We start from the raw sequence: 115,343 nt of genomic DNA on the forward strand, positions 1-115,343 counted from the left end.
GTCGTGCTTCTACGTGCCGCGCTTCCAGCCGGATGGCCGCAAGAACGCGGTCGAGGTCCAGCGGCTGAAGGACAAGCTCGGCAACCGCTCGAACGCGAGCAGCGAAGTGGAGTTCCGCGATGCCTACGGCGTGATGATCGGCGAGGAAGGACGCGGCGTGCCGACCATCATCGAGATGGCGAACTTCACGCGCCTCGATTGCGTGATCGGCAGCGCGGCGCTGATGCGCGCGGCGCTCGTGCAGGCGATCCACCATGCGCGGCACCGCAGCGCGTTCGGCGCGCCGCTCGTCGATCAGCCGCTGATGCGCAACGTGCTCGCCGACCTCGCGCTCGAATCCGAGGCGGCCACGGTGTTGTTCATGCGTCTCGCGGGCGCGTTCGAGGACAGCGCGGCGCCGGGCGGATCGATGCAAGCGCGCGCGTGGCGGCGCATCGTGACGCCGGCCGCGAAGTTCTGGGTGTGCAAGCGGGCGCTCGAATTCACCGGCGAGGCGATGGAAGTCTGGGGCGGCAACGGCTACGTCGAAACCGGGCCGATGGCGCGCTTCTACCGCGAGGCGCCGGTCAACTCGATCTGGGAAGGCTCGGGCAACGTGATGTGCCTCGACGTGCTGCGCGCGTTCGAGCGCGAACAGGACGCCGCGCACGCGCTGCTCGCCGACTGGAACGCGACGGCCGGCGCGCATCCGGTGCTGGCGGGCGCACTGGCGTCGCTGATGAAGCTATTGACGGGCGATCCGGCGGCGCGCGAGGCATCGGCGCGGCGCATCGCGCAGCAGCTGGCGCTGTGCGCGCAGGGTGTCCTGCTGGCGCGGCATGCGCCGCAGGAAGTGGCGGATGCGTTCATCGAGACGCGTCTCGGCGACGCGCGGGGCGACACGGGGCGGGTCTACGGCACGCTGCCGGCGCGCTTCGATCACGCCGCGCTCGTGAACCGCGCCTTCGCGGCGTGAAAGCGTCAGCGGAGAAGCATCAACGCAGCGCGCGCCCTGCTTCGCGCAGCGGCTCTTCGTTTTCCAGCCGATACACCCACGACAGCAGCTCCGCGACTGCGTGATAGAGCGCGGGCGGGATGTGCGCGTCGAGATCGACCTGCATCAAGAGCGACACCATTTCCGGCGACTCGTGCACATACAGCCCCGCTTCCTTCGCGCGCTGCACGATCATCTCCGCGACCATGCCGTAACCCTTCGCGACCACGCGCGGCGTCGCGTCGCGATTGCCCGCCTCGTAGGCGAGCGCCGTGGCCTGCATGCGGGTGTACGGCGGCGGCCCGGACTGGTTCTGGTTCACGCCGCGCCTCCCTCGCCCGCCGCCGGACGCAACAGGTGCTCGAGCGGCGACCTGACCGGCTTCCTGTCGGGCGGTTCGCCGGAGATGGCGAGATCGGTGGAGCCGTCCATCGAACGGACCGACAGCGATGACAACGCCAGCCCCGCCGCCTCCAGTTGGCGCGCGAAGGCGGGACCGTCGGTAGCGAGCCGGCGCGCGCCCGCGTCGCCGGCCTTGATGCGCGCGACCAGCTTGTCGCCGGTCAGCACCAGCTCCGCGTCCACGGTGCCGAGCGCCGGCAGCGAAAGCGTGATGCGCGTGCGCCAGGCGCGCTCGTCGGCAGCGTCATCGAGCGAGCGATGATCGCGCGGTTCGCGGGCAATCTCCCACTCGAAGCGCGTGCCGGGCCACGCCTCGCCCTGCCAGCGGAACTGCTGGTTCGCGAGCACGTCGAGCTGCTGGCGCACGACATTGAGCGTGGCCGGATGAATGCCCGCATCCGCCGATGCCTGCAGCGCCGAATTGTGTTCGCTCGACCGCGCGGCCGGGGCGGACGCGGCGCTGGCGCCGTATGCATTGTTCGCGCCCTGCGAACTCGACAGCATCGCCGCGGGCGCATCGCGCACCGACGCGGCGAGCGCGGCTGCCTGCTGCGGCGTCTGCGGCGTCGCGACGCCGCGCGGGGGGAAATCGGGCAGATCGGGGAGATCGGGGGAATCCGCGGCGGCGGCTTGCGGCGTGCGGGCGTCGTCGAGGCCGGTATCGCCGGTGGTGGCGTTGCTCAAGTCATCGCTGACGAGGTCGAGCGGCAAGGCGCGCGTGCGGGCGTCGACGCGCGCCTGCGGCTCGTTGCCGAGCGATGCGCTGCTGCGCTGGCCCGCGAGCCATTGCACGAGGTGCGATTCGTAGAAGAGTCCGCTTTCGTCGACGGTCTTCGCCAGTTCGGTGGCCAGCACGCCCGCCGGCAGCGGCGGCAGGTTCTGCGTCGCGGCGCGCGCCGCAGCGACCGCGGCGGCATTGGAGGAGAAAGCGGTGTCGAAGAGTCCGGTCGAAAGCGCGGCGAACGCGCTGGCGGGACGAGGCGGCGTCGGCCAGAGCGGGGCATCGCCAGTGACGGGCGGCGTCGCGCCGCCGAAACGGGAAATCACGTCGAGCGTGCGCGCCACGCTGGAGAAAGCGGTTTGCGTGGACGGCGCCGGCGCCAGGCTGGCCTGCGGCGCGCCGCCGACGAGCGACGTATCGGCCGGCGTGCCCGTCTGTCCGACGCTCGCGCCGGTGACGCCGCTGCCGCTCACGCCGTTCGGCGCGCGAAGGGCGGACATCAGGAGCTCGGTTCGGTTGGCGAGCAAGCTTGCGATCGCAGTATCGAGTCCACTCATGCCCACATCCTCAAGTACGCTGTGACCGGCTTCCGGCCAGGCGCAGTTGCGCTCAGCGCAGTCCCATCATTTTTTTCAGTACGCGCGCCGGGCTGTTGACCGTGAACAGCGCGGACAGGCGCGCGAGGCTCGGCGACGTCAGGTCGCGGATCGCGGCGTCGTCGGCCAGGATCTTCTTGACGAGATCGAGCTTGCGCGCCCGGGCGCTCTCATCGAGCTCCGAGCCGGAATCCACGTCCTTCAGCTGCTCGATCAACTCGCGGTAGGTGCCTTGCAACGTCTTCAGTTCGCTCCATTCGCCGCCGCGCGCGGCCACGAGCATCTGGCCGGAAACCGCCGCAATGGCTTCGTAGTGGGCGAAATATTCTTGGGTCATCTTCATTCTTTCGAGGCAATCGACGCAGCCTTCCGTCAAACGGGCGCCGCGGTCATTTGAGCCACTTCCGGTGCGATGCCCACCCACGCCTCTTCGAGCGTCGCGAGCAAGTTGTCGACTTCCACGAGCATCGTCTCGTCCTGCTTCAGGTTCGCTTCGAGCAGCCGGCGCGACATATACGTATACAGTGCGTCCAGCCGTTCGGCGATCTCGCCGCCCGCGTCCTTGTTGAGCGCCTGCTGCAAGCCACTCTCGATGATGCTGATGGCCTTCCCGATCGCCATCCCGCGACCGCCGATGTTCTTCTGCTGGATGTGCATGCGCGCCTGCGCGATGGCCTGGCGCGCGCCCTGATACAGCATCGTGATCAGCCGGTGCGGGCTCGCTCCCATCACCCCTGTCTGGACGCCCACGCGCGCGTAGGCGTTGGCTCCGGCGTGTCCTGGGGAATACATCTCTTGCTTCTCCTTTTACGATGCCCTGCTGCAATCCGCTGTCCGTCCGGTTTCGGGCCTGCTGGAAACCGGTGGCGGCGCCCGGTTCGCTCGCCGGGGCGAGCGAACTGTCGTTCGCCGTGCTGTTATGGGGGTTATCGGAGGAACGCGGCAAAGCTTTAGGACACAAGGCTCAGGAGGCGGTGACAGGTTCGGAACAGAGACCGTGAACGGTTCGATTCCCGGCTTGACTGCGCGTCAGACCGAGATCTGCATGACGTCGTTATAGGCCGAGACGAGCTTGTTGCGCACCTGCAGGCCGAATTGCAACCCGACGTTCGCCTTCTGCATGTCCACCATCACGTCGTTCAGCGACACGTTCGGCGAGCCGATTTCAAACGCGTGCGCCTCGCCGAGCGCCTTGGTCTGGTTGTCACTGATCTTGTCGATCGAGGTTTTCAGCGCGTCGGCGAAGCTGCCCACGCTGGCCGCGCCCGACTGGCCGCCGGTGACGGCGCCCGTCGCCACGTTCGCGGCGCCCGCGGCAGAAGCTCCGCCGGCGGCCTGCGACGCCATCGACTGGATGGAGGAAAGCGCGGCCGAGAGCGGATTGATCGGAAAGTTCATGTTGACTCCGGAAATCAGTAATAAGCCGGCGGACCGCGTCCGAAGGCGGGACGGCCCGCGCCGCTCGGGAGCGGTGGCCTGGGTTCGGCGCCGCCGTGACGGAGGTTCACCGAGTACGAAAAAGCTTAGCAGCGGGTGTCGTTTCAAAGCGCGGGAAGAACGGGGAAAACCCCGCTCTATTCGCTGAATCGAGTTGCAATCTTCTGCGGATAATCCCCATCGTGAAAAGTCCACTGCCGCCGTTCAAGAAGCCCGGCGGCCGCGGTGGAAGCAAAAGATTCGGAGCCTCGACGCTAAATGGAAACGCCCAATAACTCACTCATCACGCCCGATGCCAGACTGGGCCTGGCGGGCGCACAACCCGGCGCAGCCGGAACGGCAGGCCCGGGCCTCGCAGGCGGCGCCGACTTCGGCGGTTTCGCGCAGCGCGTGCCGATGCTCAACCAGTTCCGCTCGAACCCGCGCGTGCCGCTGATCGTCGCCGTCGCCATTCTGGTGATGGTCGTCGCGGGCCTCGTCATGTGGTCGCGCCAGCCGGACTACCGCGTCCTCTTCTCCAATCTTTCGGACCGCGACGGCGGCGCAATCGTTGCCGCGCTCCAGCAGGGCAATATTCCCTACAAGCTCTCCGACGGCGGCGGCGCGATCCTCGTCCCGGCCGAGCAGGTTCACGAAACCCGCCTGCGCTTGGCAAGCCAGGGCCTGCCGAAGGCCGGTTCGGTCGGCTTCGAGCTGATGGACAACCAGAAGTTCGGCATCAGCCAGTTCGCCGAGCAGGTCAACTATCAGCGCGCGCTCGAAGGCGAGCTGGAGCGCACCATCGGTTCGATCTCGTCGGTGAAGTCGGCGCGCGTGCATCTGGCCATTCCGAAGCCCAGCGTGTTCGTGCGCGACAAGGAACTCCCGACCGCCTCCGTGATGGTCAACCTGTATCCGGGACGCGTGCTCGACGAAGGCCAGGTGCTGGCGATCGCGCACATGGTGGCGTCGGGCGTGGCGGACATGCCGGTCAAGAACGTCAATATCGTCGATCAGGACGGCAACCTGCTCACCAGCCAGAGCGTCGCCAACGGCCTCGACGCCTCGCAGCTGAAGTACGTGCAGCAGATCGAGCACAACACGCAGAAGCGCATCGACGCGATCCTCGCGCCGCTGTTCGGCGCCGGCAACGCCCGCTCGCAGGTCAGCGCGGACATCGATTTCTCGAAGCTCGAACAGACCGCCGAAAGCTACGGCCCGAACGGCAACGCGCAAAACACCGCGATCCGCAGCCAGCAGTCGAGCGAATCGAGCGAAACCTCGGGCAGCGGCGCATCCGGCGTGCCGGGCGCGCTCTCCAACCAGCCGCCGCAAGCCGCTTCCGCGCCGGTCGATGCCGCCGCGTCCGGCCCAGCCGGCGCCAGCGCCAAGTCCACGCCGCAGAACCAGCGCAAGGACACCACGACGAACTACGAAGTGGACCGCACCGTGCGCCATTTCGAGCAGGCGACCGGCGGCATCAAGCGCCTGTCGGTGGCGGTGGTCGTGAACTACGAGAAGAAGGTCGACGCCAAGGGCAACGTGACGATGACGCCGCTCGCCGCCGACAAGCTCGCGCAGGTGCAGCAGCTCGTGAAGGACGCGATGGGCTTCGACGACAAGCGTGGCGACTCGGTGAACGTGGTCAACAGCGCGTTCTCCGCCGACCTGAACGTGACGCCGGACGTGCCGTGGTGGAAGACGCCGGAGTCGATCGGCATGGGCATCCAGGCGGCGAAGTACCTGGGCATCGGCATCGTCGGGCTGTTCCTGTACTTCAGCATGGTGAAGCCGGCGATGCGCCGTGCGTTCCCGCCGCCGCCCGAAATGGCGCCGTCGCTGGCCGCGCCGGACGAACTCTCGCTGCTCGACGGCCCCGCGGCCGGCGGCGACAAGAAGGACGATGAAGACAAGGATGCCGAGGTGAGTCTCCTCGGTCACGAAAGCAAGAAAGCCAAATTCGATCGCAATCTCGACTACGCGCGCATGGTCGCGCGTCAGGACGCGAGAATCGTTGCGACGGTCGTCAAGAACTGGGTGTCCGATGAACGCTGAAGGCCTGAATAAAGCCGCGCTCCTGCTGATGTCGATCGGCGAGGAAGAAGCCGCCGAAGTTTTCAAGTACCTCGCGCCGCGCGAAGTGCAGAAGATCGGCGCGACCATGGCGGCATTGAAGAACGTGACGCGCGAGCAGCTCGACAACGTGCTGACCGAATTCGTCAGCGAGGCCGAGCAGCACACGGCGCTGTCGCTCGATTCGAGCGAGTACATCCGCTCGGTGCTGACCAAGGCGCTCGGCGAAACCAAGGCCGGCGCGCTGATCGACCGGATCCTGCAGGGCAGCGACACGAGCGGCATCGAAGGCCTCAAGTGGATGGACTCGGGCGCGGTCGCGGAACTGATCAAGAACGAGCATCCGCAGATCATCGCGACGATCCTCGTGCACCTGGACCGCGATCAGGCGTCGGAGATCGTCTCGCTGCTGACCGAGCGTCTGCGCAACGACGTGCTGCTGCGCATCGCGACGCTCGACGGCATCCAGCCCGCCGCGCTGCGCGAACTCGACGACGTGCTGACCACCCTCCTCTCCGGCAGCGACAATCTGAAGCGCGCGCCGATGGGCGGCATCCGGACGGCGGCCGAGATTCTCAACTTCATGTCGAGCAACCATGAGGAAGGCGTGATCTCGAACGTCCGCGAGTACGACGCGGAACTCGCGCAGAAGATCATCGACCAGATGTTCGTGTTCGAGAACCTGCTCGACCTCGAAGACCGCGCGATCCAGCTGCTGCTGAAGGAAGTGGAGTCCGAGACGCTGATCGTCTCGCTGAAGGGCGCGCAGCCGGCGCTGCGCCAGAAGTTCCTGTCGAACATGTCGCAGCGCGCCGCCGAACTGCTTGCGGAAGACCTCGATTCGCGCGGTCCGGTGCGCGTGTCGGAAGTGGAGCAGCAGCAGCGCAAGGTCCTGCAGATCGTCCGCAACCTCGCGGAAAACGGCCAGATCCAGCTGGGCGGCAAGGCGGAGGATGCGTATGTCTGACGCCCGCGCGCACAAGGGCCCGGACAAGGCTCCGCTCTCGGCGTACCAGCGCTGGGAGATGGCGTCCTTCGATCCCGTCAACGTCAAGGTCGACAACAGCGCGGCGGAACAGGCCGCGCTCGAGACGCACCTGCGCCGCGTCGAGGAAGACGCGCACGCACAGGGACTCGCCAAGGGTCACGTCGCGGGCCAGGCGCTTGGCTATCAGGCCGGCTACGAACAAGGCCAGGCGAAGGGCTTCGAAGACGGCCGCAAGGAAGCGCTGGCGCAGGCCGCGCGCCTTGCCGAGATCGCGGACTCCTTCAAGACCGCGTTGCAGGCGGCGGATGCGGCCATCGCGGAAGCGCTCGCCGAACTGGCGGTCGATATCGCGCAGCAGGTCGTGCGCCAGCATCTCGCGCTCGATCCGACCGCGCTGGTCGCGGTGGCGCGCGAGGTGATCGCGGCGGAGCCGGAACTGTCGGGCGCGCCGACGCTGATCGTCAATCCGGCCGACATGCCGGTCGTCGATGCTTATCTGAAGGACGAACTCGAAGGCGCCGGCTGGACCGTGCGTCCCGACCCGATCGTCGAGCGCGGCGGCTGCAAGGCGCATGCGGCGACGGGCGAAGTCGACTCGACCAACGTATCGCGCTGGGAGCGCGTCGTGGCTGCCCTCGGGAGACACAAGCCGTGGTAAATCAACCCGCATCGTCGGCCGTGCATCCGCACGCACATTCGCACGCCCACCCGAACGCGCACCGCATCACGCAGGACGGCCTGAGCGCGCTCGAACAGGAACTCGCGCGCGCGTCGTTCGGCCCGCTCGCCGCCGATGAAGCCGCCGACGAGCCCACGCCCGAGGAACTCGCCGCGCGCACCATCGCCGAACTCGCCGATATCGCCGGCAATCCGCACATCGACGCGTGGCGCGACAAGCTCGACGCCCTGCGCACGCGCAGCGCGCTCGCCAAGCCGCTGCGTCCGTGCGGCCGCCTGACGCGCGCCGCCGGCCTCGTGCTCGAAGCAGTCGGCCTGAAGATGGGCGTCGGCTCCGAATGCATGATCGAGCTGCCGCCCGGCAGCGCGATTCCGAGCGCCGAAGCCGAAGTCGTCGGCTTCTCGGGCGACAAGCTGTTCCTCATGCCGACCACCGAAGTGGCCGGCCTGCTGCCCGGCGCACGCGTCTATCCGCTCGAAAGCGCGCCGATCAACGACCCGATGGCGGGCGCCAAGCGCCTGCCGGTGGGCTGGGAAATGCTCGGCCGGGTCGTCGATGCATCGGGCCGTCCGCTCGACGGTCTCGGTCCGCTCAACGCGCGCGTCGACGCGCCGCTGTCCGCGCCGGTCATCAACCCGCTGAATCGAGAGCCGATCCACAAGGTGCTCGACGTCGGCGTGCGCGCGATCAATTCGCTGCTGACCGTCGGACGCGGACAGCGCATGGGCCTGTTCGCGGGTTCCGGCGTCGGCAAGTCCGTCCTGCTCGGCACGATGGCCCGCTATACGAGCGCGGAAGTGATCGTGATCGGGCTGATCGGCGAACGGGGCCGCGAAGTGAAGGAATTCATCGAGCAGATCCTGGGCGAAGACGGCCTCGCGCGCTCGGTGGTGGTGGCCGCGCCCGCCGACGTGTCGCCGGTGCTGCGCATGCAGGCCGCCGCCTATACGACCTCGCTCGCCGAATATTTCCGCGATCAGGGCAAGCACGTCCTGATGCTGATGGATTCGCTGACGCGTTACGCGATGGCGCAGCGCGAGATTGCGCTGGCGATCGGCGAGCCGCCTGCGACCAAGGGTTATCCGCCGTCGGTGTTCGCGAAGCTGCCGGCGCTCGTCGAGCGGACCGGCAACGGCCCGGAAGGCGGCGGCTCGATCACCGCGTTCTACACCGTGCTCACCGAAGGCGACGACCAGCAGGACCCGATCGCCGATTCGGCCCGCGCGATTCTCGACGGCCACATCGTGCTGAATCGTTCGCTGGCGGAAGCGGGCCACTATCCCGCGATCGACATCGAACAGTCGATCAGCCGCGCGATGACCTCGCTCATCGACGACCGGCATCTCGAGCGCGTGCGCCTGTTCAAGCAGATGTTGTCGCGTTACCAGCGCAACAAGGACCTGATCAACGTGGGCGCGTATTCGAGCGGCCGCGACCAGTTGCTCGACCGGGCGATCGCGCTGTATCCGCGCATGGAGTCGTTCCTGCAGCAGGGTTTCAGGGAGCAGGCGCCGTTCGAGCCGAGCATCGAAATGCTGAATCAACTCTTCGAATAGTTTTCGACTAGTATCCAGCTCATTAGTCAGACAAAACCAGAAGACCATACGGGATCGTCACGCCATGTCCAAGAATCTGCCGATCAACACCCTCATCGAACTCGCAGGCGAAGAACTCGACGCCGCGACGAAGAAACTCGGCAAGCTCCAGCAGGAACGAAACGACCTCGAGGCGCAGCTGAATTCGCTCATCACCTATCGGGACGAGTATCACGCGCGCTTCACCGCGTCGGCGCAACAGGGCACCACGGCGCAGACGCTGCGCAATTTCCAGGCGTTCGTCGACACGCTCGATTCGGCGATCGCGCAACAGCGCACGGCGTTGTTGATGGCCGATCAGCGCATCGAAGCCGCCAAGCCGGACTGGCGCATGAAGAAGCAGAAGCTCGGCAGTTACGAAGTGCTGGCCGCGCGCGGCGAGGCGATGCTTGCCAAAAAGGCGGCGCGCGTCGAACAGCGCGAGGCCGACGAACACGCAGCCAAGATCCTGCGCATGCGCGCCGAGCGCGCGTCGTCCTGACCGATCAAACACTCCCACCGATTTCCAGAGGCTACGCATGTCCTCCGTTTCCCTCCTTGGCGCGCTGTCGGGCGCCTCATCTTCGAGCAAGACCACGGCGCAGCGCGTGGCGAGCGCGGGGGCGTCGTTCGGACTGACGCTGCAAGGCATCACCGACCGCGCCAACGCCGACGCACAGGCCGCCCGCGCGCTGGCCGACTCGGCGCAGCAGTCGGGCGACACGTCGAGCGTGCATGACGCGCCCAAGCCGGACGACCGGTCCGACGCGGCATCGAAGAGCGCCGACGCCACCGATGCGCAGGGCGCGTCGCAAGCCAATCAAGCCGATGCGGGCGCGAAGACGAGCGCAGCGGCTCGTCCGGGCAAGTCCACGACGGCCGATGCATCGAAGCCGGCCGCGCAATCCGAAGGCTCCGCGCAGGATGCGGCAGCGGCCGCGCAGGCCAAAGCCAAGGCGCTCGCAGATGCAGCCAATGCCGACGACGACACTGACCCGACGCTCACGGACCTGACCGATGCGGCCGCCGCCGTTGCGACGAGCGCCACCGATGACCCGAAATCCACCGACGGCACGCAAAAGAGCGGCGATGCGAAATCGGCGCAGGATGCATTGCAGGCGGCGCTTGCTGCGCTGAACCAGCAGACGCCCGCCGCCTTGCCGGCGAACGTCGCGACGGGCGCGGCCGGTGCGGCGCGCGAAGTCGGCAAGGAGGGCGATGAACAGACCGGTCTGTTCGCCAAGGGCGGCAAGGGCGCGGGTCTCGTTGGACTGAACTCTGCGGCAAACGCAAGCGCCGACACCCACGCGGCCACCGCGCAGACCGATGTCGCGGCGCTCGCCGGCGGTCAGTCAGCGACGGCAATGCCCGCCGATGCCGCGACCGCCGCGTACAAACAGGCAGCGGACGCCGCGGCCCACGCGGTGGCGATGCAATCGGCGACGGGCAGTTCGGCCGTGTCCGGCACGCAGGGCTCGATGGCGGCTTCCACCAGCGCGGCGATCGCGCCGCATGTCGGCGCTTCCGGCTGGGACGATGCGTTCAGTCAGAAGGTCGTGTTCGTGTCGAAGTCCGATCAGCAAAGCGCGGAACTGACGCTCAATCCGAAGGACCTCGGGCCGCTGCAAGTCACGCTGCAGGTTTCCGAGAATCACGCGCACGCGTTGTTCGTGTCGCAGCATGCGCAGGTGCGGGAAGCGGTCGAAGCCGCGATGCCGAAGTTGCGCGAGGCAATGGAAGCGAACGGCATCAGCCTCGGCAGTGCGTCCGTTTCCGATGGCTCCGCGTTCGCGCGGCAGTCGCAGCAGCAAGGCGGCGACGGGCGTTCGGGCTCGGGCAGCGGGCGTGGTACGGGTGGGATCGGCGGTGTCGGCGGTATCGACGATGGCAGCACGGCCAGCGTGACCGTGCCGGTACGGCGCACGGTCGGGCTCGTCGATACGTTTGCCTGATTGATGCGGGTCGCGTCGCGTCAGTCTGGCGGCGCGACTTTACTTCCAGCCCTCTCGATTGCTGCTGAAGTCGATAAACATCCGGTGATCGGTGAAGAAGCCGATTCCGATGATCGTTCTCGGCGACTTCGCGCGGTCAGACAATCGGGTGACAGAGGGCTGTGCCTCCTCCACCCGATAGCTGTAGCTGAACGGCGAGTCCGCCAGCGTCAAGGTTTCCGTGCTGCCGTCAGCCAGCGACTGCGGGAACGCCGCCCCGGGGGGCACCGAGAATCTCATGATCGGCGTGCCGGAATCGAAGATGACCTTGGTCTTGAAACTCGCGCCGGAATCGGAGTCGCGGATCGTGAAGCCGGCAACGTTGGGGACGCATGCCGTCACACCGTGGTCCGATCCAGTCATTCCGCGAGGCGGCGGACAGATCAACGGTATGGATGCATAAGCTTGCTCGTCCGTTTCGCTCAGTCCCACCGTCAACGCCGGGTGAAAACTGCATCCCGTCATTGTGGCGGTAATGGCGCAGTTCGGATCAAGCGCCGCATTGCCGAGCGAGAAGCCCGCATTCACGCCTGCAGCGTAATTCAGGTAGCGCAGCACGCTCACGAAGTCGCAGCCGTTCGCATTGATGGACTGCGGCGAGCATATGTTCAGGCTGCGAGATGGGGCGGCACCAGGTGCCAGGGCAGCGCTGGCAGCGGGGTCGATACCGAACGTGCCGTGCCACGCCAGGTGCAGCGGCCGGCCATTGCCGTCGAGCGTTTTATAGCTGAACAGGACTGGCATCAGGTTCGTGGTCAGTTCGCCATGCCCGCCGAACTTCACCGTGGCGAAACCGATATTGCCGTAGTCGGTGTGGGCGTTGCCAACGACACCGTAGGTCTTGCTTGCCTGCACCTTGGTTATGGTGATGCCGTGGTAAGTCAGCGTGTTCTGCCCGGGTGGAAACACGAAACCGTCGGTGCTGACCACGTCCGCGGGAAACACGTCCTGTGCGTCGATGACCATGCCGGACGAACCGGTGTCCAGCACCAGCGGGGAAGGGGTTGGCAGATTTTGCGAACCGAGTGCGACCACGGGGATGATCAGCTTGCTCACGGGATGGCCGAGCGTTCCGTAGATCGTCACCGCTGTCGGGGTCGTGACCGTGCTTCCGCCGCTCACACCCTGGACTGTTCCGGGCGCGTGTTGAACGGCGGGGACTGACTCAGCGAGAGCGGCCTGAGTCGACGTTTCCGTGCCGGCATTCGCGGTGCCGCTGCCTGCCCACGCCAACCCGAGCGAGAGGATCAAAGCGAGAAATGGCGTGCGTCCTGGGGTGGTTCTTTTCATGGTGGGTATTCGTTGAGCGCAATGTAGTAATTGGGATCGGACGCGCGTCGCGTCCGGATCGGTTCGGCGAATGCACCTGCGTCGGGCACACCGGGCTTGATGGCGCTTTCTGCACGCACAGCATCAGCGAGGCGGCGCGACCTTTCACTTCCAGCCCTCCCGATTGCTGCCGAGGTCAATGAACATCCGGTGATCAGTGAAGAAGCCGATTCCTATAATCGTTAGCCTCGACGTCGCGTAGTCGGAAAACAGGGTGACATAGGGCACCCCTTGGTCCACCGGATAGCTATAAGTGAACGGGGAGCCTGCCAGCGTCACCGTTTCCGTACTGGCGGGAGTTAACGACTGCGGAAATGTCGCCGTCGGGGGGAACCGAGAACTTCATGATTGGCGTGCCAGAATCGAACAGGATCGGCGTCTTGAAACTTTCGCCGGAGTCGGAGTCGCTGATCGTGAAGCCGCGAATGTTGGCATTGCATGCCGTCACGCCAAGGTCCGATGCGGTAGGCCCTTTCGAACAGCTCAAGGGCACAGAGGTATAAGTTTGCTCGTCGGCTACGCTCAGGCCCACCGTCAGCGCCGGTTGAAGAGTGCATCCCGTCATCGCGGAAGTGATCGCGCAGTTCGGATCAAGAGTCGCATTGCCAAGCGAGAAGCCCGCATTCACTCCGGCGGAGTAGTTCAGATAGCGCAGCACACTCACGAAGTCGCAGCCGTTCGCAGTGATGGACTGAAGCGAGCAAATGTTCAGGCTGGTGGATGAGGTGGCGCCGGCTGCCAGCGCGGGGTTGGAGCTCGAGTTGATGCCAAACACGCCTTGATACGGGAATTGAAGCGGCTGGCCATTGCCGTCGAGCGACTTATAAACGAACAGGACTGGCATCACATTCGTGGTCAGCTCGCCGCGTCCACCGAATTTCACCGTGGCGAATCCGATATTGCCGTAGTCGGTCTCTGCGCTGCCGTCATAGCCCTTCGTTGCTTGCACATTAGTCACGACGATGCCGTGATAACTCAGCGTGTTCTGGCCAGGCGGGAACACGAATCCGTTGGTGCCGACCATGTCCGGGGGAAACACGTCCTGTGCGTCGATGATCATACCGGCCGACCCGGTATCCAGGTCCAGTTGGGAGGGCGTCGGCAAGGTCAGCGAACCGAGTGCGACCACCGGGATGATCAGCTTGTTCACAGGATTGGCCAACGATCCGTAGATCGTCACGGCTGTCGGGCTCGCGACCGTGCTCCCGCCTGTCACACCCTGAACGGTTCCGGGCGCATTCTGAACGGCTGGCGTGGAGGCAGGCGTTGGCGCGGACGCTGGCGTGGATGAAGATGCTGGCGCAGGCGCCGTTACGGAAGCTGGCGTCGCTGTTGGTGTAGAGGCTGCTGGCGGCGCGGATGCAGACGCAGGCGCAGACGCAGCGGACCCGCTCGGGGTCGATGATCCTGTGCTGGCTTGCGGCGAGTTGCTGCCCCCTCCGCATCCGGCCAAGGCCAGGCCGAGCAAAAGGATCAAAGCGAAACATGGCATGCGTCCTGGCTTGATTCGTTTCATCGTGGTTATTCGATTAGCGCAATAAGTGAATCGGGATCGGGCGAGCGTTACGTCCGGCTCGATTCCACGAATGTGGCCGCGTCGGGTACACACGGCCCGATAGCGGCTTCTCCCCGCGGCGGTGATCGAGCAGACGCGGCGACGTTCGGTATCTGCGATGGCGGCACGGCCAGGGTGACCGTGCCCGCGCGGCGTACGGTCGACGACCGGCCCGGGTCGCGTCCGCTTTGCAGTGCAACGCTCATTTCCAGCCCTCGAGGTTGCTGCCGAAGTCGATGAACATCTCGTGATTGGTGAAGAAGCCGATTCCGATGATTGTTCTGTCCGACTTCGCGTAATCCCCAAATTTGGTGATAAAGGGCAAATCCGCGTCCACCTGATAGCTGTAGGTGAACGGTGAGGCCGCCAGCACCAAGGTTTCCGTGCTCAGAGGGGTCAACGACCGCGGAAATGTCGCTGTCGGGGCTACCAAGAATTGCATGTCCGCGGTGCCGGAATCGAAGATGATCTTTGTCTTGAAACTCTCGCCGGAGCCCGAGTCGCTGATCGTGAAGCCGGGAATGTCGGGATCGCATGCCGTTACTCCATGATCCGATCCGGCAGGTCCGCCAGAAGGCGGACAGGTCAGGGTCATGGATGCATAAGCTTGCTCATCGGCGGCGCTCAGTCCCACCGTCAGCGGGGCCTGAAGGGTACAACCCGTCATCGTGGCGGTGATGGCGCAGTTCGGATCAAGAGTCGCATTGCCAAGCGAGAAGCCCGCATTGACGCCCGGAGCGTAATTCAGGTAGCGCAGCACGCTCACGGTATCGCAGCCGTTCGAGTTGATGGACTGCAGCGAGCAGAGGTTCAGGCTACCGGATGAGGCGGCACCGGATGCCACGGCGGAGTAATTGCCCGCGTGGACACCGAACGTGCCGTGCCACGGCAGGTTAAGCGGCTGGCCATTGCCGTCGAGGGTTTTATAGCTGAACAAGACGGGCATCAGATTCGTGGTCAACTCGCCGTGGCCGCCAAATCTGACCGTGGCGAAACCGATATTGCCGTAGTCGATATGGCCGCCGCCGCCGAAGCTCTTGGAGACCTGTACATTGGTTACGGTGATGCCGTGATAAGTCATTGTGTTCTGCCCGGGCGGAAACACGAACCCACTGGTGCTAACCATGGTCGCGGGGAACACATCCTGTGCATTGATGACCATGCCGGCTGATCCAGTGTCCAGCACCAGTGGAGAAGGCGTTGGCAGCGTTAGAGAGCCGAGTGCGACCACCGGGATGATCAGCTTGTTATCAGGATTCGCTAAAGATCCGTAGACCGTCACCGCTGTCGGGCTCGTGACCGTGTTCCCGCCTGTCACACCCTGAACGGTTCCGGGCGCGTTCTGAACGGCTGGTGTGGAGGCTGGTGTTGGTGCGGACGCCGGGGCTGGCGTGGTCGCCGAGGCTGGCGTCGGAGCTGAAGCAGGCGTTGGTGCCGGTGTCGGTTCAGACGCGGGCGTCGGCGCCGAGGCAGGCGCGGTTGGAGCATTCGGGTTCGATGGTCCCGTGCTGGCTTGCGGCGAGTTGCTGCCCCCTCCGCATCCGGCCAAGGCCAGGCCGAGCAAAAGGATCAAAGCGAAAAATGGCATGCGTCCTGGCTTGATTCGTTTCATGGTGGTTATGCGATTAGCGCAATAGGTGAATCGGGATCAGGCGCGCGTGGCGTCCGGATCGGTTCGGCGAATGCGGCCGTCTTGGGCACGGAGGGCCCAATAACGACGTCAATCTGCGCGGTGATTGAGCGAAGACGGCAACGCGCGGTATCGGCGAAATCTGCTGGGCGCGGTCAGCGTGACCGCGCTCCCGAGGCGCACGGTCGAGCCGACCTATTCAGGTCACGTCAGTTCGGCGGCGCGACGCTCACTTCCAGCCATCCCGGTTGCTGCCAAGATCGATGAACATCCGGTGATCAATGAAGAAGCCGATCCCGATAACCGTTCTCTGCAACTTTGCGTAATCAGTAAATATGGTGAGAGAGGGCAGATCCTCGTTCGCCTGATAGCTGAAGGTGAGCGGTGAGCCTGGCAGCGTGAAGGTTTCCGTACTGCCGGCAGCCAACGACTGCGGAAAAGTCGCCGTTGGGGGTACCGATAAATTCATGGTCGGAGTGCCGGAATCAAGCAAGAGCTCCGTCACCGAAAAACTTTCGCCGGAATCGGAGTCGCTGATCGTTCCGCCGAAAATATCGGGATCGCATGCCATTACCCCATGGTCCGATCCGGTGGGGCCTTTGGAAGGCGGACAGGTCAAGGGCGTGGATGCATATGTTTGCTCGTCGGCGGCGCTCAGTCCCACCGTCAGCGTCGACTGGAGGGTGCATCCCGTCATCGTGGGGGTGACGAAGCAGTTCGGATCAAGCGTCGCATTGCCGAGCGAGAAACCCGCGTTGACTCCCGGAGCGTAATTGAGATAGCGCAGCACGCTCACGACGTGGCAACCGCTCGCACTGATGGTCTGCGGCGAGCAAATGTTCAGGTCACCGGATAATGTGCCGGATGCTGAGACGGCGTTGGCCCCCGAGTTGATGCCAAAGATGCCGTGCTCCGGCGGTTGAAGCAGTTGGCCATTGCGGTTCAGCATCTTGTAGCTGAACAAAACAGGCATGAGACTCGTGGTCAGCTCGCCCTGTCCGCCGAACTTCACCGTGGCGAAACCGATATTCCCGTACTCGGCGTGGCTGCCGTCACCATAAACCTTCTTCGCCTGCACGTTGGTCACAGTGATGCCGTGATAAGTCAACGTGTTCTGCCCGGGCGGAAAGACGAATCCGTTAGTGCTGACCATGTCCGCGGGAAACACGTCCTGCGCGTTGATGGTCATGCCGGCTGACCCGGTGTCCAGTACCAGCGGGGATGGCGTTGGCAGGGTTTCCGAGCCGAGTGCAACCACCGGGATGATCAACCTGCTCACAGCATCATTCGGCGATCCGCCAAATAAGGATCCGTAGATCGTCACCGCTGTCGGGTTCGTGACAGTGGTGCCGCCTGTAACACCCTGATACGTACCGGGCGCATTTTGAACGCCTGGCGTGGAGGCAGGTGTTGGCGCGGACGCTGGCGCGGGTGAAGAGGCTGGCGCAGGCGTCGGTACGGAGACTGGCGTCGCTGCTGGTGTGGAGGCTGCTGTCGGCGCGGATGCAGGCTCCGGCGCAGCGGGGCTGCTCGGAGTCGATGGTCCCGTGCTGGCTTGCGGCGGGTTGCTGCTCCCTCCGCATCCGGCCAAGGCCAGTCCGAGCATGAGGATCAAGGCGAAAAATGGCGTGCGTCCAAGAGTGAGTCGTTTCATGGTGGGCAAGCGTTAAGCGTAGTGAGTTGTTCGGGATCGGACGGGCGAATGCAGCCGATCGGGCGCGCGGAACTTCATGGCGGTTCCTGCGCGCGCGATGATCGAGCAGCAAGGTGGCGATGCGTGGTATCAGCGATATCCACGCTGGCGGCGCGGCCAGTGTGACCGTGTCAGTGGAGCGCACGGTCGAACTGACTCGTCCGGGTCGCGTCAGTTGGGCGGAGCGGCTTTCACTTCCAGCCCTCCTGATTGCTGCTGAGGTCGATAAACATCTGGTGATCGGTGAAGAAGCCGATTCCGATAATCGTTCTCGGCAACTTTGCGTAATCACCAAACGCGGTGATAGAGGGCAAATCCACGTTCGCCTGATAGCTGAAGGTAAGCGGTGAGCCCGGCAGCGTGAAGGTTTCGGTACTGCCGCCAGCCAACGACTGCGGAAAAGTCGCTGTTGGGGGTACCGATAATTTCATGGTCGGCGTGCCGGAATCGAGGATGATCTCCGCCGCAAAACTTTCGCCGGAACCGGAGTCGCTGATCGTACCGCCGAAAATGTCGGGATCGCATGCCGTCACACCATGGTCCGATCCGGTGAACCCGGGATCAGGACAGGTCAAGGGCGTGGATGAATAGGCTTGCTCGTCGGCGGCGCTCAGTCCCACTGTCAGCGCGGATTGAAGGGTGCATCCCGTCATCGAGGCGGTGATGAGGCAGTTCGGATCAAGAGTCGTATTGCCGAGCGAGAAACCTGCATTGACTCCCGGAGCGTAGTTCAGGTAGCGCAGCACGCTCACGAAATCGCAACCGTTCGCAGTGATGGACTGCGGCGAACAAATGTTCAGACTACCGGATGATTTGGCACCGGCGGCCAGGACGGCGCCGGCCGCAGAGTTGATACCAAAGATGCCGTGCTCCGGCTGTTGAAGCAGTTGGCCATTGCTGTCGACCATCTTGTAGCTGAACAAGACCGGCATGAGATTCGTGGTCAGCTCACCCTGCCCGCCAAACCTCACCGTGGCAAAACCGATATTGCCGTACTCGGCATGGCTGCCATCGCCATAAACCTTCTTCGCCTGGACGTTGGTCACGATGATGCCGTGATAAGTCAGCATGCTCTGCCCGGGCGGAAACACGAAGCCGTTGGTGCTGACCATGTCCGCGGGAAACACGTCCTGTGCGTTGATGGCCATGCCAGCCGACCCGGTGTCCAGTATCAGCGGAGATGGCGTTGGCAGCGTTTCCGAACCGAGTGCGACCACCGGGATGATCAGTCTGCTCCCGGGAGCGCCTATCGATCCGCCGAACAAGGATCCGTAGATCGTCACCGCTGTCGGGCTCGTGATCGTGCTCCCGCCTGTCACTCCCTGATAAGTACCGGGCGCATTCTGAACGGCTGGCGTGGAGGCAGGCGCTGGCGCGGACGCTGGCGCGGGTGAAGAGGCTGGCGCAGGCGTCGGTACGGAGACTGGCGTCGCTGTAGGTGTGGAGGCTGCTGTCGGCGCGGATGCAGGCTCAGGCGCAGCGGGGCTGCTCGGAGTCGATGGTCCCGTGCTGGCTTGCGGCGGGTTGCTGCTTCCGCCGCACCCGGCCAAGGCCAGTCCGAGCATGAGGATCAAGGCGAAAAATGGCGTGCGTCCAAGCGTGATTCTTTTCATGGTGGGCATTAAATAAGCGCAACAGGTTATTCAAGCCGGACGCGCGTCACGCCCAGACCGATTGCTTTCACGTTGCGGCCTATCTAAATCCGTCGCTCGTCTCAAATTAAAATGTTTCGAAAAATTTCAAGGTTGTATCGGCGGGAAATTTTCGAACTTTCAATTCTATTTTTTCATACAAGATAGAACAGAAGCTCGCCGATTTAAAGAGGCGATTCGGCTGATCGACTAGTCCGCTCGCTTGATCCGGTATTGGCGAACCGCCTTGTCACGCTCGTGCAATGGGCTTTTCCCGATACTCATTGCTGGCGAAGGCGCTGCTCCGTCAATGCTCGCAGGCGCGATTGTTTTTAAATTCGCATCGCCCGATGCATTCGTTTCTGTGCAGCGAATATTGAGCAGCTTTTAGAAAACCCATCCGATCCAAGGCGGTCCCAGAAAAACCTGACATTCTGAAAGTGGAAGGCGCGCTTAAAATCGCGCTCGATTTGCCTCAACTAAATACTCATTTACTCATGTTGAAATCCAGGCTCAAAGTATTCTCAGTCATTGCATCCACGTTATTTTCCGGATTGACGCACGCAGCCGCGACCGATTACGCAGGCGCTTATGTCAAGGTCCATATCAACAATAGTTACTCATGCGCGGGCGCGCTCGTCAGCGGTGATGTCGTGATAACCGCGGAGCACTGTCTGGTCGAACCAGGCCCGCTGACATCGGTCAGCGTGTCGTACGGCAGCGCGTTCTCGTCCTCCCAGGAAGCTGCGTCGACTGTAGAAAATACAGGTTGGATCAGGATCCCGGGCATCGACATGGCGCTCATCAAACTGCAGCGACCGGTCTCTTCGAGCGGGACACAGACTCTGAGACTGCCCAAAAAGTGCACGTCGCCGGCTATCTCGGACTTCGCGAACAATCCTGTGGTGGTTTATCGCCAGACTCCGAATCCCCTGATCGTGGCTGCTGCCTTGGGGCTTATCGGAGGCGGAATGTTGCCGGAGAGCGAATACCTTACGGCACCAATCACCTTCCAGAGCGTCGGCCCCATTTCATCACGTGCGGGAACCTACTGGGGGGTGCAGATGGCCTGGTCGTTTGGTGACTCCGGCGCCCCGCTGGTCGACAGCAACGGCGTCGTCATGGGGACAGTCAGCAACGGCGGCCTGTCGGTGGAATACGCCGCCGCGACCTGTACGGTTTCAGACTCCATCCAGGCCGGCATCACCGCGTTCGACGGAAACCCCTCGACGAACCCAGCGACCACGTCGACCCGTGCTGTGTCAGGCAGCACGACCCAGTCGCCCTTCGGATCCGCATCGCAAACCACGTCCGGCACGACGCAAAGCTCGTCATCGGCGCTCGCCAGTATCATCCAGGCGCTTGCCAACGCCTTCTCCAGCCGGTGGAGCGGTTCGTGACGTCTGGCCGACCTGACCAGGCCTGAAGCACGGGGCGGCCCCGCGCCGCCCCGCCCCCTCCCGCCCCCAAATAGCCAAAAGTTTTCCGCCAAATCCCCGTTAACCCTTCAGACCACGCCCGACCCAAGGGCTCCATCAATCAGATGGAATAGCCCCTAATCCCCCCTCTGTTCGACCCATCGCTTTACACCGCGATAGCCAACAATTCACCCTATCGAAAGAGGCACGCATTCATGGCTACCACGACCGCAAACCAGCAACCCATCGTTCCCGCCAAGGGCGGCAAGTTCAAGAAGATCCTGATCATCGCCATCGGCGCGATGGTTCTGCTCGGCGCGGGCGCCGGCGGCGCGTACTTCTTCCTCGGCAAGAACCATGGCCCGGCCAAGCCCGCTCCGGAGCCGCCGCCCGTGTTCTTCCCGCTCGATTCGCTCACCGTCAACCTCCAGTCCGACGACGGCACCATGCACTACCTGCGCGCGGGCCTCACGCTCAAGCTGCACGACGAGAAGGTGCAATTGCTGGTCACCGAGCACATGCCCGAAGTCCGCAGCCGCGTGCTGCTTCTGCTTTCGGGCAAGCGTCCCGACGACCTCGCCACCGTCGACGGCAAGAAACAGCTCGCCAACGAACTGCGCGCCGCCGTCGAAACGGCCGCGAGCACGGCAGAAAAGCCGGTGCGCGTCGAGGAAGTGCTGTTCACCGAGTTTGTCGTCCAGTAACGCCGCATCAGCGAGTAAAAGTTCATGGGCCACGAAGAGTTCATGTCGCAAGAGGAGGTCGATGCCCTCCTCAAGGGCGTCACCGGCGAAATCGACCAGGTCTCCGACGAGACCAAGCCCGTCGGCGTCCGTCCCTACAACATCGCGACGCAGGAACGCATCGTCCGCGGCCGGATGCCCGGCCTCGAAATCATCAACGACCGCTTCGCGCGCCTGATGCGTGTGGGCATCTTCAACTTCATGCGGCGTTCGGCGGAAATCTCCGTCGGTCCGGTGAAGGTGCAGAAGTACAGCGAATTCACCCGCAACCTGCCGATCCCGACCAATCTCAACCTGGTCCACGTGAAGCCCTTGCGCGGCACGTCGCTGTTCGTGTTCGACCCGAACCTCGTGTTCTTCGTGGTCGACAACCTGTTCGGCGGCGACGGGCGCTTCCATACGCGCGTCGAGGGACGCGAGTTCACGCAGACCGAGCAGCGCATCATCAGCAAGCTGCTCAACCTGGTGTTCGAGCACTACGCGACCTCCTGGCGCAGCGTGAAGCCGCTCCAGTTCGAATACATGCGTTCGGAGATGCACACGCAGTTCGCCAACGTCGCGACGCCGAACGAGATTGTCATCGTGACGCAGTTCACGATCGAATTCGGCTCGACGGGCGGCACGCTGCACATCTGCATGCCCTACTCGATGATCGAGCCGATCCGCGACGTGCTGTCCTCGCCCATCCAGGGCGAAGCGCTCGAAGTGGACCGCCGCTGGGTGCGCGTGTTGTCGCAGCAGGTGCAGTCGGCGGAAGTGGAAGTGACGGTGGATCTCGCGGAAATCCGCTCGTCGTTCGAACAGCTGCTGAACATGCGCGCCGGCGACGTGCTGCCGATCGACATCCCCGAGCATGTGACGGCGAAGGTGGACGGCGTGCCGGTGATGGAATGCGGCTACGGAATTTTCAATGGGCAATACGCGCTGCGCGTGCAAAAAATGGTCAGCGCGAGCGATACGATGAAGGAAGGTGGATATGAGTGACCTGATGCAGGAAGGCACGTTGCCCGGCGCGGACGCCAAGGCCGACGACGCCATCATGGAAGACTGGGCCAGCGCCCTCGCCGAACAGAACGGCAACGAAACGCCGGCGGTGGCTACGGCCGGCGTGTTCCAGCCCTTGTCGAAGGCCGCGGCGCCGTCCACGCGCAACGACATCGACATGATTCTCGACATCCCCGTGCAGATGACGGTGGAACTCGGGCGCACGAAGATTGCCATCCGCAACCTGCTGCAACTCGCACAAGGTTCGGTCGTGGAACTCGACGGCCTCGCCGGCGAGCCGATGGACGTGCTGGTCAACGGCTGCCTGATCGCACAGGGCGAAGTGGTGGTCGTCAACGACAAGTTCGGCATCCGCCTGACTGACATCATCACGCCGTCTGAACGCATCCGGAAGCTGAATCGATGAAACGCGTGGCCGCCGCGCTGCTTTTCGCCGCGCCTCTTCTCGTGCCCGTGCTTGCCCAAGCCGCCGACATGAACGCGGTGAATCACGCCGCGCAGATCGCCTCGGGCGTCGGCGCGGGCACCGCGGTGCCGTCGCTCGGTTTCGGCGCGGTGTTGCAGACGCTCGTCGGGCTCGCGGTCGTGATCGGCTTCGCGTTCGGCTGCGCATGGCTCGCGCGCAAGTTCGGCTATCAGGGAGGCAAGCGCAGCGGGCTCGTGAAGGTAGTCGGCGGCGCGTCGCTCGGCAACAAGGAACGCGTCGCGGTGATCGAAGTGGGCGATACCTGGCTCGTGCTCGGCGCCGGTCCCGGCAACGTGCGCCTGCTGCACACGATGCCCGCCGGATCAGCAGACGCGGACGGCATCGGCGTTCCTGTTCCGGGCGCGGCGCAAACCGTGTCCGGCGGCTTCGGCCAGCGGTTCCGCGACGCCCTCGCCGGCGAAGCGAACAAGCGCCTGCAGAAGTTCGTCAAGTAACACGATGGTCATCGGCATCGGGCGTGCTCCGCGAGGACCACGCCCGATGTGCGTTTACATCCCGTCTGACAGCTCGCCGCAATAGAACGAGTTAGCGCGGGTTTTCCCCTCTGTTCGCGTCATCGTCGCGCTCCCGGATAGTCAACAATTCAGCCTATCGAAAGAGGCAGGATTTCATGGCTATCACCTTCATCGTTTTCCACGGTCAGCGTTTCGTCGATGTCCTTGCGGGCATCGCGGGCAAGCGTCTCAAGCAGTTCGTCGGCGGGAGCAAGTAATGCGGGTCAGTCGCAACATCGTGCGCGGCGTCAAGCTCGCGCTTCCGGTCGTGATCGGTCTGATGCCGTATCTCGCCTTCGCACAAAGCACCGCGGGCCTGCCCGCGTTCAACACCAGCCCCGGCCCGAACGGCGGCACGACCTATTCGCTCAGCGTGCAGACAATGCTGCTGCTGACGATGCTCTCGTTCCTCCCCGCGATGGTCCTGATGATGACGAGCTTCACACGCATCATCATCGTGCTGTCGCTGCTGCGCCAGGCGCTCGGCACGACGAGCACGCCGCCGAACCAGGTGCTCGTCGGCCTCGCGCTGTTCCTCTCGTTCTTCGTGATGTCGCCGGTGCTCGACAAGGCCTACAACGACGCCTACAAGCCCTTCTCCGAAGGCCAGATCGCGATGGATCAGGCGATGACGCGCGGCGTCGCGCCGTTCAAGCAGTTCATGCTGAAGCAGACCCGCGAGGCCGATCTCGCGCTGTTCGCCCGCATTTCGCACGCCGCGCCGATGAACGGCCCCGAGGACGTGCCGCTGTCGCTGCTGGTGCCCTCGTTCGTCACGAGCGAGCTGAAGACCGGCTTCCAGATCGGTTTCACGATCTTCATTCCGTTCCTGATCATCGACATGGTGGTGGCGAGCGTGCTGATGTCGATGGGCATGATGATGGTGTCGCCCACCACGATCGCGCTGCCGTTCAAGCTGATGTTGTTCGTGCTGGTCGACGGCTGGCAGTTGCTGATCGGCTCGCTCGCGCAGAGCTTCGTTTCCTGAGGATCGACAGATGACGCCCGAATCCGTCATGACGATGGCCCATCAGGCGATGTACGTCGCCTTGTTGCTGGCCGCGCCGCTGCTGCTCGTCGCGCTGGTCGTGGGTCTGGTGGTGAGCCTGTTCCAGGCCGCCACGCAGATCAACGAATCGACGCTCTCGTTCATTCCGAAGCTGATCGCGGTGGCGGTCACGCTGGTGATCGCCGGGCCCTGGATGCTCTCGACGCTGCTCGACTACATGCGTCACGTCTTCACCATCACGCCCGCGATCACGGGCTGAGCGCCTCGATGTTCTCCGTCACCTATGCGCAACTGAACGGCTGGCTCACGGCGTTCCTGTGGCCGTTCGTGCGCATTCTTGCGCTGATCGGCACGGCGCCGGTGCTGAGCCACATGGCGATCCCGATGCGCGTGAAGATCGCGCTGGCCGCGTTCATCGCGCTGATCGTCGCGCCGACGCTCGGCGCCATGCCGCAGGTGACGGTGTTCTCGTCGGCGGGCATCTGGATCATCGTCAACCAGTTCCTGATTGGTGCGGCCATCGGCATGACGATGCAGGTTGCGTTCGCCGCTGTGGATGCGGCGGGCGAGTTCATCGGCCAGCAGATGGGGCTCGGCTTCGCGATGCTGTACGATCCGCGCGCCGGCGGCAATGCCGTGGTCGTGTCGCGCTATCTCAACACGCTGGCGATGCTCGCCTTCCTCGTGTTCGACGGCCATCTGCAACTGATCAGCGCGCTGGTCTCGACGTTCCAGAGCGTGCCGGTGGACGTGAACGTCGTGGCGTCGGCCGCGCATGCGCAAGGCTGGCGCGTGCTGGTGGGTTATGGCGCCAGCGTCTTTTCCACGGGCTTGCTGCTTGCGCTGCCGATCGTCGCTGCGCTGCTCACCGCCAACCTCGCGCTCGGCATCCTGAACCGGGCCGCGCCGCAGATCGGCATCTTTCAGGTCGGTTTTCCGGTGACCATGCTCGTCGGCTTGTTGCTGCTGGAGCTCATGGTGCCGAACCTGATGCCGTTCTTCCAGCGCATCTTCGACGTGGGGCTCGGGCAAATCGGGCGCATCGCCGGCGCGATGCATTGACGCGCATTGAAATGTTCCGGCTCATGCCGTCAGGCAACGATATCTCGGAATTCCCGTAACGCCTTCGACGTTGTATCGCTGTAGTCTGCCGCCTGACGAAATTTTCATCGTCCCATTCTTATAAGGAAGCAGTCATGCACCAACGTCAGTCAGTCACGATGCAGAAGATCGATCGAAGCCAGCTTCACTATTCGCTGGTGTCGGGAGGCGCGGCGAAGACCACCAACGCTGTCAATCAGAGCAACATCGACGGGAACAACGTCATCGTGCTGCAGGGCGAAGTCTCTCACGGCAATCCGAAAAACCTCGTCTGATCGCTCCCTGGTCCGGCAGGCGGGGTCAAGAGCGCACCCGCCTGTCGCGCGCCATTAAAAAAGGAGCATCGCGTCTCCGCGATGCTCCTCAAGATCAAGGTCCGGCAAAACCGCCCCAATCAACTCCCGATGTAATCGAACAACGACATCTTCTGGATCTGCGAGAACGCCATCTGGGCTGCTTGCAGCGAGGTCTGCGTCAGCTCGTACTGGCTGATCGCCGACACCAGGTCGATGCTCGTGAGATTGGCGATGTCGCTCGCCGTCTGCGTCTGGCTGGTCTGCATCGACGTCTGCGTCGACTGCACTTCCTGTTCACGCCCGCCCACCACCGTCTGCGCCGCCAGCACGTTGTTGAACGTGTTGTTGACCTTGGTCCCGGCCGTGCTCAATGCGTTCGTCAGCGCGGCCTGCGCGCCCGGCGTGCCGGTCGGCTGCTTGAGCGCCGCCACGATGTTGTCGAGCGTCGCGAAGATATCGTTGTTGTCGGTGGCCGCCGGCTGCACGCTGAACGTGTCGCCGTTGCCCGGCGTGCCGTCGATCGTCACGCTCTGGCCGCCCAGCTTGATGTCCGTCTTGCCGGTATAAGCCACGTTGGTCGGCAGCGTGTTGTCGGGCGGCGTGGATTCGACTGAATAGGTCGTCGTGCCGTCCGTTGCCGACACGGCGAACGTGATCTTGTACTGGCTCGCATTGCCGGCGTTGCTGGCGTCGGTGACGCTCACCGCGCTGACCGTGCCGGTGCCGGTGTTCTGGCTGCCGGCGCTGGAGACGGGATCGCTTTCCGTCGGCGAGACGCTCTGGAAAATCGACACGCCCGTGTCGCCCACCGAAATCGAACGTCCTTCGCTGATCTGCACCGAGCGCTGGCCGAAGTCGCCCGAATAGGTCGTGCCGACGCCCGACGAATTGTTGGTGAACGGCGCCGTGCTGCCCTTCAGGCCGGAGAAGATGTAGTTGCCGTTGCTGTCCGTGGTGTTCGCGAGACCGAACAGCTGGTCGCGCAAGCCCTGGATCGCGGTTGCGACCGACGTGCGGTCCGCATCGGTGAGCGAGCCGTCGCCGGCCTGCACGATCTTCGTCTGGATGCTTTGCAGCACCGTGCTCACGGTGCCGAGCGTGGAGTCTTCCTGTTGCAGCGAGGACAGCGCGGTCGTCTGGTTCGTGCTGTATTGCGCGAGCGCGCCGCTCTTCAAGGTCAGCTGCACGGCCTGCGCGGCGCCGAGCGGATCGTCGGACGCAGTGAGGATGCGCTTGCCCGACGAGATCTGCTGATACATCGACGCGAGCGTGCTTTGCTGGTCGCTCATCGAAGCGACGTTCATGTTGAAGTACTGGGAACTGGAAATACGCATCGCGTTTGCCTCAGTTGAACATGCCGAGCAGCGACTGGAACAGCGTCGCGGCGGTCTGGATCACCTTGCTGTTCGCTTGATAGAGCTGCTGATACTGAATCAGGTTGGCCGCTTCCTCGTTCAGGTTCACGCCCTGCACCGATTGCTGCGCCGTCGTGGCTTGCGAGAGCAGCGCGGTCTGCGCCGTGCTCGTCGCCTTGAGCTGGTTGGTCTGGTTGCCGATCGTGTTCACGTAGTTCGCGTACGAGCTCGTGAGCGTGTCGGTGCCCCCGTTGAACGACTTGGTCGAGACCAGGTTGGACATCGCGAGCGCGTTGCTGCCGTCGCTCGTGCCGCCCTTGTTCTGCGCGATCGTGAACGCGTCGTTGTCCTTCGGCGTGCCGCTGATGGTCGCGGAAATGCCGTTCGCCGTGACCGTCATGCCGTTCGACGTGTTGTACGGGATGGTCGTGCCCGCCGTGTAGCTGGTGCCGCCGACCGTCACATCGACGCTCGACGTGAAGCCGCCCGCCGACGCGCTGTACGTGAGCTTGATGTCCGACGGCATCGAGTAGCCGGTCGTGACCGTCGCCGACGAAATCGTCGCCGTGCCGGTGTTCGAGCTGCCCGCCGAGGTCACTGCAGGCGAAGCCGCGGCCACTGCGGCGCCGTTGGTCGTCGTGAGCTTGAACGCGTCGAGTGCGGCGCGCGTCGGCTGGATCGTGAACGAGTCGCCCTGCTTCACGTCGGCGGCGGCCGGCACGGTGATCTTCAGGCCGTTGATGGTCTTGTCGGTGCCGGGATCGATCGTGCCGAGCGAATTGCCGGTCGCCGGATCGGTCACGTTGAAGGTGGTGCCGTTGTAGGTGACGGCGAAGTCGTTGGTCGGCGGCTGCGTGCCGTCGACGATCGATGCGCTCAAGGTGCCCGTGCCCTGGTTGCGCGCATTGGTCACGATGTTCGGGCTGCCGGCCGCGAACAGGTCCGTGCCCTGGACGCCGTTGAGGTCGAGGCCGAGCTTGTTCTGGCTGTTCAGCTGGCTGCTGAAGCTCGTGGCGATGGCGCCGAGCTGCGCTTCGGCCGGGTCGAGCGTCTGCGAGCGGAACGAGATGAGACCGCCGACCACGCCGCCCGTGAGCGCCGAGTTGTCGATGTACTGGGTATTCGCGGGCGTCTGCGGCGAGCCGTCGCGGCTCTGGAAGGCGACGGTCAGCTCGCTCGGATCCGACGGCGAATTCACCGTCTGCAAGCCGTATTGCGTATTGCCGACGACGAGCGGCTGCCCGTTGCCGATGAACACGTTGTAGCTGTTGCCTTGCGACACGACCTGCACGCCGATCATCGAACTGAGGTTCGAGACGAGCTGATCGCGCTGGTCGAGCAACTGGTTCGGCTGCTGGCCGCCTGCGGTGGCGACCTCGATCTGCTTGTTGAGATCGGCGATCTGCTGCGAGTAGCTGTTGATCTGCGAGACCGCGCTCGTCAGCTGCGTGTTGACGCTCTGGCGCAGCTGGTCGTATTGCTCGCCGGCCGAATTGATCTGGTCGGCGAGCGTCTGTGCGCTGCTCATCAGCGACTGGCGCACGGCGGTGCTGCTCGCCGAGTTCGCGACGGACTGCAGGCCGGAGAAGTAATTGGTGATGCCCGTCGCGATGCCCTTGGTCGGATCGCCGACGAGGTTGTTGAGCTGCGAGATCAGCGAGTAGTAGGTGCTCGCCGCGCTGCTCGATGCCTGCGTGTTGTTGACCTGGGTCGTCAGGTACTGGCTGTATTGACGCGTGACGGTGGTCGCCTGCACGCCATTGCCGAGATAGCCGGAACCGGTGTATTGGCCGGCCGCTTCCTGATACTGGACCTTTTCGAGCGTATAGCCGGGCGTCGCGGCATTGCTGATGTTCTGACCCGTCGTCGTCAGGCCCCACTGGGCCGCATTCAGACCGGAAAGACCAATGCTGAAAATATTGTTGGACATGCGTGAATCCTGTTGAGGCGGCGTGGAATCGAGCGCTGCCGCATGATTGCCTTGTATATCGGCCGGACGCCGGGGAAATTGAGCTTCACGCGTGGCTCGCATCGGGTAATCGGAGCGATCGTCAGTTCGATGCAAACGCTGGACGCTTGTCGCGATGGGAAATTATCGACGGCCGATGTCAATTGCCATTGAGCGAAGAGCGCGGGATTTTCCGGTCAATTCTGCTGATTCGTTGCGCGCTCGCTCAGGCGGCCCATGAAAGACGATGCCCCTGGGCAAGACGGCAGTTGCCTGCCGCCCCGCACAGGGGCATGGAGCTGATTGACTCAGCCAGTTACGCCGCAAACGCGTTACTTCGCCAGCGAGCGCCGCTTCATCTCGAGCTGCGTGATCAGCCGTTGCAGCGTGTTTTCCGCCGATCCCGGCATCGACGTGAACTTGAAGCCGATCGTATAGCGGCGATCACCCTTGGGCGTCGTCGATTCGCGATGCGACACCAGCATCATGTCCAGCGTGACCTTGCCGTTCGCGCTGAAATGCAGTTCGGCATCTTCCAGCACGATGCCCATCTCCAGTGCCGCGACACGCTCGTCCGTCGTGCGTAGCGCGACGCCGCCCAGCGAAAGGTCGTGCACCTCGAAGCGGAAGCGCTCGCCGTCCGGAAGCACGCCCGTGCAGATGTAAGGATCGAGCACCGGCGCTTCGACGCGGAAGTACTCGCGCCGCTGCATGTAGTAGAGCACCGTCGGGAACTCGACTTCGAACGCGGGCCGGCCGTCGAACACGGTTTCGCGGGGCCGCGCCGTGGTGAACTCGACGCGCACGCCCTCGGGCGCCGCATGAAAAACGAGCTTCTGTGCGGCCAGCACGCCGCGGTTCTGTTCCGCGACGCCGCCCCAGTCGAAGGTGAAGCGATGCGCTGTCACATCGACGTCAAGCAGGCGGGTGACGATCTGGCCGTCGCCGTATTGCGCGGTGAGGAAGTCACCACGATTGGCGAGATTGCGCAACGCAACGCCGATTTCGAGCGGATTGCGTCGCCCGAAATCAACGATCGGTGCAACGTCATCGTCGGCAACGTCATGTTTCTGATTGGTGTTCATGGTGCTGGCCGTATTCTCTGTGCTCGCGCATTGCCCTTATCCCCGAACGCCGCGCGTCGCTCCAGGCCCCTATTGGTCCGGAACTTCGATTATTCAGGTTAGCGGCTTGCGGTTTTAAAAGTTTAGGGTTTGCCGGCGCAAAAAGTATGTGGTGCGCCGTCCCTTCGAACGTAAAACGTTTGCCGTCATCCCAAGTCCGAACAATTGCATTTCGACAGGCCGTATACGGCAAACGCCGCCTTCGCAGCAAGAAGGCGGCCGCAACCATCGGGTGATTGGACGAGACGTTGCGCCCGGCTGTGTCAGACGATCTGACGCATGATCGAAATGAGCTTCTTCGCGTACTGCGGATCGGTCGCGTAACCCGCCTTCTGCATGCCGTGCGCGAAGCCGGCCACGTCGCGCGAAGCCTGGATCACCGGCGCGTAGCGCGGGTTGGTGCTGATGACGCTGGCGTAGTCGGTCAGCGCGTGCTCGTACGAATCGTAGGCGCGGAACTTCTCCACGACCTTTTGCGGCCGGCCGTTCACGTATTCGGTCGTGACGGCATTGACCGTCTTGCCGGTCCAGTCCTTCGTCGCCTTGATGCCGAAGATGTTGTGGCTCGTCGAGCCGTCGGCGGCCTTGATCTCGCGCTTGCCCCAGCCGGACTCCAGCGCTGCCTGGCCGATGATGAAGCGCGCCGGAATGCCCGTCGCCGCGCTCGCGGCCTGCGCCGGCGCGGCCAGACGGTCGACGAACGCATTGACCTTGTCCGAACCGTTGCCGCGCGCGGGCGGCTCGAGCGAATCCGCCGCCGAGTAGCCGCGGCCGGCGAGCGTGCTGTTCTTGTTGGCTTGCGCTGCCGCATAGGCCTTCGCCATGGCGTTCATGGCCGCGAGATTGCCCGCGTTGGCATCGAGATCGCCGCTGCCGCCGCCCGACATGCCGCCGAGCGCCTGCATCGCGTTCATGGAGCCTGCCGCACCGGCGCCGCCCGCGGCGTTGCCGCCGCTCTGCGCGCCGGAATTGCGCATGAGCTGCTTGAGCATCATGTCCGCCACGCCAATGCCCTTCGACGACATCTGCTGCGAAAGCTGCTGATCGAGCATCGACGTGAACGACTTCGTATCGTTCGATTCGAACGGGCTGTCGGAAGGCGTTGCATCGCGCATGCTCTTCAGCATCATCTGCGTGAAGACGGCGTCGAACTGCTTCGCCGCTTCCTTGAGTCCCTGCTGCGGGTTCGCGCCGGCCTGCGCGCGCAATGCGTCGAAACCTTGGGTATCGAGCGCGAAACGGTTCGAGAGATTCGAGAGTCCGCCGCTCGTATCGGTCGATGCCAGCGCGCTGCTGGCGATTCCGTTCGTGTTCGCGTTCATGGGTTCTTATACGTTTTTAGATGATTTCGAGGTCGGCGCGCAGGGCGCCGGCGGCCTTCATCGATTGAAGGATCGAGATGAGATCGGCCGGCGTGGCGCCGAGCGCGTTGAGTGCCTTGACGACTTCGGCGAGATTCGCGCCTGCGTTCAGCATCTTGAGCGCACCGCTGTCCTGCTTGAGCTGGATCGACGACTCCTTCGCCGCCACCGTCTGGCCGTTCGAGAAGGCGTTCGGCTGGCTCACCGCCGTCTTCGTGTTGATGACGACCGACAGATTGCCGTGCGCCACGGCGCAGTTCTGCAGCGTGACCATCTGGTTCATCACGATGGAGCCGGTGCGCGCGTTCAGGATCACCTTCGCGGCGGCCTGCGCCGGATGCACGTCGATGTTCTGCAGCTGCGCCATGAAGGACACTTGCTGGCTCGGGTCCTGCGGCGCGCGCAACTGGATGGTGCGGCCGTCGAGCGCGAGCGCCGTGCCCGCGCCGAACAGGTTGTTGACCGCCGCGACGATGCGCTGCGTCGTGTCGAAGTCCATGTCGCGCAGTTCCATCTGCATGACGCCGCCCTGCTGCTGCAACGCCGACGGCACCGCGCGCTCGACGATCGCGCCCGCCGAGATGCGGCCCACCGCCAGCTGGTTCACCTGGACCTTGCTGCCGTTCGCGCTGGCGCCTGCACCGCCGACGACGAGGTTGCCCTGCGCCATCGCATACACTTGGCCGTCGGCGCCCTTCAGCGGCGACATCAGCAGGGTGCCGCCGCGCAGGCTCTTGGCATTGCCGAGCGAGGACACCGTGACGTCGATCGCTTCGCCGGGGCGCGCGAACGGCGGCAGCGTCGCCGTGACCATCACGGCGGCGACGTTCTTCAGCTGCATGTTCTGCGTGGTGGCCGAGTTCACCGTGATGCCCAGGTTGCCGAGCATGTTGGTGAGCGACTGCGTCGTGAACGGCGTCTGCATCGTCTGGTCGCCGGTGCCGTCGAGGCCGACCACAAGACCATAGCCGATCAGCGGATTGTCACGCACGCCCTGGAACGAGACGAGGTCCTTGAGACGCTCGGCATGCGCATGCGGCACGGCGCCCAGCGCGACGACGGCTGCGGCGAGCGAGAACGAGATGAAACGAAGAAGCGAATTCATGATCAGAACGGCGCGACGTTGAGGAAGAAGCGTTGGAGCCAGCCCATGTTCTCCGCTTCGTCGATGTAACCCTTCGCCGAGTATTCGATCTTCGCGTCGGCGACTTGCGTGGAGTAGACGGTGTTGCTGCCCGAGATGGTCGTCGGGTTGACGACGCCCGAGAAACGCACGAATTCGTTGCCCTGGTTGATGAGCATCTGCTTCTCGCCGCTCACCATCAGGTTGCCGTTGGGCAGGACTTCCGTGACGGTCACGGTCAGCGTGCCGCTGAACGTGTTGGCCGCGCTGGCGCCGCCGGCCGCGGTGAACTTGTTGGCGCCCGTGGCCGAGAGCGTCGTGTTGTTGAACAGGCCGCCGAAGATGCCCGGCGTGGTCGGCACGGCGAATGACGCGTTGCTGCCGCGGTTGGTGTTCGCCGCCGAGGACTTGGTCGCGTTGACGTTTTCCGAGATCACGATGGTCAGGATGTCGCCCATGTTGCGCGGCCGCTGGTCTTCGAACAGCGGGCGGCCCGCATAGCCGGCGTTGTAGATCGCGCCGGGCGAGCGCGTGCCGGTGGGCGGCTGCGGCGGACGCGCGGTCATCGGCTGCTGGATGATCGGCTCTTTCGGCACGAGGCCGCACGCGCCGAGCGCCGCGCCCAGGGCGGCAACCGTGGCAAGGCGCGAGGCATGCAGTGAGGCATGCAGTGAAGCGCGCGCGATGAGGTGAAGTGACGACATCGTGATAACTCGTATGAAGCGAAAGATGCGTCAGTGTGACGTCATCTTTCCGATTCTCATCCGTCGAATAAAGGGGTTAAACCTGCATTTGCGAGAGCGTCTGCAACATCTGGTCGGACGTGGTCACGGCCTTGCTGTTGATTTCGTACGCGCGCTGGGTCTGGATCATGTTCACCAGTTCCTGCACCACGTTGACGTTCGACGCTTCCACATAGCCTTGCTGCAGCGAGCCCGCGCCGTTCAGGCCCGGTTGCGACACGTTCGGTGCGCCCGAGCTGCCCGTCTCCGAGAACAGGTTTTCGCCGCGCGCTTCGAGGCCGGCCGGATTGATGAAGGTCGCGAGCTGGATCGCGCCGACCGTCGTGTTCGCCGAGGAGCCCGACTGCGTGATCGACACCGTGCCGTCCGAACCGATCGTGATCGACGTCGCGTTCTGCGGAATCGTGATCGCCGGATTCACCTGATAGCCGCTCGACGTGACCAGCTGACCTTGCGCGTTGGTCTGGAACGAGCCGTCGCGGGTGTAGGCGGTCGTGCCGTCGGGCATCGTCACCTGGAAGAAGCCCTGGCCGTTGATCGCGACATCCTTCGAGTTGCCGGTCTGCTGCAGGTTGCCCTGCGTGTACAGCCGTTCCGTCGCGATCTGCTGCACGCCGGTGCCGAGCTGCACGCCCGAGGCGAGCTCGGTCTGCTGCGTCGAATTCGCGCCCGGCTGGCGGGTGGTTTGATAAAGCAGGTCCTCGAACACCGCGCGCGAACCCTTGAAGCCGTTCGTGCTCACGTTGGCGAGGTTGTTAGAGATGGTGTCCATCTGCGCCTGCTGCGCATTCATGCCGGTCGCGGCGATGTAGAGAGAGCGATTCATGTTCTTTCGTGTCCTGTGGTGCTGGCGTGCGCCGCTTAGCTGAAGTTGAGCAGCTTGTTGGCCGACTGTTCGTTCTGGTCGGCCGATTCCATCAGCTTCGTCTGCATCTGGAATTGCCGGGCGTTGGTGATCATCGAGACCATCGCGGAGACCGGGTTCACATTGCTGCCCTCGAGCGCGCCGCCGGCCACGACGACATTCGGGTCTGCGTCGGCAGGGTCGCCGGTCGCGGTGCGGAAGAGCCCGTCGTCGCCGCGCGTGAGCGTCGCCGGATCGGGATTGACGAGCTTCAGCTGATCCACGACCGCGATCGCCGTCGGCGGGTCGCCCGGAATCAGCGCCGAGATCGTGCCGTCATGGCCGATCGTCACTTCGGCGCCCGGCGGGATCGACAGCGGACCGCTGTTGCCGATCACCGGCAGGTTGCTCGCGTTGACGAGCTGGCCGTTCTGATCCACGTGCAGGTTGCCCGCGCGCGTGTAGGCCTCGCTGCCGTCCGCCGCCTGCACGGACAGCCAGCCCTGGCCCTGGATCGCGACATCGAGCGGATTGCCGGTCTGCTGCACCGGCCCCGCCGAGTAGTCCGCGGTGGGCGTCGACGACAGCACGAAGGTGCGCGTCGAGCCGTCGGCGGACTGGTTCTCGAACGACATCGGCACCTGGCGGAACGCGGCGAGCTGCGCCTTGAAACCTGTGGTCGACGTGTTCGCGAGGTTGTTCGCCACGACGGCCTGTTGTTCGAGCGCCTGGCTGGCGCCGGTCATCGCGGTGTAGATCAGACGGTCCATGAATCGCTTCCTTCGAGCCTATGCGTGCGCTGCTTACAGGTTGATCAGCGTCTGGTCGACGGTCTGCTGCGTCTTGATCGTCTGCGCGTTCGCCTGATAGTTGCGCTGCGCGGTGATCAGGTTCACGAGCTCGCTCGTCAGGTCGACGTTGGAGTTCTCCACCGCGCCGCCCTGCAGCGTGCCGTGGTTGGTCGAGCCGGGCACGGCGATCTGCGCCGCGCCCGACGCGGCCGTCTGCGCGTACACGTTGCCGCCCAGGTTCTGCAGGCCGTTCTGGTTGTTGAAGTTGGCGATGGCGATCTGGCCGAGGGCCTTGGTTTCGCCGTTCGAATAGTTGCCCGTCAGCATGCCGTCGGTGCCGACCGTGAAGCCCGTCAGTTCGCCCGTGCTGTTGCCGTCCTGGTGCAGGTTCGTGATGCCGCTCTTGGCGCCGTACTGGGTCGTGCCGGTCAGGTCGAGCGTCAGGGTCTGCGTGCTGTTGCCGGTCGGATCCGCGCCGTTGGGGATCGTGAAGGTGAACTGCCCCTTGTTGGCCGAGGTCACGCCGCCTGCCGCGTTCGCAGCCGTGCCGGTCAAGGTGCCGGTGGAATCGAACGACACCGCGCCGAGATCCGTCGTCTGCGAGACAGGGTCGCCGTAGCCCGCGTAGGCTTCCCACGTGCCGGTCTGCGTCTTCGTGAAGTACACGGACACTTTCTGCGTGCCGCCCAGCGTGTCGTACACATCCACCGAAGTCGATTCGTTGTAGGTGTTGCCGTTGGTCGGATCGAAGTTGAGCGTCTGGTTCGTGTCCTGCGAGTTCAGGTTGAACGCGGCCGTGATGCTCTTCGTCGCCGTCGGCTGGATGTTCGCCGTCGGCACCGAAAGGGGCACCGTGCTCGCGCTGTTGACCACGCCGGACGAATCCGCCGCATAGCCCATCAGTTGCAGGCCCGCCGAGTTGACGATCTTGCCGCTGTCGTCGAGGTGGAACACGCCGTTGCGCGAGTACACCACCGAGCCGTTGTTCGACAGCTGATAGAAACCGTTGCCGTTGATGGCGACGTCGAGTGCCTGGTTGGTCGTCGTGATCGTGCCTTGCGAGAACTGCTGCTGCACTTCCGCCAGACGCGTGCCGATACCGATCTGGTTGCTGACGGCCGTGGCCATCGAGTTGGCGTACATGTCGGCGAACTGCGCCGAGCCCTGCTTGAAGCCGACCGTGTTCGAGTTGGCGATGTTGTTGCCGATGACGTCGAGGTCGCTCGATGCGGCGCCCAGACCGCTCAGTGCCTGTTGATAGCTCATGTGTTTCTCCGTGACGAGTCCGCGCTCGTCCTGAAAATTGGATTTAAAGAATCGAGGCGACGCTCGAGAGCGCCACGGTGGAACCGTTCGAGAGCTTGAGGCCCGGCGCACCGCCGGACATCTGCACGACGCTCTGGACCTGCGCGGCCGACAGCGTCGTCGCCGTGGCCTGCTGGCCGTTGATCGTGCCTTGCGCGGTGATCGTGTAGCTGCCGTCGGCGAGCGTGGCGCCCTTCGAATCGACCGGCGTCCAGCCCGTCACCGGCACGACGCCCGCGCCTTGCGCGCCGAGGTCGAGCGTGTTGACGATCTGGCCCGAGGCGTTCTTCACGACGATCTGCAGGTCGCTCACATCGTTCGCCAGCTGCACGCCGAAGCTCGACGACTTGCCGCTCGACACGGTCACGTCGTTGCCGCTGGACAGCACGTTGGAACCGATCAGCAGCGCGGCCTGCGTCTGCTGGCCGGCCGAGAGCTGCGCGGCAAGCGACGACAGCGACGTATTCAACTGGCCGATGCCCGTCACCGTATTGATCTGCGCGAGCTGCGAGGTCATCTGCGAGCTGTCGGCGGGATTGGTGGGGTCCTGGTTCTTCAGCTGCGTCACGAGCAGCGTGAGGAAGGTGTTCTGCAGGTCCGACGCCGACTGCGCGCCGGTCGCCGAGGTCGACGACGACGTCGACGAACTCGACGACGCGCCGTTCATGGTGTCGAGCAGCGTCTGCGACACCGTGGTGCCGTTGCTGCCGATGGTTGTGCTGGTCGTCACGTTGCGTTCCTTGGATGTCTGTATCAGGTTCCGATGGTCAGGGTCTTGAGCATCAATTGTTTGGCGGTGTTGAGCGTTTCGACGTTCGCCTGGTAGGAACGCGACGCGGAAATCATGTTGACCATTTCCTGCACGGGGTCGACGTTGGGCAGCGTCACATAGCCGTCCGCGTTGGCCGCGGGGTTGCTCGGGTCGTAGCTGGTCTTCATCGGGCTCGGATCGTCGATCACGCCGGTCACCTGCACGCCGCCGACCTGCTGGCCCGACGCGGTGCGCGCGCCGCCGAGCGGATCGACCGCGAACACGACCTGCTTGGCCTTGTACGGCTGGCCGTCCGGGCCGGTCGTGCTGTCCGCGTTGGCGAGGTTCGACGCGGTGACGTTCAGGCGCTGCGCCTGGGCAGACATCGCCGAGCCGGCGACGTTGAAGATGTTCATCAAAGAGGGCATGGTCTTTCTCCTGTCGTGCTCAGCTGTTCGACGTGATCGCCGACAGCATCGACTTGATCTGCGACGACAGCACCGTCATGCCGGCTTCGAAGTGCAGCGCGTTGTCCGCGAACTGCACGCGCTCGGCGTCGAGGTCCACGGTGTTGCCGTCCAGCGAAGGCTGGCTCGGCACGCGGTAGGCGAGCTTGCCGTAGTCGTCCGTCGAGCCGCCGGATGCGGCGAGCGTCGACGTGCCGCTCATGTGGCCTTGCGAAGTCACGGCCAGCGACGAGCTCGTGCTGAGGCTGACGGGTTGCGCCATCTTGAGCGTCGAGCTGTTCGACGCCGTGCCGTTCTGCTTCAGCGCGCCCGCGAGCGCGCTCGAGAATTCGACGTCGCGCGCCTTGTAGCCGGGGGTGTCGGCGTTGGCAATGTTCGACGACAGCAATTCCTGCCGGTACGCGCGAACGTCGAGCGCTTCACGGCCAAAGGCGAATTCCTTGTCGAGTCTGTCTAGCATTCCGGTTTCTCCTGTCGGCAGCGCCGAGGCCTTTTTGCATGACACGCATCTTAGGAGCGGCGCACAAGAACTAATCCGACGAATAACCGGGAAACGCGGCCTCTATTCGACGCTTGCACGCGCCCGCCGATATCTAGAATGCGTTTCGTGGCCGATGGCGGGCGTGCTGTGCTTCCCGCCCGGTTCCAGGCAGTTGCCGTGCAGTGCGCGGCTCGATCGATTCAGGTAATGCCGCGCCCGGATGCGCGGCGTCAGGGAGAGAAGTGATGAGCAGGTCCGCCAAGCGTGCATCGAACCCTACGGCTCGCGCCGCAGCGACGTTCACGCGCCGCACGCTGTGCGGGCTGGCAGGCGTCTCGCTGCTGATGGCTGTCGCGGCGGGCGCGTCCGCGCAGCAAAGCGACGGCATGATCGTCATTCCCGGCAATGCCGAAACCAATCCCGCCGCGGCCGCCGACATGGCGAAGAACCTGGCCGCGCCTGTTGCGCGCGCCGCGGCACCGGTGTCCGCCGCGCCCGCGGCGGTGAACCCCAGCGGTTATCGCGCGGCGACGCGGGCCGCCGACGCCGCGATGCGCAACGCGGCACTCGAACTGGAAGCCCACGCCGACGCCGCCGACGATTCCATGAACGACGCCGGCATGATCGTGATTCCCGGACCGGGCGAAGCGAAGCCGGCCGCCGCCGCCGCTCCAGTTGCGACGCGCGTTGCGGCTCCGGCGCTCGTCAAGGCGCCCGCTGCCGCCGCCTCGCGCGACGTGATGCCGGTAGTCATCACCCGCGATGACGCCGCCGCTGGCCGCGCCGTCAATCCGCGACCGGTTGCGGCCGGCGTGGCGACGCCCGTCGCAGGCGCAGCCGCTTCGCCGATGCAGCGCGTCAGCTTCAAGCCTGCCGCCGCAGCCGCGCCGGCAGCCGCGACGCTTCCGCCCGCGCCCGGCGCGCCCGCCACGATGCAGGACGGCGAGTCGATTCGCGTGGCCGCGCTGAACTTCCTCCAGCAACAGGCGGCCGGCTTGCCCGGCAAGGTCGACATCACGATCACGCCCGTGTTTCCGCGCGGCCTCGCCGCGTGCTCGTCGCTCGATCCGTTCATGCCGACCGGCGCGCGCCTCTGGGGCCGCATGACGGTCGGCGTGCGCTGCGTCGGCGAGCGGCCGTGGACGCTGTATGTCCAGGCGCGCGTGTCGATCAACGCCACTTACTATCTGGCCGCGCGCGCGATCGCGCCTGGCGAGGTGCTGACCAACGCCGATCTGATTGCCCGCGACGGCGACCTGACCGCGATGCCGCAGGCCATCGTCACCGATCCGGCGCAGGCCGTCGGCGCAGTGGCGCTGTCGCGCGTGCCGGCAGGCTTGCCGCTGCGCACCGACATGCTGCGCGCCGCGAGTTCGGTGTCGATCGGACAGACCGTGCATGTGGTCACGGGCGGCGCCGGCTTCTCCATTTCCGCCGACGGCACCGCGATGAACAACGCAGCGCCCGGCCAGCAAGTACGTGTAAAAACCGCCGGTGGCCAGATCATTACCGGCGTCGTGAAGGACAGCCAGACGGTGGAAGTGTCCCTCTGAAGAGGGCGGTTTGCGTGATGTGTTCGGTCCCCCACGTATGTTTCATTTTGTTGCAATTCGTGTCGATGCCCGCTGCATAAGGGTTTCCGGGCGATAAGCACGGCGAACGCCAGTTGGCGCTCCTGAGGCAGGGTCAAGTTTTCGGGCACCCTGACCGATAAAGGACTCAACACGTTCGGGAATAGACATCGTGAAAATCGAATCGAATAGCAACACCACTCTGGCAGGCCTTCAAGACACCCTGCAGCGCGCGTCGCAGAACGACGCCAAAGGTGCCACGAGCACCGTGCAACAAGCGGGCGCAAACCCGGCAACGAATTCGAAAGTGAGCTTGTCGTCCTTGTCGACGGACCTGCGCGCATCGAACGGCTCGGACATCGACACGGCGAAAGTCGAGTCGATCAAGGCCGCGATCCGCGACGGCAGCCTGACGATGGACCCGGCCAAGATCGCCGACGGCATTCTGAGCACGGCTCGCGATCTGCTGCAAACGAGAACCCCGCCGACCGGCGGCTGAACGCAGTGAGCTCGACTCGCCTGTCATGGATGGACAGGCGCGTCATGGCGGCGGCGTTCGCGGACCGGGCGGCTTTTTAAACCCGCTTTTCAGCGTATCCAGCGAGCCGCAATGAGAGACGCCCTGCTTGCCACCCTCACCGAAGAAGTCGCTGCTGTTCAGGCCTTCGAATCCCTCCTCGCCGATGAGGAAAAAGCGCTGATCGCCGCGCAGCCGCTTCCGGCGCTGCCCGGCATCATCGAGAACAAGACCGCGCTCACCGAGCGCATCTCCAGTCTCGAAAAGACGCGCGACGAGCATCTGAATGCACTGGGCTTTCCGGCCGGTTTCATCGGCATGGAAGCTGCCGCCGCCGGCGACGCCGCGATCGCCGAGCAATGGGCGCTGCTTACCGCCGCCGCCCGTCGCGCGAGACAAGGCAACAACAATAACGGCGTGCTGATCCGCACCCGCATGGAATACAACCGCAAGGCGCTCGCCGCGATGCAGGTTGCGCCGTCGCGTGCCGGTTTCTACGGCCCGGACGGCCGCGTGCCGGGCGCCTGATCCGGCCAGTGCTTGCCTTCAGAACGGCGCGTGTCTCATGCGGGACACGCGCCGCTTTCGTTTCCGCGCTTTCATCTAGCGAATAACCCCCTTTTCTCCGGCCTTATCCTCCGATGGCCGCTCGACGCCTTCCGCAATAATCCCTGTCATCGAAAAGCGGCTTCGTGCCGCTCGCACGGATTGGACACGGAACGGAGCAAGGCCCGGTGGCAGAAGAAAGCGATCTCGAAAAAACCGAATCAGCCACTCCCAAGCGCCTGGAAAAGGCGCGGGAGGAAGGCCAGGTTGCGCGTTCGCGGGAACTCGCGTCCTTTGCGCTGCTGGCGGCGGGCTTTTTCGGCGTCTGGGGCTTGTCCGGCCCGATCAGCGGGCATTTGCAGTCGGTGTTGCGAGGCGCGTTCACGTTCGATCACGCTACGGTGCTCGACACGCGCCAGATGATGATCGGGGCCGCGAACGCCGGCAAGGAAGGCATGCTGGCCGTGCTGCCCGTCCTGTTGCTCACCTGCTTCGCCGCGCTCGCCGCGCCGATGGCGCTCGGCGGCTGGCTGCTCACCACCAAGCCGCTCGCGCCGAATTTCGGCCGCCTTAATCCGGTAAGCGGACTCGGCAAGATCTTCTCTTCGCAGGGCCCGGTGCAGCTCGGCATGGCGATCCTGAAGACAGTCGTGGTCGGCGGCATGGCGGGCTCGGCAATCTGGAGCCGCCGCGCCGAAGTGCTCGACCTTCTGACCAAGCCGCTCAGCCTCGCGCTCGCCGATGCCATGCACCTCATCTTCGTGTGCTGCGGCATGGCGATCGGCGGATTGTTTCTGGTCGCGGCCGTGGACGTTCCGTACCAGCTCTACTCGCACGCCAAGAAGCTGCGCATGAGCAAGGAAGAAGTGAAGCGCGAGCACAAGGAGAACGAAGGCGACCCGCACATCAAGGGCAAGATTCGTCAGCAGCAGCGTGCGGCCGCGCGTCGCCGGATGATGCAGGCGATTCCCACCGCCGATGTGATCGTCACCAACCCGACTCACTTCGCGGTCGCGCTGAAGTACACGGACGGCGAGATGCGCGCGCCGAAGGTCGTCGCAAAGGGCGTGAACCTCGTGGCCGCGCGCATCCGCGAGCTGGGCCGCGAAAACAACGTGCCGCTGCTCGAAGCGCCGCCGCTGGCGCGCGCGCTGTATCACAACGTCGAGATCAATCGCGAGATTCCGGGCGCGCTCTATGGCGCGGTGGCGCAGGTGCTGGCGTGGGTCTACCAGCTGAAGCGCTACAAGGAAGACGGCGGTATCAAGCCGGACCAGCCGTCCGATCTCGACGTACCGAAGGAACTCGACAAAGGCGGCGTTTCCGACGCCGACGCCGATCAGGAAGCTGAAGAAGCACTGACCGGCGACAACCCTGACAATGGAGCCGCCGCATGAACGCGCGCGCTGGATTTTTCGCCAAACGGCCTGACGCGCTGGGCACGCAGAACCTTCGAGCCCTCGCCGGCCCGATCCTGATCTGCATGATCCTGGGCATGATGATCCTGCCCTTGCCGGCCTTTCTGCTGGATCTGCTGTTCACCTTCAATATCGCGCTCGCGGTGATGGTGCTGCTCGTCAGCATGTACACGCAAAAGCCGCTCGACTTCGCGGCATTCCCGAGCGTGCTGCTGTTCTCCACCTTGCTGCGCCTGTCGCTGAATGTCGCGTCGACGCGTATCGTGCTGCTGGAAGGCCACACCGGTCCGGACGCGGCCGGCCAGGTGATCGAGTCGTTCGGTCACTTCCTGGTGGGCGGCAACTTCGCGGTGGGTATCGTCGTCTTCGTGATTCTGATGATCATCAACTTCATGGTCATCACGAAGGGCGCGGGCCGGATCGCCGAAGTGGGCGCGCGCTTCACGCTCGATGCGATGCCCGGCAAGCAGATGGCCATCGACGCCGACCTCAACGCCGGCCTCATCAACGAGGAAACCGCGAAGAAACGCCGTCAGGCCGTGGCGCAGGAAGCCGAGTTCTACGGTTCCATGGACGGCGCGAGCAAGTTCGTGCGCGGCGACGCCATCGCGGGCCTGTTGATCATGGTGATCAACATCGTCGGCGGACTGATTGTCGGCATGCTCCAGCACGACATGGATTTCGGCCACGCGGCAACCAACTACACGCTGCTGACCATCGGCGACGGTCTCGTCGCGCAGATTCCTTCGCTCATCATCTCGACGGCGGCCGGCGTGATCGTGTCGCGCGTTGCGACCGAGGAAGACATCGGCACCCAGCTGACGGGACAGTTGTTCCAGAATCCCCGCGTGCTGATGATTACGGGTGTGATCATCGGCATCATGGGCTTGATCCCCGGCATGCCGCACTTCGCGTTCATGCTGCTCGGCGGCGGCCTGATCTATGCCGCGCGCTCGATGAACAAGCGCGCCGAAGCGAAGAAGAAAAGCGCCGTCACCGATGTCACGCCGCTCGCGGCAAGCGCGGCGGCCGCGTCGGCCGAGAATGCCGAAGCCAGTTGGGAAGATGTCGCGCTCATCGATCCGCTCGGCCTGGAAGTGGGCTACCGCCTGATCCCGCTCGTCGACAAGAACGCCGATGGCGAACTGCTCAAGCGCATCAAGGGCATCCGCAAGAAGTTCGCGCAGGAAATCGGCTTCCTGCCGCCGGTCATTCATATTCGCGACAACCTCGAACTGCGCCCGAACGGCTACCGCATTGCGCTGAAGGGCGTGGAAGTGGGCGTGGGCGAGGCGTTCCCGGGACAATGGCTCGCGATCAACCCAGGCCAGGTTTCAGCCGCACTGCCGGGCGCGCAGACGCAAGATCCGGCGTTCGGCCTGCCGGCGGTGTGGATCGACACCAATCTGCGCGAGCAGGCTCAGGTGTACGGCTACACCGTGGTGGACGCAAGCACGGTGGTCGCGACGCACCTGAATCATCTGGTGGTGACGCACGCGGCCGAACTGCTCGGACGCCAGGAAGTGCAGGCGCTGCTGGAGCGCATCGGCAAGGACACGCCGTCGCTCACGGAAGACCTCGTGCCGAAGGTGATCTCGCTGACGACGCTGCAAAAGGTGCTGCAGAACCTGCTCGACGAAAGCGTGCCGATCCGCGACATGCGCACCATTCTCGACGCGCTGCAGGAACACGCGCCGAAGCTGTCCGACGCTCACGACCTGACGGCCGCAGTGCGCCTCGCACTGGGCCGCGCGATCTCGCAGCAGTGGTATCCCGGCAACGACGACCTCCAGGTGATGGGCCTCGACCCGACGCTGGAGCGCGTGTTGTCGCAGGCGTTGTCCACCGGCACGAATCCGGGACTGGAACCCGGACTCGCGCAGACGCTGATGAACTCGACGCAGAACGCGATGATGCGTCAGCAGAACCTTGGACTGCCGCCGGTGCTGCTGGTGCAGCATTCGCTGCGCGCGATGCTTGCGCGCTTCCTGCGCCGCAGCCTGCCGCAGTTGAAGGTGCTGTCCTATGCCGAAGTGCCCGATACGCGCAACGTGAAGGTCGTCAACCTGATCGGCGCGTAATCAGACGACGGTGAATCTGCGCTCCTGCACCGACGTGTCCGAGATGTACAGCCTGAGTGGATGGCCCTCGTCATCCAGATCCGCTTTCGCGAGGAAGCAGATGGAATGATTGGAGGCCATGGCCTCGACGTAGCGGTTCCTCGGGCGGTTGAACGCGGGATCGATCACGATGGCGGGAATCCGCGCGTGACCTCCTTCGAGCGTCACCCGGCATGCGCCGGTGGTCATGTCGAACTGCGAAATCACGCCGACATAGTTCTCGAGATGCTCCGAGAGCTTGCGTCCCGCGTGTGCGAAAGACCGCTTGTGAATGCGATTCAGGCTCATGAAACACGCGCCCTCCAGATGAAGGTCGATGCGCTCGCATGAGCGCTCGATGGGACTCAGCGCCTGACGCGCGGCGGGTTGCAGGATGTCGGTGAGCTTGTCGATGGAGGCCATCATCTTGTCGACCGTCGCGGCCAGTCTGGTCATGTTAAGTTCGTTGCTCTGCATCGACCGTTGCAATGCTTCATTCAGGTATTTCATATTGCCTTGATCGCGTCGGGATAGAACGTACTGAATCACGGCGGCAAGCACAGCGCCAAACGCACCAGACCACAGTTCCTTGCTCGTTGCCATGCTTTTCACCATTGCCAGGACTTCGAAACAATGATGCTCGTCTACCGGGAGCGAGACGACGCTGACATCGAGTGCATCGAAGTGAAAGGGCAGTCTACCCGTCGCGAGCACGCTCGCACATAGCGAAATGACGCGCGCGAAGCCTTGAATGGATTCTCCCAGCTGATTCAGATCTATCTCATGCGAGATAGCGTCATAGCCCTGATAACGAACGCTGAGAATGCACAGTTTGTTTTCGATGTTGCCACGTGTGACGTCAAGCATTGTTTGCTCCGCATGCCAGTTATGACGTCATGCTAAGCAACTGAGGCGGATTCGAACATCCGCCGAACGGCCAGCTTGCGCCAGCCCTCAACACTCGACAATATTCACCGCGAGCCCGCCGCGCGACGTTTCCTTGTACTTGGTCTTCATGTCGGCGCCGGTTTCGCGCATGGTCTTGATCACGGAGTCGAGCGAGACATAGTGCGAACCGTCGCCGCGCATCGCCATGCGCGCCGCGTTGACGGCCTTTACCGAACCCATGGCATTGCGTTCGATGCAGGGGATCTGCACCATCCCGCCCACCGGATCGCAGGTGAGCCCAAGGTTGTGCTCCATGCCGATTTCCGCCGCGTTCTCCACCTGCGCGGGCGTGCCGCCGAGCACGGCCGCCAAGCCGCCGGCCGCCATCGAACACGCCACGCCCACTTCGCCCTGGCAGCCCACTTCCGCTCCCGAGATTGACGCGTTCATCTTGTACAGGATGCCGATCGCGCCGGCCGTCAGCAGGAAGTCGATGATGCCCTGCGGATTCGAGCCCGGCACGAAGCGATCGTAGTAGTGCAGCACGGCTGGAATGATGCCGGCCGCGCCATTGGTCGGCGCGGTCACAACACGCCCGCCTATCGCGTTTTCCTCGTTCACCGCGATCGCGTAGAGATTGATCCAGTCGATCATCGACAACGGATCGCGCAGCGCCAGCTCCGGTTTGCCCGCCAGCGCCTTGTACAACTGCGGCGCGCGGCGCTTCACCTGGAATGGTCCGGGCAGATGCCCCTCGGCCTCCGGATTGCCGATGCCGCAGCCCCGCGCGACGCAATCCTGCATCACGTCCCAGATGCGCAGCAGGCCCGCGCGGATCTCGTCCTCGCTGCGCCAGACGCGTTCGTTCTCCCACATCAGCCGGGCGATGGAGTGCCCCGACTCCGCGCACATCTTCATCAGTTCGTCGCCGGTCTGGAACGGAAACGGCAATTGCTCGTGCGCCGTCAGCACCGCGGTATTCGCCGCGCCCGCCGTCACCACGAAACCGCCGCCCACCGACAGATAGGTTGCCTCGCGCAGCAATGCGCCGCTTGCGTCGAACGCGTACAGCTTCATGCCGTTCGGATGCTCGGGCAGTGCCTGCCGGTAGAACGCGATGTTCTCCCTGATCGTGAAGGGCAGCTCGTGATGGCCGAGCAGCGCCAGTGTCTTCGACGCGCGCACCTGTTCGAGACGCGCCGAGATCGTGCCGGCATCGACGGTATCGGGCGCATCGCCCATCAGGCCCAGCATCACGCCGCGATCGGTGCCATGGCCCTTGCCGGTCGCGCCGAGCGAGCCATACAACTCGCATTTCACCGACGCCACCGCGTCCAGCAGCGCGTCGCGCTCGAGCCCCTGGGCGAACAACAAGGCCGCGCGCATCGGACCGACCGTGTGCGAGCTCGACGGTCCGATGCCGATCTTGAAGAGGTCGAATACGCTGACTGCCATGACTGCTCCTGCGTGAGAGTTAGCGCGCCGGCAGCGGCAGACACACCGCGAGCCAGGCGGGCGGCGTCGGCGCGAGCCGCAGCGCCACCGGCGCGTAGCGGCCGTCGAGACGCGCCGCCAGATGAAAGAGTTCCGCCGCGTTCTTCGGATCCCATGGACCCGAGAAGCCCGGCAAACCGGCCTCGCGGCGCTTGGCGTCGAAAGGGAAAGTCGAACGCACGAATTCCTCGTGCGTCTTCGTGCCGAGCGCATACGGCGTGAGCCAGTTGAGCGCCACAGCGAGCGTCGCGCCCGACTGCGCGCGTTCCGGCAGCCAGTTGCGGTTGTGGCGCCGCGCGGCCAGCGCCGCCGTGACGAGCGGCTGAAGGTCGTAGGTCACGTAGTGAAGCGCATCGCGTTCGGCGAAATCGACCGTCGAGCCATCCGGCGCGATGTTGTCGCCGATATGCTCGACAAACAGCCGCTGCGCCGCGTTGATGAGCTTGCGGTCGTCGATGGTGAACGCGCCCATCGCCACCAGTTTCACGCGATGACTCTGCCAGTTGTTGCGATACGTGCCGGTGAGCGGACGCGGCTGCTTGTCGATGTCGTTGACGTAACCGGTCACGAGCTTCGTGATGAAAGCGTTCGCGGCATTGCGTGTCTTGACCGGCAGCGCGCTCGCCGTCAGGTCGTAGGCGAGAATCAGCGACTCGAAGTTGGTCTCGTCGATCGGATTGAAGCTCGGCTGATACGTGGTGGTCCACGCGAACAGGAAACGGTCCACCAGACGCAGGTAGCGCTCGTCGCCGGTGGCGCGCCAGGCGAGCGCCGCGTCGCGCATCAAGCCCAGATCTTTCTCGGCCTCGATGCTCTCGTCGCGAATGCCTTCGTGCGGCAGCGTGCCCTCGGTGTGCAGCTTCGCGCGCGCCTTCGGCTGGTCGTTGACGTGAGACTGAACCATCTTCACGAGCGCCCGCACGCCGGGATCGGCATTGGTGCGCTCGCTCGTCTGCATCGCGGGCGCAGCGCAGAAGTTCATCGCCGCATGCGCAGCCGGCGCGGCCAGCGTCAGCGCGCACAGCACGGCCAGCCGTCCGCGTGGCCTGAAACGGCCTTCGTTCACCTCTCGCACCTTCGGCGCCATGCGTACTCCTTGATTGGCTTGGGTCCGGGGTGTGATGTTAGCCGTTCTGACGCGCACCGCAAAACCGCCCGACAATGCTTGACCAATTCGGACGGCCCGCCGGCTCTACGCCGTACTCATTCAGCGTATTCCGAAATCGGCACGCATGAACACATCAGGTTGCGGTCGCCGTATGCGTTGTCCGCACGGCCCACCGGCGACCAATACTTGCGCGTCACCAGCGACTTGAGCGGATAAGCTGCCGCCTCGCGCGTGTACTTGTGATCCCACGCGTCTGCCGTGACGACTGCGGCGGTGTGCGGCGCATGTTTCAGCACGTTGTCGTCGCGATCGGCGCGGCCTTCTTCGACCGCGCGAATCTCTTCGCGAATCGCGATCATTGCGTCGATGAAGCGGTCGAGCTCTTCCTTCGATTCGGATTCGGTCGGCTCCACCATCAGCGTGCCCGGGACCGGAAAGCTCATGGTCGGCGCATGGAAACCGTAGTCAATCAGCCGCTTGGCCACGTCTTCCACCGAGATGCCGCTGGATTCCTTGATCGGACGCACGTCGAGAATGCACTCGTGCGCGACCAGCCCGCCCGCGCCGCTGTACAGCACCGGATAGTGCGGCGCGAGACGTTTCGCGACATAGTTGGCCGCGAGGATCGCGCTTTCGGTGGCGGCCGTCAGGCCTTGCGCGCCCATCATCGCGATATACATCCAGGAGATCGGCAGGATGGCAGCCGAGCCATACGGCGCCGACGACACCGCGCCGATGCCCGCTTCGTCGCGCTGGTAGCCGGTCGAGACCTGGTTCGGCAGGAACTTCGCCAGATGCGCGCCGACCGCGACCGGACCCACGCCCGGTCCGCCGCCGCCGTGCGGAATGCAGAAGGTCTTGTGCAGGTTCAGGTGCGAGACGTCGCCGCCGAACTGGCCGGGCGCACACAGGCCGACCATCGCGTTCATGTTGGCGCCGTCCACGTACACCTGGCCGCCGTGCGCATGCACGATCTCGCAGATCTCCCGCACATTGCGCTCGAACACGCCGTGGGTCGACGGATACGTGATCATGATCGCCGCGAGATTCGCCGAATGCTTTTCGGCCTTTGCCTTCAGATCGTCGATATCGACGTTGCCGTTCGCATCGCACGCCACCACGACGACCTGCATGCCGGCCATTTGCGCCGACGCCGGATTCGTGCCGTGCGCCGATGCCGGGATCAGGCACACGTTGCGATGACCTTCGCCGCGCGACTCGTGATACGCGTGAATGATCAACAGGCCGGCGTACTCGCCCTGCGAACCGGCGTTCGGCTGCAAGGACACCGCCGCGTAGCCCGTGCATGCGACCAGCATCTGTTCCAGCTGATCGATCATCGTGCGATAGCCGACCGTCTGTTCGGCAGGCGCGAACGGATGAATCTGCGCGAACTCGGGCCACGTGACCGGCAGCATTTCCGACGTGGCGTTGAGCTTCATCGTGCAGGAGCCGAGCGGGATCATCGTGCGGTCGAGCGCGAGATCCTTGTCTGCGAGGCTGCGCAGATAGCGCAGCATTTCATGCTCGGAATGGTGTCGATTGAAGACCGGATGCGTCAGGTAGTCGCTCGTGCGCTGCAGGTCGGCCGGCAGCGAAACGGACGCGGCTTCGTCGAGCGCGTCGATGTCGAACGTTTCGGTCTTGCCCGCCACTTCCGCAAACAGCGCGAACAGCTTCAGCAGATCGTCGCGCGTCGTGGTTTCGTCGAGCGACACGCCCACGCGCGTCGCGCTCACGCGGCGCAGATTGACGTGCGCGGCGTAAGCGGCCTGATGCAGCGCGGTCGTGCTGGCGCCGCTTTCGATCGTCAGCGTGTCGAAGAAGGATTCATTGGCCAGCGTGTAGCCCAGCTTGCGCAGACCGCCCGCGAGGATGGACGCGACCCGGTTCACCCGTTGCGCGATCGTCCGCAGACCCTGCGGGCCGTGATAGACCGCGTACATGCTCGCCATGATCGCGAGCAGCGCCTGCGCCGTGCACACGTTCGAGGTCGCTTTCTCGCGGCGGATATGCTGTTCGCGCGTCTGCAGCGCGAGACGCAGCGCGGAATTGCCCTGCGCGTCGACGGTCACGCCGACGAGACGGCCCGGCATCTGGCGCTTGAATTCGTCGCGCACCGCCATGAAGGCCGCATGCGGGCCGCCGAAGCCGACCGGCACGCCGAAGCGCTGCGTATTGCCGATGGCCACGTCCGCGCCCCACTCGCCCGGCGGCGTAATGAGCGTCAGCGCGAGCAGGTCGGCCGCGGCGATCGCATGACCGCCCGCGGCGTGAATCGCTTCGGCAAGCGCGCGGTAGTCGTGCACGTCGCCGTTTGCGCCCGGATACTGGAGCAGCACGCCGAAGGCATTCGCGCTCGCGGCGTCCGCAGCGGGACCGACCTTCACTTCGATGCCCGCCGGCTTCGCACGCGTCTTTACCACTTCGATGGTCTGCGGCAGGACGTCGTCGGCGACATAGAACACGTTCGACTTCGGCTTGCCCACGCGTTGCAGCAGCGTCATGGCTTCGGCGGCGGCGGTGGCTTCGTCGAGCAGCGATGCGTTCGCCATCGCGAGGCCGGTCAGGTCCATCACCATCTGCTGGAAGTTGAGCAGCGCCTCGAGACGGCCTTGCGAGATTTCCGGCTGATACGGCGTATAGGCCGTGTACCACGCCGGATTCTCGAGCACGTTGCGCAGGATCACGCCCGGCGTGTGCGTGCCGTAGTAACCCTGGCCGATGTAAGTCCGGAACACCAGATTCTCGTCCGCCAGCTTGCGCAGCGACGCGAGCGCTTCCGCCTCGCTCTTCGGCTGCGTGAACGCGCCGAGCGGCAACGTTTCCTTGCGGCGGATCGATTCAGGAATCACCGCGTCGATGAAAGCCGCGCGCGAGGCGAAGCCAAGCGCGTCGAGCATCGCACGCTGATCTGCTTCATCGGGGCCGATGTGCCGTTCCGCGAACGCGTCGTGGCGTTCGAGCGCGGCGAGTGACAGGGAGGTGCGGTTCATCAGGCGATCCGGGTGTTCGAGCTTCATGAGAATTCCTGCGAGAAGCGGCTTTCCTCGGGGAAAACCGCCTTCGTCCAAGTAAGAAAGTTATTCGCCGATCGACTGGCCGTAGCCTGCGGCGTCGAGCAGCTTGTCGAGACCGTCATTGCTCGACGGTTTGATCTTGAAGAGCCAGCTTTCGTACGGCGCGCCGTTGACCTGGTCCGGCGCGGCAGCCAGCGCGTCGTTCGAGGCGACGATCTCGCCCGACACTGGCGCGTAGATGTCGGAGGCGGCCTTCACCGATTCGATGACCGCAATGGCATCGCCCGCCGCGACGCTCTTGCCGGCGGCCGGCAGTTCGACGAACACGATGTCGCCGAGCGCTTCCTGCGCGTGATCGGTGATGCCGACGGTCAAGGTGCCGTCGGACTCGGTGCGGACCCATTCGTGCGATTCGGTGTATTTCAGATCGGCCGGGATGCTCATTGGATGCTCCTTGCGTGATGCGTTCGTGAGGTTCTTGATCGGAGGAAACGGGCGCAGCGGCTTGATGCCTTGTCTGATGCACTTGCCTCAGGACAGATCCACGAGGACCTTGCCGTTGCGCACGAACGGAAGTTTTACCACGCGCGCCGGGACTTGCTTGTCACGAATCACGACCTGCACCATGTCGCCGGCGGCAACGGCGACGGGCACGCGCGCGAACGCGATCGACTCCTGCATCGACGGCGAAAACGTGCCACTCGTGATCTCGCCTTCGCCGTGCTGCGACAGCACTTTCTGATGGGCGCGCAGCACGCCGGCCGCGCGGCCGTTTTCCTTCATCAGCACGAGTCCGACGAAGTTCGCCTGCGCGCCGTTTGCTTCGAGCGCGCTGCGGCCGACGAAGTCGCGTTCGCTTTTCAGATCGACCGTCCATGCGAGGCCGGCGTCGAGCGGCGAGACGGTGTCGTCCATGTCCTGGCCGTAGAGATTCATGCCGGCTTCGAGGCGCAGCGTGTCGCGCGCGCCGAGCCCGGCGGGCTTTACGCCGGCTTCGCGCAGCGCATTCCACAGCACTTCGACGTGCGTCGCGGGCACGACGATCTCGAAACCGTCTTCACCGGTATAGCCGGTGCGCGCGAGCATGACTTCGCCGAATGCCGTCGACGGAAAGCGGACCGCGTTGAACGGCTTGATCGATTCGGTTTGCGTGCGGGTATCGGGCAGCACGTGCCAGACTTTTTCGCGGGCGTTCGGACCTTGCACGGCGATGATCGCCAGATCGCGGCGCGGCGTGATGGAGAGGTTGAACTCGCCCGCGGCGTTCAATTGCCCGAACCAGGCGATGTCCTTCTCGGCGGTGCTCGCATTCACGACGACGCGAAAGCTCGTCTCGGAGAAGTAATAGACGATCAGGTCGTCGATGACGCCGCCGTCGCCGTTGAGCAGGCACGAATAGAGTGCGCGGCCGGGTGTCGTGAGTTTGTCGACGTTGTTGGCGAGGGCGTACTTGAAGAAGTCGCGGACGGCTTCGCCTTCGAAATCGACGACGCGCATGTGGGAGACGTCGAACATGCCGGCATCGGTGCGGATGGCGCGATGCTCGTCGATCTGCGAACCGTAGTTGACGGGCATGTCCCAGCCGCCGAAGTCGACCATGCGCGCGTTCAGCGCGAGATGGGCGGCGTGCAGGGGCGTGTGTTGAAGGTCGGTCATCGGGGCCTCGGTTCGCGAAACAAAAAAGGCCACGCAGCGCACTGTTCGCCTGCCGGATGAGCCTTTCGTGCTGTCGAACAGCGCGCAAGGCTTATGCCGCGACGATTGCGATGCGTGACCCCTCTGTCCTCGGTACCTGAGAGATTGCGCGAACCGTGCACGGTCGTGCTGCGGTTCATCGCGCGCCCCTTCGGTGGGCAACTGGCTTCGCTACGGAAGCCGCTGCCGCTCTCCAGAGTGCGAGGAAATGATTCCTCGACGCCGTCGGTCCTTTTGCCTGAGAGTTTGCGGGTATGCCCCTTCGGCGGCGCGGCGACACTGACTGAGCAGCGGCCACGCGCTCTCCCGACGCGTGCGGCAGAATTTACGCGACCGAATTGGGGTTGTCAAACTGATCCGGGGGCGGAATGGGCGGGGGCGGACAGTTGGGGGCGCATCAGCATTCCGCTCGGCCGGTGGAACGACGCAGGCGCCGCTGCCGATCAGAAAAAAGCGGCGTGGTCGCGTTCGACGTGCGCCCGAAAAGCGTCTGCCCGAGGGACAAACGCAAGGCAATTTGCCAGGAGATCCGTGGCTTGAATTAGATCATCGACTTCGATACTCACCGTTCAAGCTCGAAGGACAAACCTGCCGGTATATAGGACGTAAATGGACGGCACGCAAAGGTGATGGCTTCAGGATGAGCGTTCTCGAAGCGTTCGGTCAACGTGTCCGCTATCGCGAAATTCACGCAGGCGCAACGGCTCGCGGATTGATCGACGAAGAGCTCGTATCGCATGGAGTGGTCCGGACAAACCACGACGGTGGTTTGCCGGATGAGACAGTCTTCCTCGCGAATGGCCGCGATGGCCGATTCCAACAGAGCCAGGCGTAGCTCGATGTCGACATTGTTCAATAGCGAGGCCGCATTGCCCGGAATCATCACATCGTGTTTCGCGAGTGCCTGAGCGGCTTCGATACACCGTATGTTTGGAAGATTCAAGGACGACTGCTCCGGATTTCCGATTTACGATTGCGCTGATACTAGCAGCGCAATCGAAGCAAACCGCCATCTCGAAAAAATTCAGAAATAACGCCTGCCGGAATACACGAAAGGCGTGAAACAGGCAGCAATGCCGCCCGTTTCACGCCTTTCGATTAACCCCCGCTCTTACGCCCTCTCAAACCCCACACTCCGCCCTTCCCGATCGCTCTGCATCGCCAGCTCGATGATCGTCATCGTATCCACCGCGTCCTGCGGCGAAACGGGGAACGGCTTGCCATCCTGGATCGATGCCGCCAACGCCCGGTAGAACTCGATGTACGCGCCATCCTTCGTCGCGAATTCATGGCGCAGATCGTGATCGCCGTCCACTTCGCGCAGCAGGCCCGCCGGATTCTTGCCGAACTCCGGATTGCCCGGCCGCATGCCGGCCCGCAACTGATCTTCCTGCGTGTCGAGCCCGTTCTTCACGTAGCTGCCGCGCGTGCCGTGAACCGCAAAACGCGGCGGCTCCAGCGCCGCGAGCGCGCTTGCGTGCAGGATCACTTGCTTGTCGTCGTAGCCGAGCACGAGATGCACGTAATCCGGTGCATGCGCGTGATCGCGATGCGTCTTGACGAACGCCGTCACCGTTTCCGGTGCGCCGAACAAGGTCAGCGCCTGGTCGATCAAATGCGGCCCCAGATCGAACAGCAGACCGCCGCCGCGCGCCGCTTCCTCGCGCCAGCGTTGCGGAACCTTGGGGCGGAAGCGGTCGAAGTGCGATTCATAGTGCGCGATGCGCCCGAGCCGCCCGCTTTCGATCAAGCCGCGCAACGTCATGAAATCGCCGTCCCAGCGACGATTGTGGAACGGGGCGAACAGCAGCCCCTTCTGGCGGGCGAGATCGGCGAGCGTGCGGGCATCGGCGGCGCTGAGCGTGACGGGTTTGTCGACGACCACATGCTTGCCCGCCGACAACGCCCGGTGCGCGAGGTCGAAGTGCGTGTCGTTCGGCGTCGCGATGACGACGCACTGTAGCCCCGGCACGGCCAGCAGCGCGTCGAGGTTCGTCACGATTTGCGCGTCGGGATAATCGGCCTGCGCGCGCTCGGCCTGGCTGGTCGCGATGGCGGTCACTTCGGCGCGGCCGCAATGCTCGATGACGGGCGCGTGGAACGTCGCGCCGGCAAGGCCATAGCCCATTACGCCGACTTTCAGTGCTGAACTCATGCGGGCATCCTGTCGTGGAAAGCGGTCCGATATTGTGGCACGCCCGCAGCCCGTGCTTCACGCCCGTCGACGGTAAGCAGGGCCGGAACCGGGCGCTTGGCATCGTGTTAACATCGCGCACTCCTCCATGCGCCGGCTGCATGCCGCGCGCCTCAGAATCCAAAGCCCAGAACGATGTCCGCAGGTCTGAACGCCGCGCAAAACGAAGCCGTGCGCTATCTCGATGGTCCCTGTCTCGTGCTCGCCGGCGCAGGCAGCGGCAAGACACGCGTGATCACGCAGAAGATCGCGCATCTGATCGAGGGACGCGGCTTCGAACCGAGGCACATCGCCGCGCTGACGTTCACGAACAAGGCCGCGCTCGAAATGCGCGAGCGCACCGCCAAGCTGCTCGAAGGCAAGACGCTAACGGCGCCGGGCAAGGAAGGCCGTCGGATTCCTGTCAATCAGTTGACCATCTGCACGTTTCACTCGCTCGGCGTGCAGATCATGCGGCAGGAGGCGGAGCACGTCGGCCTGAAGCCGCAGTTCTCGATCATGGATTCCGACGATTGCTTCGGCATGGTCCAGGAGCAGCTCGGTACCACGGACAAGGGGCTGATCCGCAAGATCCAGTCGATCATCTCGCTGTGGAAGAACGCGATGGTGTCGCCCGATCAGGCGTCGGTGCTCGCCAGCAATGAGGACGAACATCAGGCAGCGATCGTCTATCGCAGCTACGCGGCCACGCTGCATGCCTATCAGGCGCTCGATTTCGACGATCTGATCCTGCGCCCCGCCCAACTGTTCGCGCAGAACGAGCAGGTGCGCGACAAGTGGCAGAACCGTCTGCGCTACCTGCTGATCGACGAGTACCAGGACACCAACACCTGCCAGTACGAACTGGTGAAGCTGCTGGCCGGGCCGCGCGCCGCGTTCACGGCCGTGGGCGACGACGATCAGGCCATCTACGGCTGGCGCGGCGCGACGATCGAGAATCTCGCGCAGCTCGGCAAGGACTTTCCGAAGCTGCACGTTATCAAGCTGGAGCAGAACTATCGCTCGACGGTGCGCATTCTGACCGCGGCGAACAACGTCATTGCGAACAATCCGAAACTGTTCGAGAAGAAGTTGTGGTCCGAGCACGGCATGGGCGACACGATCACCGTCACCGGCTGCAACGACGAAGAGCACGAGGCGGAATCCGTCGTGTTCCGGCTCTCGGCGCACAAGTTCGAGCGACGCACGCAGTTCCGCGATTATGCGATTCTCTATCGCGGCAACTTTCAGGCGCGCATCTTCGAACAGGTGCTGCGTCGTGAACGCATTCCGTATGTGCTGTCGGGCGGCCAATCGTTCTTCGACAAGGCCGAGATCAAGGATCTGATCGCGTATCTGCGGCTGATCGCGAATCCCGACGACGATCCCGCGTTCATCCGCGCGATCACGACGCCACGCCGCGGTGTCGGCAACACGACGCTCGAAGCGCTGGGGGCGTTCGCGGGCGCGGCGAAGGTGTCGCTGTTCGAGGCGGTGTTCATGGGCGGCATCGAGGCGCGTCTGTCGGCGCGGCAGGTCGAGCCGCTGCGCACGTTCTGCGAGTGGATTCGCCGGCTGTCCGACCGCGCCGCGCGCGATCCGGCCACCGAAGTCCTCGATGACATGATGGAGGCCATTCACTACGAGTCGTATCTCTACGATGCCTACGATGAACGGCAGGCGCAGTCGAAGTGGCAGAACGTGCTCGAGTTCCTCGAATGGCTGAAGCGCAAGGGCACGAAGCCCGAAGCCGCGCTGGGCACGGAGCAGACCGGCTTCGACACCGCCGACGGTCTCGCCGACGAAGGCAAGAACCTGCTCGGACTGATCCAGACCGTCGCGCTGATGTCGATGCTCGAAGGCAAGGAAGAGGATCCGGATGCGGTGCGCCTGTCGACGGTGCATGCGTCGAAGGGACTGGAGTATCCGCACGTGTTTTTGGTGGGCGTCGAGGAAGGCATCATGCCGCATCGCGGCGGCTCGGACGACGATACGCCCGTCGACGATGCGCGCATCGAAGAAGAACGCCGGCTGATGTATGTCGCGATCACGCGGGCGCAGCGCAGTCTGCATCTGAACTGGTGCAAGAAGCGCAAGCGGGCGCGTGAGACGGTGGTGTGCGAACCGTCGCGCTTCATTCCCGAGATGCTGCTCGACGACGCGCCGCCGCCGACTGCCGAAGAAGCGCCGCTGTCGCCGAAGGACCGGATGGCGATGCTCAAGGCGATGCTGCAGAAGAGCTGATCCCCGCGCCGGGGTTCATTCGGTGCAGTCAAAAAAAGAACCCTGCGACTCTCGCGTGCGCAGGGTTCCTTGCTTTGCGGCCTGGCCTCTTACTTCGACGCGTTCACCATGTAGTCGACGGCGGCCTTGACATCGGCGTCCGGCGCGTTCGATCCGCCCTTGGGCGGCATCGCGCCCTTGCCGTGCAGCGCATAGTTGTAGACGGTGTCCATCGGCTCTTTCAGACGCGGCGCCCAGGCGGCCTTGTCGCCGAACTTCGGAGCGCCGAGCACGCCTGCTGCGTGACACGCCTGGCAGACCTGCTCGTAGAGCGCCTTGCCGGCTTGCGCGGCGTCGGCGCTTTGGGCGCCGGCAGCCGGGGCCGGTGCGGCCTGCGGCACCGATGCCAGCGCGGCGACGGCAGCTGCGGCCTGTGCGTTGTCGTTGGAACTCGCAGCCGCCGGTGCGGAAGCAGCGCCCGCTGCGCTTGCCGCGGCGCCCGGCGCCGGTTGCGCGGGTTCCGCGAACTTGGCGCCGCCGTTGTTCGCCATGTAGACGACAGCGCGCGCGATTTCGAAGTCGCTGTAGTCGTCGGGATTCGTGCCGCCGCGGGCGGGCATCGCGCCCTTGCCGTTGAGCGCGTTGTGCAACAGCGTGTCGTAGCCTTCGCTGATGCGCGGCGCCCACGCACCGGCATCGCCGAACTTGGGCGCGCCGGCGGTGCCGGCGGCGTGACAGGCGGAGCAGACGGCCTTGAAGACGTCCTCGCCGGTTTTGTAGACGCGCGGGGCATTGGCGTCGCGGACATCGACCTGGGCGGCGGGCGCGATGCGCTCCTTCACGGAGGCTTCGATATCGGTGCCTGCGCCGGTGCGCGTCGAGTTGTTCACATAGACGGCGAGCAGAATGATGATGGCGACTGGAATGCCGAATCCCGCAATGATCGCGACGATGAGTTGACCGGGCGTCTTGATCGGGGCTCCGTGGGGTGCTTCGCTCATGCTTGTCTCGTCTCCCGTTTTTTGGTGTGAGTCGGTTCAGTGACAGCGTGACAGCTACCGCATGCATTGCCTTGGCGCTCAGACCGTGCGCCGAGACAAGCCGTGGGGAAAGGCTCGGTCGATTATAGACGGAACGTTTGGACGGCGGCACAGGGCGACAGCACGACCGGACGGGCGTTTACCCGAATCGTGTGATGCTTGAGGCGCAAGCGGGCATCGAGATTGCAGCGCCGCGCGATGGACGGAGTCATGGAAAACAGGTATCCTCTCGGATTCGCGTGGGCCTTGCAGCTGGCTTTCTTCGAGCCGCTTGCCTTGTTACCTTGTAAATAAGCAGCCCACCGCCGATGCGCCCGTAGCTCAATGGATAGAGTACTGCCCTCCGAAGGCAGGGGTTGCTGGTTCGATCCCAGCCGGGCGCGCCAATCTCAATGAGGTAATGAAAACGACTGGCCCGCTCTACTCGGCGGGCTTTTTTGTGCGTCGACTTTTTGCGGACTTATTCAGTCCGTTCTGCGAGATGCTTAATGTTTGCGGTTTTCACAGTTCCTGATGACGCTGCAGAGATCACCGAGCAAATTGGGACGAAGTACAAGTTTTGGTTCGAGGATGAGCATCTAGGCCGAGCTCTCTTCAAGGAGGGACGTCCGAACACCGGCGAGAACTGGGCTGAAAGGCTAGCTGCGGAGCTCGCCCTTGTGGTGGGTTTGCCCCACGCGTACTATGAGCTTGCAAACTTTCGGCAAAGAACGGGCGTCATCAGCAAGAGCTTCGTCCCGGATGGCGGTCGCTTGATCCACGGCAACGAATTGCTTGGCGGGGTTGAAGCGGCGGCCGACGACGCCGATACAAAGTTTTACCGGGACCGAAGCCACACAGTGAGCCGTGTCTTCTCGTACTTTCGTGCAGTGTCAGAGGTGCGCCCGCCGGTGGATTTTTTGGCTTGCCCCGGAATTGAGACAGCAATTGACGTGTTCGTCGGATACCTTATGTTCGACGCTTGGATTGCGAATCAGGACCGGCACAATCAGAACTGGGGATTGGTGCGTGGATTCGGCAAGGACGTTCATCTTGCCCCTTCCTATGATCACGGGTCGAGCATGGGTCGAAACGAAACAGACGAACGCCGAATACAGATCTTGACGACGCGCGATTCGCGTCAGCAGATGTCGGCATATGTTGCTCGCGCTACTTCCGGCCTGTATCCGCCAATGGCGACGGAGAAGGCAAAACCACTGTCGACCATTGACGCTTTCGGATATGCCATGAAGCAGCGCCCAGCCGCCGGGGCAGCATGGCTCAACAAACTACGTGCGGTAACACCCGACGTCATTGCGTCGCTTGTTGATCTAATTCCGGGAACACACGCCACGGAAGTTACCAAAGAATTCACCAGGCAGCTTTTGCAGCACAACTGCGCAAGGCTGCTGGCCCTTTAGGGGAAGAAGATGGACACACTGTTTGTCGCTTGGCAAGATGCCGAATCAAGGGAATGGATTCCTGTGGGTCAGCTAACCCGTGTGGACGGCATCTACAAGTTTGCGTACACACGAGGCGTGTTGCGCGCGCCCAATTTTCATCCGTTCGGGCGTCTCAGCGATGTACATGCGACGTATGAGTCGAGCACCCTGTTCCCGGTGTTCGCAAATCGTGTGATTCCGAAGTCCCGCCCCGAGTACCGGGATTACCTTCGGTGGATCGGTTTGACTAACTTGGATTCTGACCCATTGAATGTGTTGGCCATGACCGGAGGCGTGAGAGGAACAGATTCAGTCGAATTGTTTCCTCAGCCCAAGCGGACTGCCGACGGACGTTACCAGATCTCATTTTTCGCCCGCGCGCTGCGGCACATTCCGAAGAGTTCGCTAGATGCTATTGCGAGCCTCAAGCAAGGCGATACGCTTCGGCTCTTGCGCGACTGCCAAAACGGACATGATGAATTCGCATTGTGCCTGTCTACGCTTCCGCCATCGCATCTCGTCGGCTATTGCCCCAAATACTACGCGCGAGACATCACAAAATTTTTGACGGAGGATCCTGGAGCCGTTTCCGTCACAGTCCGGTGCGTGAACGTCGATGCGCCGCTGGACATGCGACTGCTTTGTACAGTAACAGCGCCGTGGGGCAACGGATATGCTCCGTTTGTGAATCATGCGGACTTCGAGTTGCTTGGACGGGAGACCGCCGCCGCGTAACGGTGTGCGCCTGACCATGACGCCTGATTTTGGCCGTGTTCTCGAACAGAAGATGACCGTCGTCGTTTGAGCGGTACCAATTATCTTTTTCTGCGTGAATTTGCCGGCGATCTTTAAGGTTGTAATTTCTAGGTCGAATATTCGACTGAACGGTCCGGTCCGCATCCATCGGCTGAAGTATGACCGGCCCGTTCTGACGGGCGGGCAACTGGCCATCGATCAAGCCCCCCGGCATACCTTGCGCTGTCACAGCGTAATGCACTTGCGCCGACTACCGATCGGTCATTCCGTGCTTCCAACTTTCCTCGTTGATTACGTTTGATCTTCTTCATAGACGTAGCCATTGATGCGCTTTGACCCGGCGCACTCGCGCCGTACACGATCGGCAACGCGTCACCCGATCAACACGCCGAGGATCGTATGGAAGAGTCAATGAGGCTCACAAATACTAGTGACCTTACGACTCTGAAGGAAATATCTAGGACGTGACTGGACGGAAGCGGTTTGTAATAAATCGACTCCGAAGGCAGGGGTTGCTGGTTCGATCCCAGCCGGGCGCGCCAATCTCAAGACTCCCGCTACGCCCCACCCGTCGTCCCCCACCCGAACTCCCGTTCCGCCAGCCATCTCCGGTAAGCCACCGACATCCGGTCGCACCTCTGATGCAGCTCCGCATCGAGTTCCAGCGGCAAGCACCTCGGCCATTGCGATTCGACTATCGGCGTGTCCTGCATCAGGATCTCCATATTGAAGTCATAAAGCTCCCGATCGCTGTGCGTCGAGTCGTCTTCATGAATGGAGACGAGCCACGCCCGCGTTTCCGTCTCCGACACCGGCGACGCCACCAGCATGATGTGCAGCGCGCCCTGCCCGCCGGCGGCCATCTTCGTGAGGCTCGCAATCAACGGCCGCCTGACGCGATACACATAGTCGATCATCGCGCCGTCGTCCTGCCCCGGCATGCCGGCCGGTTGCCAGTAACGGCACTGCCGCGCTTCGAGTCCGCCATCCACAGGAACGACTTCGTAATCAGGCACCTCGGTATGCGCCTGCTCGCCCAGAATCCCCGCGTGCACGAAGGAGAAATGGGCCATGTCGAGAAAGTTCTCGACCACTCTCGGTGCCGATGACCTCACCGTCTGCGGCGCAAGATTGATACGGCGCCCGCCGGGCACATCGGCTTCCGGATAGAAGTCGAGTGCATACGCGGGCTCGCCGAAACACATCCAGACCACGCCGTACTTCTCCTCGCTGACGAAGGTCGTCGCGCAGGCGCGTTTCGGCGGACGCAGTGCGGGATTCGACGGGATATGCAGACATTGCCCCTCGATGTCATACCGCCAGCCGTGATAAGGACAGGTGATCCAGTCGCGCGATACCGTTCCGAGCGACAGCTGCGCCCCGCGATGCGGACAGTAGTCGCGCCACACATGCGCTGCACCGAGACTGTCCCGCCACACGACGATGCGCTCATCCGCGACGACGAATCCTCGCGCCCCGCCCTCCGGCACGTCCTCACTGTTGCAGACCGCCAGCCATTCGCCTTGCAGGGAAGAAGCGTTGTTGTTCATTGTCATGAGCCGTAAGCAGGAAGCGGAAAGCGGGAGGATTCAAGACACCGCATTCTCCCCAACCGATCCTGCAGCGAAATCGCAAAAAGTAGCAGAATAGCGGGTCGCGCGACGGTGCAACCCGATGCAACACCTTCGCACCGCTTCCCGCGACGGGGCCGCAAAAAAAGAGACAGCAGCACACCATAACAGCAAGAAATCACCATCCAGGGGTTCATATGGAGCAGGCGCATCAACCGGCACGCCGGATCCAGGCTTTCATCGGGTCCGGGCACCGGAGTCCCGAACGGGAGCAGGCCACGCTTCGTGTCTGGATGGGGACAGCAGTGCTGCTCGCGTATGGCCTCTTCGAGTGGTGGCGCCCGTCACACGATGCCTCGATGGTCGTGCGGCTCGTCGCCCTCTATGTGTCCTACGGCGCCCTGACGCTGTTCGTCGTGAGCCGCGCGAGCGCCACGTCCCTGACGCGCCTCACGCTCACGACCATCGCCGATCAAGCCTTGCTCGGACTTGCGCTCGCGGCCGGCGGCGCCAGCGCGCTGCCGCTCATCTGGGTGATGTTCTGGTTCCTGATCGGCTCGGGATGCCGCTATGGCAAGCGCACGCTCGCGGTGTCCTGTGCGACGGCGCTCATCGTGGTGATCGCGCTCGGCCTCGGACAACCGTGGTGGCATGCCAATCTGCCGGCCGCGATCGGCCTGGGATTGAGCGTGCTGGGGGCATCGGTGTATCTGAGCGTGCTCGTCGACCGTCTCGGCAAGCTCAATCTGGATCTCGCGCGCCAGGCGTCCACCGATCCGCTCACCGGACTGTCGAATCGCTATGCGCTGGAGAAGATCGTCAACCGGGCGATGGCCGCGCCGCCCACCAGCCACGACGCCGATGACGCCACGGCCCTGCTGCTGATCGACCTCGACGGTTTCAAGGAAGTGAACGACACCTACGGGCACGCCGTCGGCGATGTGCTGCTGCAATCGTTCGCCCATCAGCTCGAGGCGCGACTGCGCCGGACCGACACCATCGCCCGGCTCGGCGGCGACGAATTCGTCGTGCTCGCGCATCAGGTGCGGGACCGCTCGGCGGTGCTCGCCGTGGCCGACAGCATCCATTCGGCGCTCGCCGCCATCACGTCAGTGCAGGAGCGGGCGGTATCGGTGTCGGCGAGCATCGGCGCCTGCCTGCTGTCCGGCGCGACGATCGCGCGCCCGTCCGACATGAACACGGTGCTGCGCGCCGCCGACCGCGCGATGTATCGCGCGAAAAGTCTGGGCGCCGGCAAGACCGTGTTCGCCGAAACCCACGACTTCGAAACCAGCTAAAAAAATGGCCCGCATCGCTGCGGGCCATCCGTGTCATGCGTCACCGTTCAAGCGTCGGGTTTCACGCTTCGGCGCCGGTCCAGGCCTGTTCGCGCAGCTTCGTGCGCAGACGCGCCACCGCCTGGCTGTGCAGCTGGCACACGCGCGACTCGCTTACTTCCATCACCGCACCGATCTCGCGCAGGTTCAGGCCGCGCTCGTAGTACAGGCTCATCAGCAGCTTCTCGCGTTCCGGCAACCGGTCGATGGCTTCGATCAGCGCGCCGCGCAGGCTGTCGTCCATCAGCGCGGACAGCGGATCCGAACGATCGACGCAATAGCGGTCGAGGAACGGCTCGTCATCGGCGGAACGGTCGAAGTCTTCGTAATAGATCAGCTGCGCGCCGTGCAGGTCCTGCAGCATCGACTGATACTCGTCGAGCGGCATGTTCATGTGCTCGGCAATTTCCGTCTCGCTGGCGGAGCGGCCGAGGTTCTGCTCGACCTTGTGCACCGCCGATTCCACCTCGCGCGACGTCTTGCGCATGCTGCGCGGCAGCCAGTCGTTGGCACGCAGTTCGTCGAGCATCGCGCCGCGGATCCGCTGGCTCGCATACGTTTCGAACTGCGCGCCCTGGTCTTCCTTGTAGCGGCCGGCCGCGTCCAGCAAGCCGATCATGCCGGCCTGGATGAGATCGTCGAGATCGACGCTCGCCGGCATCTTGGCGACGAGCTGAAGCCCCAGCCGGCGAACGAGCGGTGCATATTTCGTCAGCGTTTCGGACTGTGAGAGTTTGCCTTGGGCGTTATACATCTTGGTCACCTATCTTGATCACATCGACGCCGTGCTGCTCATGGCCAGTTCGTGAAGCGCGGCTGCACGATGCGCCGTCTCCCGTCCGCCCTGCTCAGAGTCGCCAACCGGAATTCGCGCGTCCGCCTGGCCGTTCGCCGCACGCGCATACGGCGCGGGGCGCATCGGCCAGTGCAGGAGCTCCGCCGCAATCGCGCGGTAGTCGCGTGCCGCGGCCGTGGCCGGGAACGCTTCGACTGCGCAGCGTGAGAGTTCCTTAGCCCGAGCGACGCGCGCATCCTCGGACACATATCCCGCCTGCACCAGCGACACAGCCAGATACCGGCTTGCGACGCCCGACAGGTTGTCGAACGCGACCGCCGCATCGGCCGGGTTCTGCACGTGATTGATCAGCACGCGGAACTGGCCGATCGCATGGGCGTAGTGCAGACGCTTCATGCACGCATACGCCTCGGTGATCGCCGACGCGGCTACCCGCGTCACAACGAGAAAGTCATGCGCCTGCGCCGCGAGCGACGAGAGCGCGCCATACCGGTCCAGCTGCGCGTCGATCAGCACGATGTCCGCCGGACCATCCAGCAGCGCGCGGCATTGCGCGGCGTCATGGCTGATGCGTTCATCGCGCGGCGCCGCGAGCAGCGAGAAACCGAACGGCGTGCGCCCGGCGGCGTCCGCGAGCGTGCTGCGGCCCGTCATAACCGCGGCGGCGGCGCCGGCATCCTCGATACCGACGAGCCGGCTGGCCGAAGCCGCGTTGCGATGCTCGTCGATCACGAGCACATCCTTGCCATGCACCGACAGCGCCGCGCCGAGATTCACCACCGTCGACGTACAGCCGATTCCCGCCGGGCCGCCCACAACCGCCACCACACGCGAGCCAGCTCGCGTGAGGAGCCGTCGCAGACCTTCTGCCTGATCGAGCACGAACTTATCCAAAGTGCACCCCATGCATGTCGGTCGAGGCACGCGCGGACAGCGCGGAAAGCAGCGCGGGGACTTCTTCGTCGTTCGGCACGAACGGCGAGCCGTCGCGCGGAATGCAGAACGCGCTCTTGATGAGGAAACGCTTGGTCGCGACGTACAGGTTCTCCGGCACCTTCTGTCCGGTCGAGACGTAATGCACCGGCAGCTTGTAGCGGATCACCGTGTCGAGCACGCCGCCGAGATTGGTGGCTTCATCGAGCTTGGTCAGGATGCAGCCCGCGAGCGGCGGCTGGTCCGGCGCGCTCTTGTAGGCCTGCACGACTTCGTTCAGCGTGTCGCCGTGGCTCGTCGCGTTGAGCAGCAGGATGCGCTGCACCGGATGGCCCGCGCCGCACAGCATCGCGATCTGGTCGGAGACCATGCGGTCGCGCTGGCTCATGCCGATCGTGTCGATCAGCACGATATGTTTGTTACGCAATTCGGACAGCGCCAGTTGCAGGTCGGCGGCGTCCTTCACCGCGTGCACTGACACGCCCAGGATCTTGCCGAAGATGCGCAGTTGCTCGTGCGCGCCGATCCGGTAGCTGTCGGTGGTAAGCAGCGCAACCTTGCTGGCGCCGAAGCGCATCACGCAGCGCGCCGCGAGCTTCGCCGTGGTGGTCGTCTTGCCGACGCCCGTCGGGCCCATCAGCGCGAACACGCCGCCGCGCTCCATCAGCGCGTCTTCGCTGTCCATCACCGGAATGTTGCTTTCGAGGACTTGCTGCACCCATTCGAGCGCGCCTTCGACACTCTCCATCTCCGGCATGTTGTCCATCACCATGCGCACGAGCTGCGCCGAGAAACCGGCCGAGAACAGGCGCTTGGTCAGCGCGCCGCCCGTCGGGTTGCGGCGCTGGCGCTCGCTCCACATCAGGCCGGCGAAGTGCTCTTCCATCATCTCGCGCATCGACGAGAGTTCGTTCATCACCGTGTCGTTGACGACCTGCTGCATGCGCGCGCGGATCGCCTCGGTCACGACCGCCGCCGCATTCGCGGGCAGGCCTTCGAAGACGCTTTCCGGCGTGGCGGGCGCGGCGGCCGGCGCCGGCGTTTCAGCGTGCGGCGCGCTCGTGTTGATCTTGTGCGCGGCGCGGCGGGCAGCGACCTGCGCGGCTTCGCGCGCCCAGTCCGGCGTTTCGACCTTCTGCTGCACGGCCGGCTGCGGCGCCGCTTCGGCGCGGGCCGGCTGCTGCTGACGCAGCGCAAATTTGCCGGCTTCCAATTCGGTCGACCGGGCGGTCGACTGGACCGGCGCCTGCGACAGCGTCGTCACCGGCACGCCCATGCCGCGCGCAATCGCTGCCGACGGCGTGAGCGGGCGGTTCGACGGCATCGACGCCTGTTGCGCCAGACGCTTCGCGTGTTCGATCAGCCACGGGTTGGTGTCGGCCATCGTGGGGGACGTGTCGTCGGCGGAAGAAGCGAAGTCGTCTTCGTCGTCGGCCGTTGCGCCGAACACGGAGGAAAACACGTCGCCGTTCACGTAGGGGTTCGTGGCTGCCTGCTGTTTCACCGGGATCGCTGCCGCCGCTGCGGCCAGCGCCGCGCGCGACGCGCCGCCCGAACGCACCGCCTGCTCCTGCGCGGCGGGCGAGATCGAAGCGATGTCGCTGTCCGCCACCGCGACGATTTCGACCGAGCCGTCGTCCAGCGTGCGATTCGACAACACCACGGCATCGGGACCGAGCGTTTCACGAACCTGGCGCAGTGCGTCACGGCTGTTCGCGCCGATGAATCTACGAATGTTCAAACTTGCCCCCGATGAGGTGTGATACGGCGATCGTTGCGAGCGAACCGGCCTGCCTGCCTGCCGGTCCCGCTTTTCAGTGAAGCCATTATTGCGAAGTTCCCCTTAAGCCCATCGCTGGATAAAGGGTGGGAAAAAGGGGTATTTCGGCTGATGGACGGCTGATCGACACCTCAGGGCCGGAACATGGCGCGCCCGCCGCCGGCAAATGTTCCCGGACCGCGTGTGGCCGAACGCGTGCCCGAACGCGTAAGCTGGAGGGCACGTCGCTCACCGTCCGGCACCTCTCCGGCATCGAACCGAGGCGTTTCCGGACATTTCAAGGAGACTTCATCGCATGATGTCCGCTGCTTCTCACGCCTCTTCCGAAAGCCAGACCACCGGCGCCCGTCTCGTCGTCGATGCGCTCGTTCATCACGGCGTCGAGCGCGTGTTCTGCGTGCCCGGCGAGAGCTTCCTCGCCGTGCTCGACGCGCTGCACGACGAAACCGCGCACATCCAGACCATCGTCTGCCGCCACGAGGCCGGCGCGGCGAACATGGCGGAGGCAGTCGGCAAGCTGACCGGACGTCCGGGCGTGGCGATCGTCACGCGCGGGCCCGGCGCGACGCATGCGTCGATCGGCGTGCACACCGCATTTCAGGATTCGACGCCGATGCTGCTGCTCATCGGCCAGTGCGCACGCGATCACATGGACCGCGAGGCGTTCCAGGAGATCGATTACCGGCGCATGTTCGGCCAGATGGCGAAGTGGGTCGCGCAGATCGACGACCCGCGCCGCGTGCCGGAATACCTGAGTCACGCGTTTCACGTCGCGACGGCCGGGCGTCCCGGACCGGTCGTGCTCGCGCTGCCGGAAGACATGCTGACCGAGACGCTCGCCGCCATCCCGCCGCTGCCGCGCTACCAGCGCGTGGCGGCCGCGCCCGCGCCGGCGCAGATGGAACGCCTGCGCGAGCTGCTCGGCAATGCACGGAAGCCGTTCGTGATCGCGGGCGGCAGCGGCTGGACGGAAGAAGCCACGCAGGACTTCGCGCGCTTCGTCGAGCAATGGCAGTTGCCGGCGGGCTGCGCATTCCGCTATCAGGACACGCTGTCGAACGAGCATCCGAACTACGCCGGCGATGTCGGGCTGGGCATCAATCCGGCGCTCGCCGCGCGCGTGCGCGACGCCGACGTGCTCTTCGTGCTCGGCCCGCGCATGGGCGAATCGACGACGGGCGGCTACGCGCTGCTCGACATCCCGAAGCCGAGGCAGACGCTGATCCACGTCCACCAGGGGGCGGAGGAACTCGGGCGCGTCTATCACGCGGATTTGCCGATCGTCTCGGGCATGCCCGAAATCGCGGCGATGCTGGCCGCGCTGCCGCCGCCGCGTTCCATCGCGTGGGCCGGCGAGGCGGAAGCGGCACACGCTGCGTATCTCGACTGGCGCGAGCCGCGCCCGATGCTCGGCGATGTCCAGCTCGGCGAGATCATGCGCCAGCTCGCCCAGACCCTTCCCGCCGACGCCATTCTCACCAACGGCGCCGGCAACTATGCGACGTGGCTGCATCGGCATTACTCGTACCGGCAGTTTCGCTCGCAGGTCGCACCCACCAGCGGCGCGATGGGCTACGGCGTGCCTGCCGCGATCGCGGCGAAGTCGCTGTACCCGGAGCGCACGGTGATCGCGTTCGCGGGCGACGGCTGCTTCATGATGTCGAGCCACGAGCTGGCGACGGCCATGCAATATGAATTGCCGGTGATCTTCATCGTCGTGAACAACGGCCAGTACGGGACGATCCGCATGCATCAGGAACGCCACTATCCGAACCGCGTGCATGGAACCGGACTGACCAACCCCGACTTCGCCGCCTACGCGCGGGCGTTCGGCGCGCACGGCGAACTCGTCGAGACAACGGGCCAGTTCATGCCCGCGTTCGAGCGCGCACAGCGTTCCGGCCTGCCTGCCGTGATCGAAGTCCGCATTCCGGCGGAACAGAGCACGCCCGGCGCGACGCTCGAACACATTCGCCAGCAAGGCAGGCGTTAGCGGACAAACTTTCAGTCTGCTTGCAGTGCGCTCCCGGTGGCGCTAGAGTAGCCCGTCCAAAACCACCGGGAGTAAGTCATGCTGAAGATTTTGGCGTTGTCGTTGGCGATGGGAATGTCGGGTGCGGCGTTCGCGAAGGCGGATTGCACGGCGCATCCGAAAAGCGAATGGATGAAGGAGTCCGACGCGAAGGCCAAGCTCGAGGCCGAGGGCTACAAGATCCGCAAGTTCAAGGTCGATGGCAACTGCTACGAGATCTACGGCCACGACAAGAACGGCAAGAAGGTCGAGATCTATTACGACACGAAGACGCTCGCGGTCGTGAAGTCGGAAGTGGAATAAGCGTCATGTCTCCGCCCGTGACCCGGCCCACGAAAGTCTGGGACATCTGGGTTCGGCTCACGCACTGGGCCGTCGCGGGCATCGTCCTCTGGAACCTGTTCGGTCCGACCGATTTCACTCACCGGCTGCTCGGGTATGGCGCGGCGGGTCTGGTCGCCGCGCGCATCGTGTGGGGCTTCATTGGGTCGCGATACGCGCGCTTTTCCGCGTGGTGGCCCAAGCGCATGCATCTCGTCGGCTATCTGCGTTCGCTGGCCGCCAGGCAGCCGATGCACCATCTTTCGCACAATCCGCTCGGTGCGTTGATGGCCCTCACGCTCTGGTGCCTGATTCTCGCGCTCGCGCTATCCGGCTGGATCATGCGGCTCGACGCCTTCTGGGGCGAAGACTGGCCGCAGGAGATCCACAGCTGGCTCGCGGTCGCGGTGGAAGTGTGCGTCTGCGTGCATGTCCTCGCGGCCGTGCTGATGAGTGTGTGGACACAGGAAAATCTCATCAAAGCGATGCTGACGGGCAACAAGCGCGATCCCGAAAAAGAAAAAGCCCCGTAACCGGAGTCACGGGGCCTTCACCCGAAACATCAACCGCAAAAGCTGGCGTGCTTACTTGCCGCCCACGCTCTGCAGCGTCGTCCACTTGCCGCCGACGACCTTGTACAGCGTGATGCCGCCGTTCTTCAGATCGCCCTTCGTGTCGTATTCCAGATGCTTCGCCGTCACGCCCTGCATGTCGGTCTTCGCGAGGAACGGCAGGTACTTGGCCGGATCCGTCGAGTTGGCCGCCTTCATCGCGGTGAACATGGCCATGGCGCCGTCGTAGGCGTACGGCGAGTAGGTCTGCACGTCTTCGTTGAAGCGCTTCTTGTACTTCGCTTCGTAGGCCGGGCCGCCCGGCATTTCGTTCATCGGCAGGCCGGCGAGCGAGGCCACCGTGCCGTCGGCCGAGTTGCCCGCGATCTTCAGGAACGTGTCCGTCTTGACCATTTCGCCCGCCATCAGCGGCGCGCGCAGGCCGAGCGTCTTCATCTGCTTGACCATCGGAGCGGCTTGCGAATCGGCGCCGCCGTAGTACACGAGGTCCGGATTCATCGACTTGATCTTGGTCAGGATCGCCTTGAAGTCCACGGCCTTGTCGTTCGTGAATTCACGGTCGACGATCGTGCCGCCTGCTGCCTTCGCCGCCTTCTCGAACTGGTCGGCGAGACCCTGGCCATAGGCCGTGCGGTCATCGACGATCGCAATTTTCTTGACCTTCAGGTTCTTCACCGCGAACTCACCCGCGACCGAGCCCTGCTGCGTGTCCGAGGTCATCATGCGGAACGCCGTCTTGAAACCCTGCGTCGTGTATTCCGGCGCCGTGGCCATGGCGATCTCGGGAATGCCCGCGTTCGCGTAGATGCGCGAAGCCGGGATCGTCGTGCCCGAGTTGAAGTGCCCCAGCATGCCCTTGATGCCGCCATCCACGAGCTGCTGCGCGACGGTCGTGCCGGTGCGCGGGTCGGCCTGGTCATCGGCCGATTCCAGCACGATCCGAACCGGCTTGCCGCCGATCACCGGCTTCGTCGCGTTGAAGTCTTCCACCGCGAGCGTGATGCCGTTCTGCATGTCCTTGCCGTAGTGCGCCTGCGCGCCCGTCAGCGGGCCGGCGTAACCGACCTTCACGTCTTCCGACGTCTGCGCGACTGCCGTCCCCGCGAACAGGCCGGCGAGCGTCATGGCTGCTGCCAGCTTGGTCATCGTGTGCTTCATAGCTTCTCCTGGTTCCAGTGTGGATGGCAGCGCGTGCCGGGATCGCCGTGCCTGCTGCCGCTTGTTTGAATGTTCCTGATCCGACCGTCCGAGGGGTAACTCAGCCGATCGTCATCAAATTGGCATTGCCGCCTGCCGCCGCCGTGTTCACGCTCACCGAGCGTTCCGTCAGCAGACGTTCGAGCGCATAGTCTTCGCCGTCGTGGCCTGCGTCGGCGAACGCTCCCGCAGCCACGCCCTGCACCGATACGATCGGTCCCGGACGCTTCGCGACTTCCTTCACCAGCGACAGCAGTTCATCGCTGTCGCCTTCGAACAGCACGGCGTCGAAATCTTCCGCCGCTCGGCGAACCTGTGCATACGGCTTGAGCGCCGCCGGCAGCGACGCCGCCAGTTGCTCACCCGCCGATCCACTGAACAACGCGCGGTTGCCCGTCGCGAGCACTGCCGCGAACTGCGCGCGCGCGCCGCTTTGCGTCGCCGCCACGCACAGCACCGTGCCGCGCGCGCCGAGCGTATAGGTGTTGCGTTCGCCCGTCGGGCCGGTCAGCACCGCCGTCGCGCCCGCCATCACATGCTGCAGATAGCCGTCGCAACGCGCGGCCGTGTGCGGATCGCGCTCGCCGATCGCCCAGTCGCGCAACGCGGTGAGCGCCGCGGCCGGCGTGTCCTTCGTCGCGGCCGGATCGACGGTCAGCGCGGTTTCCAGCGACTTCGGCAAACCGCTCGGGCGCTTGGCCAGGAGGCGTTGCAGATACAGCGCGCCACCCGCCTTCGGACCCGTTCCCGACAGACCTTCGCCGCCGAACGGCTGCACGCCGACCACGGCGCCGATCACATTGCGGTTCACGTAGATGTTGCCCACGTGCGCCCGCGAAATGACATGCGCGATGGTTTCGTCGATGCGCGTATGGATGCCGAGCGTCAGGCCATAGCCGGTCGCGCGAATTTGGTCGAGGAGTTTATCAAGGTTCGATCGGCGGTAGCGAACCACATGGAGCACCGGGCCGAACACTTCGCGCTTCAGTTCGTCGATGTTCTCCAGTTCGATCAGCGTCGGCGGCACGAAGGTGCCTTGCGCGCAGTGGTCCGGCATCGGCAGCTGCACGACGTTGCGGCCTTTCTCGCGCATCGCGTCGACGTGCGCATCGATGCCGCGCTTCGCGTCCGTATCGATGACCGGGCCCACGTCCGCCGAGAGCCGGTCCGGATTGCCCACCGCCAGTTGATTCATTGCGCCGGTGAGCATCTCGAGCGTGCGGTCGGCGACGTCGTCCTGCAGGCACAGCACGCGCAGTGCCGAACAGCGCTGGCCGGCCGAGTCGAACGACGATTGCAGCACGTCGGCCACCACCTGCTCCGCGAGCGCGGACGAATCGACGATCATCGCGTTCTGGCCGCCGGTCTCGGCGATCAGCGGAATCGGGCGGCCGTCCGGATCGAGGCGCTCGGAGAGTTTCTTGTTGATGAGGCGCGCGACCTCGGTCGAGCCGGTGAACATCACGGCGCGGGTGCGCGGATCGGCGACCAGCGCCGCGCCCACCGTTTCGCCATTGCCCGGCAGCAGTTGCACCGCGCCCGCCGGCACGCCGGCCTCGCGCAGGATGCGCACGGCTTGCGCGGCGATCAGCGGCGTCTGTTCCGCCGGCTTCGCGAGCACCGGATTGCCGGCTGCGAGCGCGGCGGCGACCTGGCCCATGAAGATCGCGAGCGGGAAGTTCCACGGGCTGATACACACGACCGGACCCAGCGGACGGTGCGTATCGTTCGAGAACTCGCCGCGGATCTGCGCGGCGTAGTAGCGCAGGAAATCGACGGCTTCGCGAATCTCGGCAATCGCATTCGGCAGCGACTTGCCCGCCTCGCGGATGATGAGGCCCATCAGCGTGTGCATCTGCGCTTCGAGCAGATCGGCGGCGCGGGTCAGGCAGTCCGCGCGGTCTTCGACCGGCGTCGCCTGCCAGATCGGCGCGGCGGCGACGGCATTGGCGATAGCCGCGCTCACCTGTTCAGGCGTTGCCTCGACCACCGTGCCGACGAGATCGCGCAGATCCGACGGATTGCGCACGTCGCGGGCGACGCCGTTGCTCGCGGCATCGTCGGCCGACGCGCCTTCGAGCATCGGCTGCGCGCGCCACGGATGATTGGCGCTCGCCAGCAGCGCCGACGACAGCGACGCCAGGCGATGCTCGTTCGACAGATCGAGGCCCATCGAATTGGGCCGCTCGTCGCCGTAGAGATGGCGCGGCAGCGGAATCTTCGCGTGCGGCGCGCCGAGCGGCACTAGCTTCTGCGCTTCGTCGATCGGATCCTGGACGAGGTCCTTCACCGGAATCGATTCGTCGGCGATGCGGTTCACGAACGACGTGTTCGCGCCGTTTTCGAGCAGACGGCGCACGAGATACGCGAGCAGCGTTTCATGGGTGCCGACCGGCGCATACACGCGGCACGGACGGTTGAGCTTGTCGCGGCCGGTGACTTCCTCATAGAGCGGCTCGCCCATGCCGTGCAGGCACTGGAATTCGTACTGGCCGGGATAGTAGTTCTGGCCCGCGAGGTGATAGATCGCCGACAGCGTGAATGCGTTGTGCGTCGCGAACTGCGGATAGACCGCGTCGGGCGCGGCCAGCAGCTTCTTCGCGCACGCGAGATACGAGATGTCCGTGTAGATCTAGCGCGTGTAGACCGGATAGCCTTCGAGGCCGTCCACCTGGGCGCGCTTGATTTCCGTGTCCCAGTAGGCGCCCTTCACGAGGCGGATCATCAGGCGATGGCGGCTGCGGCGGGCGAGATCGACCAGATAGTCGATCACGAACGGGCAGCGCTTCTGATAACCCTGCACCACGAAGCCGATGCCGTTCCAGCCGGCGAGTTCCGGATCGAAACAGAGCGCTTCGAGCAGATCCAGCGAGAGTTCGAGGCGGTCGGCTTCTTCCGCGTCGATGTTCAGGCCGATGTCATAGCGGCGCGCGAGTTGCGCCAGCGAACGCACGCGCGGCAGCAACTCGTTCATCGTGCGTTCCTGCTGGGCGCGCGAGTAGCGCGGATGCAGCGCGGAGAGCTTGATCGAGATGCCCGGGCCTTCGTAGATGCCGCGCCCGCCGGCCGCCTTGCCGATCGCATGAATGGCCTGCTCGTAGGACGCGTAGTAGCGCAGCGCGTCTTCCTCGGTCGTCGCGGCTTCGCCGAGCATGTCGTACGAGTAGCGGAAGCCGCGCGCCTCGAACTTGCGGCTGTTCGCCAGCGCCTCGGAAATGGTCTCGCCGGTGACGAACTGCTCGCCCATCAGGCGCATCGCCATGTCGACGCCCTTGCGGATCAGCGGCTCGCCGCCCCGTCCGATCAGGCGCGTCAACGCGGACGACAGGCCCGCTTCGCTGTTGGTCGTCACCAGCTTGCCGGTGATCATGAGGCCCCACGTGGCGGCGTTCACGAACAGCGACGGCGCCTGGCCCATGTGCGATTTCCAGTCGCCCTTGCTGATCTTGTCGCGGATCAGCGCGTCGCGCGTGGCGCGGTCGGGAATGCGCAGCAGCGCTTCCGCGAGGCACATCAGCGCCACGCCTTCCTGGCTCGACAACGAAAACTCGTGGATCAGGCCTTCGACGCCGCCGCCCGAACTCTTCGCGCGCAAGGCTTCGACGAGTTTGGTCGCGAGTTTTTCGGTATCGGCGGAGACGTTCGCGGGCAGGCGCGCCTGGCCGATCAGGAACGGCACGCATTCCGGCTCGGGCCGGCGATACGCGGCGGTGATCGCCGCGCGCAGCACCGATTGCGGCTGCACGTTCTGGGCAAAGTCGAGGAAGGGATGCGGCGCGCCGTCTTCGTCGCTGTCGACGGGCGCGGCGTCAGCCAGTTCCGAGCCGCCGTTCGCGCCCGACAGCTCGGGCGGCAACTGGCCGTGCTCGATGCGCTCGAGGTAGGCGAAGATCGCCTGCTTGATCAGCCAGTGAGGGGTGCGCTCGAGACGCGTCGCGGCATCCTTCAGCCGGGAACGCAGCAGATCATCGACTTTGACGCCTAAGGTTGTGCTCGCCATGATTCCTTCGTTTGCCGGTGGTGGGGCCCGGCGAAAGACTAAAAAGTGGGCGAATCGTACTCCGCTGATATAAAAGGTGCAACCATTTCAGAAATGGGTTGCACCCTTTGGATAACCCTTGTGGGTCAAGGGGTTGCGGGGAATGACCTCAGACTGATGGCAACTGTTTTGGCTCGGTACTTTCCCTGAAGCAAATAAATTTTGGGACAAACCCTAAGCAATGGGTCCGGCAGCGCCGATATAGACACAATGCGCCGCCCACGGCGCGGCATACGCGGTCAATGATCCGCGACCTCGGGGAGAGTTACGAGCATGAGCACTTGGATGGTGGTAGCCAGCGTTTGGGCGATGTTCGCAGTCTGTGTCGTGCTGTTCGTGCGGGGCGCATCGCCACAGGTATTCCGGTCGGAAGACGCTCAAGAAGAAGGCCGACCCGCCCGCAACGACGTTTCCCGCGCAAAGTCCTGAGTTTTCGAAGCGGCATGACGTTGCCCGCCGCTCTCACGTCAGCATCAGACGTCCTGTGGATCGACTTCCACATTCCAGCGCAACACACCCTTCAACGAACGCAGCACCGGCTGCCATGCGTGCAGCGCGGATTGCAGCGCCGCGCGTGAATTGCTTTCCAGCAGCAATTGCGCGCGATGCACGTTGAACACTTTCACGATGGTCAGCGGCACGGCGTCGTACACGGTCACGCGCTCGGCGCCCGGCAGCGGCGCGAAGCCGGCGGCTGCCTGCTCCAGAAAAGCCAGCGCCGCGTCGAGCGTGCGTCCCTCGGCACGCAGCATCGCCTGATAGACGAATGGCGGAAGGTGCGCGTCGCGCCGTTCGGCCAGCGTCGAGTTGGCGAATCCCGCATAGTCTTGGCGCGTCAACGCCTGATAGAGCGCATGCCGCGCATAGCGCGTCTGGATCATCACTTCGCCGGGCAGACCGGCGCGTCCGGCCCGGCCGCTCACCTGCGTAAGCTGGGCAAAGAGGCGTTCGCTGGCGCGGAAGTCGTGTGAGAACAGCGCCAGGTCGGCATTGAGCACGCCGACGAGCGTCACGCGACGGAAGTCGTGCCCCTTCGCGATCATCTGCGTGCCGACCAGAATGTCGACTTCCCCGGCATGGACATCGGAGAACAGCGCCTGTGCGCTGCCCTTGCGGCGCGTGCTGTCGGCATCGATGCGCAGCACGCGCGCGCCCGGCACCACGCTCGCGAGCGTCTCCTCGACGCGCTGCGTGCCGCGGCCCATCGGCGCGATGTCGATGTTGCCGCAATCCGGACACGACTTCGGAATGCGCGACTCCCAGCCGCAGTGGTGACAGCGCAGCGCCCGCTCCGGCTTGTGGAGCACGGCATAGGCGCTGCAGCGCGGGCAGCCGGCGACCCAGCCGCAGGCGTCGCATGACAGGATCGGCGCATAGCCACGCCGGTTCAGGAACACGAGACTCTGCTCGCCGCGCCCGACACGCGTCTTCAACGCGGCGATCAACGGCCCCGACAGTCCGTCGACCGACGCGCGGCCGCGGCGCCGCTCCTCTTCCAGATCGATGAGCCTGACGCCCGGCAGCGCGGCCTCGGCGACGGCCCGCCGTGTCAGCGTGAGGCGCGTGTAGCGGCCCTGCTCCGTCTGCCACCAGGTTTCGAGCGACGGCGTCGCGGAGCCCAGCACGACGGCGATGTCGAGTTGCTTGGCGCGATAGATGGCGAGATCGCGCGCCGAATAGCGCAAGCCTTCCTGCTGCTTGTAGGCGGGGTCGTGCTCTTCGTCGACGACGATCATCGCCAGATTCGGCATCGATGCCAGGATGGCGAGACGCGTGCCCAGCACGATGCGCGCGTGCCCCCTGTGCGCGGCCAGCCAGTTGCGGGCACGCTCGCCTTCGGCGAGACCGCTGTGCATCGTGACGATTGCCCCGTCCGCCAAGCCCGCGAAACGCGTGCGGAACGCGGCCTCGAACTGCGGCGTCAGGTTGATTTCGGGCACCAGGACGAGCGCCTGCGCGTCGGGGCACGCGGCGAACAACTGCGCCAGCGCCTGCAGATACACCTCGGTCTTGCCGCTTCCCGTTACGCCGTGCAGCAGGAACGGGGCGAAACCTCGTGCGGCGGAAATGGCGTCGACGGCTGTGCGTTGTTCGTCGGTCAGCACCGGAATGGGGGCGTTGCCGGTCGGCGTGGCTTGAGTCGGCGACGCCGGGGCGCGGTCATTCACTAGCTCGATCCAGCCGCGTGCCAGCCATTCTTCCAGTGTCGCGCCTGCCTTGGGGTGCAGGGCGCGGGCATCGCCGAGGCCGAGAACAGGCTGTTCTGCGAGCGTCTGCGCCAGACGACGCAGCGCGCTGGCGCGGGCGGGCAAGGCATCGGGCAAGGCGTCGCGGCCCTCGGCCAGCAAGCGGTAACGCGCTTCGACGGCGAACAGGCGATTCCACCGCGACGCATCGCGCAGTGCCTGTGGCAACGCCGGCAGCGCGACTTCTCCGAGACCGCGCTGATAGTAGTCCGCGGCAAACTCCGTCAGCGCGATCCACGACTCCGACAGCGGCGGGCAGGCGTCACAGATCGCGCTGACGCTGCGCAGCTTGCCGGCGGGAACATCGGTCGTGGACGCGATCTTGCAAATCAGTCCCACCACTTCGCGCCGGCCGAACGGCACGAGCACCAGCGATCCTTCGGCCGGAGCCTCAGCCAGCGCGTAGCGATAGTCGAACAGCACCGGCAGGGGCTGATCCACGGCGACGCGCACAAAGAGGTCGGCCATTATCCACAGCTCCGGCCAGACAGGCGTGGAACTGGAGCATGGATCGCCCGGCTGAAGTTAAAGTAAAACATCAGAATCGTTGGTAAACCGCAGATTAGTTTTGGATTTCCGATGCTTTCCACAGCCTTGTGGATAACTTTGTTGAGAAGTGCCGGCGGGCATGCCGCAAAGCCCGTCACGAAACCCTTATGTGCGCTAGCCCACATTTCGGGCAAAGCAGCTTGAAACCCTTATATTTCATGGACTTAAAGCACATATAGAGATGCCGCATCAGCTCTTTCAGACCATAGGTCTGATGGCGCGCCGCAGCGAACGAAATGTGTATAAGTTCAGTCTTGACATCGCCGGACCCCGCCTGAGACGGGCGATTGCGACAAAAAGCTACACCCGCTGACGATTCCAGGTGCGAACGTGACATTGCAGCGCAACATGCGTTCGTAACTTGGGCTTTCGGACGGGGCGGCTGCGTGACTGCAAACTAGCGCGAGCCTTGTCCAGCCCGAATGGCGCGGCTATGCCGATGCACTTCGTCAACCAGCTCCGAAACGTGTTCCGGCGGCGTGAATTGCGAAATGCCATGGCCCAGATTGAAAACGTGGCCCGGATGGTTGCCGAAACTGTCGAGCACGGCGCGTGCTTCCATGCGGATCGCGGCGGGCGGCGCAAACAGCACGTTCGGATCGATGTTTCCCTGCAGCGCGACGCGCGCCCCCACCTTCTCCCGCGCACGGCCGAGGTTCACGGTCCAGTCGAGTCCGACGGCATCGACGCCGGTTGCCGCGATCTCCTCCAGCCACAGGCCACCGCCCTTCGTGAAGGTGATGACCGGGACCCGCGCGCCATCGTGCTCGCGCTTCAGCCCCGCGACGATCTTCGCGATGTAATCGAGCGAGAAGCGCTGATAGGCGCCGTCCGCGAGCGCTCCGCCCCAGGTGTCGAAGATCATCACGGCTTGCGCGCCCGCTTCGATCTGCGCATTCAGGTATGCGACCACCGCCTGCGCGTTGATGTCGAGGATGCGGTGCATCAGGTCCGGCCTGGCATACGCCAGCGACTTGACCGTACGGTGGTCGTCCGAACCGCCGCCTTCCACCATGTAGCAGGCTAGGGTCCACGGACTGCCCGAAAAACCGATCAGCGGCACTTTCTGGCGGCCTTGCGAATCAGTGAGCGCGCGCCGGATCTGGCTGACGGCGTCGGTGACGTAGCGCAAGGTGCTGTCGATGTCCGGCACCGCGAGGCGCTTCACGTCGTCTTCCGTGCGCACGGTCCGCTCGAAGCGCGGACCCTCGCCCTGCACGAAGTTCAGCCCGAGGCCCATGGCGTCCGGCACGGTCAGGATGTCGGAAAACAGGATGGCGGCGTCCAGCGGAAAGCGTTCGAGCGGCTGGAGCGTGACTTCGGTTGCGTAATCCGGGTTCTTCGCGAGCCCCAGGAAGCTGCCGGCGCGCGTCCGCGTGGCGTTGTACTCGGGCAGGTAGCGGCCTGCCTGACGCATCAGCCAGATCGGCGTGTAGTCGGTGGGCTGGCGCAACAGCGCGCGCAGGAAGGTGTCGTTCAGGAGTGTGTGTGCCACGTCGCTCGGTGCTCAGTGCTGAAGGCGAAGAATCGTTCATTCTACCGGACCGCCCGAGCGTTGCCGTTGACGGATCCGGACGATTCGGAGAGTCGCACACGGCGCCGGCCTATGCCGTTTGGCCGACTGTCGGGCCGTCGAAAGGCTCGCTATGATCGCTGGACGGTCTCACCCATCACAACTCACCAGAACCAAAGACAACCGGGAGAATCGATGAAACGCACGTCTGTCCGTCTTGCCGCCGCCTTTTGCAGCGTCGTGCTGTCGTCCGCATTCGTGGGCGCCGCGCATGCCCAGACCGTTCAGGCGGGCGCCGTCTCGGGCGCACCGCCCGCGCCGGCGTCCGCGCCCGTCGCCAGCGCGCCGGCCTCACGCCTCGACAGTATTCTTGCGCGCCATACGCTGCGCGTCTGCACCACCGGGGACTACAAGCCGTATTCGTTCCTGCGGCCGGACGGGCAGTTTGAAGGCATCGACATCGACCTGGCGGAGAGCCTCGCGAAGTCGCTCGGCGCGAAAGTGGAATACGTGAAGACGTCGTGGTCGAACCTGATGAACGACTTCATCGCGCAGTGCGACATCGCCGTGGGCGGCGTCTCTACCACGCTCGAACGGCAGAAGCGCGCGTTCTTCACCGCGCCTTACATGGAAGACGGCAAGACGCCCATCGTCCGCTGCGACGATGTGGACAAGTACCAGACGGTCGCGCAGATCGACCAGCCAGGCGTGCGCACCATTGTCAATCCGGGCGGCACGAACGAACGCTTTGCCAAGCAGTATTTCCCGCACTCGCAGTTGATCGAATATCCGGACAACGTGACCATCTTCAAGCAGATCCTCGACGGCAAGGCGGACGTCATGGTCACGGACGCCTCGGAGACGCTGCTCCAGCAGAAGCTCAACCCCGGCTTGTGCTCGGTGCATCCGGACAAGCCGTTCCAGTTCGGCGAGAAGGCGTATCTGCTGCCGCGCGGCGACGTGGTGTTCCAGCAGTACGTCGACCAGTGGCTGCATCTCGCCCGCGCGTCGGGCGAGTATCAGGCGGTGTATGACAAGTGGCTGAAGTAAGGGCTCAGCGCCCCGCCCGCAGCAGCTCGCCGGTGCGCACGCCGATCTTGCGCAGCCAGGCGAGCGCCGCCTCGGAATGCGCGTGCAGGCGGGCGAAGCCGTGCGTCATGTCGTGAGCGTCGATCATTTCGGCGCGGCCGCCATTGGCTTCCAGAAAGCTTTTGAGGGCGTAGGCGTCGTCGTAGAGCGGGTCGTAGGCCGCGGCGACAATCAGCGCGGGAGCCGGCGCGCGCTCGTACGGTTCGGCGAGCGGGAAGGCGCGTGCGTCGTCGGAATCCGGCGTGCCGGCCGCGAAGAACCGGGCCCAGTACCACTTCATCTCTTCGTTGGTGAGGCCTGGACCGTTCGCGTTGGCCACGCAGCTCGAGCTGTCGAACTGCTGTCGCATGACCGGATAGAGCAGCAGCTGCAAGTCGACGATGCCGGCCACCTGGTGGTTCGCGCCGCGCGCCGCGACCACCGCCAGATGGGCGCCGGCGCTGTCGCCGCCCACGGCCAGGCGGTCAGTTGCGAAGCCGAGCCGCGATCGGTGCTCGGCGAGCCAGATCAGCGCGTCGAGTGCGTCGGCACACGGCGCAGGGAAGGGAAACTCGGGCGCCAGCCGGTAGTCGACGCTCGCCACGGCGCATTGGGCATCCCGCGCAAGCCGGGCGACGAGGCCGTGGTGCGTCTCCAGATCGCCGACCACCCAGCCGCCGCCGTGGAAATACACGAGCAGCGGCAAGGGGCCGGTGATGCCGGCGGGTTTGTAAATGCGCGCATTGATGGTGCGGCCTTCGAGCGGGATCTCGATGCCCTCCGTCGTGACAGCGGCATCGTCCGGACCGGCATAGGCGCGCGCGATTTGGCTGAACCGGTCTCGCACTGCTCGCGCGTCGTCGTCCAGTGCGGGAAGCGGAAAAGCCTGGGCGACGTCCTGGTAGTAACGGAGCAGGGCTGCATCGATGGTCATGCTTGTCTCCATAGCGAGTTTTTTGGAAAGGACGCCGGCATACGGTTTGCGCTCCGTTTACATGCGTCCGCGCGTTCTATTTTCTCGGAGGATTAGAATAATCGCACTAGCCCTTAAGTCGGCATTTTTTCGTTCGAACAATTCGATGAAGTGAGCGTTTCGAAGTTCAGGCAATATATCCACGCGAAACCCACAGTTTGCGCGAGAAAATTTCCTGAAAGCCTTACGGGACGGGGGTTACAACCTGAAACACTTTGTTACGGCGACGCGGATTCAATTCGCCCACAATCTGTTCAAACGGTTTCAACACGGATGTATTGGGGCGTGCGAGTTAAAAGCTGCGCGTTTCCGGTGGTCGGCAAGCGCCGAAGCTCACTTTTGGGGCATCTTTGCTGGGATCGTTCTTCGAGTCTTGTGCTCGAAACATCTCACCTTTGGTCTCCTCGCGCTAACCCCGTAGCGTGTGGTTTTTAGCGGGCTCCAGGCCCGCTTTTTTTTTGCCTGATTAAACGTTTGCGCCGTTCGGGAGCTTCGAGAGCTTCCACAACGCCAACGTTTCGTCCCATGACAGAAGGGAGCGCACTGCGCTCCCTTCTTCGTTTCGGCGGAATGATGCGCGTCGTCAGGCGGTCCGGCTCTCCGAAAGCTTCAGTTCATCGACCATGCGGGCGCGCATGACGAACTTCTGCACCTTGCCGGTTACCGTCATCGGCAGGTCATCGACGAAACGAATGTAACGCGGCACCTTGAAATGCGCGATCTGGCCCGCGCAAAACTCCCGCACCTCCTCCTCGCTCAATTGCTCGCCCGGGCGTATGACGATCCACGCGCACACTTCCTCGCCATACTTCGGATCGGGGACGCCGAACACCTGGACCGACTGCACCTTCGGATGGCGGAACAGGAATTCCTCGATCTCGCGCGGATAGATGTTCTCGCCGCCGCGGATCAACATGTCCTTCAGCCGGCCGACGATGTTGCAATAGCCCTCGGCGTCGAGCGTGGCGAGGTCGCCGGTGTGCATCCAGCCGTCGACCACGGTTTCGCGCGTCTTCGCCTCGTCGCCCCAGTAACCTTTCATGACCGAGTAGCCGCGCGTGCAGAGTTCACCCGTCTCGCCGACCGGCACGATCTCGCCCAGCGGATCGACGATCTTCACTTCGAGATGCGGCTGGACCCGTCCGACGGTCGTCGTGCGCTTGTCGAGCGGATCGGTGGTCGAGCTCTGGAACGACACCGGGCTTGTCTCCGTCATGCCGTAAGCGATCGTGATCTCGCTCAAATGCATCTTCGACACGACCCGCTTCATGGTCTCGATCGGGCACGGCGAGCCGGCCATGATTCCGGTGCGCAGGCGGCTCAGATCGAATGTGCTGAAATCCGGGTGATCCAGTTCAGCGATGAACATGGTCGGCACGCCGTGCAGCGCCGTGCATTGCTCTTCGTGGACCGCGGCGAGCGTCGCGCCGGGGTCGAAGGCCTCGCCGGGGAACACCATCGCGCAACCGGTCGATACGCACGCGAGCACCGCCAGCACCATGCCGAAGCAGTGGTACAGCGGCACGGGAATGCACAGTGAGTCCTGCTCGGTGAGACGCATCGCCATGGCGATGTAGCGCGCGTTGTTGACGATGTTGCGATGCGTGAGCGTCGCCCCCTTCGGGTTGCCGGTCGTGCCGCTCGTGAACTGGATATTGATCGGTTCGTCCGAATTGAACGCCGCTTCCAGTGCGTCCAGCTGTGCACCGTCGCGTTGTTCGCGGCCCTGGCGCATCACGTCGGCGAAGTTGAGCATGCCGGGACTGCTCGCCTCGCCCATGCGAATGACCGCACGCAACTCGGGCAGCTTTTGGGCGCGCAGCGCGTTGGGCTCGGCGTGGGCAAGTTCAGGTGCAAGAGATTCGAGCATCTCCAGGTACTTCGACGTCTTGAACTGCTCGGCGGCGATGATGGCCTTGCAGCTGACCTTGTTCAGCGCATATTCGAGCTCGGCCAGCCGATACGCCGGATTGATGTTCACCAGCACGGCGCCCATGCGGGCCGTGGCGAACTGCGTCAGCAGCCATTCGGCCCGGTTCGGCGACCAGATTCCCACGCGATCGCCCGCTTCGATGCCCAGCGCCAGCAGGCCGCTTGCCAGTGCGTCGACCTCGTCGGCGAACTGACGCCACGTCCAGCGGATGCCCTGCTCGCGAAACACCACCGCGGGGCGATCCGGAAAACGGCGCACGGTGTCGAGAAGGAAGCGCGATACGGTTGCTTCGCTCAAGGGGATATCGGTTGCACCGCGCACGTAGGACACGCCGTCGCGCGGTTCGACCTGTGCACCCGCCTGCGTCTGTTCAATCGCCATCGATCACTCTCCGCCTGGATTTCGCCGCCCTGTGCCGGGCGTGGTGTAGCTGGCCGCTGTAAGGGCCGATGAAAGCCATTGTGCATGGCGATCTTGCCGGCGGGCATTGAGTGTTTCCCCGCAATGCGGCGCGAACCTGCCGCGCGCCTTGAACGAGAACGTCGATGAATCAAAGGTCTACGGAGCGACGCGTCAGAGGCTGCACATCCGATATGCAGAAAAGGCCCAATGCACAGGCTGAATCGAGCATAAAAAAAGCAGCCCGAAGGCTGCTTTCTCAACGCTGAACACGCGTGCAAGCGTGCTGCGTGTCAGTGCTTTGCGTGAACCTTGCGCAGACGCTGAATCGCTGCGAGCTGCGCCGTCGCGTAGGCCAGTTCGGCTTGCGCCGTGGCGTATTCGAGTTCGGACTTGTTGTCCTGCATCGCCTCTTCGGCACGCTTCTTCGCCTGCTCTGCCTTCGCTTCGTCGAGATCGGCGCCGCGAATGGCGGTATCGGCGAGCACGGTCACGATGCCCGGCTGGATTTCGAGAATCCCGCCTGCAACGAACACGAACTCTTCCGAACCGTCTTCCGCCTCGATGCGCACCGCGCCCGGACGAATGCGCGTGATGAGCGGCGTGTGGCCCGGCAGAATGCCGAGTTCACCTGCTTCGCCCGGCAGCGCGACGAACTTCGCCTGGCCCGAGAAGATTTGCTCTTCCGCGCTGACGACGTCTACCTTGATGGTTGCCATATGTGTCGACTCCTGTCGGTCTGTGTATTTCGTGGACGCCGCTGCAAGGCAGTGGCGTCCGCCTGAAATAACCCGACCTTTACTGGATCTTCTTGGCCTTTTCGAAGGCTTCGTCGATCGTGCCGACCATGTAGAACGCCTGCTCCGGCAGGTGATCGCATTCGCCTTCCACGATCATCTTGAAGCCGCGGATGGTTTCCTTCAGCGGCACGTACTTGCCCGGCGAGCCCGTGAACACTTCAGCAACGTGGAACGGCTGCGACAGGAAACGCTGGATCTTGCGCGCGCGCGCGACCGACAGCTTGTCTTCCGGCGACAGTTCGTCCATGCCCAGAATCGCGATGATGTCGCGCAGTTCCTTGTAGCGCTGCAGCGTCTGCTGCACGCCGCGCGTGATCGTGTAGTGCTCTTCGCCGATCACGTTCGGGTCGATCTGACGCGAGGTCGAATCGAGCGGGTCCACGGCCGGGTAGATACCCAGCGAAGCGATGTCACGCGACAACACGACGGTTGCGTCCAGGTGGCCGAAGGTCGTAGCCGGCGACGGGTCGGTCAAGTCATCCGCAGGGACGTACACGGCCTGAACCGACGTAATCGAACCGGTCTTGGTCGACGTAATACGCTCTTGCAGCTTGCCCATTTCTTCGGCCAGCGTCGGCTGATAGCCCACTGCCGACGGCATACGGCCGAGCAGTGCCGACACTTCCGTGCCTGCCAGCGTGAAACGGTAGATGTTGTCGACGAAGAACAGCACGTCGAGACCTTCGTCACGGAAGTGCTCGGCCATCGTCAGACCGGTCAGCGCGACGCGCAGACGGTTGCCCGGCGGCTCGTTCATCTGGCCGTACACCAGCGCGACCTTGTCGAGAACGTTCGAGTCCTTCATTTCGTGATAGAAGTCGTTCCCTTCACGGGTACGCTCACCCACACCGGCGAACACGGAATAACCGCCGTGTTCCTTCGCGATGTTGTTGATGAGTTCCATCATGTTCACGGTCTTGCCCACGCCTGCACCGCCGAACAGACCCACCTTGCCGCCCTTCGCGAACGGGCAGATCAGGTCGATAACCTTGATGCCGGTTTCGAGCAGTTCCGTGGACGGCGACAGTTCGTCGAACGCCGGAGCCTTCTGGTGGATCGAACGCGTGGTTTCCGCGGTGATCGGACCGGCTTCGTCGATCGGACGGCCGAGCACGTCCATGATGCGGCCCAGCGTCGGCTTGCCGACCGGCACGCTGATCGGGTTGCCCGTGTTCTTGACCATCGTGCCGCGACGCAGACCGTCGGAGGCACCCAGACAGATGGTGCGAACCACGCCGTCGCCCAGCTGTTGCTGGACTTCGAGCGTCAGTTCGGTGCCTTCCAGAATGAGCGCGTCGTAGATCTTCGGCATTTGATCACGCGGAAACTCCACGTCGATAACGGCGCCGATGCACTGTACGATCTTGCCTTCTACCAAAGCAGTGGTACTCATCGCATTTCCTTTAGATACTGTGTTCTTTCACGCGGCCGTCAGACCGCTGCGGCGCCGCCGACGATTTCCGACAATTCTTTCGTAATCGCGGCCTGGCGGCTCTTGTTGTAGACGAGCTGCAGTTCGTTGATCACGGTCTTCGCGTTGTCGGACGCGGCCTTCATCGCGACCATGCGCGCGGATTGCTCCGACGCCATGTTTTCCGCGACAGCCTGATAAACCAGCGCCTCGACGTAGCGCACGAGCAGCTCGTCCACCACGGTCTGCGCGTCCGGTTCGTAGATGTAGTCCCACGAAGTCTTCGGCGTTTCGCCGTCTTCATCCTTCGCGTGGAGGTCATCCACCGACAACGGCAGCAGCTGCTCGATCACCGCTTCCTGCTTCATCGTGTTGACGAAGCGCGTGTACGCCAGGTACACCGCGTTGATCTTGCCTTCCGAATACAAGTCGAGCTGCACCTTGATCGCGCCGATCAGCTTTTCCAGATGCGGCGTGTCGCCCAGTTGCGTGACTTGCGACACGACCTGCGCCTTCAGCCGGTTCAGGAAGCCCAGACCCTTGCCGCCGATCGCCGACGCTTCGATCTTCACACCGCTCTGATCGAGTTCCTTGATCTTGTTCAGCGACGCACGCAGCACGTTCGTATTCATGCCGCCGCACAGACCCTTGTCGGTGGTGACGAGGATCAGGCCGGCGGTCTTCGCGCCCTTGTTCTCCACCATGAACGGGTGGCGATACTCGGGGTTGGCTCGGCTCATGTGCGAGGCGATTGCGCGGACCTTGTCGGCATACGGACGGGCGGAACGCATGCGCTCCTGGGCGCGGCGCATCTTCGATGCGGCGACCATTTCCATCGCTTTGGTGATCTTGCGCGTGTTCTGCACGCTCTTGATCTTGCCGCGAATTTCCTTCATTCCAGCCATTGCTTACTCCTTGTCGGCCCGAGTTGGCGCTTTAGCGCTTACTCGGGCCCCATGCAACGCGGATCGAAGCCGCGCGATGTTGTTGAACATCGCGCGTTGCCTCTCTATCCCGATCAATAAGCGCCCGACTTCTTGAAGTCCTTCAGCGCGGCATGCAGTGCGCCTTCGTCGTCCTTCGCCAAGTCCTTGTTGTCTTCGATGCGCTTGATCAGATCGCCGTGGCTGGTCTTCAGGAATTCGCGCATGCCCTTTTCAAACGGCAGCACTTGCGAAACTTCCAGGTCGTCCAGGTAGCCATTGTTCGCCGCGAACAGCGACACAGCCAGTTCCCACACTTGCAGCGGCTGATACTGCGGCTGCTTCAGCAGTTCCGTCACGCGGCGGCCGCGCTCCAGCTGCTTGCGGGTGGCTTCGTCGAGGTCCGACGCGAACTGCGCGAACGCAGCCAGTTCACGATACTGCGCCAGGTCGGTACGGATACCGCCCGACAGCTTCTTCACGACCTTCGTCTGCGCTGCACCACCGACGCGCGACACCGACACGCCCGCGTTGATGGCGGGGCGGATACCGGCGTTGAACAGGTCGGTTTCCAGGAAGATCTGGCCGTCGGTAATCGAGATCACGTTCGTCGGAACGAACGCGGTCACGTCGCCGGCTTGCGTTTCGATGACCGGCAGCGCCGTCAGCGAACCGCTCTTGCCCTTCACTTCGCCGTTGGTGAACTTCTCGACGTACTCTTCCGAGACGCGAGCCGCACGCTCGAGCAGACGCGAGTGCAGATAGAACACGTCACCCGGATATGCTTCGCGGCCCGGCGGGCGGCGCAGCAGCAGCGAGATCTGGCGATACGCCCAGGCTTGCTTGGTCAAGTCGTCATAGACGATCAGCGCGTCCTGGCCGCGGTCGCGGAAGTATTCGCCCATCGTGCAGCCGGCGTACGGCGCGAGGTATTGCATCGCGGCCGATTCCGAAGCCGAAGCCGCCACGACGATGGTGTATTCCATCGCGCCGGTTTCTTCGAGCTTGCGCACCACGTTCATGATCGACGAAGCCTTCTGGCCGATCGCGACGTAGATACAGAACAGGTCCTTGCCCTTCTGGTTGATGATCGCGTCGACGGCCACCGCGGTCTTGCCGCACTGACGGTCGCCGATGATCAGCTCACGCTGGCCGCGGCCGATCGGCACCATGGCGTCGATCGACTTCAGGCCCGTCTGCACCGGCTGCGACACCGACTTACGCCAGATCACGCCCGGCGCGATCTTTTCGATGGCGTCGGTCTTCTTTGCGTTGATCGGACCCTTGCCGTCGATGGGGTTGCCCAGCGCATCGACCACGCGGCCGATTAGTTCCGGACCGACCGGCACTTCGAGAATGCGGCCCGTCGTCTTGACGATGTCGCCTTCCGAGATGTGCTCGTACTCGCCGAGAATAACGGCGCCGACCGAGTCACGTTCGAGGTTCAGCGCGAGGCCGAAGGTGTTGCCCGGGAATTCGAGCATTTCGCCCTGCATCACGTCCGACAGGCCGTGGATGCGCACGATACCGTCGGTCACGGAGATCACGGTGCCCTGGTTGCGAACATCCGCGCTCGCTTCAAGGCCCTGGATCCGGCTCTTGATCAGCTCGCTGATCTCAGAGGGATTGAGTTGCATTATTCGCTCCTGATAGTCAATTCTGTTGCGTGCCCGCTAGAGACACGGTTGGCCGCATTAATTCGCAAATTAAGCGGTCAGAGCCGTCTGCATGCGGGCGAGGCGCGCGCGGACCGAGGTATCGAGCACTTCGTCGCCGACCGTCACGCGAACGCCGCCGATCAGCGACTGATCCACCGTGACAACCGGCTTCAGCTTGCGCTGAAACTTGCGTTCGAGACTGGCGACGAGGTCGTTCAATTGTTCGCCTTCGAGGGGGAACGCGCTCACGATCAGCGCGTCGGCCGCACCTTCGCGGGCGTTCTTCAGCTCGTCGAACTGGACGGCGATTTCCGGCAGCAGCGGCAGGCGATGATTCTCGACCAGCATGCCGACGAAATTCTTCGCTTGAGCGTTGCCTTGAGCGAGCGGCGACTTCACCGCGGCGAGCAGCAGATCGATGATTTGCTGACGGTTCACCTTCGGGCTCGACGCGACCGATTCCACTTCGGGCAGACGCGCAACCTGTGCCAGCTCCTCGACGAAGGTGGACCAGCCCGCGAGATCGCCGGTTTCGGCCACGCGGAACAGCGCTTCTGCGTAAGGACGAGCGATGGTTGCAAGTTCGGCCATGATCAGAGCTCGGTTTTGAGTTGATTCAGCAGAGCGGCGTGTGCGTTCTGGTCGACTTCGCGCTTCAGGATCTGCTCGGCGCCCTTGACGGCCAGCGCAGCCACTTCCGCACGCAGCGTCTCGCGTGCCTTCACGATCTGCTGGTCGGCGTCAGCCTTGGCTTGAGCGACGATGCGCGCGGCTTCGGCCTGGGCATTCGCCTTGATTTCTTCTGCGACGGCGGCAGCACGCTTCTCGGCGTCAGCAATGCGCTGCTGGCCGTCGTTGCGTGCTTGCGCGAGTTCCTGGTCGACGCGCTTGTGCGCTGCTTCGAGTTCCGCTTTGCCCTTGTCGGCGGCGGCGAGGCCGTCGGCAATCTTCTTCGAGCGCTCGTCGAGGGCGTTGATCAACGGCGGCCACACGAACTTCATCGTGAACCACGCGAGGATCAGAAACACGACCATTTGCGCAAACAGGGTTGCGTTGAGATTCACGGTGTTTCCTTAAACGTTGCTTGATCGGAGGGAATACGGTTAAAAGGCGCTCATCGGCTTGTTGAGCTCGATCAGCGCCTCACCCGTTCCGTTCTGGCGTCTTGAAAGAGTCAGACGCACACTTCCGAGGAACCTCAGCCTGCGAGCTTCGAGAGCAGCGGGTTCGCGAACGCAAACAGCATTGCCACACCAACGCCGATCAGGAACGCCGCGTCGATCAGACCAGCCAGCAGGAACATCTTGGTCTGCAGCGGGTTCATCAGTTCCGGCTGGCGGGCGCACGCTTCAATGTACTTGCCGCCCATCAGGCCGATACCGATACAGGCGCCGATTGCACCCAGGCCGATGATGATGCCGATACCGATGGCGGTCAGACCCTGGATGTTGGCGATGAAAGCTTGCATGATCACTCCTTTGATTAAAGACTTTGGAACTGGATTTATAAAAATTGAAACTTGTGAAACCTAAACCTGAAAGCTTCCGGAACGTGCGGCTGCTTTAGTGCGAGTCATGCGCCTGGCCGATATACACCAGCGTCAGCATCATGAAAATGAACGCCTGCAACAGCACGATCAGAATGTGGAAGATCGCCCAGACGGTGCCCGCGACCACGTGGCCGATGAAGCCGAGCAACGACAGATCCGCGCCGAACGACCACATGCTGCCCAGAAGGGCGATCAGCAGGAACAGCAGTTCGCCGGCGTACATGTTGCCGAACAGCCGCATGCCGAGCGAAACCGTCTTGGCGACGAACTCGATGATGTTCAGCGCGAGGTTCGGAATCCACAGCAGCGGATGCGCGCCGAACGGAGCCGACAGCAGTTCGTGAACGAAGCCGCCTGCGCCCTTGATCTTGAAGTTGTAGTAGATCATCAGCACGAACACGCCGAGCGCGATGCCGAGGGTGCCGTTGAGGTCGGCCGTCGGCACGATGCGATGGTGCGGCAGGACATGCTCGAGACCGAGCCAGCCGATCAGACGGCCCGGCAGGTCAACGGGGATGAAGTCGAGGGAGTTCATCAGGGCGACCCAGACGAACACGGTCAGCGCGAGCGGAGCGATGAAGCGGCGGCTGCCGTGGATCATCGACTTCGACTGGTCTTCGACCATCTCGACCAGCATCTCGATGGCGCACTGGAAGCGGCCCGGCACGCCGGAGGTCGCCTTGCGTGCCGCGAGGCCGAGAATGACGATGGTGAGGAGACCGCATACGATCGACCAGAACAGCGTGTCGAGATTCCAGACGTGGATGTCGAAGATCGACGTCTGCGTATGCGTGGAAAGATTCTGCAAGTGGTGCGCAATGTACTCGGACGGATCCAGAGCGTGCGTTCCTTCGCTAGCTGCCATATCGTTAAAGCCACCCAAATTGTCAAAAATCTTTCGCCGCCTGCCGCTGTCGAAACGCCGCTTCGCGTCGCGTCTCCGGGCGGGAGGCCCGAGTGCGGAAACTGTTCCGCACCTGTTCATTCATGATGCTACTTGCAATCGGTGCTGCGGGCGCTTACCTGGGACGTCATGGAATGTCACCGCAGCGCCATTGCAACCCAGTAAGTCTTCAGAGCGATGATGTAAGTCACGAGCAGCGGCAGCCACAACGCGCTCTTGTACCAGAACGCGATCGCCACGAACATAGCAATCGTCGCTCCCATCTTGAGCGCCTCGCCGATCATCCAGCTCGCGATCGTCTCCGCGCCGCTCTTTGCTTTCAGGCGCGCGGCGAACAAGGCACTCGGCGCCCAGCAGATCGCTCCACCCAGGAAGGCTGACAGCGCAGCATCGCCCGGCGGCTTGTAGAACAGCCACCACAGCAGCGTCGCACCCAGGGACAAAACCATTTGCGCCGCCACGACCCGAAACGGCGTGACACGCGATGGACGACTCACTTCCGGGCCAAACAGCTTCTCTGCCTGATCCCGCGTGAGCGGAACGATATTGTTATCTTGCGCTTCGGCGTCCCACGACTCGCTCGACGTACTGTGCAGCTGATTTCCGGGGACGTGCGCAGCGTCGGTTGCATGCGCGTCCGGCGCTCGATTTTTCTCTCGCACCGTCTTCAAACCTTCAACCAAAAGTCCGGGGAAATCACCCTGCGCTTTCGCGGCGCTTTCGAGGTGGCCTAGCTGATAAATCCGGGCGATTGTAAGCGATTGTTGTCACGGATTCAATAGTTTAGGTGTGTCAAAAGGCAGTGAAAAAGCATGCCGAAAACGTTCTCGAAAACGAGACTTTCCTTGCAATTGCAAGCAGATTCTCATGTGCTGGCAGAGGTGTCTCCGAGCCTCAAACAAGCACCCATCCGATGACCATCGCCACGATCCAGAACGGGATCGATACGATATGAAACGGCATCCACATGCCCTTCTCATTAGACAGTCTGACCGCGATCAGATTGGCCAGTGAACCGATCGCGATGCCGAATCCACCCACGCTCACGCCGAAGGTCAGTGCACGCCAGTCCTTCGAGAATTCCGCGAGCACGATCGCAGCCGGCACGTTGCTGATGCCCTGCGAGAGCACGGCGCCCGCCGCGTACGCCCTCACCGGCGTGTCGATGCCGAGATGCGCGATGGCCTGATGAATCACGGGCAATGCAGCGGCACTGCGCAACACGATGAACATCAGCACGAAGATGAGCAGCAGCAGCCAGTCGATCTTGAAGACTGCCTCACGCCGCCAGATCAGGAATCCGGCAGCGAGGGCGGCGAGCGCCGGTCCGACATGATGGGCATCGGCGAGATAGACGAATGCGGCGAACGCCACGGCACTGACCACGCACAGCACGCGATCCACCCGATGCTCTTCGACGTCGCTGGACAGATCGAGCGGAGCGCCGCGGAACATCGCGAACGTCACGATGGCCAGCAACACCATCAACGCCGCGCACAGCGGCAGCATCGTCCAGACGAAGGCGCCGAACGCGGCGCCGCTCGTCTGCCAGAGGAAGAGATTTTGCGGATTGCCGAGCGGCGTGAGAATCGATCCCGCATTCACCGCGAGCGCGATCACGATGACCAGCCGTTTGATCGACAAGGGCGCGAGCTTGTGCAGCGACAGCGCGAGCGGCACGACTGCGAAGAGCGCGACGTCGTTGGTGAGCACGGTGGACAGGCCCGCCGCGAGCGCAACCAGCAGCAATGCAAGCGTGCGCTCGCCGTGGATGTGATGCACGAGCCGATGCGCCGCCCACATCAGGAATCCTGATAATTCGATGGCCTTCGTCAGGATCAGAAGACCCGCGAGCGTCAGGACCGTTTGCCAGTCGACGAGGCCAGGCAAGGACGGCCACGGCCGCGGCTGCACGACCTGCAGCACGACCAGCGCGATTACCAGAATGGCGAGGACCGGCTCCTTCGAGACAGTCCTCCAGATGCGTCCGATCCAGTCCGGCCGCGTACGCTTGACGTTGACGTGGGACACGATGCGCGGTCGTCAGGCAGTCGGTGTGGTCGATTCGATGCTGCCGCGCAGCTTGCTCAGGATGCCTTCGAGTGAATCGAGCGTGCCGAAGTCGATCGTGACCTTGCCGCGCCCTCTTCCACCGACCTTGATCTTCACGTTCGCGGACAACAAATCAGACAGTTCTTCTTCCAGACGGCGCGTATCTCGGCCACCATCGTTAGCTACACGCGCTTTGGTCGCCGGCGCTTCCTTGGTCGTCGCCGCGACGAGACGTTCGGTTTCACGCACCGACAGCCGGCGGTTGACCACATGATTAGCCAACTGGATCTGCGTGGCGGCGTCCACGGCCAGCAGCGCGCGGGCATGGCCCATGTCGAGATCGCCGGCGAGGAGCATCGTCTGGACGGGCGTCGCCAGGTTGAGCAGGCGCAGCAGGTTGGAAACCGCGCTGCGCGAACGGCCGACCGACTCCGCTGCCTGTTCGTGCGTGAAACGGAATTCATCGAGCAGACGCTGGATGCCCTGCGCCTCTTCCAGCGGATTCAGGTCCTCGCGCTGGATGTTCTCGATCAGCGCCATCGCAGCTGCGGCCTGATCTGGCACGTTTTTCACGAGCACCGGCACTTCGTCGAGCCCGGCCAGCCGTGCGGCCCGAAACCGCCGTTCGCCCGCAATGATTTCGTAGCGGTTGTCGCCTACCGAGCGCACGAGAATGGGTTGCATCAGCCCTTGGGCACGGATGCTCGCGGCCAGCTCCTGGAGCGCGCCCTCGTCCATGCGCGTTCGCGGCTGGTATTTGCCGGCCTGCAGCTTGTCCAGCGCCAGCACCGAGGGCGTGCCCTCGCCGCGCACGGCTTCGGTGATGTCGACACTGCCGCCGAGCAATGCATCCAGGCCCCGGCCCAACCCCTTCTTCTTCATCACAGCGCTCATTTCGGTTCCTCCGTCGGCGTTCGCTGCCGCATCGAATGGGTGTTGCTCAGTTCAAGTTCAGCGCGCGCACGCGCTCGATCATTTCCGTGCCGAACTGGATATACGCCTGGGCGCCGCGCGACGACTTGTCGAACACGACGCCCGGCAGCCCGTAGCTAGGCGCCTCGGCAAGACGCACGTTACGCGGGATGACGACATCGAACAGCTTGCTGCCGAAGTGCTCCTTCAGCTGGTCCGACACCTGTTGCTGCAGCGTGATCCGCGGATCGAACATCACGCGCAGCAGGCCGATGACCGTCAGCTCGCGGTTGAGATTGGCATGGACCTGCTTGATCGTGTTCACGAGGTCGGACAGCCCTTCCAGCGCGAAATACTCGCACTGCATCGGAATGACGACGCCGTGCGCCGCGCACAACGCGTTGAGCGTCAGCAGCGACAGCGCCGGGGGGCAATCGATCAGGACAAAGTCATAGTCATCGACTACCTCGGCAATCGCGGTGCGCAGGATGCGCTCACGATTTTCCATCTCGACCAGTTCGACTTCCGCGCCCGCCAGCTCGCGATTGGCCGGCACCACGTCGTAGTTCACTGCACCGGGACGCACGCGGGCGTCCCGCACGGCCACGCCATCGACGAGCACTTCATACACGGTGTTCTCGCAGGTTGCCTTGTCGATGCCGCTGCCCATGGTCGCGTTGCCCTGCGGATCAAGGTCGATCAGCAGTACGCGTTGTCCGAGCCCGCCGAGGCTCGCCGCGAGGTTGACCGCTGTCGTGGTCTTTCCAACGCCGCCCTTCTGATTTGCGACGCAGAAGATTTTTGCCATCGTTTAGTGTCCTCGTTATTCGGCTGTCAGAAGATCAGCGTGCCTGGAATGCCGGATCGAACGGCGCGGCGAACCGTCATTCTGCTGCGACGGCTATTTCGATCAGATGTCGCTCGGCGTCGAGCATCGGCACTTTCAGACGCTCCACGCCGAGCACCGTTGCGCCCGCCGGGAGACGTGCGACTTCGGCATCGGGCTTGATGCCTTTCATCGCGAGAATGCGCCCATCGACTTCGACCAGATGACGCGAAAGTGTAACGAAATCGGAGAGCTCTGCGAATGCGCGAGACACGATTACATCGAATTTTTCTGGTACTTCGATTCCCGGACGCAGCGCTTCGACGCGTCCCGTCACGACGGACAGATTGCCGAGACTCAACTGAGCCTTGACTTGGGACTGAAAGGCGGTCTTTTTATGGACGATGTCGTTCAATGTCACACGAATGTCCGGCAAGGTGATCGCCAGCACGACGCCCGGCAGTCCTCCACCCGAGCCGACATCGAGCACCGTCGACGGATGGCGGGCAGACACCATCGGCACGATGGCGAGCGAATCCAGAATATGCTGAATCATCATCTGCTCAGGATCGCGGATGGCCGTCAGGTTGTAGACGGCGTTCCACTTGGTGAGCAACGCGACATAGTCGAGCAGCTGCTGTTTTTGCTCAGGAGAAAGCGAGAGAGGGAGTTCGGCGGCGCCCTTGTCCAGGGTCGTCGCGAGCGAGGATGGGCGTTCCGTCATTGAGCCGCCGTCGCGTTGCCTGCCGAGGATGAGTCTTCCGCCGAATTCCGACCCCGACGGCCAGCGCCGCGCTTGAGGTGAACCATCAGCAAGGAGATCGCGGCCGGCGTGATTCCCGAAATGCGCGAAGCCTGTCCGATAGTCTCCGGCCGATGCTGCATGAGCTTCTGGCGCGCTTCGAACGACAGGCCGCGGACTTCGTTGTAGTCGAGCGCCTCCGGCAAACGAGTATTTTCCTGCGCGCCGTTGCGCATGATTTCGTCGGCCTGGCGCTCGATGTAGCCCTGATACTTCACGCCAATCTCGATTTGTTCCTTGATCTGCGCCAGTAGCACGGGATCGTCCGAGAGTTCGGTTTCCGGTCCGCATTCGCCGTTGCGCAGGCCGCAAATGGCGTCGTAGGACACTTCCGGCCTACGCAACAGGTCTGCCAGACTATATTCGTGGTCGATCGGCTTGCCGAGCAGGGCTGTCGCTTCTTCAGCCGGCAGCGTTTTAGGATTAACCCACGTCACACGCAGACGCTGTGTTTCACGTGAAACAGCATCACGCTTCCGGCTGAACGCGTCCCAGCGCGCATCATCGATGACGCCCAACTCCCGACCGGCTTCCGTCAAGCGCATGTCTGCATTGTCTTCACGCAGCGAAAGACGATATTCCGCACGGCTGGTGAACATCCGATACGGCTCCGAGACGCCGCGTGTCACCAGATCGTCGACCAAAACACCAAGATAGGCCTGATCGCGGCGCGGCGACCACGCATCCTTTCCTTGGACTTGCAGCCCGGCATTGATCCCAGCCAGAAGTCCTTGAGCTGCCGCCTCTTCATAACCCGTGGTGCCGTTGATCTGCCCGGCGAAAAACAGCCCATTGATCGCCTTGGTTTCGAGCGATGCCTTCAACGCGCGCGGATCGAAATAGTCATATTCGATCGCATAGCCGGGGCGGAGAATATGCGCGTGCTCGAGGCCACGCATCGAGCGAACGAGCTCCAGCTGGATGTCGAATGGCAGGCTGGTAGAGATTCCGTTCGGATAAAACTCATTGGTCGTGAGCCCTTCCGGCTCAAGAAAGATCTGATGCGCGTCCTTCGATGCAAACCGATGGATCTTGTCTTCGATCGACGGACAATAGCGCGGCCCTACCCCCTCGATGACGCCGGTGTACATCGGCGAACGATCCAGGCCCGACCGGATGATGTCATGCGTCTGTGCGTTCGTATGGGTCACCCAGCACGGCACTTGGCGGGGATGCTGCTCTACACGGCCAAGGAACGAGAACACCGGAATGGGATCGAGATCGCCCGGTTGTTCCTCAAGCTGCGAGAAATCGATCGTCCGGCCGTCGATTCGCGGCGGCGTACCGGTTTTGAGCCGGCCCTGCGGGAGCTTCAGCTCCTTGAGACGCGCAGAAAGCGAGACGGCAGCGGGATCGCCTGCGCGGCCGCCGACGTAATTGTTCAACCCGACATGGATCTTTCCGTCGAGGAAAGTGCCAGCCGTCAGGACGACCGCCCGCGAGCGGAAACGCAGTCCCACCTGCGTCACTGCCCCGACCACGCGATCGCCCTCCACCATCAGATCTTCCACTGCCTGCTGAAACAGCCACAGATTCGGCTGATTCTCCAGCCGATGACGTATCGCCTGCTTGTAGAGCAGCCGATCGGCCTGCGCCCGCGTGGCGCGGACCGCCGGGCCCTTCGAGGAATTGAGGATGCGGAACTGGATGCCCGACTCGTCCGTCGCGGCTGCCATGGCGCCGCCGAGCGCATCGACTTCCTTCACCAGGTGACCCTTGCCGATCCCGCCAATCGACGGATTGCAGCTCATCTGGCCAAGCGTCTCGATATTGTGCGTCAGGAGGAGAGTCTTGCAGCCCATGCGTGCGGAGGCGAGTGCCGCCTCAGTGCCCGCATGACCGCCGCCAACGACGATCACGTCATATTCAGTGGGATAAAGCATTGGGATCTCGTGTGCGAACGACACGATCCTGAAGAGAGAACAGCCTTGAATTATAACGGTTTCTTCTTCGCGCCGACTTCGCCTCGGATTCGATGAACGAAAAAAAGGCGTGTTTCACGTGAAACACACCTTTTTGATGCCACAAAGAACGAGAGAAACTAGGCCATTTTCTTGGAGAGACCTAGATAGGTTTCGATTACCTGCGGATCATGCTGCAGGTCATCCGCCTTCCCTTCCAGTGCAAACTCTCCCGTTTCCAGTACGTAGCCATAATCCGAAATCTGCAGAGCCGCGCGGGCATTTTGTTCGATCAGCAGCGTGGCAACGCCACTCTGTCGCAATGCGCTGATGATGTGGAAAATCTCTTTAACGATCAGCGGAGCGAGACCGAGGCTGGGTTCGTCAAGCATCAGCAACTGCGGCTTGCCCATCAGCGCCCGCCCTACTGCCAGCATCTGGCGCTCGCCGCCCGACAATGTTCCTGCCGCCTGCTTTCGCCGTTCCTTGAGACGCGGAAACAAGCGGTATACCTCATCGATCTGATCCAGAAAGTTTCGCTCGCCAGCACGCTTGCGCCGGTACGCACCGAGAATCAAATTGTCTTCCACGGCCATCGTGGCAAACAGCTCGCGTTTTTCCGGCACGAGACACATGCCTCGCGATACCCGTCGTTCGATTGCCAGCGCCGACACCTCTTCGCCGAGATATCGCACCGAGCCCTTGGCATGCCCCGACGACGGCAACGCGCCCATGATGGCATTCAGCAGAGTCGACTTGCCGGCGCCGTTCGGGCCGATCACCGACACGATCTGACCGGCGCCGACCGTGAGCTTGCCGTCGTGCAATGCTTCGACCTTGCCGTATCTCACCGACAAGCCATCCACCAGCAGAATCGGATTCGTAACCTGCGACATCATTCCACCCCACCCAAATACGCTTCCAGCACCGCAGGATCCTTCTGTACGTCGAATGGCAATCCTTCCGCGATCTTCGTACCGAATTCCATCACGACGAGTCGATCCGTCAGATTCATCACGAAATCCATGTCGTGTTCGACCAGAAGAATGCTCATGCCTTCCGCCCGCAGCTTGCGAAGCAGCTCGGCCAGTTGTTGCTTCTCCTGATAGCGCAAACCAGCGGCGGGTTCATCGAGCAATAGCAAAGTCGGATCACAGCAAAGCGCCCGCGCGATTTCCAGAATCCGCTGCTGGCCAAGCGCCAGACTTCCTGCCTCGCTATAAATATGCTTCTCGAGCCCGACACGCCGGATCTGCCTGGCCGCTTCCGCCATCAATCGGGCTTCCTCGGCCGCGTTAAGGCGAACGATGCTGCGCCACACGCCGGTAGTGCCGCGGAGATGCGCGCCGATCGCCACGTTTTCCAGCACGGTCATGCCAGGCAGCATCTTGACGTGCTGGAACGTCCGCCCGATGCCTCGCTTGACGATCTCGCGCGACGTGAGCTTCTCGATGCGTTCGCCGTGAAAACTGATTGCGCCGCTGGTTGCCTGCAATACACCGGTGACGAGATTGAACGTCGTCGATTTGCCCGCGCCATTCGGACCGATCAGACCGATGATCTCGCCTGCCTTGACTTCGAAGCTCACATCGTTGACGGCGACGAGTCCGCCGAACTGCTTGCGCGCCTTTTCGACGACCAGCAGCCGTTCGCCCGTCGCCGGTTTGCTGCGCTGCGGCAAAGCTTCTCCGTGCTCTGGAACATGCGCGCTAGGCCCGCGCGGAAAAAGTCGCGCGACGAACGGCCATACGCCCTGGCGCGCGTATTGAAGCAGCAGCACCATCACGACGCCGAACACGATGATCTCGAAGTTCCCGTTCGCGCCGATCAGCTTGGGCAGCCAGGTTTGCAAATAGTCCTGCAGAACGGTGAGGATCGTGGCGCCGAGAATCGCACCCCAGACATGCGATACCCCGCCCACCACCGCCATGAACAGGAATTCGATGCCGTGATTCAGGCCGAACGGCGTCGGATTGACGGCGCGCTGCAAATGCGCGTACAGGAAGCCGGAAATCGCCGCCAGGACCGCCGCATAGATGAAGATGGTGACCCGCATCCACGCGGTGTTCACGCCCATTGCTTCGGCCATGGTGCCGCCCCCGCGCAGCGCGCGAATGGCGCGTCCCGGCCGGCTGTTCAGAAGGTTCTGAACCGAGATCACCGCCAGCAGCACGACCACCCAGATCAGGTAGTAAATGCTCCTGCCCGATTCGAGCTGCCATCCGAAGACGCTCAACACCGGGATGCCGTTGATGCCGTCGTACTTGCCGAGCAACTCCATGTTGCCGAACAGATAGAACAGCGACAGGCCCCAGGCAATCGTGCCAAGCGGCAGGAAGTGGCCCGAGAGACGCATGGTGATCAGCCCGAGCAACAGCGCGATGAAGGCGGTCAGCACGACGCCTGCAATCAGCGCGAGCCACGGCGAGACGCCGTACTGCGTCGTCAGGAAAGCCGTTGCATAGGCCCCGACGCCCACGAACGCGGCCTGCCCGAAGCTCGTCATGCCGCCGATCCCCGTCAGCAGCACGAGCCCGATCGCAACGATCGAATAGAGCCCGATGTAGTTCAGCAGCGTGATCCAGTATTCCGGCACGGCGACCGGTCCCGGCAGCACCGGCAGCGCGAAGACCACCAGCAGGAACACCCAGAAGAATCGATATCGTTTCAGGAATTTCATCCGCTTACTCCTCGTCCTCATCCGTATGCGGCGTTGCCAGGCTCCGCCACAGCAACACCGGAATGATCAGGGTGAAGACGATCACTTCCTTATAGGCACTCGCCCAGAACGACGAATACGATTCGAGCAGCCCCACGAGCAGCGACCCCGCCGCCGCGAGCGGATAACTCACCAGACCGCCGACAATCGCCCCCACGAAGCCCTTCAGGCCGATCAGGAAGCCCGAGTCGTAGTAGATCGTCGTGATGGGCGCGACCAGCACGCCGCACAGCGCGCCGAGGCCCGCGGCGAGCGTGAAGGCGAGCCGCCCCGCCTGCGTCGTGCCGATGCCGACCAGCCGCGCGCCCAGACGATTCACCGACGTCGCACGGAGCGCCTTGCCGGAAATCGAGCGGTCGAAATAGAAGTACAGCGCGACGATCAGCACGACCGCCGTGCCGACCACCCACAGGCTTTGCCCGGAGATCGACACGCTGCCGAGATTGAAGTTGGCATCGGAGAAGGCTGTCGTGCGCGAACCTTCCGCGCCGAACATGACGAGCCCGAGCCCCACCATCGCGAAATGCACGGCTACGGCAACGATCAGCAGCAGCAGCGTGCTCGCCTCGGCGATCGGCTCATAGGCGAGGCGATAGACGAACGGCCCCATCGGCACGACGATCAGAAGCGTCAGCGCGATCTGCGCGATCATCGGCAATGTCTGAGAGGCGACCGCCTGGGTCAGCGCCCACACGGCCACCGGAAACAGCAGATACTTGCCCGCCAGCACGGCCAGCAAGCGGCCGATCTGGTGATATCGCGTGGGATGACGCACGATGCCGGCACTTTCGGCGAGGAAGCAGCCCACGCCCATTGCAATGAGCAGATAGCAGGTCGCTGGCAGCTTCTGTGTCTGCAGGGCCGCGAGCGTCAGCGCGCCGTACGCGACGAACTCGCCCTGCGGTATGAAAATGACCCGTGTCACCGAGAACACGAGCACCAGCGCCAACGCCAGCAACGCGTAGATCGCGCCTGTGGTGATCCCGTCCTGCGCGAGAATCGCCGCAATCGATAAGTCCATACTTCCTCTTCAAAGCTTCTCGTGAGACAGGCGCACCGGAATCGGCGGCCTTGCATGCTCGAAGCGGCGCGCCGTTGCCGGTGCGCCGCCCCGTCATCTCGAAATTAAGACGCGCGACGCGCGGCTTAGTCGTTCAGCAACTTCCACTTCCCGTCGACGATCTGCACCATCACGCGCGCGCGATCGTCGAAGCCGTTGTGATCGGTCGGGGTCGTGTTCATGATGCCGTGCGCGACCGGCAGGTCCTTCAGGTTTTCCAGCGCAGCGCGCAGCGCCTCGCGGAATTCCGGCGTGCCCGGCTGGCCTTTCTTGAGCGCCTCGGGAATGGCCCGCTGAAGCATCTGGCCAGCATCCCATGCATGGCCGCCGAAGGTCGACAGCGACCCCGCGCCATAGGCCTTCTCATACGCGTCCTTGTACGCCGCCGAGGACTTCTTCACCGGATTGCTCGCCGGCAACTGCTCGGTCACCAGCACCGGGCCCGCGGGCAGGATCTCGCCCTCGCAATCCTTGCCGCACACGCGCAGGAAGTCGTTGTTGGCCACGCCGTGCGTCTGATAGACCTTGCCCTTGTAGCCGCGCTCCTTGAGCGCCTTGGCCGGCAGCGCCGAAGGTGTGCCCGCCCCGGCGATCAGCACCGCGTCCGGATTGGCGCCCATCGTCTTCAATACCTGTCCGGTCACCGACGTGTCCGTGCGGTTATACCGTTCGTTCGTGACGATCTTCAGCTTGTGCGCCGCCGCGGCCGTGTTGAAGACGTTGTACCAGCCGTCGCCGTAGGCATCCGCGAAGCCGATGAAACCCACCGTCTTCACGCCGTGCTTCTCCATGTAGCTGGCGATCGCATCGGCCATCAAGGCATCGTTCTGCGGCGTCTTGAAGACCCACGCTTTCTTGGCGTCCATCGGCGCGATGATCGCGGCCGATGCGGCCATCGAGATCATCGGCGTCTTGCCGGACGCGGCGGGGTCGATCATCGCGAGCGAATTCGGCGTCACGGTCGAGCCGACGATCGCATCCACATGATCCTCGTCGATCAGCTTGCGCGTGTTCTGCACGGCGCGGCTCGTGTCCGAGCCGTCGTCGAGCACGATCCACTCGACCGACTTGCCGGCGATTTCCTTCGGCAACAGCGCGACGGTATTTTTCTCGGGAATCCCAAGCGATGCCGCCGGGCCCGTCGCCGAGAGCGTCACGCCGATCTTCACCTGGGCATATGCCGCACCCGTGCCGAGCAGCGCGCCGCCCGCAAGCGCGAGCGCCATGCTCGTCCTGATCCATGCCTTCTTCGTTTTCATTGCTGTCTCCAAACGCGACGTGCTCGTTTTGCCAACACGCACCCCAGCGGTGCGCTGCTGCGAGTTGTTATCGATGCCGCCTCTTGTGGGCCAATCGAGCCAGGCCATGCAAAGGGCCGCCCCAATCTATTTACCGCGATACTGCGTGCCAAGGGTGGTTTTCCCTGACCGTTGCACGACGCGTTGCCGGACTGCTCGTGAGCAGCCTGCGAGGCTCTCCGCCCTCTTCTTCTCGTCGCTTCCCGCCAACTGCACCACACAGAAAAAAGGCGCGTTCTGCTTCGACGCGCCTTGGTTTCCGAATCAGTTCACATACGATTCCGTCAGTTGCCCGAGAGCTTCCACTTGCCGCCGACGATCTCGACCATCACGCGAGCGCGCTGGTCGAGTCCGGAGTGATCGTTCGCGCTCATGTTGAAGATGCCGTGCGAGGCCGGCAGATTCTTCGTCTCTTCGATAGCGGCGCGCAGCGCTTCTCGGAACGCCGGCGTGCCCGGCTGCCCCTTCTTCAGCGCAAGCGGAATGGCGCGCTGGAGAATGAGGCCTGCGTCCCACGCGTGACCGCCGAAAGTCGAAACCGAACCCGCGCCATACGCGCCTTCATAGGCCTTCTTGTAGGTCAGCGCGGCCTGCTTCACCGGGTTGCTGTCCGGCAGTTGCTCTGCAACCAGGAGCGGACCCGCCGGCAGGAAGGTGCCTTCGCAATCCTTGCCGCACACGCGCAGGAAGTCGTTGTTCGCGACGCCGTGCGTCTGATAGAGCTTGCCCTTGTAGCCCCGCTCCTTGAGCGTCTTCTGCGGCAGCGCGGCCGGCGTGCCCGCACCCGCGATCAGCACGGCATCCGGGTTCTGCGACATCATCTTGAGCACCTGGCCCGTGACCGATGCATCGTTGCGCGCGAAGCGCTCGTTCGCGACGACCTTGATCTTCGCGAGGTCGGCGGCCTTCGAGAATTCCTTGAACCAGCTTTCGCCATAGGCGTCGCTGAAGCCGATGAACGCCACCGTCTTCACGCCATGATTCGACATGTGCTGCGCGATGGCGGTGGCCATCAGGATGTCGTTCTGCGGCGTCTTGAAGACCCACGCCTTTTTCGCATCCATCGGTTCGACGATGCTCGCGGCGGCGGCCATCGAGATCATCGGCGTTTGCGTTTCGGCGGCGATGTCGATCATTGCAAGCGAGTTGGGCACCACAGTGGAGCCAACCAGTGCATCGACATGATCTTCGCTCGTCAGCTTGCGCGCGTTCTTCACGGCCTGGGTGGAGTCCGTGGCGTCATCGAGCACGATGTACTGGATCTTCTGACCAGCGACTTCCTTCGGCAGCAAGGCAATGGTGTTCTTTTCCGGAATGCCGAGCGACGCGGCCGGACCGGTCGCCGAGACCGTCACGCCGACTTTCACGTCCGCCCAAACCTGAGTGCTGAATACCGCCGAAAACCCGACAACGGCCATTGCGACCGCGTTGATGCGTGAAGCCAACTTCATTGATATGCGCCCCGTAATTCGTGTTTCTTCGTGATGAACTGCTCGCGAAAATGCCCCTGAATTGCGCTCGCCGCGAATTCCCGACCAGCGGGTCGGGAAATGCAGTTTAGCGAGGCATGCGCTGCGCAGCAAGCGTTTTGAAGGCTCTCCCGTGCGGCTTTTCGCATTGTTTTTCAAGGCCTTGCGCAATTACCTCGCGCAAGCTGGGAAGCCTCAGGGAAAACCCCGTTCAAAATCGCCCGCCGAATTTAATCACATAATCAGCGGGCAATAAAAAAAGCGCTGTTGGACTCATCCAACAGCGCTTTTCGGTCGGGCACTTCGTGCCTCATGTCTCCTCGTTCTCCACCTCAAAAATCTGGGTGCAACAGAACTAGACCGAATGTTAAAGAACGCAACAGTGCACGACAACCTAGCATTTACCCTAGTGGTGCATGAAAGCACCCGGAAGGGGCGTATTTCTTGCAATAAAAACACCTCGGTGCGTGAATCCGCGTGTTTCAGCCTTGCAGCGGACGAACCCGCGCGACGATCTCCCCGACAATGCCGCGCCGGAACGCCAGCACGCAGGCAATGAAGATGACGCCGGTCACGATGGTCACGGATTCGCCGAGCGAGTTGAACCACGTCATGCCGGTCAGCCGCGCGAGACCGCCGCCGATGTCGCCGAGCCGGTCCTCCAGCGCGACGATGATCGCGGCGCCGAGCAGCGGCCCGAACATCGTGCTCATGCCGCCGACAAGCGTCATCAGCACGACCAGGCCGGACATGGTCCAGTAGGCGTCGCCGAGCGTCTCGAAACCGAGCACGAGCGTCTTGGTGGCGCCCGCCAGCCCCGCGAGTCCCGCCGACAGCACGAAGGCCAGCAGCTTGTAGCGCGACGTATCGTAGCCCAGCGACACCGCGCGCGGCTCGTTCTCCTTGATCGCGATCAGCACTTCGCCGAACGGCGAATGCACGATGCGCACGATCAGCGCGAACGCGAGCAGCATCACGACCAGCACGACGTAATAGAGCGTGATGTCGCTGCCGAGATCGATCATGTTGAACAGCTTGCCGCGCGGCACGCCCTGCAAGCCGTCTTCGCCGTGCGTGAAGGGCGCCTGCAGGAACACGAAGTACACCATCTGCGCGAGCGCGAGCGTGACCATCGCGAAGTAGATGCCCTGGCGGCGGATCGCCAGCAGGCCGGCGACCAGCCCGAGCAGCGTCGCCGCCGCCGTGCCCGCGATCACGCCGAGTTCCGGCGTCAGGCCGATGGTCTGGATCGAATAGCCGGCGACGTAACCGGCGGTCGCGAGAAACATCGCGTGGCCGAACGAGAGCAAGCCGGTATAGCCGATCAGCAGGTTGAAGGCCGCGGCGAACAGCGCGAAACACAGCACCTTCATCATGAACAGCGGATACACGCCGACGAACGGCGCCACGATCAGGCCGATCAGCAACAGGCCGTAGAGCGCTTTTCTCTGCATCATTTTTCCTTGCCGAAGAGTCCTGCCGGGCGAATCATCAACACGATCGCCATGATGACGAAGACGACCGTCGCGGACGCTTCCGGATAGAACACGCGCGTGAAGCCCTCGATCACGCCGAGCAGCAGACCCGTGAGGATCGAGCCCATGATCGAGCCCATGCCGCCGATCACGACGACCGCGAACACGGTGATGATCATCGACTGCCCCATCAGCGGCGACACCTGGATCACGGGCGCGGCCAGCACGCCGGCAAAGGCCGCGAGCGCCACGCCGAAACCGTAGGTCAGCGTGATCATCAGCGGCACGTTGACGCCGAACGCCTCGACCAGCTTGGGGTTTTCCGTGCCCGCGCGCAAATAGGCGCCCAGGCGCGTCTTCTCGATCACGAACCACGTCGCGAAGCACACCGCCAGCGACGCCACCACGACCCACGCACGATAGTTCGGCAGGAACATGAAGCCGAGGTTGGTCGCGCCGGACAGCAGCGAGGGCACGTCGTAAGGCTGGCCCGACGAGCCATAGATGGAGCGGAACACGCCCTCGACCACGAGCGTCAGGCCGAAGGTGAGCAACAGCCCGTAGAGATGGTCGAGCTTGTAGAGCCAGCGCAGCATCGAGCGCTCGATGACCATGCCGAACAGCCCGACGATGACCGGCGCGAGCACGAGCATCGCCCAGTAGGGAATGTTGAAGTACGCGTAGCCCATCCACGCGAGCATCGCGCCCAGCATGAACAGCGCGCCGTGCGCGAAGTTGATGACGTTGAGCAAGCCGAAGATCACCGCGAGACCCAGGCTCAGGATCGCGTAGAACGAGCCGTTCACCAGCCCCAGCAACAGCTGGCTCAGCATTGCGGCGAGTGGAATGCCGAAAATTTCCATTGAACCTGCCGTCAGAAACGTGTTGACGCGGTTGCAGCGGCGGAGGTCCTCACCGGACGCCCGCCGCGCGAACGCGCTGAATCACTGCCGAATGCTTACTTCCAGAGCTTGCAGCGCGATTCCGCCTTCGTGCCGAATGCCTGGTCGCCCGGAATCGTGGCGGTGATCTTGTAGTAATCCCACGGTTCCTTCGACTCCGACGGCTTCTTCACTTCCATCAGATACATGTCGTGGATCATCGCGCCGTCTTCGCGAACGTAGCCCTTCGCGTAGAAGTCGTCGATCTTCATCTTCTTCAGCTGTTCCATGACCTTGTCGCTGTCGGTCGTGCCCGCCGCCTGCACGGCCTTCAGATAGCTCGTGGTCGCCGAATAGTCCGCCGCCTGCAGGCTGCCCGGCATCTTCTTCATCTTGTCGAAATAGCGCTTGGCCCAGGCGCGCGTCTTGTCGTCCTTGTTCCAGTACCAGCTGTCCGTCGCCACCAGACCCTGCGTGGTTTCCAGGCCCAGCGAGTGGATGTCGGACAGGAAGATCAGCAGCGCGGCGATCTTCATCGACTTGGTGACGCCGAATTCCTTCGCCGCCTTGATGGAATTGACCGTGTCGCCGCCCGCGTTGGCGAGGCCGAGCACCTGCGCCTTCGAACCCTGCGCCTGCAGCAGGAACGACGAGAAGTCCGACGCCGACAGCGGATGGCGCACTTCGCCCAGCACCTGGCCGCCGCTCGCCTTCACGACGTCCGCGGTGTTCTTCTCGAGCGCCTTGCCGAATGCATAGTCCGCCGTCAGGAAGTACCACGTCTTGCCGCCCTGCTTGGTCACCGCGGAACCGGTGCCTTTGGCGAGCGCCATCGTGTCGTAGGCGTAGTGAACCGTGTAGGGCGAGCACTGCTCGTTGGTCAGGTTGTCCGCACCCGCGCCGATGTTGATGTACGGAATCTTCTTTTCGGCCGTGACCTGTGCGCTGGAGAGCGCCGTGGCCGAATTCGTGCCGCCGATGATCGCATTCACGCCGTCGCGGTCGATCCACTCACGCACGCGCGATGCAGCGATATCCGCCTTGTTCTGATGGTCCGCATACACCAGTTCGATCGGCTTGCCGTTCACCTTGCCGCCGAAATCCGCGATGGCCATGCGGATCGCTTCGAGGCCGCCTTGTCCGTCGATGTCCGCATAGAGGCCCGACATGTCGGTGACGAAGCCGATCTTCACGGTGTTGCCGTCGGCGGCGTAGGCGCTGCTGCTCATCACCGCCACACTCGCCGCCGCAGCCGCAAAGCACAACGTAGAGAGGCGCGCGAGGGTCTTCTTTTTCATTCCAGTCTCCATGAGTTTTTGATTTGATGCGGTGTTACTGGTGATGCCCTTTCCATTCCGGTGCGGCACGCCGGCGCCTGATTACACGCCGAGCAGTTCGTGCAGCACCGGCATCTTCGCTTCGAGTTCCCCCGCGCCGAAATGCTCGACGATATTGCCGTGCTCCATCACGTAGAAGCGGTCCGCGAGCGGCGCCGCGAAACGAAAATTCTGTTCGACCATGACGATGGTGTAGCCGCGCGACTTGAGCATGAGGATCATGCGCGCGAGTGTCTGCACGATGACCGGCGCGAGGCCTTCCGAGATTTCATCGAGCAGCAGCAGGTTCGCGCCGGTGCGCAGGATGCGCGCGACGGCCAGCATCTGCTGCTCGCCGCCCGAAAGACGCGTGCCCTGGCTGGCGCGGCGCTCCTTCAGGTTGGGGAACATCGAATAGAGTTCGTCGAGCGACATCGCGTCCTTCGGGTCGCCGATCAGCGGCGGCAACAGCAGGTTCTCTTCGCAGGACAAACTCGAGAATATGCCGCGCTCCTCCGGACAATAGCCGACCCCGTAATGCGCGATCTTGTGTGTAGGCAGGCCGATGGTCTCGTGTCCGCTCACGCGGATCGAACCCGTGCGCCGCCCGGTCAAACCCATGATGGCCCGGAACGTGGTGGTGCGGCCCGCGCCGTTGCGACCGAGGAGCGTGACCACTTCGCCGCGGTTCACCTTGAGGTCCACGCCGTGCAGGATGTGCGACTCGCCATACCACGCCTGCAAGCCCGCGATTTCCAGCGCCGGCACGTTGCTGGCCCCGCCGTTCGCGTTGAGCGAGCGGCGTTCTTCCACGATCGTACTCATGCATGCGCTCCGGTGAGCGCCGCATCGGCGCTGCCCATGTAGGCTTCCATCACGAGCGGATTCTTCGACACTTCCGCGTAGCTGCCTTCGGCGAGCACTTCGCCCTGCTTGAGCACGGTGATGGTGTCGGAGATGCCGGCGATCACGTTCATGTTGTGCTCGACCATCAGGATGGTGCGGCCCGCCGACACCTTCTTGATCAGCGCCGTCACGCGGTCGACATCTTCGTGGCCCATGCCTTGCGTCGGTTCGTCGAGCAGCATGAGCTCTGGCTCCATCGACAGCGTGGTCGCGATCTCCAGCGCGCGCTTGCGGCCATAGGACAGCTCGACGGTCTTCGTGTCGGCGAAATCGGTGAGGCCGACTTGCGTGAGCAGGTCCATGGCGCGGTCATTGAGCTGGTCGAGCGAACGTTCGCTGCGCCAGAAATGAAACGACGTGCCCAGCTGCCGCTGCAAGCCGATGCGCACGTTCTGCAGCACCGAGAGATGCGGGAACACCGCCGAGATCTGGAACGAGCGGATGACGCCGCGCCGTGCAATATGCGCGGGACGCTCGCGCGTGATGTCGACGCCGTTGAAAACGATCTGGCCCGCAGTGGGATCGAGAAATTTGGTGAGGAGATTGAAGCAGGTGGTCTTGCCCGCGCCGTTCGGTCCGATCAGCGCGTGGATCGAACCCCGGCGCACGCGCAGGTTCACGTCATTCACGGCCGTGAAGCCTTTGAACTCCTTGGTGAGCCCTCGCGTTTCCAGAATGGTGTCGCCGAGAATCATGTCCCCTTCCATGCGAAGTGAAGCGCTAGACAGCGGGTGGGTCTGCGCCTTGTTTTTTTGATCCGCGCGCACCGGACGGTGTCTCCATTCCGGTACTGCTTCGCTTCGTACAGCGCTGTTGCGTCCGCACAAAGTGCGCACGAGTGGCCCCGAGCATCACTTGATCCGGGGCCATTGTCGCGCCAATGATGCAGCGCAATCATTGGGATTTGCACTAACTAACGAATGGCTTGGAAGGCGCGCTGCATGCACGCTTCAGGGGCATGAGAAACAGGCTTTTCGCGCTGGGTGCAGGCGCGCCGGATGCATCGCGTGCGATGTCATCCGTGCGCCATGCCGCTGTCATCTCAACATGTGAAGTGCGCTCGTTCGCATCGTCATGCGAGGGCGGTCGCGATCGCTTCTTCCGTGGCAACACCGCGACGATCCTCGCGGATCATCTCGCTCGCGCGCTCGGCGATCATCAGCGTCGGCGAGTTCGTGTTGCCCGAGGTGATGGTGGGCATCACCGAAGCATCGACCACCCGCAGGCCGCGCACGCCGATCACGCGCAGGCGGCTATCCACGACCGCGGCGGGATCGTTGTCGGTGCCCATGCGGCATGTGCCGACCGGATGGAAGATCGTGGTCCCGACCTGCCCCGCTGCTTCGACGAGTTCTTCCTGGGTCTGGAACTGGATGCCCGGAAGAATCTCCTGCGGTGCATATTGCGCGAGCGCGGGCGCGGCGGCGATGCGCCGCGTGAGCCGCAAGGCATTGGCGGCGACTTCGCGATCACGGTCCGTCGACAGATAGTTCGGCGCGATCAACGGCGCCGCATGCGCATCCGGCGACTCGATATGCACGCTGCCGCGCGAGGTCGGGCGCAGATTGCACACGGACGCGGTGAAAGCGTTGAACGCATGCAGCGGTTCGCCGAAACGTTCGAGCGACAGCGGCTGCACGTGATATTCGAGGTCGGGCCGCTTGATCGATGCATCGTCGGGATTGGACTTGGCGAACGCGCCGAGCTGCGAGGGCGCCATCGACATCGGGCCGCTGCGCATGAACGCATACTGCATGCCGATGAACAGCTTGCCCCACCAGTGCGCGGACAAGGTGTTGAGCGTGCGCACGCCGGTCACCTTGTACGCCATGCGCAATTGCAGATGATCCTGCAGGTTTTCACCCACGCCGCGCAGATCCTTCACCACATCGATGCCGAGCCGCTGCAGACGCGCGCCATTGCCGATGCCCGACAGTTCGAGAATCTGCGGCGAGTTCACTGCGCCCGCGCTCAGCACGACTTCGCAGCGCGCACGCGCAAGGTAATCGACATCGCCGCCGCGATACTCGACGCCGACACAACGCGCCCCTTCGAACACGAGCCGTTGCGTGTGCGCGCCGGTGATCGTCGTCAGGTTGGGGCGCTTCATGGCTTCGCGCAGGAACGCCTTCGCCGCATTCCAGCGGATGCCGCCACGCTGGTTCACATCGAAGTAGCCGACGCCCGTGTTGTCGCCGCGATTGAAATCTTCCGTAGCGGGAATGCCGGTCTGCTGCGCGGCCTGCGAAAAGGTTTCGAGGATCTTCCACTTGAGACGCTGCTTCTCGACGCGCCACTCGCCGCCCGCGCCATGCCATTGATTTGCGCCGCCATGATGATCCTCGCTGCGCATGAAGATCGGCAGCACGGAGTCCCATGACCAGTTCGGATCGCCGCTGATGTGCGCCCAGTCGTCATAGTCCTCGCGCTGGCCGCGCATGTAGATCATGCCGTTGATCGACGAGCAGCCGCCGAGCACCCGGCCGCGCGGATACGACAGCGCACGTCCGTTGAGCCCGGGTTCGGCCTGAGTCTTGTAGAGCCAGTCCGTGCGCGGATTGCCGATGCAATACAGATAACCGACCGGGATGTGGATCCAGTGGTAATCGTCCTTGCCGCCGGCTTCGAGCAGCAGCACCTTGACGTCCGGATCTTCGGTGAGGCGATTCGCCAGCACGCACCCGGCCGTGCCCGCACCCACGATGATGTAGTCGAATTCGCCTTCGAGCCTGCGCGCGTCCTGTTTCATTGCCGTCTCCGATATCGTCTTTCGTTGTTCGTTGTTCGTTGTTTCGTTGCGCAATGCGTGTGACTCCGAGCGTACTGCCGGTCGCGTGTCCTAATCCAATCAGATATGTTCAACTGCGATATAAGAAGCGTTAATATCAGGCGATGGAATACACCCTGCTGCGCGCCTTTCTCACCGTCGCTCGCGAAGGCAACCTGACGCGCGCCGCGGCGCAACTGCATGTCACGCAGCCGGCCGTCAGCCTGCAGATCAAGAATCTGCAGGAGATGCTCGGCGTCGTGCTGTTCTCGCGCACGTCGCACGGCCTGCTGCTGACACGCGATGGTGAAGCGCTGCTACCGCATGCCGAGCGCGCGCTCGCGGCCGCCGCCGATGTACGCCGCGCCGCCGCCGCCCTGCGCCACGAAGTCAGCGGCACCTTGCGTATCGGTTCGATCCTGGATCCCGAGTTCCTGCGCCTGGGCGGCTTCCTGCGCCAGCTGGTGGAGACGCATCCGCGCATCGAGACCTCGCTGCGGCATGGCATGTCGGGCTGGGTGCTGGAACGCGTGCGGGCGCGCGATCTCGATGTCGGCTACTACATCGGCGATCCGGCCAGCGACGGCACACGCGACAGCGACCGCTTCCACGTCGTGCGGCTCACGCCGTTCGTGTATCGCGTGCTGGCGCCGGCAGGCTGGCACAACCGCGTGAACAAGGGCAAGCGCAGCTGGGCCGCGCTCGCGAAGCTGCCGTGGATCTGGACGCCGGGCGAATCCGCGCATAACCGCCTCTTGTCGCGCCTGTTCCGCGAAGCGGGCGCAATGCCGACGGTGGTCGCCGAAGTGGATCAGGAGCCGTCGATGCTCGATCTCGTCAAGTCGGGCATCGGGCTTTCGCTGGTGCGCGATTCGATCGCGCTCGGCGAGGCGCATGCGCACGCGCTGACGATCGTCGAAGGCGTGTCGGTGCCGACCCAGCTGTCGTTCATCGTGCTCGCCGAGCGGCACGATGAGCCGGCCATCGCGGCGGCGCTGCGGCTGATCGACGCGCAATGGGCCGTGTAACGACCGGCCCGGCCGCCATGCCCGAAAATTGCCCAGGATTTCACGCGGGCTTCAAGCGGGCTTCATCGAAACTTTGCTAGTCTGAGTCCTCGCTTAACCCAACCTTTTGTGTTCGAGGAGTCTTCATGGCACGCAACATCGAAATCAAGGCGCGCGCGCATCAGTTCGAGCAATTGCGCGAGCGCGCGGCCGCGCTCGCCACCGACGCGCCGCTCGTGTTTCGCCAGCAGGACTTCTTCTACGACGTGCCCACCGGCCGTCTCAAGCTGCGCCAGTTCGACGACGGCACGCCTTCGGAACTGATCTTCTATCAACGCGACGACCGCGACGGCCCGAAGGTGTCGTATTACTCGCGCAGCCCCGTCACGAACCCCGAAGCCATGCACGCACTGCTGGCCCAGGCGCTGACGACGCGCGGCATCGTTTCAAAGGAGCGCCACGTGTATCTCGTCGGGCGCACGCGGATTCATCTGGACCGCGTGGACGGCCTGGGCGATTTCATCGAGCTGGAAGTGGTGCTGGGCCAGGACGACGACGAAGCCGGCGGCGAACAGGAAGCGCACGCGATGTTCGCGCAACTCGGCGTAGGCGAAACGGATCTGGTGCCGCTCGCGTATGTGGATCTGCTGAATCCGGCTCAGGTTCCGGCTCAAGAGGCGTCGGCGGCCAGGTGAGCAAGCGGCAACGGACCGTTGCGCTTGAAGGTCGTCAGCACGATGTTCGAGCGCACGCTGTCCACGCCCGGCACCCGCATCAGCTTCTTCATCACGAAACCTGACAGCGCGTTCAGGTCCGGCGCGACGATGCGCAGCAGGTAATCGGCGTCGCCCACCGTGGCATGGCATTCGAGCACTTCGGGCAGCAGGTCGATCTGCTGCTGGAACTGCTCGATGACCGAGTCGCCATGATGCTTGAGCTTCAGGCTCGTGAAGGCCGTCACACCGAGTCCCAGCTTCTCGGGCCGCAGCATGACCCGATAGCCCTCGATCACCCCCACCGCTTCCAGTCTCTGCAAACGCCGTCCGATCTGCGACGGCGAAAGCGGCACCTGTTCGCCCAGTTGTTGATGCGTGGCCCGTCCGAAGCGTTGCAGGACGTCCAGCAGGGCGAGGTCGAAATGGTCGAGATCGAGCATGAGGCGAATGTGCGCGTAAGCGAGAGCGAATGCGACTTTATCGCATTAAGGCGGCCCGGCTCTCTTAACCCTTGCGGCAGAGGGCCGTTCCATGCGCAGAAATCCGACCCTTACAGTAAAAACAAGGTAACGTGCATGTTACGAACGATGACAGCGCCGAAAGGCGGAAAAATGCGGCAAATCGCGTGATTTTTCGGCCGCTGGAAGCTTAAATGAAGAAAGCCGAAAGCGAAGACGCGCCCAAGCTTTCAGTCGCGCATGCAATTGTTGAAGCGCACGTAAGCTTCCCACGCGGCGCGGGCGTCTTCGTCCAGCTGTTCGGAAGGCAGACTTGACCGACGCTGTACAATCAGCAGCGCATAAGGCTTGGACAGTGCGCTCGCCTCCTTGCAGAGAGCGAGTTCGTCGCCGCTCGACGGCGAGCGGCCGCGCCAGTAGTTGATCGCGGCTTCGAGTTCGTTGATCGGGATGAGCGCCATGTCCGGGAAGAAAGACATTCGATGTACGGCCGCTCGCGGCTCAAAGTATCGTCGCGCAACGCCGCATGAGATGTGAGTTTTAACTGGCTCGAGCCTGCCGCCGCGTCATGCATGACAGAACATGCCACCGATCGCCCCCGCCGGCCTGAGCTCAACCCATTGTACTTGAGCGACTCCATGCGAATCCTTCTGATCGAAGACGACCGCCCCATCGCGCGCGGCATCCAAAGCAGCCTCGAACAATCCGGCTTCACGGTCGACATGGTGCACGACGGCATCTTCGCCGAACAGGCCCTCGCGCAAAACCGCCACGAACTCGTCATTCTCGATCTGGGCCTGCCCGGCATCGACGGCATGACGCTGCTCGCGCGTTTTCGCCAGAGCAACCGCCACACGCCGGTCATCATCCTCACCGCGCGCGACGAACTGCATGACCGCGTGCAAGGCCTCAACAGCGGCGCCGACGACTACATGCTGAAGCCCTTCGAGCCGCAGGAACTCGAAGCGCGCATCCGTGCCGTGATGCGCCGCAGCGGCCCGCACGGCGACGTGCCGCGTCCCGAGGTCTCGCTGGGCGGCCTGCGCCTGTCGGGCGTCGATCGCCGCATCTTCAACGACGAGCGTCCGCTCGAACTGTCGCCGCGCGAATTCGCCGTGCTGGAAATGCTGTTGCTGCGCCATGGCCGCGTGGTCAGCAAGGCGCAGTTGCAGGATCACCTGACGCACTTCGGCGGCGATCTCGGCGATACGGCCATCGAAGTCTATGTGCATCGCGTGCGCAAGAAGCTGGAGAACACCCGCGTCGAGATCGTGACGGTGCGCGGCTTCGGCTATCTGCTCCAGGAAATCCGTCAGGCAGCCTGACGCTCCGCGTCGGCTGCCGCGAAGCAGACTGCCTTGCGATTTCCCACCCGGCGCGCGGGCGACCAGCGTTTCGCCCGCGAAGACTGGCTCGATCTGGCGCGATCGAAAGCCCCCGAGACCCCGACGCCGCCGAGCCTGCGGCGCACGTTGCTGCGCCGCCTTGCCGCGCCGCTGTCGCTGCTCGCGCTGATGAGCGGCCTGATGGCGTACTGGCTCGCCTGGCAATACACTCAGCACGTGGTGGACCGCTCGCTCGCGGATCTGGCCACCGCCATCTCCAAGCAGATCCAGCTCGCGGGCGTCGATGCGCCCGTCACCGTGCCGCCGCTCGCGCAGGCGATGTTCTCCGACCCGGTCGAGCAGCTCATCTACCGCATCAGTACGGGCGACGAGGAAATCGCCGGCGAGCGCGACCTGCCGCTCACCGGCAGCAACGTCCGGCGCATTCATTACGCGTATGTCTTCGAGACGCACTTCCAGGGCGTGAGCGTGCGCGCGGCGCAAGTGCGCGTGCCGCAGCCGACCGGCAATCCGATCGTCGTGGAAGTGGCGCAGCGCGTGGGGTCGCGATATCGCATCGCCGTGGAATTCCTGATCGCGATCATGATGCCGCTCGCGCTGCTGCTGCTCGCCGGCTGGGTGATCGTGTGGCGCGTCGTGAACCAGCAACTGAACCCGCTGACCGACCTCGCCGACGCGCTCAACCAGCAGACCCACATCTCGCTCGAACCCGTCGACGAAACCTACGTGCCGGGCGAGATCCGTCCGCTCACCAGCGCGATGAACGCGTTGCTCGTGCGCCTGCAGACGGCGCTCGATGCGCAGCGCAAGTTCATCGCCGATGCCGCGCATCAGCTGCGCACGCCGCTGACGGCGGTGAAGC

Annotated in this window: 100 protein-coding genes, 1 tRNA gene, 1 pseudogene and 2 riboswitches (2 of these 104 cut by a window edge); of the genes and pseudogenes, 34 read left to right on the top strand and 68 right to left on the bottom strand. The window is 63.7% G+C overall.

Annotated features, from left to right (window positions below):
* Positions 1-955: the 3' portion of an isovaleryl-CoA dehydrogenase gene (locus QCE83_RS13295; protein WP_309810679.1), read on the top strand. Its footprint begins 773 nt before the window's first position; only the last 955 of its 1,728 coding nucleotides appear in the window; its start codon lies off the left edge, out of view; its stop codon occupies positions 953-955.
* 19 nt (positions 956-974) lie between these two features.
* Here QCE83_RS13295 and QCE83_RS13300 read toward each other — a convergent pair whose 3' ends face one another.
* The 5 genes from QCE83_RS13300 to fliE all read right to left on the bottom strand — a co-directional run bounded on the left by QCE83_RS13300 (position 975) and on the right by fliE (position 4,090).
* Entirely contained in the window at positions 975-1,256 is a 282-nt protein-coding gene (locus QCE83_RS13300) for an EscU/YscU/HrcU family type III secretion system export apparatus switch protein (protein ID WP_309811737.1), read from the bottom strand.
* A gap of 35 nt (positions 1,257-1,291) precedes the next feature.
* The gene (locus tag QCE83_RS13305; protein ID WP_309810682.1) at positions 1,292-2,596 is read right to left on the bottom strand and encodes a flagellar hook-length control protein FliK; all 1,305 of its coding nucleotides are present in this window, start codon (positions 2,594-2,596) and stop codon (positions 1,292-1,294) included.
* 109 nt (positions 2,597-2,705) lie between these two features.
* Complete coding sequence (locus tag QCE83_RS13310; RefSeq protein ID WP_309810684.1) at positions 2,706-3,035, bottom strand: flagellar protein FliT; 330 nt, start codon at positions 3,033-3,035, stop codon at positions 2,706-2,708.
* Positions 3,036-3,064: 29 nt separating this feature from the next.
* Positions 3,065-3,484, bottom strand: a complete 420-nt coding sequence (fliS, locus tag QCE83_RS13315; protein ID WP_309810687.1) for a flagellar export chaperone FliS — start codon at positions 3,482-3,484, stop codon at positions 3,065-3,067.
* A 237-nt stretch (positions 3,485-3,721) separates the two neighbouring features.
* Entirely contained in the window at positions 3,722-4,090 is a 369-nt protein-coding gene (gene fliE / locus QCE83_RS13320; protein ID WP_309810690.1) for a flagellar hook-basal body complex protein FliE, read from the bottom strand.
* A gap of 297 nt (positions 4,091-4,387) precedes the next feature.
* On the opposite strand from fliE, the gene fliF reads away from it, so the two are divergent.
* From fliF to QCE83_RS13350, 6 genes are all read left to right on the top strand, one after another.
* Entirely contained in the window at positions 4,388-6,163 is a 1,776-nt protein-coding gene (fliF, locus tag QCE83_RS13325) for a flagellar basal-body MS-ring/collar protein FliF (protein WP_309810694.1), read from the top strand.
* The gene (gene fliG / locus QCE83_RS13330; RefSeq protein ID WP_044041713.1) at positions 6,153-7,148 is read left to right on the top strand and encodes a flagellar motor switch protein FliG; all 996 of its coding nucleotides are present in this window, start codon (positions 6,153-6,155) and stop codon (positions 7,146-7,148) included. The genes fliF and fliG overlap by 11 nt, the downstream gene beginning before the upstream one ends.
* Complete coding sequence (gene fliH / locus QCE83_RS13335) at positions 7,135-7,827, top strand: flagellar assembly protein FliH (RefSeq protein ID WP_404984622.1); 693 nt, start codon at positions 7,135-7,137, stop codon at positions 7,825-7,827. The genes fliG and fliH overlap by 14 nt, the downstream gene beginning before the upstream one ends.
* Positions 7,828-7,892: 65 nt before the next feature.
* Positions 7,893-9,404 carry a flagellar protein export ATPase FliI gene (gene fliI / locus QCE83_RS13340; RefSeq protein WP_309811739.1) on the top strand — a complete coding sequence of 504 codons (1,512 nt, stop codon included), beginning with the start codon at positions 7,893-7,895 and terminating at the stop codon, positions 9,402-9,404.
* A 64-nt stretch (positions 9,405-9,468) separates the two neighbouring features.
* Complete coding sequence (gene fliJ / locus QCE83_RS13345) at positions 9,469-9,924, top strand: flagellar export protein FliJ (protein ID WP_309810704.1); 456 nt, start codon at positions 9,469-9,471, stop codon at positions 9,922-9,924.
* Positions 9,925-9,961: 37 nt separating this feature from the next.
* Positions 9,962-11,374: a flagellar hook-length control protein FliK gene (locus QCE83_RS13350; RefSeq protein ID WP_309810707.1), complete on the top strand. Its 1,413-nt coding sequence runs from the start codon at positions 9,962-9,964 to the stop codon at positions 11,372-11,374.
* Positions 11,375-11,413: 39 nt separating this feature from the next.
* Here QCE83_RS13350 and QCE83_RS13355 read toward each other — a convergent pair whose 3' ends face one another.
* From QCE83_RS13355 to QCE83_RS13375, 5 genes are all read right to left on the bottom strand, one after another.
* Positions 11,414-12,703: a hypothetical protein gene (locus QCE83_RS13355; RefSeq protein WP_309810710.1), complete on the bottom strand. Its 1,290-nt coding sequence runs from the start codon at positions 12,701-12,703 to the stop codon at positions 11,414-11,416.
* A 286-nt stretch (positions 12,704-12,989) separates the two neighbouring features.
* Positions 12,990-13,922, bottom strand: a complete 933-nt coding sequence (locus QCE83_RS13360) for a hypothetical protein (protein WP_309810712.1) — start codon at positions 13,920-13,922, stop codon at positions 12,990-12,992.
* A 577-nt stretch (positions 13,923-14,499) separates the two neighbouring features.
* Positions 14,500-15,909, bottom strand: coding sequence for a hypothetical protein (locus QCE83_RS13365; RefSeq protein WP_309810715.1), 1,410 nt, complete (start codon positions 15,907-15,909; stop codon positions 14,500-14,502).
* A 247-nt stretch (positions 15,910-16,156) separates the two neighbouring features.
* Positions 16,157-17,251: a hypothetical protein gene (locus QCE83_RS13370; protein WP_309810718.1), complete on the bottom strand. Its 1,095-nt coding sequence runs from the start codon at positions 17,249-17,251 to the stop codon at positions 16,157-16,159.
* Between the two features lie 560 nt (positions 17,252-17,811).
* Positions 17,812-18,903 (bottom strand): hypothetical protein, encoded by a 1,092-nt coding sequence (locus tag QCE83_RS13375; RefSeq protein WP_309810721.1) that lies wholly within the window; start codon positions 18,901-18,903, stop codon positions 17,812-17,814.
* A gap of 788 nt (positions 18,904-19,691) precedes the next feature.
* Between QCE83_RS13375 and QCE83_RS13380 the strand changes: the two genes are divergently transcribed.
* The 9 genes from QCE83_RS13380 to QCE83_RS13420 all read left to right on the top strand — a co-directional run bounded on the left by QCE83_RS13380 (position 19,692) and on the right by QCE83_RS13420 (position 25,783).
* Positions 19,692-20,651: a trypsin-like serine protease gene (locus QCE83_RS13380; RefSeq protein WP_309810724.1), complete on the top strand. Its 960-nt coding sequence runs from the start codon at positions 19,692-19,694 to the stop codon at positions 20,649-20,651.
* Between the two features lie 233 nt (positions 20,652-20,884).
* The gene (fliL, locus tag QCE83_RS13385; protein ID WP_309810727.1) at positions 20,885-21,373 is read left to right on the top strand and encodes a flagellar basal body-associated protein FliL; all 489 of its coding nucleotides are present in this window, start codon (positions 20,885-20,887) and stop codon (positions 21,371-21,373) included.
* A gap of 24 nt (positions 21,374-21,397) precedes the next feature.
* A complete protein-coding gene (gene fliM / locus QCE83_RS13390) occupies positions 21,398-22,396 on the top strand; it encodes a flagellar motor switch protein FliM (RefSeq protein WP_309810730.1) in 999 nt (332 codons plus the stop codon).
* Positions 22,389-22,823, top strand: coding sequence for a flagellar motor switch protein FliN (fliN, locus tag QCE83_RS13395; RefSeq protein ID WP_309810733.1), 435 nt, complete (start codon positions 22,389-22,391; stop codon positions 22,821-22,823). The genes fliM and fliN overlap by 8 nt, the downstream gene beginning before the upstream one ends.
* On the top strand, positions 22,820-23,338 hold the full coding sequence (gene fliO / locus QCE83_RS13400; protein ID WP_309810736.1) for a flagellar biosynthetic protein FliO: 519 nt from the start codon (positions 22,820-22,822) through the stop codon (positions 23,336-23,338). The genes fliN and fliO overlap by 4 nt, the downstream gene beginning before the upstream one ends.
* 340 nt (positions 23,339-23,678) lie before the next feature.
* The gene (gene fliP, locus QCE83_RS13405) at positions 23,679-24,386 is read left to right on the top strand and encodes a flagellar type III secretion system pore protein FliP (protein WP_404984777.1); all 708 of its coding nucleotides are present in this window, start codon (positions 23,679-23,681) and stop codon (positions 24,384-24,386) included.
* Between the two features lie 10 nt (positions 24,387-24,396).
* Positions 24,397-24,666 carry a flagellar biosynthesis protein FliQ gene (gene fliQ, locus QCE83_RS13410; protein WP_008352562.1) on the top strand — a complete coding sequence of 90 codons (270 nt, stop codon included), beginning with the start codon at positions 24,397-24,399 and terminating at the stop codon, positions 24,664-24,666.
* A gap of 8 nt (positions 24,667-24,674) precedes the next feature.
* Positions 24,675-25,469 (top strand): flagellar biosynthetic protein FliR, encoded by a 795-nt coding sequence (gene fliR, locus QCE83_RS13415; protein ID WP_309810742.1) that lies wholly within the window; start codon positions 24,675-24,677, stop codon positions 25,467-25,469.
* 134 nt (positions 25,470-25,603) lie between these two features.
* On the top strand, positions 25,604-25,783 hold the full coding sequence (locus QCE83_RS13420; protein WP_309810745.1) for a hypothetical protein: 180 nt from the start codon (positions 25,604-25,606) through the stop codon (positions 25,781-25,783).
* Positions 25,784-25,902: 119 nt separating this feature from the next.
* Here the strand turns inward: QCE83_RS13420 and flgL are convergent, their stop codons facing one another.
* The 12 genes from flgL to flgB form a co-directional block, all read right to left on the bottom strand.
* Positions 25,903-27,138: a flagellar hook-associated protein FlgL gene (gene flgL, locus QCE83_RS13425; RefSeq protein WP_309810750.1), complete on the bottom strand. Its 1,236-nt coding sequence runs from the start codon at positions 27,136-27,138 to the stop codon at positions 25,903-25,905.
* A gap of 10 nt (positions 27,139-27,148) precedes the next feature.
* Positions 27,149-29,089 (bottom strand): flagellar hook-associated protein FlgK, encoded by a 1,941-nt coding sequence (flgK, locus tag QCE83_RS13430; protein WP_309810753.1) that lies wholly within the window; start codon positions 29,087-29,089, stop codon positions 27,149-27,151.
* A gap of 350 nt (positions 29,090-29,439) precedes the next feature.
* Positions 29,440-30,192 carry a flagellar regulator YcgR PilZN domain-containing protein gene (locus QCE83_RS13435; RefSeq protein ID WP_309810755.1) on the bottom strand — a complete coding sequence of 251 codons (753 nt, stop codon included), beginning with the start codon at positions 30,190-30,192 and terminating at the stop codon, positions 29,440-29,442.
* 302 nt (positions 30,193-30,494) lie between these two features.
* Positions 30,495-31,553, bottom strand: a complete 1,059-nt coding sequence (gene flgJ / locus QCE83_RS13440; RefSeq protein ID WP_309810758.1) for a flagellar assembly peptidoglycan hydrolase FlgJ — start codon at positions 31,551-31,553, stop codon at positions 30,495-30,497.
* A 16-nt stretch (positions 31,554-31,569) separates the two neighbouring features.
* Positions 31,570-32,697, bottom strand: coding sequence for a flagellar basal body P-ring protein FlgI (locus tag QCE83_RS13445; RefSeq protein WP_309810761.1), 1,128 nt, complete (start codon positions 32,695-32,697; stop codon positions 31,570-31,572).
* A 2-nt stretch (positions 32,698-32,699) separates the two neighbouring features.
* A complete protein-coding gene (locus tag QCE83_RS13450) occupies positions 32,700-33,419 on the bottom strand; it encodes a flagellar basal body L-ring protein FlgH (RefSeq protein ID WP_309810764.1) in 720 nt (239 codons plus the stop codon).
* A 76-nt stretch (positions 33,420-33,495) separates the two neighbouring features.
* The gene (flgG, locus tag QCE83_RS13455) at positions 33,496-34,284 is read right to left on the bottom strand and encodes a flagellar basal-body rod protein FlgG (protein WP_309810770.1); all 789 of its coding nucleotides are present in this window, start codon (positions 34,282-34,284) and stop codon (positions 33,496-33,498) included.
* A 35-nt stretch (positions 34,285-34,319) separates the two neighbouring features.
* Positions 34,320-35,072, bottom strand: a complete 753-nt coding sequence (gene flgF / locus QCE83_RS13460) for a flagellar basal-body rod protein FlgF (protein ID WP_309810772.1) — start codon at positions 35,070-35,072, stop codon at positions 34,320-34,322.
* A 33-nt stretch (positions 35,073-35,105) separates the two neighbouring features.
* Positions 35,106-36,359, bottom strand: coding sequence for a flagellar hook protein FlgE (flgE, locus tag QCE83_RS13465; protein ID WP_309810775.1), 1,254 nt, complete (start codon positions 36,357-36,359; stop codon positions 35,106-35,108).
* A gap of 43 nt (positions 36,360-36,402) precedes the next feature.
* Positions 36,403-37,128 (bottom strand): flagellar hook assembly protein FlgD, encoded by a 726-nt coding sequence (locus tag QCE83_RS13470; RefSeq protein ID WP_309810776.1) that lies wholly within the window; start codon positions 37,126-37,128, stop codon positions 36,403-36,405.
* Between the two features lie 23 nt (positions 37,129-37,151).
* Positions 37,152-37,577, bottom strand: a complete 426-nt coding sequence (flgC, locus tag QCE83_RS13475; RefSeq protein ID WP_035499295.1) for a flagellar basal body rod protein FlgC — start codon at positions 37,575-37,577, stop codon at positions 37,152-37,154.
* A gap of 19 nt (positions 37,578-37,596) precedes the next feature.
* Entirely contained in the window at positions 37,597-38,076 is a 480-nt protein-coding gene (gene flgB / locus QCE83_RS13480; RefSeq protein ID WP_309810780.1) for a flagellar basal body rod protein FlgB, read from the bottom strand.
* 266 nt (positions 38,077-38,342) lie between these two features.
* Here flgB and flgA point away from each other — a divergent pair, with 266 nt between their 5' ends.
* From flgA to flhA, 5 genes are all read left to right on the top strand, one after another.
* Positions 38,343-39,650 (top strand): flagellar basal body P-ring formation chaperone FlgA, encoded by a 1,308-nt coding sequence (flgA, locus tag QCE83_RS13485; protein ID WP_309810783.1) that lies wholly within the window; start codon positions 38,343-38,345, stop codon positions 39,648-39,650.
* Between the two features lie 190 nt (positions 39,651-39,840).
* Positions 39,841-40,167 carry a flagellar biosynthesis anti-sigma factor FlgM gene (gene flgM, locus QCE83_RS13490; RefSeq protein WP_309810786.1) on the top strand — a complete coding sequence of 109 codons (327 nt, stop codon included), beginning with the start codon at positions 39,841-39,843 and terminating at the stop codon, positions 40,165-40,167.
* 111 nt (positions 40,168-40,278) lie between these two features.
* Positions 40,279-40,713 (top strand): flagellar protein FlgN, encoded by a 435-nt coding sequence (locus QCE83_RS13495; protein ID WP_309810788.1) that lies wholly within the window; start codon positions 40,279-40,281, stop codon positions 40,711-40,713.
* 206 nt (positions 40,714-40,919) lie between these two features.
* Positions 40,920-42,128, top strand: a complete 1,209-nt coding sequence (flhB, locus tag QCE83_RS13500; RefSeq protein ID WP_309810790.1) for a flagellar biosynthesis protein FlhB — start codon at positions 40,920-40,922, stop codon at positions 42,126-42,128.
* Positions 42,125-44,230 carry a flagellar biosynthesis protein FlhA gene (flhA, locus tag QCE83_RS13505; RefSeq protein WP_309810794.1) on the top strand — a complete coding sequence of 702 codons (2,106 nt, stop codon included), beginning with the start codon at positions 42,125-42,127 and terminating at the stop codon, positions 44,228-44,230. The genes flhB and flhA overlap by 4 nt, the downstream gene beginning before the upstream one ends.
* Here the strand turns inward: flhA and QCE83_RS13510 are convergent, their stop codons facing one another.
* From QCE83_RS13510 to QCE83_RS13545, 8 genes are all read right to left on the bottom strand, one after another.
* Entirely contained in the window at positions 44,231-44,704 is a 474-nt protein-coding gene (locus QCE83_RS13510) for a hypothetical protein (RefSeq protein ID WP_309810797.1), read from the bottom strand. It lies immediately after the preceding gene.
* A gap of 498 nt (positions 44,705-45,202) precedes the next feature.
* The gene (locus tag QCE83_RS13515) at positions 45,203-46,591 is read right to left on the bottom strand and encodes an L-serine ammonia-lyase (protein ID WP_309810801.1); all 1,389 of its coding nucleotides are present in this window, start codon (positions 46,589-46,591) and stop codon (positions 45,203-45,205) included.
* A gap of 19 nt (positions 46,592-46,610) precedes the next feature.
* Entirely contained in the window at positions 46,611-47,717 is a 1,107-nt protein-coding gene (locus QCE83_RS13520; protein WP_404984634.1) for an alginate lyase family protein, read from the bottom strand.
* Between the two features lie 116 nt (positions 47,718-47,833).
* Positions 47,834-50,761 (bottom strand): aminomethyl-transferring glycine dehydrogenase, encoded by a 2,928-nt coding sequence (gene gcvP, locus QCE83_RS13525; RefSeq protein WP_309810804.1) that lies wholly within the window; start codon positions 50,759-50,761, stop codon positions 47,834-47,836.
* Positions 50,762-50,821: 60 nt separating this feature from the next.
* Positions 50,822-51,202 carry a glycine cleavage system protein GcvH gene (gene gcvH / locus QCE83_RS13530; RefSeq protein ID WP_309810807.1) on the bottom strand — a complete coding sequence of 127 codons (381 nt, stop codon included), beginning with the start codon at positions 51,200-51,202 and terminating at the stop codon, positions 50,822-50,824.
* Between the two features lie 87 nt (positions 51,203-51,289).
* Positions 51,290-52,414, bottom strand: coding sequence for a glycine cleavage system aminomethyltransferase GcvT (gene gcvT, locus QCE83_RS13535; RefSeq protein ID WP_309810810.1), 1,125 nt, complete (start codon positions 52,412-52,414; stop codon positions 51,290-51,292).
* 113 nt (positions 52,415-52,527) lie between these two features.
* Positions 52,528-52,660: riboswitch (glycine riboswitch) on the bottom strand.
* Between the two features lie 9 nt (positions 52,661-52,669).
* Positions 52,670-52,772, bottom strand: a riboswitch (glycine riboswitch).
* 243 nt (positions 52,773-53,015) lie between these two features.
* Positions 53,016-53,396 carry a hypothetical protein gene (locus QCE83_RS13540; RefSeq protein WP_309810814.1) on the bottom strand — a complete coding sequence of 127 codons (381 nt, stop codon included), beginning with the start codon at positions 53,394-53,396 and terminating at the stop codon, positions 53,016-53,018.
* A 168-nt stretch (positions 53,397-53,564) separates the two neighbouring features.
* A complete protein-coding gene (locus tag QCE83_RS13545) occupies positions 53,565-54,608 on the bottom strand; it encodes an oxidoreductase (RefSeq protein WP_309810817.1) in 1,044 nt (347 codons plus the stop codon).
* Positions 54,609-54,782: 174 nt separating this feature from the next.
* Here QCE83_RS13545 and QCE83_RS13550 point away from each other — a divergent pair, with 174 nt between their 5' ends.
* On the top strand, positions 54,783-56,870 hold the full coding sequence (locus tag QCE83_RS13550) for a UvrD-helicase domain-containing protein (protein ID WP_309810819.1): 2,088 nt from the start codon (positions 54,783-54,785) through the stop codon (positions 56,868-56,870).
* Between the two features lie 89 nt (positions 56,871-56,959).
* Here the strand turns inward: QCE83_RS13550 and QCE83_RS13555 are convergent, their stop codons facing one another.
* Positions 56,960-57,850: a c-type cytochrome gene (locus QCE83_RS13555; RefSeq protein WP_309810822.1), complete on the bottom strand. Its 891-nt coding sequence runs from the start codon at positions 57,848-57,850 to the stop codon at positions 56,960-56,962.
* A gap of 349 nt (positions 57,851-58,199) precedes the next feature.
* Here QCE83_RS13555 and QCE83_RS13560 point away from each other — a divergent pair.
* The 3 genes from QCE83_RS13560 to QCE83_RS13570 all read left to right on the top strand — a co-directional run bounded on the left by QCE83_RS13560 (position 58,200) and on the right by QCE83_RS13570 (position 60,045).
* Positions 58,200-58,275: transfer RNA gene (locus QCE83_RS13560), tRNA-Arg, on the top strand.
* 102 nt (positions 58,276-58,377) lie between these two features.
* Complete coding sequence (locus QCE83_RS13565; protein WP_309810825.1) at positions 58,378-59,289, top strand: HipA domain-containing protein; 912 nt, start codon at positions 58,378-58,380, stop codon at positions 59,287-59,289.
* Positions 59,290-59,298: 9 nt separating this feature from the next.
* Positions 59,299-60,045 carry an HIRAN domain-containing protein gene (locus tag QCE83_RS13570; protein WP_309810829.1) on the top strand — a complete coding sequence of 249 codons (747 nt, stop codon included), beginning with the start codon at positions 59,299-59,301 and terminating at the stop codon, positions 60,043-60,045.
* 578 nt (positions 60,046-60,623) lie between these two features.
* On the opposite strand, the gene QCE83_RS13575 is transcribed toward QCE83_RS13570, so the two are convergent.
* On the bottom strand, positions 60,624-61,616 hold the full coding sequence (locus QCE83_RS13575) for an aromatic ring-hydroxylating dioxygenase subunit alpha (protein ID WP_309810832.1): 993 nt from the start codon (positions 61,614-61,616) through the stop codon (positions 60,624-60,626).
* 314 nt (positions 61,617-61,930) lie between these two features.
* Here QCE83_RS13575 and QCE83_RS13580 point away from each other — a divergent pair, with 314 nt between their 5' ends.
* Positions 61,931-62,935 carry a GGDEF domain-containing protein gene (locus QCE83_RS13580; RefSeq protein ID WP_309810835.1) on the top strand — a complete coding sequence of 335 codons (1,005 nt, stop codon included), beginning with the start codon at positions 61,931-61,933 and terminating at the stop codon, positions 62,933-62,935.
* 61 nt (positions 62,936-62,996) lie between these two features.
* Here the strand turns inward: QCE83_RS13580 and QCE83_RS13585 are convergent, their stop codons facing one another.
* Genes QCE83_RS13585 through flhF form a run of 3 tightly spaced genes read right to left on the bottom strand, consistent with a single transcriptional unit; the run spans position 62,997 to position 66,444 of the window.
* Entirely contained in the window at positions 62,997-63,728 is a 732-nt protein-coding gene (locus tag QCE83_RS13585; protein WP_309810840.1) for an RNA polymerase sigma factor FliA, read from the bottom strand.
* Positions 63,729-63,746: 18 nt separating this feature from the next.
* On the bottom strand, positions 63,747-64,664 hold the full coding sequence (locus QCE83_RS13590; RefSeq protein ID WP_309810845.1) for a MinD/ParA family protein: 918 nt from the start codon (positions 64,662-64,664) through the stop codon (positions 63,747-63,749).
* On the bottom strand, positions 64,657-66,444 hold the full coding sequence (gene flhF / locus QCE83_RS13595) for a flagellar biosynthesis protein FlhF (protein WP_309810849.1): 1,788 nt from the start codon (positions 66,442-66,444) through the stop codon (positions 64,657-64,659). The genes QCE83_RS13590 and flhF overlap by 8 nt, the downstream gene beginning before the upstream one ends.
* Positions 66,445-66,781: 337 nt before the next feature.
* Here flhF and QCE83_RS13600 point away from each other — a divergent pair, with 337 nt between their 5' ends.
* The 3 genes from QCE83_RS13600 to QCE83_RS13610 all read left to right on the top strand — a co-directional run bounded on the left by QCE83_RS13600 (position 66,782) and on the right by QCE83_RS13610 (position 69,369).
* Positions 66,782-68,476, top strand: coding sequence for a thiamine pyrophosphate-binding protein (locus QCE83_RS13600; protein ID WP_309811746.1), 1,695 nt, complete (start codon positions 66,782-66,784; stop codon positions 68,474-68,476).
* Positions 68,477-68,554: 78 nt separating this feature from the next.
* Complete coding sequence (locus QCE83_RS13605; RefSeq protein WP_309810852.1) at positions 68,555-68,818, top strand: PepSY domain-containing protein; 264 nt, start codon at positions 68,555-68,557, stop codon at positions 68,816-68,818.
* A 5-nt stretch (positions 68,819-68,823) separates the two neighbouring features.
* Entirely contained in the window at positions 68,824-69,369 is a 546-nt protein-coding gene (locus tag QCE83_RS13610) for a cytochrome b/b6 domain-containing protein (RefSeq protein ID WP_309810856.1), read from the top strand.
* Positions 69,370-69,420: 51 nt separating this feature from the next.
* On the opposite strand, the gene QCE83_RS13615 is transcribed toward QCE83_RS13610, so the two are convergent.
* The 4 genes and pseudogenes from QCE83_RS13615 to hemE all read right to left on the bottom strand — a co-directional run bounded on the left by QCE83_RS13615 (position 69,421) and on the right by hemE (position 78,934).
* Positions 69,421-70,566 carry a branched-chain amino acid ABC transporter substrate-binding protein gene (locus QCE83_RS13615; protein ID WP_309810858.1) on the bottom strand — a complete coding sequence of 382 codons (1,146 nt, stop codon included), beginning with the start codon at positions 70,564-70,566 and terminating at the stop codon, positions 69,421-69,423.
* A 100-nt stretch (positions 70,567-70,666) separates the two neighbouring features.
* Positions 70,667-74,605, bottom strand: a pseudogene (gene putA, locus QCE83_RS13620) (trifunctional transcriptional regulator/proline dehydrogenase/L-glutamate gamma-semialdehyde dehydrogenase).
* A gap of 512 nt (positions 74,606-75,117) precedes the next feature.
* A complete protein-coding gene (locus tag QCE83_RS13625; RefSeq protein ID WP_309810862.1) occupies positions 75,118-77,358 on the bottom strand; it encodes a primosomal protein N' in 2,241 nt (746 codons plus the stop codon).
* A gap of 478 nt (positions 77,359-77,836) precedes the next feature.
* A complete protein-coding gene (hemE, locus tag QCE83_RS13630) occupies positions 77,837-78,934 on the bottom strand; it encodes a uroporphyrinogen decarboxylase (protein ID WP_309810867.1) in 1,098 nt (365 codons plus the stop codon).
* 213 nt (positions 78,935-79,147) lie between these two features.
* Here hemE and QCE83_RS13635 point away from each other — a divergent pair, with 213 nt between their 5' ends.
* Positions 79,148-80,002 (top strand): transporter substrate-binding domain-containing protein, encoded by an 855-nt coding sequence (locus QCE83_RS13635; RefSeq protein ID WP_309810871.1) that lies wholly within the window; start codon positions 79,148-79,150, stop codon positions 80,000-80,002.
* Positions 80,003-80,006: 4 nt separating this feature from the next.
* Here the strand turns inward: QCE83_RS13635 and QCE83_RS13640 are convergent, their stop codons facing one another.
* The 27 genes from QCE83_RS13640 to QCE83_RS13770 form a co-directional block, all read right to left on the bottom strand.
* Complete coding sequence (locus tag QCE83_RS13640) at positions 80,007-80,954, bottom strand: alpha/beta hydrolase (protein WP_309810875.1); 948 nt, start codon at positions 80,952-80,954, stop codon at positions 80,007-80,009.
* A 622-nt stretch (positions 80,955-81,576) separates the two neighbouring features.
* Positions 81,577-83,307, bottom strand: coding sequence for an AMP-binding protein (locus QCE83_RS13645; protein WP_309810878.1), 1,731 nt, complete (start codon positions 83,305-83,307; stop codon positions 81,577-81,579).
* Positions 83,308-83,618: 311 nt separating this feature from the next.
* Positions 83,619-84,044, bottom strand: a complete 426-nt coding sequence (locus tag QCE83_RS13650) for a F0F1 ATP synthase subunit epsilon (RefSeq protein ID WP_309810880.1) — start codon at positions 84,042-84,044, stop codon at positions 83,619-83,621.
* A 79-nt stretch (positions 84,045-84,123) separates the two neighbouring features.
* A complete protein-coding gene (gene atpD, locus QCE83_RS13655; RefSeq protein WP_309810883.1) occupies positions 84,124-85,518 on the bottom strand; it encodes a F0F1 ATP synthase subunit beta in 1,395 nt (464 codons plus the stop codon).
* Between the two features lie 38 nt (positions 85,519-85,556).
* A complete protein-coding gene (atpG, locus tag QCE83_RS13660; RefSeq protein WP_309810887.1) occupies positions 85,557-86,441 on the bottom strand; it encodes a F0F1 ATP synthase subunit gamma in 885 nt (294 codons plus the stop codon).
* A 113-nt stretch (positions 86,442-86,554) separates the two neighbouring features.
* Positions 86,555-88,096 carry a F0F1 ATP synthase subunit alpha gene (gene atpA / locus QCE83_RS13665; RefSeq protein WP_309810892.1) on the bottom strand — a complete coding sequence of 514 codons (1,542 nt, stop codon included), beginning with the start codon at positions 88,094-88,096 and terminating at the stop codon, positions 86,555-86,557.
* A gap of 69 nt (positions 88,097-88,165) precedes the next feature.
* Positions 88,166-88,708: a F0F1 ATP synthase subunit delta gene (locus tag QCE83_RS13670; protein WP_309810895.1), complete on the bottom strand. Its 543-nt coding sequence runs from the start codon at positions 88,706-88,708 to the stop codon at positions 88,166-88,168.
* 2 nt (positions 88,709-88,710) lie between these two features.
* Positions 88,711-89,181, bottom strand: coding sequence for a F0F1 ATP synthase subunit B (locus tag QCE83_RS13675; RefSeq protein ID WP_309810898.1), 471 nt, complete (start codon positions 89,179-89,181; stop codon positions 88,711-88,713).
* A 134-nt stretch (positions 89,182-89,315) separates the two neighbouring features.
* Entirely contained in the window at positions 89,316-89,585 is a 270-nt protein-coding gene (gene atpE, locus QCE83_RS13680; RefSeq protein ID WP_007180033.1) for a F0F1 ATP synthase subunit C, read from the bottom strand.
* A 94-nt stretch (positions 89,586-89,679) separates the two neighbouring features.
* On the bottom strand, positions 89,680-90,531 hold the full coding sequence (gene atpB / locus QCE83_RS13685; RefSeq protein WP_309810900.1) for a F0F1 ATP synthase subunit A: 852 nt from the start codon (positions 90,529-90,531) through the stop codon (positions 89,680-89,682).
* 176 nt (positions 90,532-90,707) lie between these two features.
* Complete coding sequence (locus QCE83_RS13690; RefSeq protein ID WP_404984779.1) at positions 90,708-91,166, bottom strand: ATP synthase subunit I; 459 nt, start codon at positions 91,164-91,166, stop codon at positions 90,708-90,710.
* A 298-nt stretch (positions 91,167-91,464) separates the two neighbouring features.
* Positions 91,465-92,601, bottom strand: coding sequence for an SLC13 family permease (locus QCE83_RS13695; RefSeq protein ID WP_404984644.1), 1,137 nt, complete (start codon positions 92,599-92,601; stop codon positions 91,465-91,467).
* A gap of 12 nt (positions 92,602-92,613) precedes the next feature.
* Entirely contained in the window at positions 92,614-93,516 is a 903-nt protein-coding gene (locus QCE83_RS13700) for a ParB/RepB/Spo0J family partition protein (protein WP_309810907.1), read from the bottom strand.
* Between the two features lie 46 nt (positions 93,517-93,562).
* Positions 93,563-94,342 (bottom strand): ParA family protein, encoded by a 780-nt coding sequence (locus QCE83_RS13705; protein ID WP_309810909.1) that lies wholly within the window; start codon positions 94,340-94,342, stop codon positions 93,563-93,565.
* Between the two features lie 76 nt (positions 94,343-94,418).
* Entirely contained in the window at positions 94,419-95,084 is a 666-nt protein-coding gene (gene rsmG, locus QCE83_RS13710) for a 16S rRNA (guanine(527)-N(7))-methyltransferase RsmG (RefSeq protein ID WP_309810914.1), read from the bottom strand.
* Entirely contained in the window at positions 95,081-97,045 is a 1,965-nt protein-coding gene (mnmG, locus tag QCE83_RS13715) for a tRNA uridine-5-carboxymethylaminomethyl(34) synthesis enzyme MnmG (protein ID WP_309810918.1), read from the bottom strand. The genes rsmG and mnmG overlap by 4 nt, the downstream gene beginning before the upstream one ends.
* Positions 97,046-97,203: 158 nt before the next feature.
* Positions 97,204-97,962 (bottom strand): ABC transporter ATP-binding protein, encoded by a 759-nt coding sequence (locus QCE83_RS13720; protein ID WP_404984647.1) that lies wholly within the window; start codon positions 97,960-97,962, stop codon positions 97,204-97,206.
* On the bottom strand, positions 97,959-99,743 hold the full coding sequence (locus tag QCE83_RS13725) for a branched-chain amino acid ABC transporter ATP-binding protein/permease (RefSeq protein WP_309810921.1): 1,785 nt from the start codon (positions 99,741-99,743) through the stop codon (positions 97,959-97,961). Before QCE83_RS13725 ends, QCE83_RS13720 begins: the two co-directional genes overlap by 4 nt.
* A gap of 4 nt (positions 99,744-99,747) precedes the next feature.
* Entirely contained in the window at positions 99,748-100,803 is a 1,056-nt protein-coding gene (locus QCE83_RS13730; RefSeq protein WP_309810923.1) for a branched-chain amino acid ABC transporter permease, read from the bottom strand.
* A gap of 125 nt (positions 100,804-100,928) precedes the next feature.
* The gene (locus QCE83_RS13735; protein ID WP_309810925.1) at positions 100,929-102,101 is read right to left on the bottom strand and encodes an ABC transporter substrate-binding protein; all 1,173 of its coding nucleotides are present in this window, start codon (positions 102,099-102,101) and stop codon (positions 100,929-100,931) included.
* A 323-nt stretch (positions 102,102-102,424) separates the two neighbouring features.
* Positions 102,425-103,591 carry an ABC transporter substrate-binding protein gene (locus QCE83_RS13740; RefSeq protein WP_309810927.1) on the bottom strand — a complete coding sequence of 389 codons (1,167 nt, stop codon included), beginning with the start codon at positions 103,589-103,591 and terminating at the stop codon, positions 102,425-102,427.
* A gap of 500 nt (positions 103,592-104,091) precedes the next feature.
* Positions 104,092-105,063 carry a branched-chain amino acid ABC transporter permease gene (locus tag QCE83_RS13745; protein WP_309811755.1) on the bottom strand — a complete coding sequence of 324 codons (972 nt, stop codon included), beginning with the start codon at positions 105,061-105,063 and terminating at the stop codon, positions 104,092-104,094.
* Entirely contained in the window at positions 105,063-105,947 is an 885-nt protein-coding gene (locus QCE83_RS13750) for a branched-chain amino acid ABC transporter permease (RefSeq protein ID WP_309810934.1), read from the bottom strand. Before QCE83_RS13750 ends, QCE83_RS13745 begins: the two co-directional genes overlap by 1 nt.
* Positions 105,948-106,042: 95 nt before the next feature.
* Positions 106,043-107,263: an ABC transporter substrate-binding protein gene (locus QCE83_RS13755; RefSeq protein ID WP_309810937.1), complete on the bottom strand. Its 1,221-nt coding sequence runs from the start codon at positions 107,261-107,263 to the stop codon at positions 106,043-106,045.
* A gap of 81 nt (positions 107,264-107,344) precedes the next feature.
* A complete protein-coding gene (locus QCE83_RS13760) occupies positions 107,345-108,106 on the bottom strand; it encodes an ABC transporter ATP-binding protein (RefSeq protein WP_309810940.1) in 762 nt (253 codons plus the stop codon).
* Positions 108,103-108,882, bottom strand: a complete 780-nt coding sequence (locus QCE83_RS13765) for an ABC transporter ATP-binding protein (RefSeq protein WP_309810943.1) — start codon at positions 108,880-108,882, stop codon at positions 108,103-108,105. Before QCE83_RS13765 ends, QCE83_RS13760 begins: the two co-directional genes overlap by 4 nt.
* Before the next feature lie 377 nt (positions 108,883-109,259).
* Positions 109,260-110,936, bottom strand: a complete 1,677-nt coding sequence (locus QCE83_RS13770) for a GMC family oxidoreductase N-terminal domain-containing protein (protein WP_309810944.1) — start codon at positions 110,934-110,936, stop codon at positions 109,260-109,262.
* A gap of 143 nt (positions 110,937-111,079) precedes the next feature.
* On the opposite strand from QCE83_RS13770, the gene QCE83_RS13775 reads away from it, so the two are divergent.
* On the top strand, positions 111,080-111,982 hold the full coding sequence (locus tag QCE83_RS13775; RefSeq protein WP_309810946.1) for a LysR family transcriptional regulator: 903 nt from the start codon (positions 111,080-111,082) through the stop codon (positions 111,980-111,982).
* Between the two features lie 125 nt (positions 111,983-112,107).
* The gene (locus QCE83_RS13780) at positions 112,108-112,656 is read left to right on the top strand and encodes a class IV adenylate cyclase (RefSeq protein WP_309810949.1); all 549 of its coding nucleotides are present in this window, start codon (positions 112,108-112,110) and stop codon (positions 112,654-112,656) included.
* On the opposite strand, the gene QCE83_RS13785 is transcribed toward QCE83_RS13780, so the two are convergent.
* Positions 112,632-113,117, bottom strand: coding sequence for an Lrp/AsnC family transcriptional regulator (locus tag QCE83_RS13785; RefSeq protein ID WP_309810952.1), 486 nt, complete (start codon positions 113,115-113,117; stop codon positions 112,632-112,634). The two genes, QCE83_RS13780 and QCE83_RS13785, sit on opposite strands and share 25 nt — an antisense overlap.
* Before the next feature lie 248 nt (positions 113,118-113,365).
* Positions 113,366-113,596, bottom strand: a complete 231-nt coding sequence (locus QCE83_RS13790; RefSeq protein ID WP_309811758.1) for a DUF3717 domain-containing protein — start codon at positions 113,594-113,596, stop codon at positions 113,366-113,368.
* Between the two features lie 177 nt (positions 113,597-113,773).
* On the opposite strand from QCE83_RS13790, the gene QCE83_RS13795 reads away from it, so the two are divergent.
* Both QCE83_RS13795 and QCE83_RS13800 read left to right on the top strand, forming a co-directional pair.
* Positions 113,774-114,460, top strand: a complete 687-nt coding sequence (locus QCE83_RS13795; protein WP_309810954.1) for a response regulator transcription factor — start codon at positions 113,774-113,776, stop codon at positions 114,458-114,460.
* A gap of 93 nt (positions 114,461-114,553) precedes the next feature.
* A protein-coding gene (locus tag QCE83_RS13800; protein ID WP_309811760.1) for a sensor histidine kinase N-terminal domain-containing protein crosses the window boundary here: on the top strand, positions 114,554-115,343 show its 5' portion. Its footprint extends 665 nt past the window's final position; the window shows 790 of its 1,455 coding nt (coding positions 1-790); the start codon lies at positions 114,554-114,556; the stop codon falls past the right edge of the window.

It is taken from the genome of Caballeronia sp. LZ034LL, assembly GCF_031451215.1.
Lineage (GTDB): Bacteria > Pseudomonadota > Gammaproteobacteria > Burkholderiales > Burkholderiaceae > Caballeronia.

Excerpts from the sequence above, each read along its gene's own strand:
- gcvH (WP_309810807.1), bottom strand. The coding sequence starts at position 51,202 with ATGAGCATCCCGGCCGATCTGAAATACACCGAATCGCACGAATGGGTC.
- mnmG (WP_309810918.1), bottom strand. The coding sequence starts at position 97,045 with ATGCTTTATCCCACTGAATATGACGTGATCGTCGTTGGCGGCGGTCAT.
- QCE83_RS13670 (WP_309810895.1), bottom strand. The coding sequence starts at position 88,708 with ATGGCCGAACTTGCAACCATCGCTCGTCCTTACGCAGAAGCGCTGTTC.
- atpA (WP_309810892.1), bottom strand. The coding sequence starts at position 88,096 with ATGCAACTCAATCCCTCTGAGATCAGCGAGCTGATCAAGAGCCGGATC.
- flgC (WP_035499295.1), bottom strand. The coding sequence starts at position 37,577 with ATGCCCTCTTTGATGAACATCTTCAACGTCGCCGGCTCGGCGATGTCT.
- QCE83_RS13795 (WP_309810954.1), top strand. The coding sequence starts at position 113,774 with ATGCGAATCCTTCTGATCGAAGACGACCGCCCCATCGCGCGCGGCATC.
- QCE83_RS13575 (WP_309810832.1), bottom strand. The coding sequence starts at position 61,616 with ATGAACAACAACGCTTCTTCCCTGCAAGGCGAATGGCTGGCGGTCTGC.
- QCE83_RS13640 (WP_309810875.1), bottom strand. The coding sequence starts at position 80,954 with ATGACCATCGATGCAGCCCTGCTCCGTTACTACCAGGACGTCGCCCAG.
- QCE83_RS13510 (WP_309810797.1), bottom strand. The coding sequence starts at position 44,704 with ATGACCAGACTGGCCGCGACGGTCGACAAGATGATGGCCTCCATCGAC.
- QCE83_RS13740 (WP_309810927.1), bottom strand. The coding sequence starts at position 103,591 with ATGAAGTTGGCTTCACGCATCAACGCGGTCGCAATGGCCGTTGTCGGG.
- QCE83_RS13605 (WP_309810852.1), top strand. The coding sequence starts at position 68,555 with ATGCTGAAGATTTTGGCGTTGTCGTTGGCGATGGGAATGTCGGGTGCG.
- fliF (WP_309810694.1), top strand. The coding sequence starts at position 4,388 with ATGGAAACGCCCAATAACTCACTCATCACGCCCGATGCCAGACTGGGC.
- QCE83_RS13495 (WP_309810788.1), top strand. The coding sequence starts at position 40,279 with ATGAGAGACGCCCTGCTTGCCACCCTCACCGAAGAAGTCGCTGCTGTT.
- QCE83_RS13445 (WP_309810761.1), bottom strand. The coding sequence starts at position 32,697 with ATGAATTCGCTTCTTCGTTTCATCTCGTTCTCGCTCGCCGCAGCCGTC.
- QCE83_RS13310 (WP_309810684.1), bottom strand. The coding sequence starts at position 3,035 with ATGAAGATGACCCAAGAATATTTCGCCCACTACGAAGCCATTGCGGCG.
- QCE83_RS13565 (WP_309810825.1), top strand. The coding sequence starts at position 58,378 with ATGTTTGCGGTTTTCACAGTTCCTGATGACGCTGCAGAGATCACCGAG.
- QCE83_RS13720 (WP_404984647.1), bottom strand. The coding sequence starts at position 97,962 with ATGATGTCGCAGGTTACGAATCCGATTCTGCTGGTGGATGGCTTGTCG.
- QCE83_RS13700 (WP_309810907.1), bottom strand. The coding sequence starts at position 93,516 with ATGAGCGCTGTGATGAAGAAGAAGGGGTTGGGCCGGGGCCTGGATGCA.
- flgJ (WP_309810758.1), bottom strand. The coding sequence starts at position 31,553 with ATGAACGCGAACACGAACGGAATCGCCAGCAGCGCGCTGGCATCGACC.
- QCE83_RS13635 (WP_309810871.1), top strand. The coding sequence starts at position 79,148 with ATGAAACGCACGTCTGTCCGTCTTGCCGCCGCCTTTTGCAGCGTCGTG.
- QCE83_RS13305 (WP_309810682.1), bottom strand. The coding sequence starts at position 2,596 with ATGTCCGCCCTTCGCGCGCCGAACGGCGTGAGCGGCAGCGGCGTCACC.
- flgF (WP_309810772.1), bottom strand. The coding sequence starts at position 35,072 with ATGGACCGTCTGATCTACACCGCGATGACCGGCGCCAGCCAGGCGCTC.
- QCE83_RS13625 (WP_309810862.1), bottom strand. The coding sequence starts at position 77,358 with ATGGCCGACCTCTTTGTGCGCGTCGCCGTGGATCAGCCCCTGCCGGTG.
- QCE83_RS13745 (WP_309811755.1), bottom strand. The coding sequence starts at position 105,063 with ATGCAGAGAAAAGCGCTCTACGGCCTGTTGCTGATCGGCCTGATCGTG.
- QCE83_RS13750 (WP_309810934.1), bottom strand. The coding sequence starts at position 105,947 with ATGGAAATTTTCGGCATTCCACTCGCCGCAATGCTGAGCCAGCTGTTG.
- QCE83_RS13420 (WP_309810745.1), top strand. The coding sequence starts at position 25,604 with ATGCACCAACGTCAGTCAGTCACGATGCAGAAGATCGATCGAAGCCAG.
- QCE83_RS13355 (WP_309810710.1), bottom strand. The coding sequence starts at position 12,703 with ATGAAAAGAACCACCCCAGGACGCACGCCATTTCTCGCTTTGATCCTC.
- QCE83_RS13730 (WP_309810923.1), bottom strand. The coding sequence starts at position 100,803 with ATGGACTTATCGATTGCGGCGATTCTCGCGCAGGACGGGATCACCACA.
- QCE83_RS13545 (WP_309810817.1), bottom strand. The coding sequence starts at position 54,608 with ATGAGTTCAGCACTGAAAGTCGGCGTAATGGGCTATGGCCTTGCCGGC.
- QCE83_RS13790 (WP_309811758.1), bottom strand. The coding sequence starts at position 113,596 with ATGGCGCTCATCCCGATCAACGAACTCGAAGCCGCGATCAACTACTGG.
- QCE83_RS13555 (WP_309810822.1), bottom strand. The coding sequence starts at position 57,850 with ATGAGCGAAGCACCCCACGGAGCCCCGATCAAGACGCCCGGTCAACTC.
- fliG (WP_044041713.1), top strand. The coding sequence starts at position 6,153 with ATGAACGCTGAAGGCCTGAATAAAGCCGCGCTCCTGCTGATGTCGATC.
- fliS (WP_309810687.1), bottom strand. The coding sequence starts at position 3,484 with ATGTATTCCCCAGGACACGCCGGAGCCAACGCCTACGCGCGCGTGGGC.
- QCE83_RS13365 (WP_309810715.1), bottom strand. The coding sequence starts at position 15,909 with ATGAAACGAATCAAGCCAGGACGCATGCCATTTTTCGCTTTGATCCTT.
- fliL (WP_309810727.1), top strand. The coding sequence starts at position 20,885 with ATGGCTACCACGACCGCAAACCAGCAACCCATCGTTCCCGCCAAGGGC.
- atpE (WP_007180033.1), bottom strand. The coding sequence starts at position 89,585 with ATGCAAGCTTTCATCGCCAACATCCAGGGTCTGACCGCCATCGGTATC.
- QCE83_RS13775 (WP_309810946.1), top strand. The coding sequence starts at position 111,080 with ATGGAATACACCCTGCTGCGCGCCTTTCTCACCGTCGCTCGCGAAGGC.
- fliM (WP_309810730.1), top strand. The coding sequence starts at position 21,398 with ATGGGCCACGAAGAGTTCATGTCGCAAGAGGAGGTCGATGCCCTCCTC.
- atpG (WP_309810887.1), bottom strand. The coding sequence starts at position 86,441 with ATGGCTGGAATGAAGGAAATTCGCGGCAAGATCAAGAGCGTGCAGAAC.
- rsmG (WP_309810914.1), bottom strand. The coding sequence starts at position 95,084 with ATGACGGAACGCCCATCCTCGCTCGCGACGACCCTGGACAAGGGCGCC.
- atpB (WP_309810900.1), bottom strand. The coding sequence starts at position 90,531 with ATGGCAGCTAGCGAAGGAACGCACGCTCTGGATCCGTCCGAGTACATT.
- fliR (WP_309810742.1), top strand. The coding sequence starts at position 24,675 with ATGTTCTCCGTCACCTATGCGCAACTGAACGGCTGGCTCACGGCGTTC.
- QCE83_RS13610 (WP_309810856.1), top strand. The coding sequence starts at position 68,824 with ATGTCTCCGCCCGTGACCCGGCCCACGAAAGTCTGGGACATCTGGGTT.
- QCE83_RS13770 (WP_309810944.1), bottom strand. The coding sequence starts at position 110,936 with ATGAAACAGGACGCGCGCAGGCTCGAAGGCGAATTCGACTACATCATC.
- QCE83_RS13520 (WP_404984634.1), bottom strand. The coding sequence starts at position 47,717 with ATGGCGCCGAAGGTGCGAGAGGTGAACGAAGGCCGTTTCAGGCCACGC.
- flgA (WP_309810783.1), top strand. The coding sequence starts at position 38,343 with ATGAGCAGGTCCGCCAAGCGTGCATCGAACCCTACGGCTCGCGCCGCA.
- QCE83_RS13785 (WP_309810952.1), bottom strand. The coding sequence starts at position 113,117 with ATGCTCGATCTCGACCATTTCGACCTCGCCCTGCTGGACGTCCTGCAA.
- QCE83_RS13615 (WP_309810858.1), bottom strand. The coding sequence starts at position 70,566 with ATGAAGCACACGATGACCAAGCTGGCAGCAGCCATGACGCTCGCCGGC.
- flgG (WP_309810770.1), bottom strand. The coding sequence starts at position 34,284 with ATGAATCGCTCTCTCTACATCGCCGCGACCGGCATGAATGCGCAGCAG.
- flgE (WP_309810775.1), bottom strand. The coding sequence starts at position 36,359 with ATGAGCTATCAACAGGCACTGAGCGGTCTGGGCGCCGCATCGAGCGAC.
- gcvP (WP_309810804.1), bottom strand. The coding sequence starts at position 50,761 with ATGAAGCTCGAACACCCGGATCGCCTGATGAACCGCACCTCCCTGTCA.
- QCE83_RS13760 (WP_309810940.1), bottom strand. The coding sequence starts at position 108,106 with ATGAGTACGATCGTGGAAGAACGCCGCTCGCTCAACGCGAACGGCGGG.
- flgK (WP_309810753.1), bottom strand. The coding sequence starts at position 29,089 with ATGTCCAACAATATTTTCAGCATTGGTCTTTCCGGTCTGAATGCGGCC.
- QCE83_RS13725 (WP_309810921.1), bottom strand. The coding sequence starts at position 99,743 with ATGAAATTCCTGAAACGATATCGATTCTTCTGGGTGTTCCTGCTGGTG.
- fliJ (WP_309810704.1), top strand. The coding sequence starts at position 9,469 with ATGTCCAAGAATCTGCCGATCAACACCCTCATCGAACTCGCAGGCGAA.
- flhA (WP_309810794.1), top strand. The coding sequence starts at position 42,125 with ATGAACGCGCGCGCTGGATTTTTCGCCAAACGGCCTGACGCGCTGGGC.
- fliN (WP_309810733.1), top strand. The coding sequence starts at position 22,389 with ATGAGTGACCTGATGCAGGAAGGCACGTTGCCCGGCGCGGACGCCAAG.
- gcvT (WP_309810810.1), bottom strand. The coding sequence starts at position 52,414 with ATGACCGACCTTCAACACACGCCCCTGCACGCCGCCCATCTCGCGCTG.
- flgL (WP_309810750.1), bottom strand. The coding sequence starts at position 27,138 with ATGCGTATTTCCAGTTCCCAGTACTTCAACATGAACGTCGCTTCGATG.
- QCE83_RS13550 (WP_309810819.1), top strand. The coding sequence starts at position 54,783 with ATGTCCGCAGGTCTGAACGCCGCGCAAAACGAAGCCGTGCGCTATCTC.
- QCE83_RS13570 (WP_309810829.1), top strand. The coding sequence starts at position 59,299 with ATGGACACACTGTTTGTCGCTTGGCAAGATGCCGAATCAAGGGAATGG.
- fliP (WP_404984777.1), top strand. The coding sequence starts at position 23,679 with ATGCCGTATCTCGCCTTCGCACAAAGCACCGCGGGCCTGCCCGCGTTC.
- QCE83_RS13580 (WP_309810835.1), top strand. The coding sequence starts at position 61,931 with ATGGGGACAGCAGTGCTGCTCGCGTATGGCCTCTTCGAGTGGTGGCGC.
- QCE83_RS13350 (WP_309810707.1), top strand. The coding sequence starts at position 9,962 with ATGTCCTCCGTTTCCCTCCTTGGCGCGCTGTCGGGCGCCTCATCTTCG.
- fliO (WP_309810736.1), top strand. The coding sequence starts at position 22,820 with ATGAAACGCGTGGCCGCCGCGCTGCTTTTCGCCGCGCCTCTTCTCGTG.
- fliE (WP_309810690.1), bottom strand. The coding sequence starts at position 4,090 with ATGAACTTTCCGATCAATCCGCTCTCGGCCGCGCTTTCCTCCATCCAG.
- QCE83_RS13645 (WP_309810878.1), bottom strand. The coding sequence starts at position 83,307 with ATGGCGATTGAACAGACGCAGGCGGGTGCACAGGTCGAACCGCGCGAC.
- atpD (WP_309810883.1), bottom strand. The coding sequence starts at position 85,518 with ATGAGTACCACTGCTTTGGTAGAAGGCAAGATCGTACAGTGCATCGGC.
- QCE83_RS13650 (WP_309810880.1), bottom strand. The coding sequence starts at position 84,044 with ATGGCAACCATCAAGGTAGACGTCGTCAGCGCGGAAGAGCAAATCTTC.
- fliH (WP_404984622.1), top strand. The coding sequence starts at position 7,135 with ATGCGTATGTCTGACGCCCGCGCGCACAAGGGCCCGGACAAGGCTCCG.
- QCE83_RS13735 (WP_309810925.1), bottom strand. The coding sequence starts at position 102,101 with ATGAAAACGAAGAAGGCATGGATCAGGACGAGCATGGCGCTCGCGCTT.
- flgB (WP_309810780.1), bottom strand. The coding sequence starts at position 38,076 with ATGCTAGACAGACTCGACAAGGAATTCGCCTTTGGCCGTGAAGCGCTC.
- QCE83_RS13705 (WP_309810909.1), bottom strand. The coding sequence starts at position 94,342 with ATGGCAAAAATCTTCTGCGTCGCAAATCAGAAGGGCGGCGTTGGAAAG.
- fliQ (WP_008352562.1), top strand. The coding sequence starts at position 24,397 with ATGACGCCCGAATCCGTCATGACGATGGCCCATCAGGCGATGTACGTC.
- QCE83_RS13515 (WP_309810801.1), bottom strand. The coding sequence starts at position 46,591 with ATGGCAGTCAGCGTATTCGACCTCTTCAAGATCGGCATCGGACCGTCG.
- QCE83_RS13300 (WP_309811737.1), bottom strand. The coding sequence starts at position 1,256 with ATGCAGGCCACGGCGCTCGCCTACGAGGCGGGCAATCGCGACGCGACG.
- QCE83_RS13435 (WP_309810755.1), bottom strand. The coding sequence starts at position 30,192 with ATGAACACCAATCAGAAACATGACGTTGCCGACGATGACGTTGCACCG.
- QCE83_RS13450 (WP_309810764.1), bottom strand. The coding sequence starts at position 33,419 with ATGTCGTCACTTCACCTCATCGCGCGCGCTTCACTGCATGCCTCACTG.
- QCE83_RS13780 (WP_309810949.1), top strand. The coding sequence starts at position 112,108 with ATGGCACGCAACATCGAAATCAAGGCGCGCGCGCATCAGTTCGAGCAA.
- QCE83_RS13765 (WP_309810943.1), bottom strand. The coding sequence starts at position 108,882 with ATGATTCTCGGCGACACCATTCTGGAAACGCGAGGGCTCACCAAGGAG.
- QCE83_RS13585 (WP_309810840.1), bottom strand. The coding sequence starts at position 63,728 with ATGTATAACGCCCAAGGCAAACTCTCACAGTCCGAAACGCTGACGAAA.
- QCE83_RS13755 (WP_309810937.1), bottom strand. The coding sequence starts at position 107,263 with ATGAAAAAGAAGACCCTCGCGCGCCTCTCTACGTTGTGCTTTGCGGCT.
- QCE83_RS13600 (WP_309811746.1), top strand. The coding sequence starts at position 66,782 with ATGTCCGCTGCTTCTCACGCCTCTTCCGAAAGCCAGACCACCGGCGCC.